We start from the raw sequence: 94,420 nt of genomic DNA, 5'->3' as shown, positions 1-94,420 counted from the left end.
CCAATTCCGCCACACCCGCACTGTGCGCGCGTCTTAGCAAAGCTCCTGATGGGATGCGAGCGGAAAATGCACCAGCGCTGAAAACAAGTCTGCAACCGCCCCTCTCTTGGAGGTGTGATGGCTCAACGTGTCAAAATCGCTGTGCAAACCCAGTGCATTTAAACCCAACTGGCCGCGACAAAATCCGCGTGCCACACATCATGTCAGCCGTCCAACTTGTGCAGGATCTTGGGCAAAATCTCTGGCAGGTCTTCTGCAATCAGCCCCGGCCCAAATGCACGCGCGCACTCCACGTGCAACCACGCAGCGGATTCCGCTGCCATTTTTGGAGCAAATCCGCGCGCCAAAAGCCCTGTTATGAAGCCCGCCAAAACATCCCCGGATCCCGCAGTCGCAAGCCAAGGTGCCGCCCGATCGTAAACAGCAGCATGAACAGCGCAAGTGCCCTCTGCTGAAGCAATCACAGTATCAGCCCCCTTAAATAATACCGTACATCCTGCCCGCGCTGCCGCCGCGCGCGTCGCATCCACTTTTGAGTAGGCCGGACCTTTGGTTGGCGGCGCGTGGAGCTGGGCGGCAATATCTGGGAACAAACGCGCAAATTCTCCACCATGCGGAGTCAGAACAACTTGTTCGTGTAGGCGCTCAAAAAGCGTTTCGGGATCCTCCGAGAAGGCACTCAACGCATCTGCATCCAGCACTGTTGCGCGCCGGCTTCGCAGCGCCACCGGCACCAGCTCCCGCGCCCGCTCAAACCCCATCCCCGGCCCCAGACACAGCGCATTTAGCCGCTGATCCTCCAGAGCCTTCTCAAAGGCTTGCGCATCGCCCACGCGCTGCAACATCAGTGCGGTAATTTGACAGGCCACTTCCTGCTGTGCGGCAGGCGGCACCCCAAGCGTGACCAACCCAGCCCCAATCCGCAAAGCCCCACGCGCCGCCAGCCGCGCCGCGCCCGTTTTTCCGGGACCACCAGAGAGGATCACAGCATGGCCGTGCGAAAATTTGTGCTCTTCGCTCCATTTTTCCAGATATGCCGACGGGCTCTCGACCAAGGAAGCAACCACCCGCCCAATACGTTTTTCTCCCGTCAAAGCGACCAGAGCTTCGCGGGATGTTCGATCCCCCAGATCCGCATGCCCCAATCCAATATCTTTCACGACAACCTTATTACATGCAGTAACGCCACCGTAATTCCCACCATCACTAACTAAGTAATGCCCCGGTTTGGCGCTATGAAATGTAACGGTTAAATGGGTCGGCAATGCTCCAAAGTCTTTGCCGCTATCACTACATACACCGCTAGGAAAGTCTATTGCCACAAACTTGTCTGCACCGCGCACCTGGGAATAATGGGCCATTGCCGAAGGCATGAAGCCTGACCACATCTCAGACGTATCGGTTGGCATCATCCGTGTCAGTCCTGTACCAAACAAGGCGTCTATAACAAGAATTTGACACTCTTCATCATCCTCATATGCATCGCGTATGTGTAAATCACCCCAAGACATGACCTCCCTCAACGCAGACCACCGCTCATAATTTACCCGCGCATCTGGTGGCAGCTTCTCGGCATCGCCGTAAAAAAATACCTCAACCTGCCAGCCCCTCTCATGCAGCAGGCGCGCCACAACAAACCCGTCGCCACCGTTGTTGCCGGGTCCACAGAGCACCACCGCCCGCTTCATTTGGCCAGAAATATGACGGAGGTCTGGGGGCTGCCCCCCAGCGTCTTGGCTTACGCAATCGAACTCCGGCCATTCCTCAAATATGGCCTCCACAACGCCCTGCCCGGCCCGCTCCATCAGTTCCAGACCGGTCACGTCACCCGACTCAATCGCCGCCTGCTCAATGGCGCGCATTTGGGCAGCGGTCAGCAATTCGCTCATTTTCAGATCACCACGCGATTCAATTTAGCGCAGTTTTGCGCCATTATGCCTAATTTTTAATCACACACAAACAATCCGTAAACAACGGATGGTCTCTTGCACCCTATCCAATTGTGACGTGCAAATGAAAGTGATCTGTCGAAATGCAACAAGCATCTGAGGGGGAGCCTCCACATGAAAAAGATCGAAGCCATCATCAAGCCTTTTAAGCTTGATGAAGTGAAAGAAGCTCTGCAGGATTTTGGCATCCAGGGCCTGAGCGTTGTAGAAGTCAAAGGCTTTGGTCGCCAGAAAGGTCACACGGAACTCTATCGTGGGGCGGAATATGTGGTGGACTTCCTGCCAAAGGTAAAAATCGAAGTTGTGCTGGAAGATGATCAGGTCGACGGCGCCATCGAAGCCATCGTGGGCGCAGCCAAGACCGATAAGATCGGCGACGGCAAGATCTTTGTCTCTCCAGTAGAACAAGCCATTCGTATCCGTACCGGTGAAGCCGGCCCGGACGCGCTGTAATTTCAACCAGAATTCAAAGCAATCAGAAGGACTAAGGGAATGAGCGCAGACGCAGTTCTCCAGCTGATCAAAGACGAAGATGCGGCTTATGTCGACATTCGTTTCACCGACACACGCGGCAAGCTTCAGCACGTGACCGTTGATGTGGATCTCGTTGACGAAGACTTCCTCGAAGAAGGCTTCATGTTCGACGGCTCCTCCATCGAAGGTTGGAAATCCATCGAAAACTCCGACATGAAACTGATCCCGGACACCACCTCCGCTTATGTAGATCCGTTCTATGCCGAGAAAACCATCTGCATCCACTGCTCCATCGTTGAGCCAGACACTGGCGAAGCTTATGAGCGTGACCCACGTGGCACCGCCGAGAAAGCCGAAGCTTACCTTAAGTCTTCCGGCATCGGTGATGTGGCCTACATGGGCCCAGAAGCAGAGTTCTTCCTGTTTGATGACGTTCGCTTTGAGAACAAAATCAACAAAGTGTCCTACGAAGTCGATGCGATCGACGGTTCCTGGAACACCGACACCGAATATGAAATGGGCAACATGGGCCACCGCCCAGGCATCAAAGGCGGCTACTTCCCAGTAAACCCAACCGATGACAGCCACGACCTGCGCTCCGAGATGCTTTCCACCATGAAGCGTCTGGGCATGAAAACTGACAAGCACCACCACGAAGTGGCGTCCTGTCAGCACGAGCTGGGCCTGATCTTTGACACGCTCACCAAACAGGCCGACGAGCTGCAGAAATACAAATACGTGATCCACAATGTGGCCGCGTCCTACGGCAAATCTGCAACCTTCATGCCAAAGCCGATTTACGGCGACAACGGCACCGGCATGCACGTGAACATGTCCATTTGGAAAGACGGCAAGCCGCTGTTCGCAGGCGACAAATACGCCGACCTGTCTCAGGAAGCGCTGTACTTCATCGGTGGTGTTCTCAAGCACGCGAAAACCCTGAACGCCTTCACCAACCCATCGACCAACTCCTACAAGCGTCTGATCCCGGGTTTTGAAGCACCAGTTCTGCGCGCCTATTCCGCGCGCAACCGCTCCGGCTGTGTCCGTATCCCATGGACCGAAAGCCCGAAAGCCAAGCGCGTAGAAGCCCGCTTCCCAGACCCATCTGCCAACCCATACCTGTGCTTCGCAGCACTGCTGATGGCTGGTCTTGACGGCATCAAAAACAAGATTGATCCAGGCGAAGCCATGGACAAGAACCTCTATGATCTTCCTGCAGAAGAGCTGGCCGGTATCCCAACCGTCTGCGGCTCCCTGCGCGAAGCGCTGGACTCTCTGGCCGCAGATCATGACTTCCTGCTGGCAGGCGACGTGTTCACCAAAGACCAGATCGAAGGCTACATCGAGCTGAAAATGGGCGAAGTTGAGCACTATGAGCACACTCCACACCCCGTCGAATTCGGCATGTACTACAGCTGCTAAGCTTTCGTGGGACAGTGAAAAGAAAGGGCGCCTCTCAGGGCGCCCTTTTGCTGTTAAGCCCACTGAGAGGCAGTATGCTAGCGGATGCCCTCCCGCCCCTTATCCACCCGATAATAGGCCCAGAGCAGCCGTGCGGCCACGCTCCGCCACGGGGACCACGCCGCCGCCATTTCTCTGAGCGCCCGCTCTTTGGGACGCTCCGGCAGGTCAAACAGCATCCGCGCGCTTTCCTGCAGCGCCAGATCTCCGGGGGCAAACACATCAGCGCGACCAAGCGAAAACATCGCATAAATCTCTGCCGTCCAAATGCCGATGCCGCTCACCTTGGTCAGGGTCTTGAACACAACCTCATTTGGAGATTCGCGCAGCGCGTCAAAATCGATGCCTTCCGCGGCCAAGGCTCGCGCGTAGCGCATTTTTTGTCGACTGAGTCCAGCTGCTTTTAAGTCCTCATCAGTGGCCCCAGCGATCGCATGCGGCGTCACCAAACCCGCATCTTGCATCCGACCCCAAATCGCCGCCGCCGAGGCCACACTCACCTGCTGACTGACAATCGCGCTGAGAAGTTGGTCAAACCCGTCCGGGCGCAGCCGCAAAGGCAACGGCCCTGTCAATCGCAGCGCCTCTGCAAAATGTGGATTTTGCTCGGCAAGCCAAGCCGCCCCTTCCGCAATGCAAGCATCCGTTTTGATGATCCGCCCAACCGACATATCCCCCCTCCCTTTTTTCGCTGCGACGCCCCAAAACCCGCACAGAATCTCTCAAGATACCTGCGCTGTCGTTGAAAGAAACCCAAAACCATCATCCTGCGAAATACACCCATTCAAAAATCGTGATACGTTACGACCTTTGCAGCTATAGACGCAGCTTTTTTAACCCGTTAACGGTTGGCGCATGACCCAAGTTGTAGACGACTCCCGCGCCCGCCGCACTGTATTCATTCTGGTTCTCGCTCAGGCTTTTCTGGGCGCGCAGATGCCGATGATCTTTACCATTGGCGGGCTTGCCGGACAGTCGCTGGCAACAAATGCATGTTTCGCCACATTGCCGATTTCCCTGATCGTTCTTGGTTCCATGGTCTCTGCGACACCTATCTCGGCGATCATGCAGAAATACGGCCGCCGTGTGGGCTTTTTGATCGGAACATTGGGAGGAGCCTTGGGAGGCGCCATTGGGGCCTATGGTCTGTACCTCAACTCCTTTCCGATCTTTCTGGCCGGATCCTTCTTGACTGGCGTTTATATGTGCGCACAGGGCTTTTACCGCTTCGCTGCCGCCGACACAGCTTCTGACTCTTTCCGCCCCAAGGCAATTTCTTATGTGATGGCCGGCGGCCTGTTATCAGCCCTCATTGGACCACAATTGGTCAAAGTCACCTCTGACAGCATGATCATCCCCTTTATGGGGGCCTATATTGCCGTGGTTGTCTTAAATATTTTGGGCTCCGCTCTGTTTTTCTTCATAAACATCCCAACACCAAAGCCGCCGTCGGAAAACACACCCAAAGGCCGCAGTCGCTGGGAGTTGATTACCACGCCACGCATCACCGTCGCAGTGATCTGCGCCATGGTGTCTTATGCGCTGATGAACCTTGTCATGACATCTACCCCCCTTGCCGTTGTGGGCTGTGGCTTTGAACAGGACGACGCGGCCAACATCGTCTCGGCACATGTGATTGCAATGTTCCTGCCGTCCTTCTTCACCGGCCATCTGATTGCCCGCTTTGGGGTCGAAAAGATCCTTGCGCTTGGATTGGTGATCCTTGCCGGTGCTGGGGCCGTCGCTCTTCAGGGCGTTGAGTTGGAAAACTTCTTTGTCGCCCTGATCCTTCTGGGCGTTGGCTGGAACTTCGGCTTCATCGGTGCCACAACCATGCTGGCAGGCGCACATGATCCAAGCGAGCGTGGCAGGATGCAGGGCATGAATGATCTGATCGTCTTTGGCGGTGTGACTTTTGCCTCGCTGGCCTCCGGCGGGCTGATGAACTGCTCGGGCGGCAGTGCTGCCGTGGGCTGGACCAGCGTGAACCTCGCAATGGCTCCGTTCCTGATGCTGGCCGGTGGCGCTTTGATCTGGCTGGTACTGCGCCCCTCAGAAGAAACTGCGTAAAGCGGGCGGCAGTCGTGCCCCTGTGCTTAAGGGTCGCCAAGTTGCTCAAACGGCTGCGCAGTTACCACCGACCTGAGATCGCGCGCAGCATGAGCCCTGCGCGTTTGCTGAACTCGCTCATCCCCAAAAGGCCTTCCGCAACCCGCAAGGGCTCTTTGGAAGCTTGGCGCAAAACGGCTTCTGCCTGCCAGGCAGACAAAAAGGCCTGCGCAGAAACGCGACTGACTTCCCCACGCCGCGCACGCGCACGGCGTAGCCTAAGAAGAGCCCCCTCAGCCAAGGCCACCACAGCTTCCGGCCGTCCATCCACCAAGGGCACGCGTTTGGCCTCCTGTAACGCAGGTATCGCGGTCAGCCAATTGGCCACCCCGAGGGCATATCCCACATCCCGCGCAATATCGGCAGGACAGTCTCCCAATGTCTGCGCGGCAACCTGCATCAACCCGCCCGCCGTTGCCTCAAGGTAGTGCGCCAGATGGGCCTGATCCTCAAAAGGATCTTTGTAGATGTCCCAGCGCCGTGCCTCGATCAGCTGATCCAAAACCTCCGCAGCCCCAGCATCAATCATAAGCGCCAATGGCGTCACAACCTCATGCCTGCGCACAATGCCGCCTGCTTTGATCTCTGCCAGCGCATCGCGCCACCACTGCAGGCGCATTTCCGCAATCATGCTTTCCTGCGTCACCCATGGCGCACGCGCCACCTCGACGTTGAACGCATAAACCGGCAGAAGCACATCCCGCGCAGCGGATTTGGCTGCCATCGTGGCCGCAAAGCGATCAGGATCCCCTTTCTGAACGATCCCAGCACAGGCCTGCAGATCCTCTTCCATCACCGGATCACCCGCGCCCCATCATGCAGCAACTTCCAGTTCAACGCATCCAACAGGGCTTCAAAACTCGCGTCCACAATATTTGCCGACACCCCCACAGTAGCCCAGCGCCGCCCCTGATCATCCTCAAAATCTATGATCACCCGTGTGACGGCCTCTGTGCCTCCATTGGTGATGCGCACCTTGAAATCCACAAGGCGCACGTCTTCGATCACACTCTGATAAGGTCCCAGGTCAGACTTCAACGCCTGCCAGAGCGCATTCACCGGCCCCTCATCGCTCATCTCTTCGGCGTGGTTATTTTTGTAGTAGCTGGTGGTCTTTTCACCATTGGGCAATTGCACGGTCACAACCGCTTCGCTTTCCACCACCGTGGCCCCGCGCGCATTGCGTCGGCGCTCCGAAATGACCCGATAGCGTTCCACGTCAAAAAAGGCTTCGCTGAGCCCAAGCGCGTCACGCGCCAAAAGCTCAAAGCTGGCCTGCGCGGTATCATAGCTGTAGCCTTTGGCTTCTGCCTCTTTGATACGATTGAGAATAAGGCCGAGCGCTGGATCCCCTTTCGTAACATCCAAACCGGCATCCCCCAGGCGTTTGCGCAGATTGCTCTGCCCCGCCTGATTGGACATCGGAATGATGCGCTCATTTCCCACCACACTAGGATCAACATGCTCATAGGTGCTTGGGTCTTTCAGGATTGCACTGGCATGAAGCCCCGCCTTATGGGCAAAGGCACTGGCCCCCACATAGGCCGCCTGCCGCATCGGCACGCGATTGAGAATATCATCCAGCATCCGGCTTGCCCGTGTCAGCCCCTCAAGCTTTTCAAGGCTCACACCAATCTCATAGGCGCTTGCATAGGGCTCTTTCAGAAGCAACGTCGGGATCAGCGTCGTCAGATTGGCATTCCCACACCGCTCCCCCAACCCATTCAACGTGCCTTGAATTTGACGCGCCCCTGCATCCACCGCAGCCAGCGAGTTGGCCACCGCATGTTCCGTGTCGTTATGCGTATGAATGCCCAAGTGATCACCAGGAATGCCCGCCGCAATCACCGCCTTGGTGATCTCGTAAACCTCGCGCGGCAAAGCTCCCCCATTGGTGTCACAAAGCACAACCCAACGCGCCCCTGCCTGATAGGCGGCCTTGACCGCTTCCAGAGCATAGCGCGGATTGGCCTTATAGCCGTCAAAGAAATGCTCCGCATCAAACAAAGCTTCGCGCCCCTGTGCCACAAGATAGGCAATGGATTTTGCGATATTCTCTGTGTTTTCAGCAAGGCTGATGCCCAGCGCTTTGGTCACATGGTAGTCGTGCGATTTCCCCACCAGACAAACGGCCTCAGTGCCGGCATTCATCACAGCCGCCAACACATCGTCGTTCTCCGCCGAAATCCCCGCACGCTTGGTCATGCCAAAGGCCGTGAACGTCGCTACCAGCTGGGGTTTGGTGTCAAAAAACGCACTGTCAGTCGGGTTCGCGCCGGGCCATCCCCCTTCGATGTGATCAATGCCCATCTCATCCAACGTGGCTGCGATCTGTGTTTTCTCATCTGTGGAGAATTGGACACCCTGTGTCTGCTGCCCGTCCCGCAGCGTGGTGTCATAGAGAAAGAGGCGTTCCTTGCGCATAGCTTGGCCTTCCGCTGTGTCTCATGGGGGGTGCTGTCACCCAACAAGAAAGGCGCGCACCGTGCCGCGCGCGCCTGCAATTTATTCGTCCAGCAGTCCTGCCAGCTTTGTCTCATCAAATCCGGCAGCCGGCAGAAGCTCCACCCCGGCTTTGCCCATGCGCACTTCCACGCCAGCCTCCACAAGAGCGGCCTTGATGCGATCGACTTCAGAGAAGTCTTTGGTAGCCATCGCGTCCGTACGCGTATCCGCCAAAAGAGTTTCATACCGGCTCAGGTCCGCGCTCTGCGCCCAATTCCCCAACTCATCCGTCAGCAGCCCCAACACCCGTGCGCCCGCCAAAAGCGCTGCCGCATCGCCCGCACTGGCAAACCCATGCAGCGCCGCAATGGCCCCGGCGGTATTGAGATCATCCGCAACACAGGAAAGCACCTCAGCGGGCACGCTGGCGGCGGGTTCAATGCCCGCTGTCAGCGTCCGCCACTTGCGCAACGTGGCCTCTGACTCTGCGGCCTTTTTGGCGGTCCAATCCATCGGCTTGCCATAATGCGTAGACAGAAACACAAAGCGGATCACCTCGCCGGCAAAACCCTGATCCAGCAAATCCCGTACGGTGAAGAAATTGCCCAGAGATTTGGACATCTTCTTGCCTTCCACCTGCAGCATCTCGTTGTGCAGCCAGTAGTTCGCCATGGTCTTTCCACCATTGGCACAGCAGCTCTGGGCAATCTCATTCTCATGATGGGGGAACATCAAATCGTTTCCGCCCCCGTGAATGTCAAATTCTGCCCCCAGCAGCTCATAAGACATGGCAGAGCATTCAATATGCCAGCCCGGACGCCCCCGTCCCCAGGGGCTGTCCCAACCGGGGGTGGCCTCATCTGACGGCTTCCACAGCACAAAATCCATCGGATCTTCTTTGTAGCTCGCCACCTCAACCCGCGCGCCGGCGATCATATCATCCACAGAGCGGCCAGACAGTTTGCCGTAGTCCTCATATTTGCGCACCCGGAACAGCACATGACCCTCATGGGCATAGGCAAAGCCATCCGCGATCAGCTTCTCGATCATGGTGATCATCTGCGTGATGTACTGTGTGGCACGCGGCATGTGGTTGGGCTCTATCGCTCCCAGCGCGCCCATATCATCAAGATACCACTGTGTGGTTTCCGCCGTGATCTCGCCAATCTCGCGACCACTCTCTGCCGCACGCGCGTTGATCTTGTCATCCACATCCGTGAAGTTGCGCACATAGGTCACGTGATCGGTGCCATAGACTTCGCGCAGCAGGCGATAGAGCACATCAAACACCACCACAGGTCGCGCATTGCCAATATGCGCCCGGTCATAAACCGTCGGCCCACAGACATACATCCGCACATTTTCAGGATCGATCGGCTGAAACACCTCTTTGGTGCGTTTCAGCGTGTTGTGCAGTTTGATCTCAGTCATAAGGTGGCTCCTCAGCACACGGATGTTGCGTGGCGGGCTTACCAACTCTCAAACATGTTTGAAATAGAAGAACGGCCCGCCTGACGATGTCAGCGGGTAATGCAGCAAATAATGATGGTGCATACGGGGTTCATGGCCGCGACCCTAGGCCGGCTCCGGCCCAGGGTCAAGCCCGTCTTCCTCTAGATCTCCGACGAGGCGCAATTGCACAGAATGCACCTTAGCGCGTGCTGCCGACCAAGCTCCAATAGCTGTCCCTGTCGGGGCACGCGCGTGATTTTCTGGCGAGGCAACACCCAGAACCGGGCCCGCGTGCGCCGCCCAAGCGGCAAGTCCAAATCTCTGAACCTAAGCATAGCTGATCACCTCATATTCCACCGCGTCGGGGCCATCAAAATAGAACCGCCTGCCCGGCTCATAATCGGCATGGCTCTTGGGCTCATAGCCCGCAGCCTTCACCCGCCCCTCGATCAAATCCAGATCATCAACAACAACCCCGATATGGTTGAGCCCCCCTGCGCGGTAATAGCTGATCTCGGCATTTTGGATGGCCTCAGGCGGCGTATAAAGCGCCAGATAACTCTCGGCCTCCCCCACATGGACAGAGGTGCCCCCATGAATGGACTCCCCCTCCCAACGCACCTGCCAATCAAAAAGGTCGCAAAGAAGAGCCGCCGTGGCTTTAGGGTCTCGTACAGTTACGTTCACATGCTCCAGTTTCATCGCTTTGTCCTTGCTAAAAATTCGCTTCACTCGTTTTCGATAGACATAGCGTAATTCTTCAAGTTAACTTTAGATCAATGGAAATTTATCGTTATAAATCAGATCTAAATGAAAAAAATTCCTCCACTCCGACTGCGTCCAACCGGCCTGACAATTGGTCAAATCTCAGATCGAACCGGTCTTTCTCCCTCCGCAATCAGGTACTACGAAGAAGAAAGACTGGTGCATCCGCACCGCACAGATACCGGCCAACGTCGCTTTGAGCGCGCCGATATACGTCGCTTGTCTTTTGTGATGATCTCTCAATCTTTGGGATTTTCCATTGCCGAAATCAGGTCTGCCCTCGCTGGCCTGCCCTCAAATCGCACACCTACCAAAACGGATTGGCAAACCATCTCAGAGCAATTTCGCCAAAAACTCGATGAACGCATCACGCAAATGACCAAGCTGCGCGACCAATTGGATGGCTGCATAGGCTGCGGGTGTCTCAGCCTGTCAAACTGCAAACTCTACAATCCCGAGGATCGCGCCCGCGGTCGTGGCACAGGACCGCGTTATCTGATGGGAGATTCTCCGACCACCGAGTAAACGGCAGGTCTTGCAACGCTGCGGAATGGGCCACATCACCACATTGAATTTGACTTTCCGAAGGCCCCTCTGCCACCTGTCATCCAAAATGACCAAGGGAGTGCGGCACATGGAACTATCGCAGCGCATCACAAACATCACCGGTGGCGGTTCAGACGGCTGGGATGTCTTTTACAAAGCCCGGCGCATGATTGCCGAGGGCACGGATGTGATTGAACTCACCATTGGTGAGCATGACATTCGCACAGATCCGATCATCCTCTCCGCCATGGATATATCCGCGCGCGGTGGTCACACAGGCTATGCCATGGTGCCCGGCACACAAGAATTGCGCGAGGCTGTCGCCACGCGTTTGGCAGAACGTACAGGCGTGCCGACCACCTATGAAAACATTCTGATCACCCCGGGCGGGCAATCTGCACTTTTTGCCGCGCACCTGGCCACCTGCTCTCCCGGCACCCGCGCATTGTTCATCGATCCTTACTACGCGACATACCCCGGCACCATTCGAAGTGTGGGTGCAGAGCCAGTCGCCATTGCCACCCATGCAGAAAACGCATTCAAGCCCAGAGCCGAGGACATCACATCAGAAGCCATCAAAGGCGCATCTTCGCTGCTGGTCAACACCCCCAACAACCCCACAGGCACAATCTACGAGCGCGACACGCTGCAAGCCATTGCGCAGGTCTGTCAGGAGCAGGATCTCTGGCTGATCTCAGATGAAGTCTATGACACGCAGGTCTGGGAGGGCGCACATCTCAGCCCGCGTGCACTGCCCGGCATGGCAGAACGCACTCTGGTGATTGGATCCATGTCCAAATCCCATGCCATGACCGGCAGCCGAATTGGCTGGATCGCCGCTCCCAAAGAGGTGATCACCCATCTGATCAACCTGGCCACCCACACCACCTACGGTGTGCCGGGCTACATTCAGGACGCCGCCGTATTTGCTCTGGCTCAAGGCAATCCACTGGAAGAAGAAGTTGCCGCGCCCTTCCGGCGTCGCCGCAAATTGGCCAGTGACATTCTCGCCGCTCAGTCCACAGTAGGTCTGATCCCGGCGCAGGGGGCGATGTACATTATGCTCGATGTACGCGCCACTGGCCTCAGCGGCGAAGAATTTGCAAATTCCCTTCTGGACACACATCACATCGCAACGATGCCCGGCGAAAGCTTTGGCACATCCGCCCATGGGCACGTTCGTGTTGCTATGACCGTGGCTGATGAACGTTTTAAGCAAGCACTACAAACACTTGTGGATCACGCGGAGGTCCTCGCCTCGCATAAGGCTTCCTGACCACACACCGAATACGTCGCAAATCATCTCAAATGCGACATGTGTCGCAAACAGACATGACGTATCGTCAAGCGAGTCGCAGACTGCCCTGCAAGGGAGAGACCATGCAGGGCACACGCAGTAAAATTCAACTGGTGATCCTCACCATCGGCGCGGAACGTGGCCGCGCCGCACGCGGGCGTCCGTGATTTCTAAAAAACTTCCGTTTTTGACAGAAATCACAGGAACTAACTCTATGAACGCCCAATCCCCTCGCCGCTCAGGTGGCAGAGCCGCACGCCGCGCCTCTCGCGCCGCGCCTTTGACCCAAGACATCCGCCCCATCCGCGCTGGCATGCAAGGCGGACACTACAAACCACTCTCTGATCAAGATGTATTGCGAATCCATGAAACCGCGCTCACAGCCTTGGAGCAGATCGGCCTCATTGATGCGCCCCAGAGCGGCATTGACATCATGACAAGCGCCGGCGCCATTCTTGGAGAAGACGGTCGCCTGCGCTTTCCGCGTGCTCTTGTCGAAGACATGCTTGCCAAAGCCTGCAAAGATATCACGCTATGCGGCCGCGATACACAATATGATCTGCAGCTCAACGGCCATCGCGTGCACTACGGCACCGCAGGGGCTGCGGTCCATATGGTGGACATAGACACCAACGACTATCGCGATAGCACCTTGCAAGATCTGCATGATGCAGCGCGCATCGCGCATCAGTTGGACAACATTCACTTCCTGCAACGCCCCATGGTGGCGCGGGATGTGACAGATAACAAAGAAATGGATCTCAACTCCATTTACGCCTGTAGTTCAGGCACAACCAAACATATCGGGGTGTCTTTCACCGATCCTGCCTTTGTGCCGGACGCGCTGGAGATGCTGCATATGATTGCAGGGGGAGAACAGGCTTGGCGCGACCGTCCCTTTGTTAGCAACACCAACTGCTTCGTTGTGCCCCCAATGAAATTTGCGACCGAAAGCTGCGAAGTGATGGAAGCCTGCATTCGCGGCGGCATGCCTGTGCTTCTGCTGTCTGCGGGAATGGCAGGTGCGACCGCGCCTTCCACAATCGCAGGGGCCATTGTTCAAGCAACAGCGGAATGTCTTGCAGGCATGGTCTATGTCAATGCGATCAAACCAGGGCATCCTGCCATTTTCGGCACCTGGCCTTTCGGGCTGGATCTGCGCACAGGCGCCATGAGTGTCGGGTCAGGAGAACAGGCGCTCTTGTCGGCAGGATGCGCACAGATGCACAAATTTTATGGTCTACCGGGCGGCGCGGCCGCAGGGGCCAGCGACAGCAAACTGCCGGATATGCAGGCCGGATGGGAGCAGATGTGCTCCAATGTGATGGCTGGTCTGTCGGGACTTAATATGGTCTACGAGGCTGCTGGCATGCACGCCTCCCTCCTCGGCTTCTGCCACGAAAGCCTGATCCTTGGCGATGACCTCATCGGTCAAGCGCAACGTTGTGTCCGTGGCATAGAAGTGGATGACGCAACACTTGCCCTAGAGGAAATCCGCAGTGTCTGTGTTGGCGGCCCGGGCCATTATCTGGGCACAGACGCCACTCTGAGCCGCATGCAAAAAGATCATGTCTACCCAACCTTCGGCGACCGCACCTCCCCCAAGGAATGGGCCGAAGTCGGCAAGCCCGATCTGATTGCCAAAGCCAAGGCCCGTAAAGAAGAAATCCTGTCCACGCCCGCCAGCGCGCGCTTTGCTCCGGACTTAGATCAGGCGCTGCGCGCACGCTTCAACATCCACCTACAGCCCTAAATGCAACAAAGGCGCCTCCTTTCAGAAGAGGCGCCTTTGAACAAGATCAGTTTTTTGGCAATTACGATGCGTTGGTTAAAGCACCGCGTCAGCCTTTGGCCAACTGCGCTTCGCGTGCATCACGCAGGCGCGCAAAGTCGTCACCGGCATGGTACGATGAGCGCGTCAAAGGCGTGGCGGACACCATTAAGAAGCCCTTGCCATAGGCCGATTTTTCATAGCTCTCAAACTCTTCCGGCGTGACAAAGCGGTCAACACCATGGTGCTTCGGTGTGGGCTGCAAATACTGGCCGATGGTGAGAAAATCCACATCCGCTGCGCGCATGTCGTCCATCACCTGCTTCACCTCAGGTGCTTTTTCTCCAAGTCCAACCATGATGCCTGATTTGGTGAAGATCGAAGGATCCAACTCTTTCACGCGCTGCAAAAGGCGCAGAGAATGGAAATACCGCGCACCCGGACGCACTTCCAGATAGAGACCCGGCACGGTTTCCAGATTATGGTTGAACACATCCGGCTTGGCTTCCACGACGATTTCCAATGCGCCCGGTTTGGCTTTCAGAAAGTCAGGCGTCAGAATTTCGATGGTGGTCTTGGGAGAGCGGTGCCGTACGGCGCGGATGGTTTGCGCGAAATGCTCCGCACCCCCGTCATCCAGATCATCACGATCCACCGAAGTAATCACAACATGGTTCAAGCCCAGCTTCTGCACCGCCATGGCCACGCGCCCCGGCTCAAACGCATCCAGCCCATCCGGTTTCCCTGTGGCAATATTACAGAAGGTGCAACCGCGGGTACAAATCTCGCCCATGATCATCATGGTCGCATGTCCTTGGCTCCAGCATTCCCCGGCATTCGGGCAACCGGCCTCTTCGCACACGGTCACGAGCTTGTTTTCGCGCATGATCTTCTTGGTGGCGTTATAGCCTTCCCCTGTAGGGGCCTTTACACGAATCCACTTCGGCTTTTTGGGCTGAGCATTGTCTTTGCGATGCGCCTTCTCAGGATGGCGCTGCTCTGGCAGCTTCAGATCACGCAACTTTGGGTCCTCCCGACCACGTCTGGTTTCCGTTGTCTAACATAAGGCAAAATGCCCGCCACTACCAGAAACGCAAAGCAGATATGCATTTGATGGAGAAATGGTGAAAAAGCGGCACAGGGATGTGTTCTTAATCCTGTTTTGCAAATGCAGCATTGCGCCCAAATTTAGAATCATTATAGGTCACTGCAACAACCCTTCTGATTGAGGAACACATCCATGCAAGTTGGCGCAAAAGTCCCTAACGTTGTCTTTAAAACTCGCGTTCGTGATGAGGCCGTTGGTGGCCCGAACCCTTTCCGCTGGCAGGATATGACCAGCGCAGATTACTTCAAAGGTAAACGCGTCATCCTGTTCTCTTTGCCAGGTGCGTTCACCCCAACCTGCTCCACCTACCAGCTTCCAGGCTTTGAAGAAAACTTCGCAAAATTCCAAGAGCTTGGCGTCGAAAACATCTACTGCATGTCCGTCAACGACAGCTTCGTCATGAACAAATGGGCGGAAGCACAAGGCGTAAACAACGTCGACGTGATCCCTGATGGTTCCGGCGAATTCACCCGTAAAGTCGGCATGTTGGTACGCAAGGACAACCTTGGTTTCGGTCTGCGCTCTTGGCGCTATGCCGCCATCATCAATGACGGCGTAGTAGAAGCATGGTTCGAGGAACCAGGTCTGGAAGACAACCACGGCGAAGACCCGTATGGCGAGAGCTCCCCAGAGAACCTGCTGAAGTACCTTGAAGCTGCAAATGTTGAATCCGCAGCATAAGCAGCCCCGCTCCTGAATGACGAAGCCCGCCTTTTAGGCGGGCTTTTTTGTACAGGCATCAGCCAATGTAGTCCCCAGCACCGCCGGCCTCTGCCCGGTAATGATCCCGCAAACGGGTCAAAGCGATCCGCAATACAATCTTGCCAGACCGCGCCGACCACCCCAGACGCTTTTCAACCACTTCCAATCCTTCCAGGTAACAGCAGCACCGCAAAGCAATATCACTCAAACCCGGACCAAGCTCTCCAAACACCGTCGCAACACGCCTACGTGCCGTCTCTGCGCTATTTTCCGCCTTCCCCTGCGCTTCATAGCTAAGCTCTCCCGGCGCCTGTAAGAAGCGTTTCCACTTTGTGCTCTCCACCGGGGCCATCTGAGCCAATTCAAAGTCTTCCCGCAAACGTTCCCCTGCCATCACAAGGTCCGAACCAAGGAACATCTTGCCATCCTTGTCACGCAAGCGCGCCAAAATCGTCAACGGGCTGTCAGCGGTCGAAAATCGCGCTTTGCGCATCCGCGGCATGGCAGTCATGTTGTCTGATGTTGCGCGCTGACGCTGCGCAGAAAACGCGATAGGCCCATCCCCGAAACTCTGCGCCGTATTTTCGGCGTTGGCCAACATACGGCCCAACTCCGTTCGCCCTCTGGGTGTGATGGTGTAACGTGACACACGGCCTGACATCGAGCAGCGTATCCAACCCTTCAACGCCATTGCCTGCGCAATATGCCGTGTTACGACCGCCGCTCGCGTACCGTCCCGGTACATCACCACCGCGTTTTCCATCTCCTTTGCCACTGCCAAAATCGCACCGCGTTGAGAAAGCCTGCTCAAAATGCGCCGCCCTTCCGAGCGCAGCACGTCTTCTTTTGGCATTTGTGAAACACACCCGTCCGTTTCTCCGAAACCGACGTCAGCAGAAGCGCTGCTGTTTAGCCGAAACCGCTCCAGAGCGGCATCCACCAGAGGATCATCCCGCATCGTCTCCAACTTGCGAATTTGGCGCATCACCGTAGATGCATGACATCCGTCACGTCGCGCCAATTCCCTTATAGAAACCCCCTCCTCCGTATGCGCCACATAGCGGGCGACACTCCGGGGGAGCCAATTGGGAAACTCTTGAGCACCTCTTTCACTCGGCATAACACATCACTCCTTACCACTTATTTACGTCAAACTCTCTGCCTGTGTTATCCACAGACTTATCCAGAAAGCTTTGCACAGCCCCTGTCGGCTGTGTAAGCGGCCAGCTTTCTGCTGGCGCCCGATAAGGTTTGTTGCAAATTGGTGAACAGTGTCATGTACGCCCGTGCGCTGAACCGATACGGGCGCAACAGTCGCTAAAAGTGTGCTCTTATACGCATCGCACATAAATACGTTGATTCTTCTGTACCCAAACCTCTGGTCGCAGGAGTTCAGACAGCTGCGATCCAAAATGAAAAAGGCCCGCACAGGGCGGGCCTCACTCAACATTTTTTTAAGGGACCTTAGACGAAAGCATCCGGCATGGAAGCTTTCTTCTCTTCCACATAGGCACGCAAACGCGCTTCGACCTCAGGATCCAGCGGCGGTGCTTCATAGGCACCCAGCAGTTCCGCCACCCGGGCTGCCGCCAGCGCCTGTGTGTCGCGCGCGCCTTCATCTTCCCAAGTTTCAAACGGCTTGTAATCCAGCAAATCAGAACGCCAGAAGGCATCTTTGAAGTTCGCCTGTGTGTGGGCACAGCCCAGATAGTGCCCACCAGGACCAACCTCACGCACAGCATCCATCGCTTGCGCATTCTCGTCATAGGCAACGCCGGCAGCCAGTTTATGCAACACACCCAGCTGATCCGCATCCATGACAAACTTTTCGAAGCTCGATACGAGACCACCTTCCAGCCAACCACAGCTGTGCAGCATGAAGTTCACGCCACCATTGAGCACAGCATTATGTGTGTGCGCAGTTTCATAGGCCGCCTGAGCATCTGGCAGTTTCGATCCACAGAGACCACCACCAGAGCGGAAAGGCAGCCCCATGCGGCGGGCAAGCTGCCCCGCGCCATAAAGGATCTGGCTCGCTTCGGGCGTCCCGAAAGTTGGCGCACCGGAGTTCATGTCAATCGACGTCACAAACGCCCCAAAGATCACAGGCGCGCCCGGGCGGATCAACTGGCTGTAGGCAATACCTGCCGTCACTTCTGCCAGAACCTGCGTCAGAGTGCCGACCACGCTGACCGGAGCCATTGCACCGCCCACAATGAACGGAGACACGATGCAGGCTTGGTTGTTCTTGGCATAAACTTCCAGCGCACCCATCATGATGTCGTCAAACGTCATGGGGGAGTTCACGTTGATGAGCGAGGTCATCACAGTGTTTTCCTGCACGAATTCCTTACCAAAGAGGATTTCGCACATTTCCACACTGTCCTGCGCACGGCTGGGCTCGGTCACCGACCCCATGAAGGGCTTGTCTGACAGAGTCATATGCGCCAGAAGCATGTCGAGGTGACGTTTGTTCACCGGAACATCGGTCGGTTCGCAAACCGTGCCACCAGAGTGGTGCAGCCATTTGGACATATAGCCCAGCTTCACGAATTTTTCGAAATCCGCCATCGTCGCATAGCGGCGTCCGCCTTCGGCATCCCGCACAAAGGGGGGACCGTAAACAGGTGCACAGACCAGCGTGTTGCCACCAATCTCAACATTACGCTCAGGGTTGCGCGCGTGCTGAATGATCCGCGAAGGGGCCGTTTTGCAAAGCTCACGCGCCATGCCACGTGGGATGCGTACGCGCTCCGCGTCATAATCCACATCGGCGCCCGCTTCTTTCCAACGGTCCAGTGCGGCTTTGTTGTTCACGAAGTTAACGCCAACCTCTTCCAGGAGAATGTCTGCGTTGCGCTCGATGATCTCAAGCGCCTCTTCGTTCAGAATCTCTGTCAGCGGGATGTTTCTCTCGATGTACTTTGCCGCTTCGATTTTTACACCTGTGCGGGCCGCGCGCCGCGCAGCGCCCCCACCACCACGTCCGCGGCGTCTTGCCGATGCTTCTGCCATATCTCGTCCTCACAGGCTGATGCGTTTTCTATATTTGGTGTAACAAGCCGATCCGGCGCTCTGCAGCTAGATAGCGGCCTTTGACACATAAATGCGACATTACGCAGCCCCTTTACGCAACATTTTGTTATGGTTCGAGTCCTTCAAGCAAACGACATGCCGTCACGCAGAACGGAAAAACACCGCATATGCGGGAACCATCTTGCGCAAATCCCCTGTGTCTTCTATGCGAACGCCATGACCCAGACATCCCATGACCGCCTTCTCATCATTGACTTTGGCAGCCAGGTAACGCAGCTGATCGCGCGGCGCCTGCGCGAGCTGAGCGTCTACTGCGAAATTCACCCCTATCAGAATGTTGACATGGACTTCGTGCGCGACTTCGCACCAAAGGCCGTGATCTTCTCCGGTGGCCCAGACAGCGTGACCCGCGAAGGCTCCCCACGTGCACCACAGGAGATATTTGACTACGGCGTGCCGATCCTTGGCATCTGCTACGGGCAGCAGACCATGATGACCCAGCTGGGCGGCAAAGTGGAAAGCGGCCATGGCACCGCCGAATTTGGCCGCGCCTATGTGACCCCGCAAAACAAGCTCGATATTCTGGATGGCTGGTTTGCCGAGGGCGACGAGCAGGTCTGGATGAGCCACGGCGACCACGTGAGCGAAATCGCTCCGGGCTTTGAGGTCTATGGCACCTCGCCCAACGCGCCTTTTGCGATCACAGCGGACACCTCTCGCCATTTCTACGCGGTGCAGTTCCACCCCGAAGTGCACCACACCCCCAATGGCGCGAAACTCTATGAGAACTTCGTAAAAATCGCCGGCTTCTCCGGCGACTGGACCATGGGCGCCTACCGCGAACAGATGGTTGAGGCGATCCGCGCTCAGGTTGGCGACAAGAAAGTCATCTGTGGCCTGTCCGGCGGTGTGGACAGCTCCGTGGCTGCGGTGCTCATTCATGAAGCCATCGGCGATCAGCTCACCTGTGTGTTTGTGGATCACGGCCTGCTGCGCAAAGGCGAGGCAGAGGAAGTTGTCACCATGTTCCGTGACAACTACAACATGCAGCTCATCCACGCCGACGAGCAGGAGCTCTTCCTTGGCGAGCTCGACGGCCAGTCCGATCCGGAAACCAAGCGCAAGATCATCGGCAAACTCTTCATCGACGTGTTCCAGAAACACGCCGACACCATCGACGGCGCCGAGTTCCTGGCGCAGGGCACGCTGTATCCCGATGTAATCGAAAGCGTCAGCTTCTCTGGCGGTCCTTCTGTGACCATCAAGAGCCACCACAATGTGGGCGGCCTGCCAGAGAAAATGGGCCTCAAACTGGTGGAGCCGCTGCGCGAGCTTTTCAAGGACGAAGTCCGTGCTCTGGGCCGCGAGTTGGGCCTGCCGCAAAGCTTCATTGGCCGCCACCCCTTCCCGGGGCCGGGCCTTGCCATCCGCTGCCCCGGCGAAATCACCCGCGAAAAACTCGACATCCTGCGCGAAGCCGATGCGGTTTATATCGACCAGATCCGCAAGCACGGTCTCTATGACGAGATCTGGCAGGCTTTCGTGGCCATCCTGCCTGTGCGCACCGTTGGCGTGATGGGCGACGGCCGCACCTACGATTACGCCTGCGCCCTGCGCGCGGTAACCTCGGTGGACGGTATGACAGCGGATTACTACCCGTTCAGCCATGAGTTCCTCGGCGAGACCGCCACACGGATCATCAACGAGGTCAAAGGCATCAATCGCTGCACCTACGACATCACCTCCAAGCCTCCGGGCACGATTGAGTGGGAGTGAAGCACACTCTGCTTGCATCCTGCACAGCTCTCGCTTTGGCAGGATGCAAATCGGGCATTGACCGCTTGGGCGCACAAGTGCCCGCAGGCTTCAGCATCGTTAAGCTGGAAAGCAGCGATGCAAAGTCGTCAATCTGCCAGCGTGCTACCTTCCGGGTTGATCTTGCTAACGAAGACGTGCTTTCCCTTTTTGAACCTCTTAAAGCTCTTTATTCTTCTTCCTTCCTGAACTGCGTTGAAGGTGAAGAACGCGAAACATGGCGTGCAGCAATCCAAAGAGGTGATGCCCTTTGGTATGTCAACGAAAGCCAGGAAGAGTGGCATTTCTGGTTTGATCCCACCCATCAGAGGTTGCTTGTGATGCTGCTCGCGGCATAGATTTTGCGCGCCATCGAACCATAGGCATCCCCAAAACCTGCCTCCTGCGATCTCCTTCATCTCTCTGGAGGCGAAGCCGACCAGCCCCACCCATATATACGGCCCTCACCATTAGGAGGGAGCTTCCCCCACTCAGGGACTGAGACTGGCCTATATGACTGGTTTCAAGCATTGTAGATTTATTGGATAATGCTTCTTTGGTGCAAGTTTCCGCTTCCATGTCCGCCCAAGCTGCGCAACAACTTTGCTGGGAGGAATGGTTATGAAGTTAACAACAGCAATCACCGCAAGCGCGCTGCTCTGCCCAAGCATCATAAGCGCGCAGGCAACGTCCACTTCACTGGCCTGTGAAGGCGTGAATGGCGACATCTTCCTGGGTATTGCTGGCCCATCTGCTCAAATCTGGCGGAGAGACGATAAGCGCACGACAGGCGTGGCGGTACTTATGGATCAAGAGCACGAAGGCTTCCCCTCTGCTTGGGGGCTCAGCATCACCGGAACGCAGGCCACGATCGTCGTGCAGCCAGCCACATGTGACTCTGCCGGCGGCACCTTCCCATTGTCCTTTGTGCTTCTGACAAACGAACAGCTGACCCACGGCTGTTGTACCATTGCGGAATGACCTCCCCATGCCCGCGCCAAACATCCGCCTCATCGGCCATATTAATGTGCCTTCACACCGCCTAGATGCCGTCGCAGCAGCACTGCCTGCCCACATCGCACTCACCCGCGCAGAACCCGGATGTCTGTTCTTTGACGTGACCCCGGATATCACGATCGCCGGGCGTTACAATGTCTGTGAACTCTTCGTGGATCAGTCCGCCTTTGACGCGCATCAAGCCCGTGCAGCCGCCTCAGACTGGGCAGACGTCACCGCCAGAATTCCCCGTCACTACCAGATCACAGAGGTACCGGTGTGAACGCCACTCTGAAAGCCGCTTTTTGGATGAGCGGCGCAATCCTGTCTTTCACCGCAATGGCGGTCGCAGGCCGTGCCGTGAGCTTTGAACTCGATACCTTCGAAATAATGATGTATCGCAGCATTGTTGGCATTTTGGTGGTCTGCGCTGCTGCGCATATGACAGGAAGTCTGCATCAGGTGACACGCCGCCACCTCGGCCTTCACTTCGTGCGCAATCTCAGTCATTTTGCCGGGCAAAATCTCTGGTTTTACGCACTCACAGCCATCCCATTGGCACAGGTGTTCGCGCTCGAGTTTACATCACCAATCTGGGCCATTCTACTCACCCCGCTGATACTGGGAGAACGCCTTCGCAAAATTGGCTTGCTGGGCGCGATGATCGGTTTCATCGGCATCCTGATCGTTGCCCGCCCAAATCCGCAGGCGCTTGATATCGGTCAGCTTAGCGCCGCAACCGCCGCGATCGGCTTTGCGCTTTCAGCGCTGTTTACACGCAAGCTCACCCGCAGCGAAAGCATCACCTGCATACTCTTCTACCTGACCGTGATGCAGGCAGGCTTTGGCGTGATTTTTGCAGGTTTTGATGGCGACATTGCACTGCCTTCCGCGGTCTCTGCCCCGTGGATCTTGCTGATCGCCTGCGCAGGTCTCGTTGCGCATTTCTGCCTCACGACAGCTCTCCGACTCGCGCCCGCATCGGTTGTCATGCCCATCGATTTCATCAGGCTCCCGCTGATTGCTGTTGTAGGAATGACACTCTATGGCGAAATGATAGATATCTGGGTTCTGCTCGGCGCCGGGATAATTTTTGCTGGTAATTACTTGAACATACTGGCGCAATTGCGCTTGGATCGTGCGCAAAACTGACGCAAAGTCATGTGCACACAAACTTACCACGCACGTTGACTTAACCAAAGCTGCGCGAATAGCCTTGTGAAAGAAACAAAATAACAACCAATAGGAACACGGGACAAACAAAACATGAAAAATATGCTTATGGGAGCCACCGCGCTTGCGATGGTTGGAGGAGCATCATACGCCGGAGGAATTGACCGTTCTGGTCAAGGCGTTAACATTCTCTTTGAAGAGGGCAACTTTGCCCAGATCACGTTCAGCGTTATCAATCCGAGTGTAGATGCCGTACCTGGTGGGCCCATCGCGCCGACACCAAGTGCATTTGACATTGCGCAAACCTACTCGGATTTTTCGTTAGGTTATAAACATGAAGTCAACGACAAGCTGGATATTGCTGTAATCTATGACAACCCCTTTGGGGCGCATGTGGATTACGGGCTCAATGGCAACTTGCTCTCAGGCGGCATGGCAGAGGTCAACACCAACGCACTCACCGGCTTGCTTCAGTATCAACTTGGCAACGGCTTCAGCGTTCACGGCGGTATCCGCCTTCTAGAAGTTGACGGAATTATCAATAGTGCTTTGGGTGAGCTGGATGTCAGTAGTAAGGTTGACATTGGCGGTGTCGTGGGCATTGCCTACGAAAAGCCTGAAATCGCCCTGCGTGTCGCTCTTACCTACAATAGCGAGATTTCGTCAGACCTGTCTGGTACACGCGCCGAGCGCGACGGCAGCAATCCAGACGCACGCGATCTGACCGTGGATTTCCCTGAAAGCGTAAACTTGGATTTTCAAACCGGCGTCGCGGCAAATACATTGGTGTTTGGCTCAATCCGCTGGGTTGGTCTCGCAGGCACTAATGTAACCACTGCAGAGGAACCAGCCCCCTGGGTCAACTTCCAAGATGATGTAACCACGTACAACCTCGGTATTGCACGCCGGATCAATGATAAGCTGTCACTTGCGCTGCGCTTCGGATACGAAGAGCCAGGCACACGGCCCACAAACACCGCGCTCAGCCCATCCACAGGCTCCAAGAGCATTGGTATCGCTGGCACCTATCAGTTGGACGAAGAAGTATCGTTGTCGGCTGGTATCACCTATGCGAAACTTGGAGACCAGTTTTTGTCTCCGAGTGCGCCATTTCCTCCAGGAAGCCGGTACGATTATCAAGACAGCGATGCCATCGGTTTTGGCGTCCGGATCGGTTTCCACTTCTGATAGAAAAATCGCTCAATTTCAAAGCCCCACCCCACGGTGGGGCTTTTCTTTTAGACCGTTTGAAACTCAACTTTCAAAACTTGAATTAAGCCGGCAACGGACTCGGACGGCTCAGTCACGATAGCCACGACACACATCTGCTATCATTAAAAAATTCAGCACTTTGGTATCTGCTGTGCAGCGCGATCACGTAACGCGAGGTCATGCCTTTCCCAGCCCGAAGTCATCGTTGACCTCCGCGTCACCTTGTATCTATCTGCTTCAGAAATAAAAATTTCAACGGGACAGAACCATGAAGCAAGCACTTAAGGGAGCCATTGCCTTTGCAATGGTTGGAGGAGTGGCACAAGCAGGGGGCCTTGATCGCTCAGGACAGGGGGTCAACATCCTCTTTGAAGAAGGCGACTATCTTCAGGTGACATTCATCACCACGAGTCCGCGCGTGGACGGAACCTCTGCGGTGGGAAACTCCTATGATGTGGTTGAAACCTACAGCACTCCTTCTTTCAGCTACAAACACGAGATCACGGATAAAATCGACGTCGCACTGATTTACGACAGGCCCTATGGCGCCCATGTGCGCTACACCAACGGTCCTTTTGTGCCGGGGTTTGCTGAAATCAACTCCCGATCTTTGCTTGGCCTCGTGCAATATGAATTTGACAATGGCTTCAGCCTCCACGGCGGTCTGCGTGGCGTGAAAACCGAGGGCGAAATCCTGTCTTCTCCGCGTCCATCCTTTGCAACTGGCTTCCTTGAGGGCAAAACGCAATTTGACTGGAGCGGCGTGGTTGGTCTTGCTTATGAAAAACCAGAGATCGCCCTACGCGTCGCGCTCACCTACTGGAGCAGCTTTGACAATGGTTTTGACGCAACATACGCACCTCTGACGGGGCTTACCCCCGAAGGCTTGCCCCAATTCGGCCCGGCCAGCGCGCAGAGTTTTGATGTGGAGTTTCCAGAATCCATCAATTTGGATTTCCAGACCGGCATTGCCCCCAAAACCCTGCTTTTCGGAAGCGTAAAATGGGTTGGCTGGGAAGGCTTCAACCTTACCACGCCACAAGGCACTTGGGTGGATTTCACCGACGATATTTTCACCTACAGCCTGGGCGTTGGTCGCGAAATCACCGACAAGCTGTCACTCGCGGTGAGCCTTGGCTATGAAACCGAAGCGGCCAAGCCAACAACCTCCCTGCTCTCCCCCACCACTGGCTACCAAAGCCTGACAGTGGGCGGCACCTATGCGCTCAGTGAACACCTGAACTTTTCAGCAGGTCTGACTTACGCGCAATTGGGCGATCAGTATTTTGAAATCCCCGCCTCTGGCGGTCAGCGCGTGGACTTCACGGACAATGACCTATGGGCCGTTGGTGTACGTGTCGGTGTGCGTTTCTAAATTTCGCACCACGACATTCACAAACCCCGCCTTCAAACAGGCGGGGTTTTTCTTTGCGCATGTTTCGGAGTGCCTTGGGCTGGCAACCGCTTTAGACAAAACACATGTCTGATACTGTGCAAAAATCGCTTTCCGCCCAAAGCTGGCGTGATCTCATCCTGCTTGCGGCACTCTGGGGCGGGGTGTTCTTTTCAAATCGCATCGCGCTTTTTGAAATCGGCCCGATCACCTTGGTGGCCCACAGGACAGTCTGGGCCGCCCTGTTGCTCTGGTGTCTGGCAATCTTTCGCAAAACCTCTATCTCCCTCAGCCCGCGCCTCTGGATGGTGTTTTGCGTGATGGGACTGCTGAACAATCTAATCCCCTTTAGCCTGCTGAACTTTGCACAGCTCACCGTAGAAAGTGGGCTGGCCTCCATTTTCAACGCGGCCACAGCCTTCTTCGGGATCCTGCTAGCGGCGCTCTTTCTGCCAGATGAACGCCTGACAATGACAAAGACTATGGGCGTGGCTTTGGGCTTTCTCGGCGTCGCAACCGCCATTGGGTTTTCGCACCTGACCGCCTTTGATCCACGTTCTCTGGCACAGATCGCAGCCTTGCTAGCAACGCTGTCTTATGGCTTCGCCGGGATATGGGCACGTAAACATCTCACAGGCGTGTCGCCGCTGATCGCAGCCGCCGGCATGCTGACCTGTACCGCCGTGATTGCAACACCTCTGGCGCACTATATCGAAGCCCCGCTCACACTTTCTCTGGGCAGTGCCACATGGGCCGCCATCACCTATGGCGCGGTATTTGGCACCGCAGGCGCATACCTTCTCTACTACCGCATTCTCGCTTCTGCCGGCAGCGGGAACCTGCTGGTGGTCACGTTGTTGATCCCACCATTTGCGATTGTCCTAGGCGCCTTGTTTCTAAACGAGTCTCTGCCGCCCCGTGCTTTTGCAGGCTTTCTCCTGCTCGCAATTGGCTTGATCGTTCTTGATGGCAGATGGTTGGCCAAACGTGGCTCCACCAGAGACAGCTGACGCTCTTGCAAAGGCTCGACAGGCTTGGCAATTTGCCACAAATCCATCAGCCGCAGCCATGAAAGCGCTCATGTACACAAACGACACCAAAGATCAGGTGCCCAATCACTGGCTGCGCTCCGTACTTGCGCTGCCATATGTGGCCGAACACGCCACCGACGCCCTCGCCGCTGCCAAACTGCCGTCAGCAGCATTGCAGGAAATAGGCGCCTCTGTACCGAGAGGTGCTGAAACAAAAGTCTTAGACTTCCTATCAGAGCGTCTGAATGCTCCTTTTGTAGGTGCTGAGATCGGCACCGCGATCAATCCGCACAACACCGCCCTGTTGACCTACATTCTGTTCAACTCTCAAACACTGTACGACGCGCTCTGTCATGTGCAAAAATTTACCCCGGTCACCCGCCCACGTGCGCGGGTAAACCTTCTTGAGAACACATCACACGTAGATCTGGTTGTAGACGGTATTGGCCCCGATCTGACCCTGGACACGCATTTGATAGAGTTTGCATTGGCTGCCCTATTAGGAGCGTTTCGCACCGCAACCAATCAGTCGGTTTTGGTCGCACAAGTGGGCTTCGCTCATTTACGCAAACACGGTCAGGCTGAACTTGCAGGTATCTTTGGGTGTTCGGTCAAGCTGGAGACAGAGCATTCCTATCTTCGCTTTGACAAGCGAATGCTAGACACACCAATTCGCGATGCCGACGCCCATCTCCTCGGGCATCTGACAAGCTATGGCGATGTGCTGTTGCAATCCACCAATACAGCCCCCGTCTCCCTCGCAGAGACCGTCCAAAAGCAGCTATTGCGCGGCATGGCCCATGGCCGCCCCAAAGCGGCAGATACGGCAGAACGAATCGGTCTGTCTGAGCGCACAATGAATCGCAGGCTTCTGAAAGAAGGCACAAGTTTCCGAGAATTGGTCTCAAATACGCAATTTAAACTTGCACAGGCCTTTCTGGCCGATCCCTACCTATCGCTTGCTGAAACCTCACATTTATGTGGTTTTTCAGACCAAAGCAGCTTCACACAGGCCTATCGGCGCTGGACAGGCCGTACTCCAGCGGTCGACAGAAAACCGCTGATACAGGGGGAGAATTTGCAAGCTTTTGCCGATGGCGGAATTTCTAAAAAGAATGGCCGCCTGCCAACATAAGTTTCGTGCTTGGGTCTGAATCCGCACAGCCGTTGAGCGTGCGGTTATCCACTCTAAGACGAAAGCACACTCACAATGTCCAACGGAACATTCACCGATTTCCTCTCTGCGCTTCTGGCGTTTGAGTCAGGTTGGGATCGCGACCGATACAACGATGGGGTCATTCAGGACTGGCAGCTCGATACATGGGCGGGCGGCCCTGTCACCGATTTCTTCCCCGGCTACAACAGCTGGGGCGATCTGAGCGACAGTGAATGGGAGGCCATGGCCTATCGTTCGACCAACTCCCTTGGCTTTGTTGGATTTCAGTTTGGCGAAGCCTTGCTGATTGACCTTGGCTATTACGATGACGACCAGTTCTATGGCAACGGCGCATCGACCAATACATGGGATGGCACTTGGACAGGTAAGAATGGCGTGACCTCTCTTGAGGAATTCATGACCAAAGAGGCGCAGACCGTAGCCATTCAGGAAGCCTTTGGCCTGAACCTGCAAATCATCGAAAACGGGCTGACCAACGCCGGTAAAAATCTGGATGATTTCATTGGTCAGACCACCACCTACACAGACGGTTCGGGCGCGACGGTGACAGTCGAGCTCACACTCACGGGCATTCTTGCTGCCGCCCACCTGCGCGGCGCTTACGGCACGTTGAACCTTCTGCTCAGCGGCGCGGTTTCAACAGATGAATATGGCACTTCGATCCTGCAATACATCGACCAGTTTGGCGGCTACAACAGTCCGTCTGTCGCTGATATGATCGCCTTTTTTGAAGATCGCAAAACTGGGGATGAAGGCCTTGGCACACCCGGCGGTAACACCGGCGGCGGCGATACAGGGGGCGACACCGGCGGGGATGGCGGTGCCTCTGGCGGCAACAGCTCCGGCGGAACGGCTGATGTCACAAAAGACAGCGCAGATGTCGTGATCACATGGTCCTATGGGGCAGACACGCAGATCACCGATTTTGACCCATCCAGTGACACCATCTTTGTCGATTGGATTTCCGCTGCAGATCTGGAGATCACCGAAACTGGTGGGTCCACCACATTCTCCGTACCCTCAAATCAACAATCTCTCACCCTTGTTGGGGTCTCGCTTTCAGATCTGTCTGCGGCCAATTTCACCATTCTGGACAGCACCGCCGCAGAAGAAATTCTGGCTCTAATCGGAGACGGCAGCGGCTCAGGGTCTGGCGACAATGGCGATGGATCTGGCAGTGGAGATGGCTCCGGTGATGGGGATGGAAACGGCGACGGAAGCGGTGATGGTTCCAGCAATGGGGACGGATCTGGCGATGGCGATGGCGATGGCGATGGCGATGGCGATGGCGATGGCGATGGCGATGGCGATGGCGATGGCGATGGCGATGGCAGCACAGATCCTGCGCCAACACCAGAGGGAACTGCCGAAGATTTCAACAATCCAGCCATCACCAAAGCCAATGCAGATGTCGTGATCACCTGGGCCTATGGGGCTAACACAGTCATCACCGATTTTGATCCAAACAGTGACACCCTCTTCTTTGACTGGATCGGGGCAGACGCACTGGAGGTCGCCGAAGTGGGCGGCTCTGTGGTGATCTCTATACCATCCAACAATCAAACGCTGACGCTGCAGGGTGTTACGCTTGCCATGCTGGACGCGGCCAACATCAACGCCTTGGATGCCACGGCACGCGCAGAGCTCGCCACATTGATCAGCGCAGATGACGGCGACAACGGCCACGGCGGCAACGGCGACGGCGGCAGCGACGGTGGCCATGGTGACGGCGGACACGGCGACGGTGGACACGGCGGTGGAGATGGCGGGCACGGCGGTCACACCCACATGCATGTGACCCTGACCTACGACAGTCCGGCGCAGGTTATCGATGGTTTCATGCCGGCCATGGGCGACGTCATTGAAATCAGCTCCGATGTGGCTTCAACAGACTTCGAAATCTTCGAAGAATCCGGCGATGCCCTTGGTTTGACCGTGCGCATTGCCATCACCGCAGATGGCACCACAACACAGACCATCTTCACAGGCTTTGGATTAAGCGACCTTTCAATCGCCAATTTCTCAGCCGACAATCAGGATGTTCTCAACGAAATTGCCAATGTTCTGGGCACAGAAATCTCAACCCCGGCAGAGGGCGGCTACACGCTGACCTATGACGCAGATGGCTCCAACCCCGCCGACGTGACCGGCAACACCGATGCGGGCGGCCGTGTTTTCCGGGCCGACAGCAACGCTGATGACATCACCGATTTTGACCCGTCTGTGGACCAACTCGATTTTGGCGGCACATCTGTTCACGGCATGATCGTCACAAAATCGCTGGCAGGCGAGATCGTGATCGACAGCCCATGGTCTGACGCCGCGCAGATCGTGCAGGGCGTCACCTATCAGGATGTCACCATCGACAGTTTTGGCGTGGTCGGGAACGAACACTTCCGTCAGGATATGGGGGGTGTGATCTCTTGGGAACAGGGCGTTGGGCCCCGTGAAGATGATACCGTCTATATCCGCAGCCATGAATACGGCCGCGCCGAGGTCATCGACAATTTCGACCCAGCCACGATGAAAATCAGCTTCCTCTACTTCGGCACCCGCGAGCGCCTTTCGGTGGAAGACAGCGATGCAGGTCTGGTGATCTCCACCCTGCCGAGCGGTCAAAGCTTTACCTTCACGGGTGTCACCAAAGCAGATCTCATCCCCGGATTGGTCGAATTCCACTTTGATCAGGTGATGGAAGACAATCTGGAAACCCCGTTCGGGTTTGACCAGAATGACGTCACATTGGTGGACCGCACCGTGCTGCTGACGCCAGAAGCCCCAGCAGGCGCCACAACCGATGGCTTCCAGACCCGCACAGGCGACATAACTGGTTCAAGCGTTACCGATACGGGGGAATCTGGAAACGATGGTAACGAGACGGGCGGTTCTGACAGCGCCACAGGTGGCAGCACACCCACGCCAACCCCGGGCGATACTCTGGTGCTTGGTGCCGATGCAGATCGGGTCGAAATCGATTGGAACTGGGGCGCACAAACCCAAATCGAGGGCTTCGATCCCGCTGCGGACACCTTTGATTTCAATGCGTTGAACAGCGACCATCTGGACATTCGTGAAGTGGATGGCAACCTTGAAATCGAAGTGCTCGGCAACGGCGGCAACATCACCACCCTGCTGGGTCTGCAAGCAGAAGACCTGACACGGGCCAATTTTGAAGCCGCCGCAAACAATCCAATCTTGGATGAGGACAGCGCGCTGATGACCCAGCTCACCGACCTCGGGTTTGATTTCATGGCCTAAAGCGTTGCGGGTTTTACCTGAACCCTCTCGCGACACGAACGTCCCGAGAATGCCATAGGCATGGCAGGGTATTCGTGTCTCACGAGAAGCCCGAAACGCTATAAACACATCACGGCAAAGGCAGGCGACCGCTTGCCTTTGCCATACATGCAACGCCCATTTGATTGTGCGCAACAGCTTCAAACAACATAGAGCTTCCCTCTGCACCAGCGCTTGCCAATCCCGATGCCGCTTGGCACTCTGCCCTATAAAACAATAGCCAAAGGGAGAGCTGCATGGCCAAAGGGTACTGGATCGGACGCGTGGACGTCGACGACGTTGAGGGCTACCAGAAATACATCACCGCCAACGCCAAACCATTTGCCAACTATGGCGCGCGTTTTCTGGTCCGTGGGGGCGCCTTTGAAACACCTGAAGGCAGCGCGCGCAGCCGCAATGTGGTGATTGAATTTCCCTCATACCAGGCAGCGCTTGAATGCTATCATTCCGAAGATTACCAAGCCGCCAAAGCCCTGCGCACCCCGGTCAGCACAGGGGATATCGTGATCATTGAGGGGTATGACGGATGATCTGGGATCACCTGCTTGCCCGCCTGCGCGGCACCGCCGATACAGAGCCCCTCCCCGAACCCGACGAAAAACTGGCGCTCGGTGCCCTTTTGGTACGTGTGGCAAAATCCGACAATTCCTACCATGCGCTCGAAATTGGTGAAATTGACCGTATTCTGAGCGAGACATTCGGCCTCAACCCGATCGAAGCCGCGAAACTGCGCGCGACCTGCGAAAAACTCGAAAGCGCAGCGCCCGGCACGCCGGATTTCGCGCTGTTGATCCGCGAAACCGTGGATTATCCGCACCGGCTGGAAGTGGCGCATAAGCTATTTCAGGTGATCGAAGCGGATGGAAAGCATCTTCCAGTCGAAGATGAAAGCCTGCATGAGATCGAAGCCATGTTGGGCATCAAACCCGAAGACAGCCCGGCTGGCCCCGCCTAAACGGGGCCACACCGGCATTTTTAAGCCAGGCTCGGCAGCCAGAGCACAATGGACGGGAACGCCACCAAAAGCGCGATGGTCACGGCATCCGCGATAAAGAAGGGTGTCACGCCCTTAAAGACATCCTGAACTGTCAGATCATCACGCACGCCAGCCACAACAAAACAGTTGAGCCCAATCGGCGGGGTGATCAGACAGAACTCCGCCATCTTCACCACCAGAATACCAAACCAGATCGCACACATCGTGCCATTCATGCCAAATGTGCTGTCCGCCGCTGCAACGGCCTCGCCGCCATTCAGCGCCATCACCGCAGGATAGACCACCGGCAACGTCAAAAGCAGCATGCCAATGGCATCCATGAACATGCCCAGCACTGCATAAGCCAGCAGAATACAGATCAAGATCAGCCACGGCGACATCTCAAGACTGGTGATCCAATCCGAAAACGCCCCCGGCAGATCTGCAAACCCAAGGAAGCGCACATAGATGAGCACCCCCCAGATGATGGTGAAAATCATCACCGTCAGCTTGGCCGTGTCCAAGAGCGCAGACTTCAGCTCCGGCCACCGCATCCCACGCAGCAGCGCCAGCAGGAAGACAATGAACGCCCCCACGGCCCCGCCCTCTGTCGGTGTGCCCCAGGCATCGCCAAAGGGGTTGTAGACAAAGAAAATGATGATCACGACCACCGCCACAATCGGCAGCGCGGGCGGCAGTGCGGCAAAACGCTCACGCCATGTGAAACCACTCACCGGCGGGCCCACGGTTTTGAAGATCATGGCAATGCCAATGATCATCGCGCCATAGACCACAGCGGAGAAGGCACCGGGAATGAACCCCGCTAGCAAGAGCTTGCCCACGTCCTGTTCCACAATGATCGCATAGATCACAAGGATCGCTGAGGGCGGGATCAGCGAGGCCAAAGTGCCCCCAGCCGCCACCACACCCGCTGCGAACTGCTTGTTGTAGCCCACCTTCAACATCTCCGGGATGGCAATCCGCGCAAATACCGCCGCCGTCGCCACAGAAGCGCCAGACACCGCCGCAAAACCTGCGGTGGCAAAAACAGTGGACACTGCCAGACCACCCGGCACCCAGGCAATCCACTTTTTGGCTGCATCAAACAGCGCCGTGGTCAGCTTGGCATAATAGGCGAGATAGCCAATTAGGATGAAGGTCGGGATAAGGCTCAACGCCTGAGAAGAGACTTTCGAGTGGGGCACGGAGCCCGCAATGGCGATGGATTTCCCCAGCGCCCCGTCCCAGATCTCACGCCGCTCATTCCAGAACAGAAAGCGCTCCGGTGCATAGCCCATTTTCGCCCAGAAAATCCACACGATGCCGATGAAGCCAGCCAAGGCAGCTGCGAAAGCCACGCGCATGCCCAACACCACAAGCAACAGCATGCCGCCGGTGACCCAAAGGCCAATTGTAATATTATCCATTGTCAGCATCCCCAAGCTGATCGACCTCTGCACGGGCCTGTTCTTCGATCGACTGCACCAGCGGCACCGCAACGGGACTTGGCAGGTTCAGCAAGAACGCTCGTCCGTAGCCCCAGACCTGCAGACCAAGGCGCAGGCACATCACCGAAAATGCCACCGGCACAATCAGCTTGGAGGGCCAGATCGGCAGGCCAATGTCTATCGAGCTGTCGCGCGAACACAGCGGCCGCGCGCAATCAAAAGAGCGCTCAAAATGCGCCCAGCTGCCCATGGTCAACGCAATCATCAAAAGCAGGATCAACACCACAGACAGCAGCTCAGCCCCCCAAAGCGCACGGCCCTTCAGCTTCCCAATGACCATATCCATGCGGATGTGGCTGCCATCGCGCTGCACATAGGCGATCCCCATCACCGCAATCAGCGGCATCAGCACCTCAATGTAATCAACATAGCCTGACAGCGGTGCCGCAAAGAACTTGCGCCCCCCCACCGAATAGGCCGCCAGAAACATCAGGCTGAAGACGGCAAGCCCACTGAGCAGGGCAAAAAATGTTTCAAGCTTGAGCAGGTGACGATCCAGCCGACTGAGCAGGCTGTCATCTTCAAGCACGGCGGAACTACCGGCCATGTCCATCCCCCTAGATCAGATACACTGCGGCCCCGGAACTTACCGAGGCCGCTAATTTTTTTATTTTTATCAGTTGCCTGCGCGATGATCTTCGAGGGTTTTTACAACCAGATCATAAAGGTCCTGCCCCGGCAGGCCCTGCGCTTCCATATCCGCAATCCAAGCGGCGCGGATCGGGTCGGCGGCCTTGGCGCGGAATTCCGCGATCACCCCGTCGTCGATCTCCACCTTCTGAACACCTTTTTCTTCCAGAACGCTGTCCCACTTCTCAAGCAGGGTGCCATAGTTCGCAACATAATGCGCCAGCGCCTCATCAACGGAGCTGTCCAGTGCCGCGCGATGCTCATCAGACAACATGTCATAGGCATCGATATTCACGACCACCGGGCAATTCACGGTGCCGGGGTTCAGGTTGGCGGTCCACCAGTCTGCTTGGTTGATGGTGCCAAAGGCCAAATGTGCGTGCTGCGCAAAGGCAACCGTGTCCACAACACCGCTTTCCATCGCCTGATAGGCCTCGGTTGCGGTCACAGAGGTTGGCACACCACCCACTGCTTCAAAGGCTTTGCCCAAACCACCGGTCGCACGCACGCGCATACCGTCGAAATCGGCCAGCGCGTCACGGGGTTCTCCGGTACCTACAAGGTTATATTGCGGCATCGGCGAGGTCATCAGCAGCATGGCATTCCACTGCTCCATTTCCTCTGTCGCCGCTGGGTGGCCATAAACGGCTTTGGAAACAGCCAGTTCTTCTTCCAGATTGGCCACACCCAGGAACGGCAGCTCCAGCACAGTGATTACGCGGTTCTTATCACGGTGGTAACCGGCACAGAACTGCGCCATCTCAAAGGCCCCAATGGAAATGCCATCAAGGTTTTCGCGGTTCTTGGACAGGCCACCGTAGCTGATGTTCAAAGTGAACTCACCGCCGGTTTTCTCACTCACCAGTTCAGCCAGCTTTTCAACATGTTCGGTGAACGCCCGACGCTTGCCCCAGAGAGAGACATTCCATTCGGTTGCCATTGCTTCGGTGACAAATGCCATAGACAGGGCCGCCACGGCGGTCCGGCTCATCAGTTTACGCATGATTTCCTCCCGGTTGCGTAAGTCATTATGTGACACAGCATGCAAGAAGAGCGCGCCCTTTGCCAATGAGAGATTTTGCGCAGTCCACTGCCCCTGCCCTGCGGAAATCCGCAGAGCAGACAATTTAACTAAATTACTTTCATGTCAGGCTTCAACGCGCACTATAACAGGGCCGCCTTATCCAAGCCCAATTTGACGATCTTTTCGTTCAGCGTCCGCCGCCCAATGCCCAGCGCCTCTGCCGCGGCATCCATACGCCCTTCATGCGCCTTGATCGCCTTGCCGATCAGCTCCCGCTCAAAGGCCGCCACAGCCTCGCGCAGGGTATCCGGCACATCCTCTCCGCCGCGATCCTGTGTCAGGGCCGCTGCCATGCTGCCGCCACCACGCCGTGCCAGCATCACACGCCGCGCACAGACATTGCGCAACTCCCGCACATTGCCCGGCCAGTCATGTGCCATCAACGTCGCCGCATCTTCATGATCCAGCGCAGGTGCCCCAATCTCGTGCAGCCGCGCGTAATCCTCCAAAAAATGCGCCGCCAAGAGCATCACATCATCCCGGCGCTGGCGCAGCGGTGGCAGTTGCATCACAAAAGTGTTGAGCCGGAACAAGAGATCCCGCCTCAGACGATCCTCTGCAACGGCCTGCTCCACGTCCTCATTGGTCGCAGACATCACACGTAAATCCACCGCCACCGGCACAGCGCCCCCCACGGGAAACACCTGCTGATCCTCAATCACCCGCAACAATTTGGCCTGCACCACAGGAGGACATGAGGCGATTTCATCCAAAAACAGCGTACCGCCCGTCGCCGCCTGCAACCGCCCTTCCGGCCCTTGCGCAACACCAAACATCTCCGCCTCAAAACTGTCAGGCATCAAGGCCGCACAGTTGATCGCCAGAAAGGGACGATCCGCGCGCGGCCCCAAATCATGCAACGCTCGCGCCACCAGTTCCTTGCCCGTGCCGGTTTCCCCAAGGATCATCACCGCACCGTCCATTGGCGCCAGATCCAGAACCTCCTCGCGCAGTTCCGCGACAACAGGGGTTTGCCCCATCAACACGCGATCAAGCCCTGAAAGCTCAAACAAACGCGCCTTAAGCTGGGCATTGCGCGCCCGCATCCGGCTCTGTTCAGCCGCATGGGTCAGAATGCTCAGCAGACGCCGTGGTTCATAGGGTTTTTCAACAAAGCTATAGGCCCCGGCCTGCATGGCCTCCACCGCCATAGGAATATCGCCATGCGCCGAAATCAACACCAGCGGCGGCGACAGCTCCGGATGCAGCCGCGCCAACAGCTCCATGCCCGTCATGCCCGGCATCCGCACATCCGACAGGATCACGTCCGGGGTCAACACCTTAAGCCGTTCCAGCGCCTTATCCGCCCGCGCCACCGCCTCCGCCTGCCAACCAGCCGCGCCCATCAACTCCAGAAGGGATTGGCGCATGCCCTTGTCGTCATCCACAATCAAAAGGCTGAATCTGCCGGTCTCACTCATGTTATATCTCTTTCTTGCACGTTGTGTGCTCACATGCGGTCAAGCCCATGCCCTGCCCCAGCCAGCGGCAAACGCACCTCAAAGATGGCACCACCTTCTTGAGCCTCATGCCGACGGTCCCACGCCTGCATGTCGCCTCCGTGATCTTTGACAATGGTGGCTGAAATCGCAAGCCCAAGCCCCATGCCCCGCCCGCTTTCTCGTGTCGTGACAAAGGGTTCCTGAAGATCCTGCAACGCAGCCCCAGCCAAGCCATGCCCCGTATCTGCCACCGAAAACACCGCGCAATTCTCCTTTGCAAACACATGAATGTGCAATTCCGCCTGCGCCATATCCTCCATCGCGTCACAGGCATTGCGCAGAATATTCGTCACCACCTGTTCGATCCGCAACCGGTTCCCACGCACCCGCAGCACCTCTTGGGGCCACACACACTGCACCGAAATCTCGCCTGCCTCGATATTGGGTGCCACAAGTTCCAGCCCCGCTTCTACAGCTGCGCGCAACTCAAAAACCTCAAAGCCTTCATGGCCACTCGTGGCAAAGAACTTCAACTGTCTGGTAATGCCTTCCATACGTGTAACCAGCCCCGCAATATTGCTGCCCAGCCTTTCCGCCCCCTTAGGGTTCATCTCCGCCGCCGCCAGATGGTTGCGCATCGCAGCGATCGGCTGTCCCAACTCATGGGTCACCGATGCCGACAATTGCCCCAATGCCGCCAAACGGCTGGCTTGCGCCAGTTCCTTCTGAGTGGATTTGAGCCGCGCCTCTGCTGTCTTACGCTCCGCGACTTCCACGGCAAGCTGCGCATTGGCCTGCCGCAGCTGCGCCTCCTCTTGCTCTGAACGGCGCAACGCCCGACCAATACGGCGCGCCCGCTGCACCTGAAACACGATCAGCAGGATGCCCGCCAAAACCACAACGACTGCGGTCGCCAACCAACTGCGGGTCACGGCCTGCTCATCACTGGCAAAATAATGTAACTGCCAGCCATCCGGCAAATCCTGTGCCAGAAGATGCAGACGTTCTTCCCCCAAAATTTCAGCGCGATCTGGCGAGGTCTTCTGCCAGCTTAACGGATCAAGTGGTTGACCGGGGAACTGTCTTGCGGCGCGAATGGCCGCCTTCTGCTCCGCATCCAATGGGGTCAAGGTGCGATAAAGCCAATCGGGATCGGACGCCAGCAAAACAACCCCCTGTGCATTGGCCAAAATCACCTGTTCCCCTGCCCGCCGCCAACTGTCTTCCAACCCTGAAAAGCTCTTTTTCAACGCCACAACACCACGGACATCTGCCCCCGCAAACACAGGATCCGCCAGAAAGAACCCCGGCAAACCAGTTGTCGCTCCAATCGCGTAGAGCCGCCCCTGCTCGCCACGCAAAGCGTTTTGAAAATAAGGGCGAAACGCATAGACCTGCCCCACAAAAGAGGTCGGCGTATCAAAATTGGAAGCCGCGATCGTAATGCCTTCAGCGGTCATAAGATAAATCGCATCCAATCCCGCTTTATCCGAAAAATCCTTAAGACGCGCATTCAGCACAAACGTGCTCTGCCCTGCCAGCGCGTCGACCACATAGCTGTCTTGTGCCAAAACATGGGTCAGATGACTGTGTTGCTCAAGTTCGGCAATCACGGTGGAACGATACAGAGAAAGTTGCCCCTCCGCTTTCGCCAGCTCCTCCGCGGAAAAATACTGAAAGGCCGCGCGATTGACAGCAAAGCCAACGCAAAGCGTAAGCAGAAGAGAAACCGTGAGAGAGACACGCGCCATTGGGTCGTCCACCTTTGTCATCCCCAAACCGGGCATATCGTCCCGCAAGCTATCGGAGCAAACCCCAATAGGAAATGCCGAAGTCCCCTTTCTGGCTCAGCCACCGCGCCCCCTTTCCCCGCCTGAACGTCCCCGCACCTGCAAGGTTGCACGGCCGCCTGTCCCGGCTTACATCCTCTGTTATGTTTGCTGACTTTCTCAAACGCCTGACGGCGCCCGCTTCAGATCCCCTGACAGACACTGATGCCAGGTTGGCGCTTGGCGCCCTTCTGGTGCGTATTGCCCGCGCTGATGGGGACTACGATCCACAAGAGGCCACTCGCATCGAACGTATCGTCACAGAGCGCTACGGGCTCAGCCCCTTTGAAGCAACCTCGCTGCGCAAAGAGGCAGAAGCTCTTGAAGCAGAGGCCCCTGATACGGTGCGCTTCACCCGCGCCATTAAGGATGCAGTGCCGCTAGAGGACCGCATCTCTGTGATCGAAGCCATGTGGCAGGTGGTGCTGGCAGATGACGCAAGGGATGCGCGCGAGGATGCTCTTTTGCGTCTGGCGGCCAACCTTCTGGGTGTTTCCGACATGGACAGCGCCCGGGCCCGGCAACGGGTGGAAAAACGCGGCTAGGCACACCTGCCTGAGCACCACTGGTGATAGTGTGACGACCCAAACCGGCGAATCGGAGCCTCAGCCTTTAGCGGTCCCTGCGATTCGTCGAAAATGGGGCAAGTTTCATGCAGAAACGTCTCATCAGGAAGACTATTGCCAAAATATTCATCGCCACCTCGCCCATTTCATCGCCAGTTTGACGGAGGGTGGGAATATGGCAGAGATGCGTAGCTTTTCCCAATTTTTCATAACCTTAGAAGACAGCACTTCGCGCAACGCGCTTCACCTTATACGCAAGGCAATAGAGCGAACGCGCAGGCCGCAAGCAGAATAGGATCTGCAAAGACTGGCAGCCCTTGAGGAAAGCACATATGACGCTGGATCAAATCCGCTCAACTCTTAACCATTTGGTAAGTTGGGCAGCCAAAACGTCCGTCTTGGCCTCTGAGCCGCCCTTTTGAAAGTTGCAATTGCGCAAATTTTCAGTCCTATTTGGGCTCCAAGATCAACCCGACACCGATGGGGACACAGTGAACGACGCCACACCCGTTCTGCAAATTCGCGACCTGCACAAGGCTTATGCCAATCTTGAAGTCATTAAGGGCGTGGATATCACTGCGCACCGCGGCGATGTGGTATCGCTGATTGGCTCCTCCGGGTCTGGTAAGTCCACAATTCTGCGCTGCGCCAACCTTCTGGAACACAGCCAGCAGGGCGACATCCTTTTCAAGGGAGAGCCCGTCACGTGGAGAGGCAGCGGCCATGCCCGCCAGCCCGCCGACCCCAAACAGATCCTGCGCATCCGCACAAATCTGTCGATGGTGTTTCAGCAGTTCAATCTCTGGTCCCACATGACCATCCTGCAAAACGTGATGGAAGCCCCCGTCACTGTTCTGGGCCGCGACAAGGCGGAGGTCGAAGAGGCCGCACACGCCTATCTGGACAAAGTCGGGATCGCCGACAAACACGACGCTTACCCCGCGCAGCTCTCCGGCGGCCAGCAACAGCGCGCAGCCATCGCCCGCGCCCTTGCCATGGAACCGGAAGCCCTGCTGTTTGATGAGCCCACATCCGCGCTTGACCCCGAGCTGGAGCAGGAGGTGGTGCGTGTAATTAAGGCATTGGCCGAAGAGGGCCGTACCATGATGATCGTCACACACGACATGAAGATGGCCCGTGATGTCTCTGACCACGTTGTGTTTTTGCACCAAGGCCTCATCGAAGAAGAAGGCGCCCCGGACGAATTGTTCGGAAACCCGAAATCCGAGCGGTTGAAACAGTTCCTGTCTTCAACCGCCACATAACAACCAAACCATAGGGAGCAATACTATGAAAAATCTGATCCTGAGCACCGCCGCCCTTGCACTGACCGCGGGCGTTGCCATGGCCGAGACCGTCCGTCTGGGCACCGAGGGTCTGTACCCTCCGTACAACTTCATCAACGACGCAGGCGAAGTGGACGGCTTTGAGCGCGAGCTGGGCGACGAGCTGTGCAAACGCGCAGAGCTGACCTGTGAGTGGGTTACCAACGACTGGGACAGCATCGTGCCAAACCTGCAGTCCGGCAACTACGACGCCATCATCGCAGGCATGTCCATCACCGATGAGCGCGAAGAGACCATGGACTTCACTCAGGGCTACACCCAGCCATCTCCTTCCGCATACGCAGCACTCTCTGCTGATGTGGACGTGAACTCCGCCGTGGTTGCCGCTCAGACCAGCACCATCCAATCCGGACATGTGGCCACCACGGGCGCAACTCTCGTTGAATTCCCAACCCCAGACGAAACCGTCGCCGCTGTGAACGCGGGTGAAGTGGACGCAGTTCTGGCAGACAAAGACTTCCTTGCACCAATCGTTGCAGAATCCGAACTGGTCTTCATCAGCGACGTTTACCTCGGTGGCGGCATCGGCATGGCCTTCCGTGAATCCGATGACGAACTGCGCGGCAAGTTTGACGCGGCCATCGCCTCCATGAAAGCAGACGGCACGCTCAACGAGCTGCTCGCAAAATGGGAAATCGAAGGCCAGTTCTAAGCCTTCCCCATGCGAACACGATAAAAGGGGGGGCGCTGCTCCCCCTTTTCCAACCGCCCTTCCCCCCATACCGTGGGCGTTTCCTGCTCCACAAATTTTCACGCGAAACGAACGAGGCCAGCCATTTTTGCCTATTGCTCAGATCCGTCTGTCCTGAACAGTCTGCCTTGGCTCAGTTGCTATCTCACCACCGGGAAGCATATGGCCTTCTATGCCTCATTTGGCACTGTTTTGCTTCTCTTGGCCGTCACCGCCCCCACAGCGCTGCTGTTCGGCCTCGGCGGCGCTATCGCCGCCCGCGCTCGCTTCTTCATGCTGCGCTGGTTTGGCAAAGGCTACATCGCCATCGTACGCGGCGTGCCCGACATCGCCTTCTTCCTGTTCTTCGTCATCGCATTGGATCAGGGCATCGAGTTCCTGCGCCACAAGGTCAAATGTCCCGATTGGAGTGAACCCGTCCGACAGGGCAGCGAGTTCCTCGTCTGTGACATCGCCAAAATGCCACTGAGCAGCTCGCCACAATGGGTGCATGAAATCTACGGCTTCTGGCTCGCGGTTTTCACCTTCGCGATCGTCTTTGGCGCCTTTGCCGCCAACGTGCTCTTTGGCGCCATGCAGGCCGTGCCCCGGGCCCAACTTGAAACCGCCGAAGCCTACGGCATGACACCGCGCCAGACCTTCTGGCGCATCTTGATGCCGCAGATGTGGATCTACGCACTGCCCGGCCTGTCCAACCTCTGGATGGTGCTGATCAAGGCCACTCCACTCCTGTTCCTGCTGGGTGTCGAAGACATCGTCTATTGGGCCCGGGATTTGGGCGCATCCAAAACCGCGCGCTTCACCGACTACCCACATGGCGACTGGCGCATGTGGTACTTCCTTGCCTTGCTGATCTTCTATCTCCTGTTCACACGCGTGTCTGAAATCGCACTGGCGCGCATCACCAAACGTCTCTCACACGGTCAGGCCACGGTTGATGGCGAAGCCCAACGCAAAGCAGGGAGCGCGGCATGAGCTGTATCGAGACCATTCAGGCCTATGCCTTCCGTTCGCTGGGCTACGGCGAACGCCTTCTGCCCCGGTCGGACTTTACCCTCTGTGAGCACTTCACTCTGATCGGTTCCGGCATGATCTGGAATGTCTACTTTGGCGTGCTTGCGGTGATCTCCGGCTTTGTCTTTGCCAATCTGCTCGCGGTGGCCAAGAACTCTCAGAGTCGCTGGGCGCGCAAACCAGCAGAGTGGTTCATCTTCCTGTTCCGTGGCAGCCCGCTGTTCATTCAGTTCTTCTTTGCCTATTTTCTGTTCCTCTCGCTCAAAAGCGTGTCGCCCATTTTCAACCCGCTGTCCTCTGCGGCCATTGGTGCGCTGTTTGTGCTTTTCCTGAACACATCGGCCTATTCGGCGGAAATCTTCTATGGCGCGCTGCGCTCCATCCCCAAGGGGGATATGGAAGCTGCAGATGCCTATGGCTTTACAGGCTGGTATCGCTATCGCCGCATCATGTTCCCAACCATGATGCGCCTTGCATGGCCCGCCTATACCAACGAAGCCATCTTCCTGTTTCATGCGACCACGCTGGTGTATTTTTCCGGCTTCCCCGCATGGCGCCAGCAAGGCGACGCGCTCTACTATGCAGGCTACTTCGCGGATAAAACCTACAACCCGTTTGTGCCCTATCCAATCTTGGCGTTTTATTTCATCCTGCTGACGCTGCTGATCATCTGGATCTTTGGTCTGGTGAACAAACGCCTCAATCGCCATCTGCCGCAAAACACGGTGAAGAAGCTGCGCGTCCGTCCAAACCTTCTGCGCTAGAGACGCCTAAAATCCGAAAATTTTGCAAAGCGCCCGATGGTTAACGCCGGGCGCTTTTGCATTTTTGACACCTACGCAATAACGACGCGATACAGACGCAATACCGACATCGCATTTTTCAGGTTAAAATATCGCTGGACAATTCAAACAACGCCCCTGATATTTTGATCAAATTATTGAAATGGTGACACATGACTTCGGCACATAGCGCAACTTTCCGTATCGGCGCGGTGGATCTGAATGGCCAGCTGCGCGGCAAACGCCTGCCTTCAGCACATTTGGGAAAGCTCAAGAAAGGCGGCGCCCGCCTGCCACTCTCTGCACTTAATCTGGACATGTGGGGCTGTGATATTGAAGACAGCCCACTGGTGTTTGAAAGCGGAGATCAGGATGGTGTCCTGCTCCCAACATGTCGGGGCGCAGTGCCAATGCCTTGGCTCGCGACATCTTCGCAACTGGTCTTAATGTGCCTTAACACAGAAGACGGCGCGCCCTTTCTAGGTGACCCGATTCAGGCGCTTGCAGCTGTTTTGGACAGATTTGCACAGCGCGGCTGGAGCGTGGTTGCGGCCACGGAAATGGAGTTCACCTTGGTGGATGACAGCGGCGACGCAATCACCCCACCGCGCCACCCCAGAGACGGCCGTCAGGTCGAAGCTGCAGAAATCCTGAGTGTCGCAGAATTGGATGCGTTTGATGCGTTCTTCACTGATATCTACGATGGCGCAGCGGCCATGGGCATCCCGCTGCAGACCATGACCAGCGAAGGTGGCATTGGACAATTTGAAGTCACTCTGAACCATCAGGATGCCATGAAAGCCGCGCATGATGCTTTGCTGATCAAGTATTTGCTGCGCGCAACGGCCCGCAATCACGGCTTTGCGGCCACCTTCATGGCCAAGCCTTACCTTGATGATGCCGGCAACGGCATGCATGTTCATTTCTCTGTGGTCGATGCAGACGGCAACAATGTGTTTGATGATGGCACCGAGGCAGGCTCAGATCTTTTGCGCTCTGCTGTGGCTGGTTGCCTTGCCGCGATGCAAGCCTCCACTCTGATCTTTGCCCCCAATGGGCCATCTTATGATCGTTTTGCACCCGGGGCCCATGCACCCACGTCTATTTGCTGGGGCTATGAAAACCGCACCGCCGCCATCCGCATTCCCGGCGGCCCCAGCGCCGCACGGCGCATTGAACACCGCGTCGCCGGAGGCGATGTGAACCCATACCTGATGCTCGCAGCCATTCTTGGCGCTGCCATCGAAGGCATTGATGAAGGTCTCACGCCCCCTGCTCCAGCCAAAGGCAGCGCCTATGAGCAAGACCACCCGCAGTTGGCTCAAAGCTGGGAAGATGCCATTGCGCTGTTTGAAGCGGATGCCTTTATCGCGCGCTGCCTGCCCAAGCAGCTGATCGAAAATCTGATCATGACGAAGCGACAAGAGATGCGTAAACTGGCAGCAATTGCACCTGAGGCCCAGTGGAAAACCTACCTCGAACGTGTATGACACGCTTGCGTCAACCCTGTCGCAACGCTACGCTAAATTTGATCAAATTCTGGTGACATATGAAAATCGGCATCCTACTGACCGGCCACGCCCCTGAGGAGCTTAAACCCCACTACGGCGACTATATCGCGATGTTCAAATCCCTTCTCTCAGGACAGGATTTTGAGTTTGACGGCTATAAGGTTGTGGATGGGGAATTTCCAAATTCTGTAACAGACGCAGATGGTTGGTTGATCACTGGGTCAAAACATGGGGTCTATGAAGATCACGACTGGATCCCGCCGCTTGAGGATTTCATCCGCGAGTCAGTGACCATGAACATCCCCATGGTCGGCGTCTGTTTTGGCCATCAAATCATCGCCCAAGCTCTTGGTGGCAAAGTAGAAAAATTTGACGGCGGCTGGGCTGTAGGTCATCAGACCTATGACTTTTCCGGCACCAAACTGGCCATGAACGCCTGGCATCAGGATCAGGTTGTCGAACTTGCTCCAGGTGCCACCACAATTGCATGCAACGACTTCTGTCAACACGCCGCAATCCTCTACGGTGACCGCGCATTGACTGTTCAGGCGCACCCTGAATTTTCAGCTGATTTTGTCGATGGCTTGATCAATACGCGCGGCCGCGGCGTTGTTCCTGACGAGGTTCTGGAAGCCGCCATCGACCAGCTTGATGAGCCGACCGCAAGCCAAACAATTGCAGATCAATTTGCAGATTTCTTCCGTCAAGAGAGGCCCCGATGACCGACTGGCTATCCCAAACCCCCGAAGCTGCCCGCGCCTATCTCGAAGGGCACCGGCTTGACGAAGTCGAATGTATCATTTCAGACCTACCCGGCATCGCCCGTGGCAAGGCCGTTCCTGCCAGCAAATTCGCCCGACAGGAATATTTCCACCTGCCAGATTCGATTTTTTATCAAACGATCACAGGGGATTGGGGAGAAGCAGCCGGCGAGGATGGCTTCATCGAAAAGGATATGATCCTGCGCCCCGACTGGAGCACGGCGACTGCTGCACCTTGGACAGGTGACTGGACGCTTCAGGTCATTCACGACGCTTTTGACACGGACGGCATCCCAGTTCCATTCAGCCCACGCAATGTTCTGAAACGGGTCGTGGATCTCTATCGCGCCAAAGGCTGGGAGCCTGTTGTCGCGCCTGAGATGGAATTCTTCCTCGTGGCCCGCAACACGGACCCGGCACAAGGCATCAAGCCAATGATGGGCCGCTCTGGCCGCCCCGCCGCCGCACGTCAGGCCTACTCCATGACCGCAGTAGATGAGTTTGGTCCAGTCATCGACGACATCTATGATTTTGCCGAGGCGCAGGGATTTGAAATTGACGGCATCACGCAGGAAGGCGGCGCCGGTCAGCTCGAAATCAACATGGTGCATGGCGATCCGGTCAAACTCGCCGATGAGGTGTTCTATTTCAAACGCCTGATCCGCGAAGCTGCCCTGCGTCATGATTGCTATGCCACCTTCATGGCCAAACCCATCGAGAATGAGCCCGGCAGCGCAATGCATATCCATCACTCTGTGATCGATATCGAAACGGGCCAGAACATCTTTTCTGGTCCGCAAGGCGGCGATACGGATGCGTTTTTCCACTTTATCGCAGGCTTGCAAAATCACTTGCCCGCAGCCATCGCTGTGCTGGCACCCTATGTGAACTCATATCGTCGCTACGTGCGCGATCACGCCGCCCCCATCAACTTGGAATGGGCACGTGACAACCGCACCACCGGCATTCGTATTCCTATTTCGTCGCCCCAAGCCCGCCGGGTGGAAAACCGCATCGCGGGCATGGACTGCAACCCCTATCTTGGCATCGCAGCCTCTCTCGCCTGCGGCTATCTTGGCCTCATCGAGCAAGAGCGTCCCGACAAGCAGTTCAAGGGCGACGCCTATGATGGCGAAGAAGCCATTCCCCGCATTCTTGGCGGCGCGCTGGACCTCTTTGATCAAGCAACCTCATTGCATGAAGTCCTTGGGCCTGATTTCTGCCGCGTCTACTCCATTGTAAAGCGCGCCGAATATGAAGAATTCCTATCGGTCATTTCGCCCTGGGAACGGGAACACCTGCTGCTCAACGTGTAAGAGTATCTCTGAGAAAGCGCTCTGATGAACTTGCTATATGCCAATGATAAAAAAGGGCATTACCCTCAAAGCTGGTATGCAGCGACGACACAGCCGCTCTCTAAGTTCTCCGCCTTAACAGCGGATATCCGCGCCGATGTTTGCGTCATCGGTGGGGGCTTCACCGGGCTGTCTGCGGCACTTCACCTTGCGCAAGCTGGTCGCAAGGTGGTGCTTCTAGAGGCGCATCGCGTTGGTTTTGGCGCGTCAGGCCGCAATGGCGGGCAGCTTGGCAGCGGCCAGCGTATGGAGCAGGATGATCTCGAAACACTCATGGGTGCGGATGATGCACGCAAGCTCTGGGATCTTGCGGAAGACGCCAAAGACCGCGTCAAAGCGCTGATCAGCACACACGACATCGCCTGTCATTACAAACCCGGCATTGCGCATGCAGGGTTTACGAAACGGGACGTCGCCGCCGAACACACCTATGTTGAGCACCTGCAAAACCGCTACAACTACGATCAAATCCAGCCGCTTGATCAGGCCCAGATGGCGGCGCTTTGCCCCTCCCCCAAATATGTCGGTGGCTCGCTTGATATGGGCGCAGGGCATTTGCACCCTTTGGCATTTGCTCTGGGTCTGGCCAGGGCAGCGGATGACGCGGGCGCCCTGATATATGAGGCCAGTCAGGTCACGAAAATTGAGGCCGGGTCGCGGGTCGCAATTCAAACCGAAACCGGTAAAGTCACAGCAGATCAGCTGATCTTGGCCTGCAACGGCTATCTCGGCGGGCTTGAACCCAAAGTGGCCAGCCGTGTGATGCCCATCAACAATTTTATCGCCGCCACAGAACCTCTGGGGGCGGACACCGTCAAAGTGCTGACACAGGACGTCGCGGTTGCAGATACCAAATTCGTCGTCAACTACTTCCGCCTCAGCCATGACAACCGGCTATTGTTCGGCGGTGGCGAAAGCTACGGCTATCGGTTTCCCGCTGACATCGCCGCAACCGTGCGCAAACCCATGTTGGAGATTTTCCCGCATCTTAAGGACGTGCGCATCGACTATGCTTGGGGCGGCACACTGGCAATCACCATGAAACGCATGCCCTATCTGCGCCGTCTCCGGCCCAACGTGCTGACGGCATCGGGCTATAGCGGACATGGTGTCGGCACCGCCACACATGCGGGCCAACTCATGGCCATGGCGCTATGTGGTGAAAGCGAAGGCTTTGACACAATGGCGCGCGTGCCAGCAACGCCATTTCCCGGCGGTGCTCGACTGCGCAGCCCTCTCTTGGCTTTGGCCATGACATGGTATGCCATGCGAGATCGCTTGGGAGTCTGAGCGCCCCTTCCCGGCTGAGCATAGTTTCGCCGGTTTTCCCATTCGTCATGAAATTTTCACACCGCGCGCGGTGTTTTAACTGGTTTGCCAACCTTCATTGTTTTATATTTTTGAAAACCCAACTTAAGAAAGTTGAAAACTATGACACTTCCTCCCAATGTTTATGACGCCGAGCCGATCCCGGAAGCTGCGCGCGCCGAGATCGAACGCCTTCTGCAAACCGGGGATCTGTTTCGCTACACAGCGGCTGAAAATGCACCGGTTGCCCTTTTGGAAGCCGAATTTGCGGCCTTGCTGGGCAGCAAATATGCGCTGGCCGTGTCTTCCTGCTCCGCTGCGCTGTTCTTATCGTTGAAGGCTCTCGGCCTGCCGCGCGATGCAAGGGTGCTTTTGCCGGGCTTTACCTTTGCTGCCGTGCCTTCCTCTGTTGTGCACGCCGATCTGGTGCCTGTGCTCTGTGAAGTTGGCGCCAACTATCGCATCGACATCGCAGATTTTGAAAAACGCCTGCAAGACAATATTTCTGCGGTTATCATCAGTCACATGCGCGGCCATACCTCTGATATGGATACGATCATGGCGCTGTGCGAAGCACGTGATATCCCGGTGATTGAAGATGCAGCACATAGCCTTGGCACAACCTGGCATGGCCAGAACATTGGCACCATCGGCAAAGTTGGGTGCTTCTCCTTCCAGTCCTACAAGCTGGTAAACTCTGGTGAAGGGGGCATCATGGTATCGGACGACCCCGATCTGATCGCCCGTGCTGTGATTATGTCTGGCGCCTATGAGCATAATTGGAAAAAGCATAAAGCGCCTGAGGGCGACAACACCGGAGAATTGGCCGAAGCTTTTGCACGGTGGCAAAATAAACTGCCACTCTACAACTTGCGTCTCTCCAACCTCGCGGCGGTGGTCATACGCCCTCAGTTGGGTGAGGTTACTCGCCGTGTGCGGGACGGCCGCACCAACCATGATTATGTTGCAAACCTGCTCAATGCGTCTCAATGGCTGCAAGTGCCTGAAAAGCTCGCCCCAGAAGAGCGCGCGCCGGACTCCATCCAGTTCAATCTGGAAGGCATGGACAACGCACAAATCCTTGCGTTCCAAGAGGCCGCCAACGCACGCGGTGTGAAAGTGCAGGTTTTTGGACAATCCACTGACAATGCGCGTGCCTTCTGGAACTGGCAATTTGTTCCTGAAAAGCAAGAGCTTCCCCAAACCCGCGCCATGCTCATGTGCGCCTGCGACGTGCGGCTGCCTGCACGTCTCACACGTGAGGAACTGAATGTGATTGCAGACGCTCTCACAGGAGCTGCACAGGATGTTATGGGATCATCGCGTGCCTACGGCACCTGATACGACTGCAGACGCTAAATTTGGCTTGCTTTTGCGTATTGGCCCCGGAAGGGCATGTGCAAAAGCACGCCGCCGTCACGTAGCTGAACGCGCCTATTGCAAAACCAGAGGCTGCTGCATCCAAGCCCTAAGGGCCGCTGTAGTTGCCTCCGGTTGCTCCAAGACGGGCAAATGACCCGCCTCTTTGATCACTTCCAGCCGCGCATAGGGAATCAACTCCGCCATAAAGCTGTGGCGCTTGGGCGGCGTTAAACCGTCATACTCACCGCATAAGACAAGCGCAGGGCATTTGCAGCGGCGCAAAACACCCTGCTGATCTGCACGCCGCTGAAGAGCGCGCGCCTGACGGATCAGAACATCAGCCCCCAGATTACGTCCCATATCTTGAACCAGCGCGAGGATCTCATTGCGTTGCAAACCGGGAGCCAGATACTCTGGCCGCATGAAGCCGGCGAGCACCTCATCTAACCGGCCGCTGCGCGCACCAACAATCATAGGTTCGTAAGTCGCCGCACTCGCCGGAGTTTCGGCCAGAGGGTTGGTGTCCATCAAAGCGATACGCGTTATGCGTTCAGGCGCTTTACGCAGAATCTCCATCGCAACAATGCCCCCCATGCTCAAGCCAGCCAAGGCAAACTTTGCAGGCAAGTTTGGCAAAATGGAGGACACGATATCGCTGATACGCTCACCGTGGGTAATGGGGGCCACCATGACAGGATGATCTTTGCCAAGTTCGGTCAACTGATGTGCATAAAGCCGCGCGTCACACATCATACCCGGCAAAAATACAATCGGTTCCTGCATCATGTTTCCCCCACCTACTATCTTCTGTAGCGCACCTTTGACACAGCCATCACTCAGGTCAACCTATGCTGGTGAATAACCCTTCCATCGAAAGCCCCGCTCTGCAGATAACGCAAAGATTGGACTGTAGTCACTTCCCAGACATGGCCGTCAGCACATGAGGCATCTTATTCTATGACCGAAGCAGAAATCACCTCTTCGACCTTCTGCTCAATCAACGCCAGACAATCTTCATCGGAAAATCGATGATCCTTGTTCTTGACCATAAGGAGTTGAATGTCCGCCCCTTCGGCATGGTCCAAAAGACGATAGGCCACTTCGGAGCGCACGGCCTCGTCGGCTGTTCCCTGCAAGAAACGTGTCGGAAATGGCAGCGTCAAAGCCTCCCGCAACAAAAGTCGCTTGCGCCCATCTTCGATCATCCGCTTGGTGACGATATACGGGTCCATGTAATCAGAGGGCAACTCCACCTGCCCATCCTGCTCCAAGGCCGCTTTCTGGGCTTCACTAAACCCGGCCCAATAACTGTCTTCCGTAAAATCAGGCGCGGCGGCAATTGTCACCATGCCCGCGATACGTTCCGGAATGGCTTTGGCCAACAGCAGCGCCTGCCATCCTCCCATTGAAGAGCCGACAACCACCAAAGGCCCCTGTGTTAACGCAGCAACAGCAGCCAATGTATCTTCGTGCCAATCGCCAATGCAGCCCTCTTCAAAACGGCCGCTGCTTTCACCGTGTCCAGAATAGTCAAACCGCAGAAAGGCCTGACCTCGCGCTTTGGCCCATGCCTCCAGGTGCACTGCCTTGGTGCCTTCCATATCGGATTTCAGCCCGCCCAAGAAAACAATGGTCGGACCAGCACTGCCACTTTTGTGATAGGCAATGCGGCGTCCCTGCGGCGTGTCATAGAATTGCGTAACGCTCATGTCGGAATTCTCTCCCTGATTTCCCCGAACCTTAGCCCTCTGTTTGCGCGGGATAAACCCCGCTTGACTTGACTTGGCCTAAGGTTCAGAAAGCGGGCGAACCATATACCCGCAACCGGGCGTTCCGTGGGCGCCAAACTGACGAGGAGCTTGAGGCTGATGGCCGAAATTTCTCTTTCTTTCCCCGATGGCAATGCACGTTCTTACGAGAGCGGCGTGACCCCTGCTGAGGTCGCAGCATCCATTTCCACCTCCCTTGGCAAAAAAGCCATCTCCGCAACCGTGGATGGCCAGCATTGGGACCTGCATTGGCCGATTGATGCGGATGCGTCCATTGCGATCAACACCCTCAAAGACAATGACGCCGAAGCGCTGGAGCTGATCCGGCACGACTGCGCCCACATCATGGCCCGCGCTGTGCAGGAAATCTGGCCAGACGTCAAAGTCACCATCGGCCCGGTGATCGAGCATGGCTGGTACTATGACTTTGACCGCGAAGAACCTTTCACCCCCGAAGATCTCGGTCTCATCGAAAAGAAGATGAAAGAAATCATCAACAAGCGTGAGCCTGTGACCACCGAAGTCTGGGAACGTGACCGGGCGATTGCACACTACAAGGCCAATAATGAGCCTTACAAAGTGGAGCTGATCGACAGCATTCCGGGTGACGAGCCTCTGCGCATGTATTGGCACGGCCACTGGCAGGATCTCTGCCGCGGCCCGCACCTCGCCCACACAGGTCAGGTCCCGGCAGATGGCTTCAAGCTGATGTCCGTGGCAGGCGCCTACTGGCGTGGTGACAGTGATCGCCAGATGCTGCAACGTATCTACGGCCTGGCCTTTAAGAACAAAGAAGACCTCAAAGCCCACCTGCACATGCTGGAAGAGGCCGAAAAACGCGACCACCGCAAACTGGGCCGCGAAATGAACCTGTTCCATATGCAGGAAGAGGCACCCGGACAAATTTTCTGGCATCCAAATGGATGGCGCGTCTACACAACCTTGCAAGACTACATGCGCCGCAAGCAAAGCTCTGGCGGCTACGTCGAAGTCAACACACCGCAGGTGGTGGACCGCAAGCTCTGGGAAGCCTCCGGTCACTGGGACAAGTATCAAGAAAACATGTTCATCGTCGAAGTGGACGAAGACCACGCACGTGAAAAAGCGGTCAACGCGCTTAAGCCCATGAACTGCCCCTGCCACGTGCAGATCTTCAATCAAGGTCTGAAATCGTATCGCGATCTGCCTCTGCGAATGGCCGAATTTGGCTCCTGCGCCCGCTATGAGCCCTCAGGGGCATTGCATGGTATCATGCGTGTGCGTGGCTTTACTCAAGATGACGGCCATATTTTCTGCACCGAAGATCAAATTACGTCTGAGACCAAGAAGTTCATCGACTTCCTTGCAGAAATTTATGGCGATCTTGGCTTTCATGACTGGACCATCAAGCTCTCCACACGCCCCGAAAAGCGTATCGGGTCAGAGGAAAGCTGGGATTACGCAGAAAAAGCACTTGGTGATGCCTGCAACGCGGCTGGTCACGAGTTTGAAATCCTGGAAGGCGAAGGTGCCTTTTATGGTCCAAAACTTGAATTCACTCTGACCGACGCTATCGGGCGGAACTGGCAATGCGGCACACTGCAGGTGGATCCAAACCTGCCGGAACGTCTTGATGCAACCTACATTGGTGCAGATGGCGAAAAACACCGCCCCATTATGCTACACCGCGCGACACTCGGCTCCTTTGAACGTTTCATCGGGATCTTGATCGAAGAACACGCCGGCAAACTGCCGTTCTGGCTGGCTCCGCGTCAGGTGGTCGTCGCCGCCATTGTCTCAGATGCAGATGACTATTGTCTGGAAGTGGTTGAGGCGCTCAAGGCAGCAGGCGTGCGCGCCGAAGCTGACCTGCGCAACGAAAAGATCAACTACAAAGTCCGCGAACACTCTGTCGGCAAAGTGCCTGTGATCCTTGCCATCGGCAAAAAGGAAGTGGAAGAGCGGACAGTTTCCACCCGTCGTCTTGGGGAAAAACAAAGCAAAGTCCAGCCTTTGGACGAAATCGTGAGCCAATTGTCACAAGAGGCAACGCCGCCCGATCTGGCCTAACAGCTTTTGCAACATTTCAGCAGGCGCGTTACGGGAAACCGGGCGCGCCTGTTTCATTTTAAGGGAATTCTAACCTTCCTGCGCTGGAATCTTCACGAAACCGTAACGGCTGCTAACGCATCCGTGACACACAGCCCCGTTACTGGAAGTATGCACAATTGCAGGGCTATTGTTTGGTCATGCCCCGGCGCAAACAGCTTCGCGGCGGGCCGAGTTCAACCGTATCAAAGGGAAGAGATATTATGTCCAAGACTGTCAAAACCATCGCCGTAGCAGGCGCCGTTGCCGCAGCACTGACCGCACATGCCACCACCGCATCTGCAGCAGGCAAAGAAAAATGCTATGGCGTGTCTCTGGCAGGCGCCAACGATTGCGCCGCGGGTCCAGGCACCACCTGCGCCGGCACCTCCACCGTTGACTATCAGGGCAACGCTTGGAAACTGGTTGATGCTGGCACCTGCGTAGACATGGAACTGCCCGCACTGGCAGACGGCACACCCCGCGTCGGCTCCCTGGAAGTGCTGGATCGCGACCTGCCAAAGAGCTAAGCCTATTTTGCGAAGCTCCGGCCCGTTTCGGGGCTTCGCCCTCCTGTCCCCTAAACCGACAGAATTTTGATAGACTGCTGACAGTTCAGATCTCAAACGACTCACAACTGCAGCATAAAGGACCCCCCAAATGGCTCATTCCGCCAAGACAATCTCTGTTCTAGGAGCGATTTCAGCTGCTCTTGCACTTCAGGCAGCACCTGCTGAAGCGGCCAAGAAAGAAAAGTGTTTTGGCATTTCCTTAGCCGGAAAAAATGATTGCGCAGCAGGGCCTGGCACATCTTGTGCAGGCACCTCCACTGTCGACTATCAAGGCGATGCCTGGACATTGGTTGATGAGGGCACCTGCTTGAATTTGGACCTGCCCGATATGGCTGACGGAACGCCGCGCACACCCTCCCTTGAAGCCCTGACCAGAGATTTGCCTGCCTAAAGGTGCTGCCATGTTTGATGCTCAACACTCTCCAGATCACCTGCCAAACCGACCAGGCGTGGGATACAAACCACAACACTATACCAGCCTGATCGAAAATCCTGGCACCGTGGGCTGGCTGGAAATCCACGCAGAAAACTACATGGGAGATGGCGGTCGGCCGATTGCACAACTGCGCCAATTGTCAGAACGCTTTCCAATCTCAGTACATGGCGTCGGACTGTCGATTGGCGGCGAAGGGGCACTTGATGCCGATCACCTCGCCCGCCTCAAACATCTGGTAGATTGGCTGAACCCAACTGTGTTTTCGGAGCATCTTGCATGGAGCACACATGAGGGCGCTTTTCTGAACGATTTGCTGCCCCTGCCCTATACACAAGACACGTTGAACCGTGTGGCGGATCACATTGATCTCCTGCAGGAAACGCTGGGCCGTCAAATGATGCTCGAAAACCCCTCCAGCTATCTGGCGTTTGACGAAAGCACATGGTCAGAGCCGGATTTTCTGCGCGAAGTGTCTAATCGTACGGGCTGTGGTTTGTTGCTGGATGTAAACAACGTTTTTGTCTCCGCCACCAATCTGAACTATGATCCGAAACAATACATCGCCGACTACCCGCTTGAGAAAGTCGGAGAAATTCACCTCGGCGGCCATGATGAAGACGAAGATGATCATGGCAAACCTCTCCTCATCGACAGCCATGGCGCCCCGGTTGTGGATCCGGTTTGGGCTTTGCTGGACCATACGCTGTCCCTGTCCGGCCCCCGCCCTATTCTGATCGAATGGGACACCGATGTACCGGAATGGACTGTTCTGCATGCAGAGGCCCTGCGCGCGGATAAAGCGCTGTCAAAGGTAATGTCATGACAGTCACGCAGACCACATTCCGAGATGCCATCTTTGATGGTGCGCAAGAGCGCCCTCTTGGACTTTCTGATGCCATTGGTCAGCCCGCGGGGCGGCGTTTTGATGTGTATCGCAACAACGTGGCCGTTTCGCTCAGCGAAGCGCTCGCTACAGGCTTTCCAACCATTGCCAAATTGCTTGGCGAGGAAAATTTCAATGCAATTGCGGGCATTTTTCTGCGGCAGTTCCCGCCCACATCTCCCATGATGATGCACTACGGTGCTGACTTCCCAACTTTTCTGGAGAGCTTCGAACCTCTGGCGCATTTGGGCTATCTGGGCGATGTCGCCCGTTTGGAGCTGGGCCTGCGCCGTTCCTATCATGCCGCAGACAGCACCGGTGTGGCCCCGGAAACACTCGCTGAAATTCCACAGGATAAGCTGGTGGACATCACAGCCAATTTCGCCCCAGCCGTCTCCGTGCAACGCTCCTCCTGGCCGATCCACGCCATCTGGGCTTTCAACATGCAGGATGGCCCCAAGCCTGCGGCAGTGGCACAGGATGTGCTGATCCTACGGCCTGAATATGATCCGCTGCCCCATGTGCTGCCACCCGGCGCATATGAATGTGTCACAGCCCTTATGGCGGGTGCCAAGCTTGGCACCGCCGCAGAATTTGGAACCGAGGCCGACGAAGGTTTTGATCTTGGTGCAACTCTGGGCCTTCTGCTGACCGGCAACGCCCTCACATCTTTTGACGTCCCTAGCTGACCGGAGAGTCTCATGACACGCCTTATCTCGCAATACACCGACCTTCTGGATAGGCTGAATCGCCTTGATTGGCTGGTACCGACATTGGCACGCCTGACTTTTGTCGCCGTCCTGTTTTTCTATTTCTGGAACTCAGCCCTGCTCAAAATTGACGGCTCAATCTTCTCCCCTTCGTCTGGAGCCTTCGGACAAATCTTCCCGAAAGCCGCAGAAGCTGTGCTTTGGGATGTAACCCAAATGAGCTTCTTTCAACGGATTGTCATTCTGGCAGGCACCATTGCAGAGTTTGTTTTACCCGTCTTGATCGTCATCGGCCTGCTCACACGGGTCGCCGCTTTCGGGATGATTGGATTTATCATCGTACAAACCATCGTGGATGTGACAGGCCATGGCGTTGCGCTGGGTGGTTTCTTTGACAGCGCTCAAGGCCTGATTGATCAGCGTGCCATGTGGGTGCTGCTCTTCGCGGTACTCGTGTTCAAAGGCGCAGGCCCAATTTCTGTAGACGCCATTTTTGGCAAACGCGCGTCAGAATAAGGAAATCCCGACCCTCCATCAATACGAAAAGCCCGCGCAGATGCGCGGGCTTTTGCGTTTTAGGTCAATTCAGCCTCAATTTCTTTCGTCCAACCTAGGAAAAATTTACCATCTTGCTCAATTAGTGGACGTTTCATCAGTGTCGGATGGCGCATCAAAAGGGAGATTGGGGCCTCTTCGCGCTCATCTTCGCCTAAATTTCGCCAGGTGGTTGATCTTTTATTCACCAATGAGTCTTGAAATTGCTCATATGCGGAATTTAGAATTTCTTCGGGAACACCCGTATTTCGTACATCTACAAAATCCACCTCTCCTAAAGATTTCATAGCCTTACGACAGGTATCGCAGTTCTTTAGACCATAGACGATCGTCATCTTTCTCACTCCTAGTCAGCGCCCTAGACGGCATAGCCGAGTTGATTTTAAATTTCACTGCGGTTTTGCTTGATTTTTGACAAGAGCGTGCAATCCTTTGAAGGGTGCATTGGTTTCAACAATCCGCTTCATGCACGCGGGAAAAGAGATTTTTGTTCCTCCGGGATTTTGTCCCCGGATAGACTAAAATGAATATAGAGGAGAACGGTATGCCACGCGGTACCGTAAAATGGTTTAACACCACCAAAGGCTTTGGATTCATTGAGCCAGAAGAAGGCGGGAAAGATGTATTTGTACATATTTCCGTTGTGGAACGGTCCGGCCTTAAGGGCCTGTCCGACAATCAAAAAGTCGAGTTTGAAATGACCCAAGGGCGAGATGGCCGGGACATGGCCGGCGAACTCAAACTGCTTTGATGGGAATGGGGTGCAATTACGCGCCCCTTTCCTTTTCACACTTGAGAGGCCGTCAGACTAAGGGCAATGCTCAATAGGATTAGGAGCACCCCTTGGCGCCCGGAGGGCAGCTTGAATGACGATACGCTGAACGTCCGGCTCGATTAACATAGGGCTCTGATGTGTTAGCTGTGCCACAGCAAATCACTCCGCCCACTGTAATAGGCTCCAACCCGTATGGGCAGTAGTTTTCCCGTGCGGGATAAGGATGCAACAAAACCCCCTCAGGCTGATTAACAGGGCCAATTTGCGGAGCATTCGAGCTCCAGTTTTGCGCATGGCCCGGTGCAGACAGGGTAACAAGGGCCGTAACGGCCAAAAGAAAAAAGCGCGTCATGAGACATGAGCTCCGGTGATAGCAATAACTTGGTTAATGGAAATCACCCTAGGACCAGCACGCGATGCCTGTCAAATACACGAGTAGAGACAAACCGTTTCTCAACGAATTGTCTCAGCGCCGAATGTACTCGCAGACCTCACACGGTATCTGAGCGCCCTCTAAAGGCCGCCGCGAAATCACATCCCAGTTTTTGGTGTCGAAATCCGGGAAAAATGTATCGGCATCATCCACTTTCATAGCAACTTCCGTGATCAGCAGCCGATGTGCGATATCCAGCATTTCGCGGTAAATCCCCGCCCCTCCAATGCCGTAGATCCGATCATAACCCTGCGCAGTCGCCAGTGCCACCGCATCTGCAACCGATGGCGCGACACATTCTGCAACATCGGGTTGCGACGACACGACGATGTTGAAGCGCTTGGGCAACGGCTTCACCGGCAGGCTATCCCAGGTATTCCGCCCCATAATCAACGCGCCACCAAGGGTTTCGCGCTGAAAAGTCTTCAGATCCTCAGGAATGTGCCAAGGAATATCGCCATCCCGACCAATTGCTCCATTTTCGGCGCGCGCAACAACCAGTGTAATCATGCCTTATACCGCCACCGGGGCCGGTATTCCGGGGTCAGGATCATATCCAACAATCTCAAAATCCTCATAGGTAAAGTCAAAAATCGAAGGCACCTGTCGCTTGATTTTCAACTCTGGCAAAGCCTTTGGGCTGCGTGAAAGCTGGAGCTGCACCTGCTCCATATGGTTGGAGTAGATATGCGCATCCCCGATGGAATGCACGAAATCCCCCACTTCATAGCCGGTGACATGTGCCAACATATGCTGCAAAATCGCATAAGATGCGATGTTGAATGGCACTCCAAGAAACATGTCCGCGGAACGTTGATAAAGCTGCAGGTGCAGCTTGTTGTTCAAAACCCGAACCTGCCACATCGTATGACAAGGCGGTAGCGCCATGTTCGGCACATCCACCGGATTCCAGGCACTCACAATCAGGCGCCGGCTGTCAGGCGTGGTTTTGATCATCTCAACCAGCGTCTCAATTTGGTCAACACCACCAAAGTCGCGCCATTGCTTACCATAGACCGGCCCGAGATCTCCATTTTCATCGGCCCATTCATCCCATATGGTGACCCGATTTTCCTGCAGATACTTGATGTTCGTATCCCCTGCGAGGAACCAAAGCAGCTCGTAAATGATCCCACGCAAGTAGAGCTTCTTGGTGGTCACCAAAGGAAAACCTTCCGAAGATGGATAGCGCGCCTGTAGACCAAAGTAGGAGATCGTCCCAGTGCCCGTACGATCTGTTGATCGTTCTCCGTGCTCCAGAATGGTGCTCAAAGCATCATGATATTGCTGCACTTAGCACCTCTTTCTCAACTGCGCGGCATTTCTTACCTGAACAAATATCAGTCTGCACGACTTATTCCACCATTTCTTGAGGCGATGTCTTCAGCAGCAAAGCCAGAAGACAGCAACAAACACATGCCCCTCTTTCGCAAGCGATCAAATGTTTGCCCCGCACCGAAGGCTCTGGCCAACGTTGGCGCTAACTGGTCTTATGTGGCGAAACGAGTCAAAGGAAACCAACATGCACGTGAAATACCTTCACACAATGGTCCGGGTTGCGGATCTGGAGGCCTCAATGGCGTTTTATGCGCTGTTCGGCCTCAAAGAAATCAAGCGCTATGACAGCGATGAAGGCCGCTTCTCTCTGGTGTATTTGGCCGCAGATGGCGATCACGACGCGCCACTTGAACTCACCTACAACTGGGATGGGGATGAAGGCTTGCCATCTGACAGCCGACACTTCGGTCACCTCGCCTATGAAGTCGGCAACATTTACGAAATGTGTCAGCATCTCGCCGACAACGGGGTTGTTATCAATCGCCCACCGCGCGATGGCCGCATGGCTTTTGTGCGGTCCCCTGACAACATTTCCATCGAGTTGCTGCAACAGGGCGATGCCCTACCTCCCGCTGAACCTTGGGTCAGCATGGAGAGTACCGGTCATTGGTGATGCCTAGCACAAGCTGCCATTGAGCCAGGAGAGCCCCTTGAGGGCTGCGAACTGCGATACAGCGCAAGCTTGCAAGGGTAGTTTCTGTGTTTGCCTCAAAGCAAATTTCACACCCAGAGATGCGTGCGGGGCTTCGGGAACGGCTGAAGCTCTAAAGCTTACAAAACATATAGAATGACAAACGGAAACGGCGCGCCTTGCCCCTTCTGTGGGCGGCGCGCAAAAGCTACGGAATCCCCGTTCTAGGGTGTCCGGGCGACCTTAGTAAATGTATCGGATCTGGTCGGTCCAATAGCGCTCAACACGGCGCAACGCGTGGGTGATCTGCTCAATACCGTCTTCTCCGAGCACACCTTTGGCCTGCAACCCTTCCGCATGGCGCGCAAAGAGGGCGGAAATCACGTCACGGATCTCACGACCGCGATCGGTGAGACGCACGCGTACAGACCGGCGATCAATCTCGCAGCGTTGATGATGCATATAGCCTGCATCCACAAGTTTCTTGAGGTTGTAGCTCACATTAGAGCCCTGATAGTATCCGCGTGTTTTCAGTTCGCCTGCGGTCACTTCATTGTCGCCGATATTGAACAACAGCAGCGCCTGCACTGCGTTGATCTCTATCACACCAACCCGCTCGAACTCATCCTTGATCACATCCAGCAAAAGCCGGTGAAGACGCTCAACAAGCGCCAACGAGTCCAGATAGTCAGCCATGAACGACTGCTCTGTCCCGTTTTCCATTGATGAATGAAAGCTCATTCTTTTACTCCGTCAGCTTATCTAAGGAACAAGACTGACGGAAAAAGCCCAACAATAGGTTAAACCATCCAAAAGACGTCACAAATTCGCGTCAATTTGGCCCGCTGATCGTCGTAGAAATGCGCGAAATCAATCCATCATAGGCATCAGGGGCGGGCTTTTGCCCCGTAACCCATTGATATAAATCCTGATCATTTTCATGCAAAAGAGCATCATACAGATCCAGAGCCTGTGCATCCATTTCTGCAAGGTTTTCATCGGCAAAACGCGCCAGAATGATATCCATTTCTTTTATGCCACGGCGCATCGAACGCATTTTCATCCGCTTGAGACGATTCTCGTAAGTTTCCTGCGGCTGGGACTGGGACAGATCAGACATGTTCAAACCTTTTTGCGCAGCGACTTTTCCAGCCGTGCCAAACGCTCAAGATCGCGCTTCATACTCATGCGAATATTGCGAATTTCCGTCATAATGGCAACCAGACCGGCCTCTGAACTGTCGCTCCCATCGGAAAGGTCAACACCTTCACCATCTCCGGTCAAAAGCCATCCCACAGTAACATTCAAAAGCCCTGCCATCATGGACAACCTGTTGGCGCGCGGCTCGCTCAGGTCTTCTTCCCAAGCTATGATGGTACTTTTCTTGACGCCAAGCCGTTTGGCGAACTCACCGGGCTTGAGCCCGGCTGCTTCCCGTGCCGCCGCAAGGCGATCGCCGAAGGTCGCAACGTCGCCTCCGTACCAATAGTCTTCAGAAAGCGCCTGTTCCGGCATCTCTTCTACTTGATCTTGGGGCATTTTCGGCTCTCCGGCGCTTCTTTCTTGAACGGCATTCCCGCGCACCCTAAGACATGAGAGCACCGATTACAAACGAGGCCCTGATCATGTCTTTCCTGTCTAACACACTTTCCCGCGTGAAGCCCTCTCCAACCATCGCGATGACAGCAAAGACCGCCGAACTGAAGGCGGCCGGGCGTGACGTGATTGGCCTCAGCGCAGGCGAACCGGACTTTGATACGCCGCAGAACATTAAAGACGCTGCCGTTGCGGCAATTGCTGCTGGTAAGACAAAATACACTGCGCCGGACGGTATTCCGGAATTGAAGCAGGCAATCTGCGCAAAACTAAAACGCGATAACGGCTTGGAATACGTACCTGCACAAATCTCGGTTGGTACAGGCGGCAAGCAGACGCTTTACAATGCCCTCATGGCAACGCTGAATGAGGGAGATGAAGTTGTCATCCCTGCGCCCTACTGGGTCAGCTACCCCGATATGGTGCTTCTCGCCGGGGGGACGCCCGTGATTGCAGAAACCTCTTTGCAGACCAACTTCAAGCTGACGGCAGATCAACTTGAAGCAGCCCTCACCCCCAAAACCAAATGGTTCATCTTCAACTCCCCGTCCAATCCAACAGGTACGGGCTACTCACGCGAAGAGCTCAAACAGCTCACCGATGTGCTGATGCGCCACCCTCATGTCTGGATCATGACGGACGATATGTACGAGCATCTCGCTTATGACGGCTTTGAGTTCTGCACACCTGCCGAAATCGAGCCGCGCCTCTACGAGCGCACCCTGACATGCAATGGCGTGTCGAAAGCATATTCGATGACAGGCTGGCGCATTGGCTATGCGGCGGGCCCGGTGGAGCTCATCGCGGCGATGCGCAAAGTGCAGAGCCAAAGTACATCGAATCCTTGTTCAATCAGCCAATGGGCGGCGGTAGAAGCTCTGAACGGGACACAAGACTTTCTGGCCCCCAACAATGAGACGTTCAAGCGGCGGCGTAACCTCGTCGTTGACATGCTCGGCGCAATAGACGGGATTTCCTGCCCCACACCAGAGGGCGCTTTTTACGTGTATCCCTCTATTGCGGGTTTGATCGGGAAGAAAACACCCAAAGGCACTGTGATCGACAGTGACGAAGCCTTTGCCAATGCCCTGCTCGAAGAGGCTGATGTGGCCGTTGTGTTCGGGGCAGCCTTCGGCCTTTCTCCGAACTTCCGAGTAAGCTACGCTACATCAGACGAAGCACTCAAAACTGCCTGCGAACGCATTCAGGATTTCTGTGCATCCCTAACCTAATACCGGACCATGAGGACTTCATCATGAGTGGCGACCTGCCAGATTACTACTTCCGGATACGGGAAAATGGCGCAATGGTGTTTCGCGTTGACACCCAAAATCGCCATCGTCGTATTGAGATGGATCAGATCGCCGTGGTGAACGTCAAAAATGGTGACGTAAAACCGCAAGGGGATCGCAAACTCTCGGCAGAAGACCAGACGGCAATTCAGGAGTGGATGGAGGAGCGGCGCGCCTTGCTTGCGCGCCGTGACATTGACGATATTCTGCGCACGGTGGATCACCTCAATCTGACGGCGCAATGGGCACAGTCCAAGGCAACGCCTGAGCAGCTTGAAGACGTCACCGATGCCCTTTTACTGACGATGCACGATCTCAGATCCGTATTGGTCCGAAAGAAGGCCGATCGGCTTCTGAAGGGAAAATAGCGCGCACTTTTCGTCGCAGTCTTAGCCGCTTTTTCCTTCGGCAAAGCGTTTGCGCAAACGGCTCAGATCCGTGATCCAGAACCGTGCCATCAACAAAATGGCCGCCGCAGTCAGACCGACCACAAGCCCCAGCCAGACCCCCTGCCCGCCTAGGCCAACCACAAAGCCGAGCACATAGGCACAAGGCACGCCGATGATCCAGTAGCTCACCGCAGCAATCACCATCGGACCACGTGTGTCCTGCACCCCCCGCAACAACCCCAAGGCCATGACCTGCGCGCCATCAACCACCTGAAACAGGGCCGCAGTATAAAGCAGCCCGACACCAATCGCGAGAATGGCCTCCCGCTGTGTTTCTTCAGGATCGATGAACAACCCCAGCAGTTGTTCTGGAAACAGCAGGAATAGCGTCACAGCGATAAATGCGATCGAAAGTGACATGACGATCGCAACCCACGCGCCACGCGCCATATGATCAGCATCTTTTCGTCCCAGCGCATTCCCGGCCCGCACAGTTGCCGCATTGGACAAACCGAGATGTACCATGAAGGCCAGGCTGGCCAATTGGAGGGCAATGCCATGTGCCGCCAGAGGAATGGTGCCCAGCCACCCCATCATCAAAGACGAGGCCGCAAACAAGCCCACCTCCGCCAAATTGGTCAAACCAATCGGCAGACCAAGGCGAAACACCTGCGCAAAGACTTCCCAATCAGGACGCCAGATCCGTGCAAACAGCACATGTTGAGGCAAGGCGCGCACCGCGTAAAGGATCACACCTGCCAGCGACACAAACTGCACAATTATGGAGGCAATCGCCGCACCGCGCACGCCCATTTCAGGCAGTCCCCAATTGCCAAAGATCAAACCGTAATTGACAACAACATTCACAGGCACAGCAGCAAGTGTGACCCAGAACACCACGCTGGTATGCTCAAGCGCAGCCAAATAGGACTTCAACACCATCACCAAAAGCGCCGGGATCAGACCCAGCCCAGCGATACGCAAATAAGCCTGTGCAAGCTCGGCCACTTCCGGTTCTTGTTGTAGCCCAAGGAGGATCGGTTGTGACAAGAAGAAAAGGGGTTGCACTATCACGCCGAAGATCAACGACAGCCAAAGCCCCATGCGCGTCACCCGACGCAAAGCCTGCTCATCACCTTCAGCATCCGCTTCCGCAACCAAAGGCATCACAGCAATTGCAAAGCCAGACCCAAGGATAAAGATCACAAAGAAAAATGTGCTGCCCAGCACAACCGCAGCCAGAGACTCAACCGAATACCAGCCCAACATGATTGTGTCCGTCAGCCCGATGGCAAACTGAGCAACATGCCCACCAATCAAGGGCAGTCCGAGACGCAGCAAGGCCCGTACATGATCTGCGGTGGGCATCGGCGTCGGCTTGAAGTTCTGTACTGGCGTGTTCATACGTCAGCCTTATGCCTGTTATTTGAACAGAGCAAGAGAGCTGTTGAACATGTTCAATGTCATCAAATGTATCGACTGGCCATCACGTCATGCGCCAACGCGGCTTAAATCACCGAACATTGCCAGACAGCCAAAGCTTTAAAGCTTTGGCTGCCTTTGCGTAATCAAACCAATCAGCGAACTTTTCTGCTGTCTGGATGCAATGCAGAGCCCAGAATGTGCTCTGACTGGTGAATCACATGGCTAGCCGTATTTACAATCAAAGGATCCGCAGGCTGTGCGACATCAAGATCCTTGCCCGGATAGTCCAATGTGCTCAAGAAATGGCGCATACAGTTCAAACGCGCGCGCTTCTTATCGTTGGATTTGATCACGGTCCAAGGCGCATCCGCTGTGTCTGTATAGAAGAACATCGCCTCTTTGGCTTCGGTGTAGTCACCCCACTTTGAGAGCGACGCCTTATCAATGGGGCTCAGTTTCCACTGCTTCAAAGGATCGGTCTCACGGGATTTGAACCGGCGTGCTTGCTCGTCTTGCGTGACCGAGAACCAATATTTGTAAAGACGGATCCCAGAGCGCACCAGCATCCGCTCAAGCTCAGGTGTCTGGCGCATAAACTCCAGATATTCGCCAGGTTCACAGAACCCCATGACCCGCTCAACACCGGCGCGATTGTACCAGCTGCGGTCATACAGGACCATTTCGCCAGCCGTCGGCAGGTGATCAATATAGCGCTGGAAGTACCATTGGCCACGCTCTTCATCGGTTGGCTTGTTCAACGCAACAACCCGTGCATTACGAGGATTCAAATGCTCGGTAAAACGCTTGATCGTTCCACCTTTACCGGCCGCGTCGCGCCCCTCAAAAAGCATGACAAACTTCTGACCAGTCTCCTGAGCCCACAACTGTACCTTGAGCAGTTCGGCCTGCAACTTGGCCTTTTCCGCTTCATAGGCACGGCGCGACAGTTTCTTTGCATAGGGATACTCGCCCTTCTCAAAAGAGCGACGCAGCTCCTCAGCCGTCACATTGCGAGGAGAGGCCGGCGCACTGTCTTTGACAGCTGTATCTACGGTGCCCTGTACCTCCGCTGTGGTCTCAACTTTCTGCTCCATCATCGCGGCTTCGGTAGGTGTGGTCATATGCGTCTCCTGATTACAACGGTGTTTGACCTGCACGTAACACCACCGCCCACAACGCACCTTGATACACGTCAAGAAACTGTCACATTCCATACACCTTTTACGCGACCGCTTTCTGAAATTGCACGAGCACCGCCACGGCGCACCACATCTATACTGCCCATACGCGCGACAGCGCATCTGGCCTCAGCCAAAGGCTCGCATATGCTTTCCCCCCTTCCCCCTCACGCGACGCCCTGACATAATGCCCCCCAAGCAACACCAACAAGAGCAGCCCGCGAATGCCCAACGACCTTCTGGCCGAAACCCAGCCGACCGATTACGACGCCTCTTCCATTGAAGTCCTTGAGGGGCTGGAACCTGTCCGAAAACGTCCGGGCATGTATATCGGCGGCACCGATGAGCGCGCGCTGCACCACATGGTCGCTGAGATCCTCGACAACTCGATGGACGAGGCCGTGGCAGGCCACGCCAATCGCATCGAGGTCGAGCTGCATGAGGACTATTCCCTGACGGTGCGCGACAACGGGCGTGGCATCCCAGTGGATCCCCACCCCAAGTTCCCAGACAAATCGGCTCTGGAGGTCATTCTCTGCACCCTGCACGCGGGCGGCAAGTTCTCTGGCAAAGCCTATCAGACCTCGGGCGGTCTGCATGGCGTGGGTGCCTCCGTGGTGAATGCGCTCTCGGACTTAATGGTTGTGCAGGTTGCGCGCAACAAAGAGCTCTATGAGCAGCGTTTCTCTCGTGGCATTCCGCAGGGCAAAGTCGAGAAAGTCGGCGCAGCGCCCAACCGCCGTGGCACAACCGTGACTTTTCACGCGGATGAGCAGATCTTTGGCTCCCACCGTTTCAAACCTGCCCGTCTTTTCAAGTCGATACGCTCCAAAGCTTATCTCTTCTCGGGCGTTGAAATCCGTTGGAAAACCCACATTGACGATGGCGAAACCCCAACAGAGGCCACCTTCCACTTCCCCGGCGGTCTGGCGGATTATCTCAAAGAAACCATGGACAAGGCGACCACCTACGCCGAACAGCCTTTTGCGGGCACCGTGGATTTTCAGGAGCGCTTCAACACGCCGGGCAAGGTCGAATGGGCCATCAACTGGACCCCGTCCCGCGACGGCTTCATCCAGTCTTACTGTAACACCGTCCCCACGCCAGAAGGCGGCACCCATGTGTCGGGCTTCTGGGCCGCCGTGCTCAAAGGCATCAAGGCTTACGGCGAGCTGGTGAACAACAAGAAAGCCGCCCAGATCACCCGCGACGATCTGATCACCGGCGGCTGCGCGCTGGTCTCTTGCTTCATCAGCGAACCCGAATTTGTCGGCCAGACCAAAGACCGCCTCGCCACAGTGGAGGCCCAGCGTCTGGTGGAAAACGCCGTGCGCGACCACTTTGACAACTGGCTGGCCGCCGACACCAAATCCGCCGGCGCGATCCTCGACTTCCTCGTGCTGCGCGCCGAAGAGCGCCTGCGCCGCCGTCAGGAGAAAGAAACCGCCCGCAAAACCGCCACCAAGAAGCTGCGCCTGCCCGGCAAGCTGGTGGATTGTTCTGCCACCAACCGCGAAGGCACCGAGCTTTTCATCGTCGAGGGGGACTCCGCGGGTGGCTCTGCCAAAATGGCACGCGATCGCAAGAAACAGGCGCTCTTGCCCCTGCGCGGTAAGATCCTCAACGTGCTTGGCGCGGCCAGCTCCAAGATTGGCACCAATCAGGAAATCAACGACCTGACCCAGGCGCTTGGCGTCGGGCTTGGCACCAAATTCAACGTCGACGATCTGCGTTATGACAAGATCATCATCATGACCGACGCGGATGTGGACGGCGCCCACATCGCCGCGCTGCTAATGACCTTCTTCTACACCCAGATGCGCCCAATGATCGACGCGGGCCACCTCTACATGGCCTGCCCCCCGCTCTTCCGCCTCACCCAGGGCGCAAAACGTGTCTACTGTGTGGATGAGGCCGAGAAAAACGAGTGGCTGGAAAAGGGCCTCGGCGGCAAAGGCAAAATCGACGTGAGCCGCTTCAAAGGTCTGGGCGAGATGGATGCCAAAGACCTCAAAGAGACCACGATGGATCCAAATTCCCGCAAACTGATCCGCGTGACAATTGACGAGGACGAACCCGGCGAAACCGACGCGCTGGTGGGAGATCTGATGGGCAAAAAGCCCGAAAAACGCTTCCAGTACATTCAGGAAAATGCCCGATTTGTGGAGGAGTTGGATGTGTAAATGGCCAGAACGAAAATGGGAACCAGCCTACTCAGGGCACTGCCTCCCGTAGGGTGCGCATTCACTGCGCACCATCCTTTCAACGCCACACGCCACTGATCCCCCCGACAACGGTGCGCATAAATGCGCACCCTACGGCCTACTTAGTGACAATGATACGGCTGCTTACCTGCATGACAGCACTGACCGGGCGGGGAACTTTTGCGGCATCCGCCTCCATGCTGCACCGCACCATCTGTTGTCATTGAAACAATCATCTTGGGCGTCAAAGCATCACTGGGCCCTGTTGTCGCAAGGATCGCTGCGACCACGATAGTCAAAGTCTTCACGTTAATCTTCCTTAAGTTAAAAGTTCACAACTTAAAGACGATACCCCACACGCTCACAAGTCAGGAAAATCTCACTATGACATCGTGCAGTGTGGCCTCCCCTGCCTCACTCCGCTCATGCGTCGGATCCAGATCCTCGGCCTCTGCCTGACACACTCCGCGCGCTCCACCCACAACGGTGCGCCTAAATGCGCACCCTACGGCTTGCTCCTGCGCCGCCTCACTGCCAAACTCCGCCCATGCGTCTGATCCTCCTCTTCGTCCTTCTGCTGCCCTCCTCGGCCCTCGCCCAAGCACGTGCGGACAGTGAACGCTATCAAAACAACCATCTCTCCCATCCTGCGTCTCCCAAACGCCAGACGCCGGACCTGCATCAATGGCCGCAAGATCAACCGCGCACCGAGATCTTCTGTGATCAATACGCCCGCGCGGCCTCCGGTATGCGCGGCACAGAGCAAGGCAGCCGTACCGGCACCACCCTTGGCGAGGGGCTTGGCTACATTGGCACAAGAGATCGCAAACAGGCCGAGGCCTTTGGCATGATCGGCGCCGCCATCGGCTCAGAAGCTGGCGCAGCGCAGGATCAGCACTTTTATGACTATCACTTCGGCGAGTGCATGGCGGGGGAACGGCTGGCGCCCACACCGCGATAAGGCGCAGCCCTGTCAGACGTTGAGAATTTCCTGCGGCAAAGACCGCTCCACAGCCTCGCGTCCCTGCGTTTCATAATACTGCCAGAGCGTCTCGATCAACTGCGTGAATGGAATGGCCTCATTGTGAAACAGCGCCACATCATCGCGCTGCTCAAACTCCATATCGAGGGCGTCCATCACCCAACGCTTCAGGGGCAGTTCAAATTGATTGTTGCCCAAAGCCCCCTCTGCACGGGCCAGATCAAAATCATTCAATCCAAGCATTTCGGCCACTTTGATCGATAGATCACGATAAACATAGGCCGTCGGATGCGCTTTCACATGATGCAGCCGCGCCTTGCGCCAGTTGTCGCTGTAAAATCCAGACATGGCGATATCATAGTCAAAGCTCTCTTCGCGCGTGCGAAACTCATCCACAGCACGGTCCATCTGCGCCAACAGCTCTGCACGGCTCATAAGCGGCTCTTCATGATAGAACCGCGCGGCCTCTTCCACCGAAGCCCCTGCCGCAAACAGCCGCACCAGAGCTTCATCTTCGGTCCGCCCAAATGGATAGGCATTATCCCAGACACATGTGCGCTCCAACGCGAACTGCCCGGAGAAATGCAGTGCAGGAATGGTAAAAAGCTGTTTTCCCTGCGTGGCACAAAGCGCTTTGAGATTATCATATTTGACCGCATCTACGGGTGAGCGCACGATGGGCTGCGCCACAATGACATCCGCTTCATCAATGACCTTGGCCGCATTCTCTGCATCTTGAGCGGTCAACAAATGTACCTGAATTGGACGTAAAAAATGAAACCGCGCATCAAAATCAGCTGCCCCAGGCTTAAGAAAACGCCAGAACAGCGCTGGCCCCTGACAATTGGTGATCGACAATAATTTCATCATATACAACCTCAATTCAAATACCCGCGCCCGAAAGCGACTTAAGCCTGCAATTAGGTCAATCTATACGGAAGCCAAAGCCGCAAGGAAAGACGCGAAGCGCGAAGGCTGCTACACTATCCGGCGCTGACCCACCTGTGATCCCTGTTACAACCTTTAGATGCTAGGTTCATCCCATGGTCGACTTCATCAACCTCTATCAACTGCCTTTGATCCTGCTTTGCTTTGCTATTGGCAGCATCGGTGCGCTGCTGCTGTTCAAGTTCGCCCATCGATCAAAGGCATGGGAGGTCGCCGATGTCATTTGGGTGGCCCTTGGTGGTCTCGGCGCGGTTGTTGCTATTGCTGTCGGGATCTATCAGGATGATAGCACAGCCCTCAATCGTCAGGTGACCGTGGCCTATACCGCCAGCCGCGCCTTTGATGCTGATGCCGCCCGCTTCCGCCTGCGCTACTGCGTGGGGTCAAAAGACGCGGATTTGATCAAGCTCTGCGAAAAGGTAGAATATCTTTCCGCCAGCTCCGCAGGCAACACCGCCTTGCCGCTTTTTGTCTCTGTTACCGAGCGCACGGCACCTCTTGAGGGGTTCACACTGCTCTTTGGTCGGGCACGTGAGCGTGCTGCGATGGAAAAGGCCGCCGCCGAGCTGGAGGCCGCAGAGTTTCTCGCATTCGACACCCGCGACGTGCCAACAGTGATGGCCCTGGAACATCTGGAACCCACCCGCCCGGAAATTGCCGCAGACTATCGGGTTTTGGCTCTGACCTATGACGCACTCATCGCTGAGATCGAGAGCCTGCGTAGAGCATGGGACGTCCTTCAATCGGGCCGTGCCCTTCTCATTTTACAGTCCATTGCTGTTTGCCTCGTGGCCTTTGCCGCGCCATTTCGTCTTGGGCGTACAATTGACGGGCTGGTGTAATTTCTCACCTTGTTCACGAAAAAGGGGCTGCTAACGTCGTGACATGCGCATCTGGCCCTTTGTTCTCTCACTCGCTCTGATCTCCTGCGGCCGCAGTCTCACGGAAGGTGAGAAAGCCTTCATCGCCGATGTCCAAGGCGAGACGCTGAATACGACTCCGATCCGCATCAGTCAAAACGCGCCGCTTGGCGTCGCCACTTTCACCTATCAGAAACGCCCACGTCTGGCCTGTCGGGAGCGGATCAACCCGGAGCCCAAAGAAAAAACCATCACGGCCTCCGCCGCAGGTGTTGTGCTTTTCAACAAGCTCTTCACCTCAGAAGGCTGGTCCCTGCCCGATTATCTGCCAGAGTATCCGGAAAAGCTTCATATGAGCGCCGCATTGTTCTTTGCTCATGAGATGACACACGTCTGGCAATGGCAACACCGGGACGTCACGGGATATACTCCATGGCAGGCAGCTCAGGAACACAAGCGCGGCGTCGACCCTTACCAATTCGAGGAGTCATCCGCCGAAACGTTTTTGGACTACGGCTATGAACAGCAGGCAGCGGTTGTCGAAGAGTACCTCTGCTGCGCATTGCTTGATCCCGAAGCGCCCCGCACAAACCGCCTGCGCAACTTGCTTGACGACCATTTCCCCGTGGACGACTTGCCTCAGGTTCAGGCCGTCACCCTGCCGTGGGATGGCGTGAAGATCGAGGGGATCTGCCGTTAGTGTTGTCGGTCTTTTCACCGACAAAAACAAACGTGATACCGATGCAATACTGACGCGATACAGACGATAAACAGCGCGTAAAAAAGGGGGCCATTGCCCCCCTTTTCATTTATACCCGAATGCACTGTCCGGGATCAGCTGACGCTTACCACCCGGTGGTGTCCATTCGCTTTCAAAACAGGCCGTACCTTCCTTCTGGAAATACAACACCTGAATGTCATACCACCCCGCTTTCGGCACGTTTACCTGAGGTCGACCTGCGCTTGCACAAGCGGTAACTTTATCCAGCTTTCCAACGGTTTGCCCGCTGATCCAGATCTGGGCACCGTCATTTGTATAGAACTCGACACCATAGGTGCCCGCAGCCGGAAATTTGATGTAGCCATTCACCATAGCAGACACCAATATAGACCGCCCTGAGGTGAGAACTTCCGCATCTTTCCCTTTATCCGGATAATTCAACCCAGCCAAAGGCTTACCGGGCTCGCCAAAGCGCTCAATGCGGCGCTTTGCTGGCCCCAGAGTACGCACTTTCCGATCATTGACCGCATAGACCACGGACAGACCTTGCTTAAGCCCTGTCGGCTGTGGATCGGCTGGTGTCAGATTAATGATCTCCGCAGAAGCTGTTGTGCCAACAAACAATGCAGCAGCCGCCAAGATCTTGCCCAAAAGTGACTTCACTTTGAGTTCCCCCTCAAAATTATTCCTTCAAAATCAGCCTAGAAGCATAGTTTGAGCAGGGCAAGTAACAGTTCCAAAACGCATCAATTGCCTCGCAAACAGACGAGTTAACAAAGTGAACTGCCTGCCACTTTGCAAAAATCGCGCCAGTTCGAAAACGCAAAATCGTGTGGAATTTCTGATACAGCGGACTTTCTGTAACCTTCGGTAAACAAAGCAAACTTCGCACCTGCACTGACTGCGGTTTGCGCGTCAACTTCACTATCCCCAACATAAAGGACATCCGCCATGGCAACTTCCCCCACAACAGTTGTGAGAGGCAATGGATCGGGTTTTCTTACGGGGAGCGTATCGCCCCCGACCACAGTATCAAAAAATCTTTCCAATCCAGTCGCTTGAAGCACGTGGCGCGCTGGAACTTCTGGTTTGTTGGTACAAACAGCGAGCGCAATCCCGCGGTTTTTCAGATCCTGCAAGCTTGCAACGACGCCATCATAGACCGTCGTGTGCGTGTAATCAGAAGTGCTGTAAATCTCCAAAACACGCCGCGTTAAACGCTGAAGATCACTCTCTTTAAGACTAAAATGGGCAATCACACGCTCCACTAGCGCAGGTAAACCGTTACCAACAAAAGAAATTACCGTAGGAAGATCCAGAGGTGGCAAAGCCTCTTCCTTAAGCATCTGATTGACGGAGACCTGTATGTCTGCGGCACTGTCCACCAATGTGCCATCCAGATCAAAAACAACCATCTTCAGCATTCTGCAGTCCCTTGATTTTCTCAAAGGCACAAGAGCAACCTTCTGTAGAAATGGCAAGGCAGCCCAATCAGCTGCTCGCGTCCCTGAACCAAGCCACAATGGCACGCCGTTCTTCTGGCTCCATCCAACTGACATTTGCAGGGGGCATCGCCTCGCTCACGCCAGAGTGCAAATAAATCGCGCGGGCCGCAGCGGCGATCTCGGTCGGGGTTTCAAGCAGAACATTCTTCGGTGCACGATGGATACCGTCATAGCCAGGCTCGCGCGCATGGCACATGGAGCACCTGCCCAGGACAATATCTGTCACATTTTCAAACCCTTCCGCCTCTGCAAACATCTGCTCAGATGCGGTCATGGCACGCGCTTCTTCGTCCTCAAGATCACTTTGGGACAGCGGCGCAGTCGACAGCCACATAATGAGGATAAACAGGATCGCCGTCACCAACCATGTCCAATACGGAGGTTTGTTATGTGCATGCATCGTGTTGAAAAAATGCCTGATGGTGACGCCCATCAGAAACACCAGTGCCGCAATGAGCCAATTGTATTCGGTGGCAAAAGCCAAAGGATAGTGGTTTGACAACATTAGGAAAACCACAGGCAGGGTCAGATAGTTGTTATGGGTGGAACGCAACTTCGCGATCTTGCCATACTTGGGATCAGGTGTGCGCCCTTCCTGCAAGTCTTTCACCACAATGCGCTGGTTCGGCATAATAATGAAAAACACATTTGCGGTCATAATGGTTGCGGTGAATGCGCCAAGGTGCAGCATCATGGCGCGTCCGGTGAAAATTTGATTGTAGCCCCAGCCCATTGCTACCAGCAGCCCGAACAGCAAAACCATCAAGATGGTCGGGTACTCGCCTAGGGGAGATTTACAAAGAAAATCATAGACAAGCCAGCCAATGCTTAGGGAAAGCGCCGAAATGAAGATCCCTTGCCAAAGCGCCAACTCCGCCTTGTTCTGATCAATCAGATAAAGCTCTCCGCCCGCCCAATAGACGATCATCAACAGCGCAGCTCCGCTGAGCCACGTCGAGTAGCTTTCCCATTTGAACCACGTCAGATGCTCAGGCATCGCTTCCGGTGCCACAAGAAATTTGCGGATGTGGTAGAACCCACCTCCATGCACCTGCCACTCCTCGCCATGCGCCCCAACTGGCAGGTTCGGGGCTTTGCGCAGACCGAGATCCAAGGCAATGAAATAGAATGAAGACCCAATCCATGCGATTGCCGTAATCACATGCAGCCAACGCACCGCAAAGGCCATCCAATCCCACATGATTGCAAATTCATTCATAGCTATCTCTCATTTTAGTTGCTGCCGCACGCTAGCGTCCCTCGGTTTTCTTCTCTATCGTGAAAAACTCCGAACAGCTTCAAGAATATCCTGAAGATAGCTAAAGACAAAACCATGTCCTACATCGACAATATCCGCACATTTGTGCGCGTTTACGAACTGGGCAGCATGTCTGCGGCCGCCCGAGATCAACGCATTTCAGCTGCGGTTGCCTCCTCACGTATTTCGCAGCTTGAGGATTATCTGAGTGTTCGACTGTTTCATCGCACAACGCGGCAGCTCAATCCCACAGAACAGGGCAATACATTTTACGAGGGAGCCTGCAAGATCTTGGCGGCGATTGATGAAGCGGAAGCCGCCGTCAACTCCATCACACAAAGCCCACGAGGCCTTTTGCATATCGCAGCTCCGCTGGGCGTGGGGCGACGACTGATTGCGCCGCTTATACCTGAATTTAAAAAGGAATTCCCTCTGATAGACCTTCGACTACGTCTCTCAGACCGCAAACTGGATCTGACGGCCGAAGGTCTGGATGTCGCGTTTTTCCTTGGCGTGCCAGAAGACAGCACTTTGCGCATCAAGAAGATTGCTGACTGTCCGCGCCTACTCTGCGCCGCCCCTGACTACATAAAGCGACGCGGCCTACCAGCCTCAGCCCATGAGCTCACCAATGGTACGCATGACTGTCTAAATCTGCGCTACCCCGGCGCGCCAGAGTTCCAATGGCCGCTTCAGACCGAGGACGGCCTTCAAAGATTTGCCGTCAAAGGTCCATTTGAGTCAGATGATGGCGATGTGCTGACAAATTGGGCGCTGGATGGATATGGGATCACGCTCAAACCGGCCTTTGAAATTGCCGAACACCTCTCTTCCGGCGCCTTGGTGCCAGTACTTCAAGAAACGCCGCCCATCCCCATCCAGATGGCGCTGCTCTATACACATCGACGCCATCAGGACCCGAAAACACGGCTCCTGATCGACTTTATGGCCCCACGCGTTCAAGCAGCTCTGCTTGCCAGCCAACCTGACAAAGACACTTAACTCCCTCGGTAGGTGGAATACCCGTAAGGCGACAGCAAGAGTGGAACATGGTAATGCGCCTCGGCATCCGCCATTCCGAACCGGATGGGGACCTCATCCAGAAACAGAGGCGCAGCTCCTGCTTGCCCTGTCGAGCGCAGGTAGTCACCGCAATAGAAGACCAACTCATAAGATCCTGTTTTAAAATCGTCTTTGGGCAAAATCGGCGCATCAGTTCGGCCATCGTCGTTGGTGACCGTCTCGGCAATTTTGTCGCGGGCGTTTTCCGTGAGTCGATAAAGCTCAATACGAATGCCCTCTGCGGGCAATCCTCGCGCGGTGTCCAAGACATGGGTTGTCAAATATCCGGCCATGTTGCGTCCTTCCATATTTTGTCTTTTTCTAACGCGCCTGCATACCGTTTGAGCAGAGCCACAGTGCCAACAACTCTTTCATGAATAAAAAGAAAGTCCTACGTATTTTCTTTAGATAGAACATAATGACAGAATTCCGAGGGAGCCATCCACGTGACACGTTACGTCCGCAACATGCGGGGCTACGGCCCCAATGCACCGCATGCCGCCTGGCCAAATGGTGCGAAAATCGCCGTTCAATTTGTGCTCAACTATGAGGAAGGTGCAGAAAACTGTGTGCTGCACGGTGACGCCGCCTCAGAAGCGTTTCTGTCAGACATTCCCGGCGCGGCACAATGGCCCGGACAACGCCACTGGAATATGGAATCGATCTATGAATATGGCGCGCGTGCGGGCTTCTGGCGCTTGCATCGACTGTTCTCTGGCGCCGATATTCCCGTCACGATCTATGGCGTGGCACAGGCCTTGGCCCGCAATCCCGAACAAGTCGCGGCCATGAAAGCCGCGGATTGGGAAATCGCCAGCCACGGCCTCAAATGGGTCGAACACAAAGACATGCCCGAAGCCGAAGAACGCGCCGCCATCGCAGAAGCTGTGCGATTACATACCGAAGTGGTCGGTGAACGCCCAAGAGGCTGGTATACGGGCAGATGCTCTGAAAACACCGTGCGTCTGGTCGCAGAAGAAGGTGGCTTTGACTATATTTCTGACACCTATGATGACGATCTGCCTTATTGGCTGGAAGTTGAGGATCGGGATCAACTGATTATCCCCTACACGCTTGAAGCCAATGATATGCGCTTTGCCACCGCCCCCGGCTGGGTCACCGGGCAGGATTTCTACACCTACCTTAAGGATGCCTTTGACGTGCTCTATGCCGAAGGCGAAGACGGCGCGCCCAAGATGATGTCCATTGGGTTGCATTGCCGTCTTGTGGGGCGCCCGGGAAAACTCGCGGCTTTGAAACAGTTCATTTCCTACATTCAAGGCTTTGACAGCGTCTGGACGCCACGACGGCTGGAGATTGCCAAACATTGGCAAACAACGCACCCCGCTGCCCGTATGGAGCGCCCAAGCCAAATGGACAAAGCCCGGTTTATCGAGCGTTTTGGCGGTATCTTCGAACACTCTCCATGGATTGCAGAGCGGGCGTTTGAGTTGGAACTCGGCCCCGCCCATGATTGTGCCGCAGGTGTTCACAATGCGCTTTGCCGCATGTTCCGCTCAGCCAGTGAAGAAGAACGCCTAGGCGTTTTGCTGGCGCACCCCGATTTGGCCGGAAAACTGGCCGCAGCCGGGCGCTTAACCACTGAAAGCACATCAGAACAGGCGAGCGCGGGCCTGGACATGTTGACGGATGCAGAACGCGAAAAATTCACCACACTCAACTCCGATTATGTCGCAAAACATGGTTTCCCATTTATCATCGCAGTACGGGATCACACCAAAGCCTCTATCATGGCGGCTTTTGAAACACGTATCGCCAATGACAGCGAGGCGGAGTTTGACGAAGCGTGCCGTCAGGTAGAACGCATCGCGGAATTCCGTCTGCTGGACGTTCTGCCATGACGCAAATCCAGGTTCGTACTCTGACCAAAGAGCTGTTCGCGCCCTTCGGAGACGTGATCGCATTGAAGGACACTGCGGATAAAATCATCAACCAAGGCATGTGCGGGCGCCACCACGATCTGGCAAAGCTGGATTTTGGCCCTGAAGGTTGCGCCGGCATTTCCCTGTTCAGTGCGACGCCACGCAGCCTCCCTTACACACTCGACATGGTTGAGCGGCACCCGGAGGGGTCGCAAGCTTTCATACCGATGAGTGAACATGCATTTCTGGTCATTGTTGCTGAAGATTTGGGCGGACAACCCGGAGTGCCGCAAGCATTCCTTACCGCACCGGGACAGGGCATCAACTTTCACAGAAATACATGGCATGGCGTTTTAACGCCGCTCTCCGCGCCCCGCCTCTTTGCCGTTGTGGACCGTATAGGCGATAGCGCGAACCTAGAAGAATTTTGGTTCGACACGCCCTATGAAATCGTGTCGGATTAAACGCTAAGATCAGGGAAACCCTGATCGAAAGCCATAAAGCTGTTCAAAGAAACAGCAGGGCGCAACGACCGACAGGAGAAGGAAAATGGCTGATACAGCTACAACGACACTAATCAAAGGGACCTATTCAGACCCGAACATCACTCCCCCATTGGGGCAAGCGATCCCTCTCGGGTTTCAGCATGTCTTGGCAATGTTTGCCTCCAATGTGACGCCATCAATCATCGTAGCAGGTGCCGCAGGGCTGGCCTTTGGCGGACCTGAGCAAATCTACTTGATCCAGATGGCAATGCTTTTTGCAGGCATTGCGACTCTTTTCCAAACAGTAGGCATCGGCCCCATCGGTGCGCGCCTGCCGATCATGCAGGGGACAAGCTTTGCCTTTGTAGGCGTGTTGGCTGGCGTCGCAGCGACACAGGGGCTGAGCGTTGCACTGACCGCATGCATCATCGGCGGGATTGTCCATTTTGCTTTGGGATCTGTCATTGGAAAATTGCGGTGGCTTTTCCCACCACTGGTGACCGGCCTCGTCATTTTGGCCATTGGTCTCTATCTGATCCCAGTCGCAATCAAATATGCTGCAGGTGGCGCAGCGTCTTTCCAGATGGAAGCTGAGAGTTTTGGCTCCCTGAAACACTGGTCTGTGGCTCTGACTGTGATCGTGGTGGCGTTGGTGCTCAAGTTTTACACAAAGGGAGCCCTCTCCAGCGCCGCTATTCTTGTGGGACTTTTGGCCGGCTACATGCTTGCCTTTGCCCTCGGGATGGTCAGCTTTGCAGCCGTCAGAAAAGCCTCATGGATTACCGGCATCACCCCACTGCCATACGGGTTTGAATTCAGCTTTGGCGCCGTCATTGCTGTGACGCTGGTGTCTGTTGTCTCAGCAATTGAAACCGTCGGCGATGCTTCCGCCACAGCCAAAGCGGGCGCAGGGCGTGATGCAACCGACGCAGAAATTCAGGGGGCAACCTATGCCGATGGCCTTGGCACTGCCATCGCTGGTGTTTTTGGCGGTTTGCCCAACACCTCCTTCTCTCAAAACGTTGGGATTGTTGGTATGACCGGCGTTATGAGCCGCCATGTGGTGACAATTGGAGGGCTTGTGCTGATCCTATGTGGCTTGATGCCAAAAATCGGTGCTGTCATCGCCTCCATGCCACTTCCTGTTCTGGGTGGTGGGGTCATCGTGATGTTTGGCATGGTGGCCTCAGCAGGCTTGAACGTCCTGACCGAAGTCGAGATGAACCGTCGCAACATGGTAATTATTGCCGTTTCTCTGGCAGTTGGCCTCGGGCTCAATCTTGTTCCAACAGCCGTGCAATACCTGCCGGGTGTGGTGAAAACGCTCATGACGTCTGCGGTGGCACCGACGGCACTCTGCGCCATTGTACTAAATTTGGTACTGCCACAAGAAGATAGCTAGCCCTCGACAGGCACAGAACACTCTCAAAGGGGGCCCTCGGCCCCCTATTTTTTTGGCCAATTGCACACTCATTTAAGCCAAATTGATCTACTCGCCAGCCCTGCACCCGACGCATGGGACCCATGCAATTCACGCCCTAGCCTTTTTGTTTAATATTAAACTATAAAGGGGAAAACGCGGATTTCAGTGGAGGAGACGCCGCATGGCGAATGAATTTCCAGACATCGACCCGGTAGAATCCCAAGAGTGGCAAGACGCCATTGAGGACGTGATCGCACGGGACGGACCGGACAGAGCGCACTACCTGCTTGATAAAGCAGTCCAACAGGCCAGAGCGGCCGGTGCGACGCTCCCCTTCTCAGCGACGACCCCCTACCAAAACACCATTCCAACCGATGATCAGGAAGACTTTCCTGGCGATCTGGATATGGAATGGCGCATTCGCACCATCAACCGCTGGAATGCGATGGCAACAGTGGTGCGCCGCAACAAAGAGAGCAGCGAATATGGCGGCCACATCGCCTCCTTCGCCTCCTCCGCGGTGATGTATGATATAGGGTTGAACCATTTCTGGCGCAGCAAGTCAGCGATTCATGGCGGTGACCTCGTGTTCTTCCAGGGGCACGTGATTCCCGGCATTTACGCACGCTCGTTTATGGAAGGCCGTCTGACCGAAGAGCAGCTGGAAAACTTCCGCTCTGAAGTGAACGGCAAAGGTCTTTCCTCTTACCCACACCCTTGGCTGATGCCCGATTATTGGCAGTTCCCAACGGTATCCATGGGCCTCGGCCCTCTGATGGCGATCTATCAGGCCCGGTTCATGAAATACATGCACAACCGCGGCCTGATTGATATGGCTGATCGGAAAGTCTGGTGTTTCCTCGGCGATGGTGAGATGGACGAACCAGAAAGCCGTGGCGCGATTGACCTTGCCGTGCGTGAAGGCCTCGACAACCTGATCTTTGTGGTGAACTGCAACCTGCAGCGTCTGGATGGCCCCGTGCGCGGTAACCACAAAATTGTGCAGGAACTGGAAGGCGACTTCCGCGGTGCGGGCTGGAACGTCATCAAACTGCTTTGGGGCAAAGGCTGGGATGAACTGCTGGAGAAAGACACCTCCGGCAAGCTGCGTCAGTTGATGGATGAAACCGTTGACGGTGACTATCAGACCTTCAAATCCAAAGATGGCGCCTACATCCGCGAGCATTTCTTTGGCAAATACCCAGAAACGGCGGAACTGGTCAAAGACTGGACTGATGAACAGATCTTCGCCCTGCGCCGTGGCGGCCATGACCCACAAAAGGTTTACACCGCATTCAAACGCGCTACAGACACCAAAGGCATGCCAACCTGCCTGCTGATCAAGACCGTCAAAGGCTATGGTATGGGCAGTGCTGGCGAAGGCCAGAACACCACCCACCAGCAGAAAAAAATGGCGGAAGATCAACTGCGGGCTTTCCGGGATCGGTTTGAGATCCCTGTGAGTGACGAAGATCTGCCCAAAGCGCCGTTTGTCAAGCTCAACAACGCGCAAAAGGCCTACCTCGCAGATCGACGTAAAGCGCTTGGCGGCGAGTTCCCGAAGCGGGAAACCAAATCCGCCAAGATGGAAATCCCTGCACTTGATAAGTTTTCCGCGCAGCTCAAAGGTACTGGTAAACGTGAGATCTCCACAACCATGGCCTTTGTGCGTATCCTGACCACACTCTTGCGGGACAAGCAGATCGGCAAGAACGTTGTGCCCATCGTGCCAGACGAGAGTCGCACCTTTGGTATGGAAGGCCTGTTCCGCTCTGTTGGGATTTATAACCCTGAAGGGCAGAACTACACGCCCGAAGACGCCGACCAGATGATGTATTATAAAGAATCGACCTCTGGTCAGGTTCTGCAGGAAGGTATCAACGAGGCCGGTGCCATGGCCGATTGGATTGCGGCGGCAACGTCCTATTCCAACCATGGCGTGCCGATGATCCCCTTCTTCATCTACTACTCCATGTTTGGCTTCCAGCGGATCGGCGATCTGGCCTGGGCGGCAGGCGACAGCCGGGCGCGCGGATTTATGCTCGGCGGCACCGCAGGGCGGACCACGCTCAATGGTGAAGGTCTGCAACATGAGGACGGCCACAGCCATATCCTCGCAGGCACCATTCCAAACTGTGTCAGCTATGATCCAACCTTCCAGCACGAAGTTGCGGTGATCGTGCAGCATGGCCTGAAACGCATGTATGAAGATCAGGAAGATGTGTTCTTCTACCTGACCCTAATGAACGAAAACTACGTCCATCCGGATATGCCAATGGGTGTGGAAGAGGAGATCATCAAAGGTCTCTATCGCTTCCAAGAGGTGAAGAAACCGACCAAGAAGCATGTAACGCTGATGGGCTCTGGCACCATTCTTGTGCAGGTCATGAAGGCCGCAGAGATGCTCAAGGAAGACTTTGGTGTGACTGCTGAAATCTGGTCTGCCACGAGCTTCAACGAGCTGGCACGGGATTGTCAGGATGTGGCCCGCCACAACCGCCTGAACCCGCTGGCGGAGCCAAAAGTGTCCTTTGTTGCGGAACAACTTGCCAAAGCAAAAGGTCCGGTGATCGCCGCGACAGACTACATGAAAAACTACGCAGAGCAGATCCGCACCTGTGTGCCGGGCCGCTATACGGTTCTGGGTACAGACGGTTTTGGCCGCTCTGACAGCCGCGTAAACCTGCGCCGCTTCTTTGAGGTGGATGCCAACCACATCGCCGCAGCTGCCATGGTGGATCTCTACCGCGACGGCTCTGTGACCAAGAAAGACCTTGAGGCCGCCTTGAGCAAATACGACATCGACGGCGCCAAGCCGAACCCGCGCCTGGTGTGATCGGGATTTCAGGAGGAAAATCAAATGACTGTTGAAGTAAAAGTTCCCGACATCGGCGATTTCTCGGATGTGCCGGTTGTCTCTGTTCTGGTCAGCCCCGGCGATGTGGTTGCCCTCGAAGACCCTTTGATCGAAGTGGAAAGCGACAAAGCCACAATGGAGGTGCCCTCTCCTGCTGCGGGCAAGGTGCTAGAAATCAAAGTGGCGGAGGGCGACACGGTCTCCGAAGGATCGCTGGTTCTTCTGTTGGAAGCAGAAGAGGCGGCACATGCACCAAAAGCTGAGGCAGCTCCGACGGTGGCACCAACTGCAGCGCCCGCACCCGCGGCTCCTGCCCCCGCCCCGGCAGCTGTAACAGACGCTGGATTTGGCAAAGCACATGCCTCCCCGTCTGTGCGCGCCTTTGCACGTCAGCTGGATGTGGATCTGGCCAAGGTCAACGGCTCAGGCCGCAAAGGCCGCATTCTGCGCGAAGACGTCACCGCCTTCCTGAAGTCCACCACAACAGCGGCAGCGCCTGCTGGTGCGGCGCAAGGCGGCATGGGCATTCCACCGATCCCAGCGGTGGATTTCTCCAAATTCGGTCCCACCGAAGATGTCGACATGCCCCGGATCAAAAAGATCTCCGGCCCGGCCCTGCACCGCAGCTGGCTCAACATTCCGCATGTCACGCACAACGAAGAAGCCGACATCTCTGAGCTGGATGGCTACCGCCGTGAGCTGGATGCACAGGCCAAGCAAGACGGCTACCGCGTCACGCTTTTGTCCTTTGTTATCAAAGCCTCTGTCTCTGCGCTGAAGCAGCACTGGGAAGTGAACTCTTCGCTGCATCCGGACGGTGACAAGCTGATCAAGAAGGATTTCTACAACATCGGCTTTGCAGCGGACACGCCCAATGGTCTGGTGGTTCCGGTGATCAAAGATGCGGATCGCAAAGGCATCATCGAAATCTCCAAAGACCTGATGGAGCTTTCCGCCAAGGCCCGCGAAGGCAAGCTGAAGGGCGACGACATGTCCGGCGCGACCTTCACCATCTCCAGCCTCGGCGGCATTGGCGGCACGTCTTTTACCCCGATTGTGAACGCGCCTGAAGTGGCCATTCTCGGCCTGACCCGCTCCAAAATGGCGCCGGTCTGGAACGGTGAAGAGTTTGAGCCACGCCTGATGCAGCCGCTGTCTCTGAGCTATGACCACCGTGCGATTGACGGCGCTCTGGCGGCGCGTTTCTGTGCCACGCTGAAGCACCTGATGAGCGACGTGCGTCGCCTGATGCTCTAAGGGAGGACTTCATTATGGACGTCAAAGTACCTGATATTGGTGACTTTTCCGAAGTTCCCGTTGTTTCCGTTCTGGTCTCTGTTGGCGACACCGTCGCCGCAGAAGACCCGCTGATCGAGCTGGAAAGCGACAAGGCCACCATGGAAGTGCCTTCCCCTGCCGCAGGTGTGGTGAAAGAAATCAAAGTCGCCGAAGGCGACAATGTCTCTGAGGGCAGCCTGATCATCGTTCTGGACGCCGAAGGCGCAGAAGAAGCTCCTAAGGCCGCAGCTCCGGCGGCGCCCGCAGCACCACAAACCGTGGCCGCGACTGGCACCGCAACAGGTGCCGGTGATGTGCATGCCGAAGTGGTGGTGCTGGGCTCTGGCCCTGGCGGCTACACAGCAGCCTTCCGCGCGGCGGATCTGGGCAAGAAAGTTGTGCTGATTGAAAAAGACAGCTCCCTTGGTGGTGTCTGTCTCAACGTGGGTTGTATCCCCTCCAAGGCGCTTCTGCACTCGGCGAAAGTCATCACTGAAGCAGAAGAAATGGGCGATCACGGCATCAGCTTTGCCAAGCCTGAAGTCGATCTCGACAAGCTGCGCGGCTGGAAAGAAAGCGTTGTGAAACAGCTCACTGGCGGCCTTGGCGGTCTGGCCAAAGCCCGCAAGGTGCAGGTTGTGAACGGCTATGGCAGCTTCACCGGCCCCAATATGATCGAAGTGGACAAAGACGGCGTAAAATCCACCGTCAGCTTTGACCAATGTGTGATCGCGGCAGGGTCTGAGCCTGTCACCCTGCCCTTCATTCCGCATGACGATCCGCGCGTGATCGACAGCACCGGTGCGCTGGAGCTGGAAGACGTGCCAGAGCGCCTTCTGGTGCTGGGCGGCGGCATCATCGGGCTCGAGATGGCTACGGTTTATGACGCACTTGGCTCCAAAGTGACCATTGTCGAGTTCATGGATCAGATCATTCCCGGGGCTGACAAGGATGTGGTCAAGCCGCTGCACAAGCGGATTGAAGGGCGCTATGAGGCGATCCTAACCAAAACCAAAGTCACTGCGGTTAATGCAACGGACGCTGGCCTTGAGGTCACCATGGAAGGGCCCAAGGGCGAAGTGGTTGATACTTTTGACAAAGTTCTTGTTGCGGTGGGCCGTCGCCCAAATGGTGCAAAAATCAACGCAGCTGCCGCTGGTGTGGCAGTGGATGAACGTGGGTTCATTGCGGTGGACAGCCAGCAACGCACTGGTGTGCCTCACATTTTTGCCATTGGCGATGTGGTTGGGCAACCCATGCTGGCCCACAAAGCGGTGCATGAAGGCAAAGTCGCCGCAGAGGTGGCCGCAGGGCACAAACGCCATTTTGATGCGCGGGTGATTCCCTCGGTGGCCTACACTGATCCAGAGGTTGCCTGGGTGGGTGTCACCGAGACACAAGCCAAGGCCGAAGGGTTGAAGGTTGGCAAGGGTGTCTTCCCTTGGGCTGCCTCCGGCCGGTCGCTCAGCTTGGGCCGTTCTGAAGGTCTTACAAAGTTGATTTTCGACGAAGAATCTGAGCGCGTGATTGGTGCTGGCATCGTTGGGCCAAACGCGGGTGACCTGATTGCCGAGGTGGCGCTGGCCATTGAAATGGGCGCAGATGCGGTGGATCTAGGCCATACCATTCACCCGCACCCAACGCTGAGTGAGACAGTGAATTTTGCCGCAGAGATGTTTGAAGGCACGATCACGGACCTCATGCCGCCCCGCAAGAAAAAGTAAGCGACACCCTGTGTTCGCCGGCAACAAAACGCGCCTTAGGGGCGCGTTTTTTCTTGAGAACATCTCAAAAGGTTAACACCCTCGCGGTTGTAAAAAACCGCTGCGGTTTCACGTCGGTATCCCAACGGTATCGCGGCGGTGAAGAGATGCGCCATACACGCAAAGCGAGAGATTAATGCGGCGCGCGGCACGCAACAGCTTCACGGCATCGCAGCAACAGGCCAAACACCATCCCTGCGCGCCCCTCCAGCCCTATTTCCTCCCGCTCCGCACAGCGGAGCCGGGCCCAAGGCGGTGAAGGGGCCGTCAGGCCACAAACCCGGCGCGGGAGCCCTGCCGTTTGCGTCACAGCGGCCACATCATAGGAATGAGCACCGAGGCCAGCAAACCAATCGACAGGTTGAGCGGAATACCCACACGCATAAAATCGGTGAACTTATAGCCGCCGGGCCCAAACACCAGCATGTTGGTCTGATATCCAATCGGGGTGGCGAAACTGGCGGAGGCCGCCACCATCACCGCAATCACCAGTGGGCGGGGATCCACGCCAATGGCCTGAGACAAACCTACGGCAATTGGGGTCACAACCACGGCCACGGCATTGTTTGACACAAGTTCCGTCAACACAGAGGTCAGCAGGTAGATTGCCCACACCAGCAGGAAGGGCGGCAGATTCTGCAAAGCTGGGGCAAGGCCGTTCACAATCAGCGACACCGCCCCGGAATGCGACAGCGCGGCACCAATGGCCAGCATGGCAAAGATCAGCGACAGCAAGCGCCCATCCACAAACGAAAATGCCTCATCCGCATCAATACACCGCGTCAGTAACACAACGGCCACCGCCAGAAGGGACAAGAGCAGAATGGGTGCAAGCCCCAGTCCGGCCAGCACCACAACCCCTGCCATCGCACCAAGCGCAATTGGCGCATGGCCGCGGCGGTATTCCCGCTCTGACGGGTGCGAGACATCCACCATATCCATATCCGAAGACAGACGCTGAATGTCTTCCGGGGCGCCTTCAAGCAGCAGCGTGTCCCCCACGCGCACCACCAGCTGATCAAGCTGCTGACCGATGTTCTGATTGCGACGGTGCACGGCCAGCGGATAGACACCATAGCGACGGCGCAGGCGCAGCGAGCCAAGGCGGCGCCCCACCATACGACAGCCCGGCGTGATCAGCGCTTCGACCGTGGTGGTTTCCACAGCGCCCACCTGATCCAGTCGCTTGAGTGATTTGTTGCGCTGCAAACTCAAAAGCTCGGTCATTTTGGTGCGCAGCACCACGCGGTCGCCCACCTGAAGCGTTACGTCTTTGAGGTTGCGGCGCAGCGAGGTGTCGCCACGAATCACGTCAATCAGGCGCACTCCGTCGCGTTTAAAAAGCTGCACTCCGGAGACTTCGCGCCCCACAAGGTTGCTTTCCGGCGGGATCACCGCTTCGGTGAAGAACTTCATTTGGCTGCGGTTGGAGAGCATGTCCGCCATGCTGGCCCGTTCCGGCAGAAGCCGCCGACCAAATACATAAAGATAGAGCATGCCCCAAGCGACAAGGATGATGCCAAGCGGGGTGACCTCAAAGATGCTGAACGGTGTCAGCCCCTGCTCCCTTGCAACCCCATCTACCAAGAGGTTTGTCGAGGTGCCGATCAGCGTCAGAGTGCCGCCCAAGATGGCGGCATAACTGAGTGGAATCAGAAGCTTGGACGCAGACGTTCCCAAGGTACGTGCCAATTGGGTGAACACGGGGATCATCACCACAACCACCGGCGTGTTGGACACAAAGGCCGAAGCGACGATCACAAACACCAGCAACATGACAATGGCCACGGCCGGGCGCTTCTGCGCCTGCCCATCAGCCAGTTGCGTGAAAGCCGAAAGCGCGCCAGTCCGCACCAGCGCCCCCATGACGATGAACATGGCCGCAATGGTCCAAGGTGCCGGGTTGGACAGGACACCCAGCGCCGCCTCATAGGGCAAGACCCCCAGAAACAGGAGCAGCGCCACGCCGCCGATGGCCACCACTTCAGTCGGGTAGACTTCCTTCAGAAAGAGCACAAACATGCCCGCTACGGTCAGCAGGGCCAGAACAGCCTGTGTGGTTTGAGAAAACGCAAAAAGATCCATAGTTGTCCTGCTCTTGTCAGCGGAGAAGTTCTACCATGGCCCTCAAGTCGAACAAGCCATTTTCGCAGTGACGCAGGAGCAAAGCACGTCCAACGGTGGTGCGCATGCGGTGCTCTGAAGGATTTGAGCATAAGTCGGGCATCGCGCGCCAACATCCGTGGCGCGCGTGGTCGTGATTGGCCTGGCAAGAAAGAATCGATGAAAGATCCGCGACAGAAACTCAGGAGGCTCAGGCAGGCCCGGCCTGACTCAGCCGCCCGCCTTGACGCACCATTTCGATACGGGTTGCCGCGCCGGTGCGGTCATCGGTTTCTACATAGACACCTGAAAGCGTCGCCTCCCCCAATGCCGGGGTGAACCGCGCTTTGGGCATGCCGGTGACAAAGCGGCGCATGGGTTCTGCCTTTTCCATGCCAATGACCGAATTGTAATCACCACACATGCCAGCATCGGCCTGAAAGGCGGTGCCGCCGGGCAGGATTTGCGTATCTGCGGTTGGCACATGCGTGTGGGTTCCCACCACAAGGCTCACGCGGCCATCGCAATAATGACCCATGCCCATTTTTTCAGACGTGGCTTCGCAGTGCATATCTACAATCGCCGCCTGCACCAGCCCGCCGCGCGGATGGGCCCGCAGCACTTGATCGACCGCTGAGAAGGGATCGCTGTAGGGCTGCTTCATAAACACCTGTCCCAGCGCCTGTGTCACCAGCACTTTACGGCCACCGCGCGCCTCAAACACCCGAAAACCCTTGCCGGGCACATCGCCGCGCGCATAGTTCAATGGGCGCAGGATACGTGGCTCAGATTGGATGAACTGCATCATGTCTTTCTGGTCAAAGGCATGATCGCCAAGTGTAATGCAATCTGCCCCGGCCTCCAGTAGCGCTTTGGCATGCGCCCCTGAGAGCCCCATGCCGTTGGACGCGTTCTCGCCGTTCACCACGACAAAATCCAACCGCCAAGCTTCCCGCAGCTTGGGAAGGCGTTCCATCACAGCCGCACGTCCCGCGCGGCCCATCACATCACCGAGGAAAAGTATCTTCATGGCACACGGTCCTAGGCTCCGGCGCAGCGCTTGGCAAGGGCATGGCCTCAGATCTTAGGGATGATCATGCGTCAGGATCACAGCACTTGTCCCTTTCCCCCAAGACGTTATCGTGGGGGAAATATCTCAACCGAGGACAAATAAAATGAAAGCGATGATGACAATTGCCGCTCTGGGTGGGCTTTTGGTGCTGGGCGCCTGTCAGGATCAGGTCTATGCCAATGACCCCACGAGTGCTGCCAATCCTGCTGCAAGTTTTTGCGTCAATCAGGGCCACAGCTATGAGATCCGTCAGGGTGCAGACGGCAATCAATATGGCGTCTGCAAATTCAAACAGGGCGGCGAGCAGGATGCCTGGCAGTATTTCCGGGAAAATGCCACGGGCGCAAACCCGGACCTGAGCGCCACCCCGGACGCTCCATCAGGGGCGTGAAAACTCGATCACACGGCTTTCCGTGATGATCATGTTCAAAGGCTGGTCGGTGGCCTCCAGAGGCAGCCCGGCCGCCTCCTGCGCATCAAAGGCAAAGCCAATCGCCAAAGTGGCACGGCGGGCGCGCAGGCGCTCCAGCGTGCGGTCATAAAAGCCGCCGCCATAGCCCAGTCGCCCGCCGTTCAGGTCAAAGCCCACCAGCGGCACAATCACGATTTCCGGATCAAAATAGTCATCCACAACCGGCACCTGCGCCCCAAAAGGCCCTGCCTTAAGCGCGCCATCCGGCTCCCAGCGGGAAAACTCCAGCGGCGTGGCTTCGGCCTGAATGACCGGCACGCCCACCGGGCCATGTGCCGCTGCCTCGGCCATGGCGGCCAGCGGAGAGATCTCCGTGCGGATCGGCATATAACCCGCCAGCGGCACGCCGCGATAACCGGCAAGCACTTCGGAGAGATGGGCGGACTGCCCGGGGCCAGCATTGGCAAAAGCCTCTTTGCGACGGGCAAAGGCCGCCTTACGGGCGGCGGCTTTCTGTTCGATGAGATCCATCAGGCAGTCTCCAGATCGTAGGAAAAAATGTGTGTGTGACAACGGGCGCGCAGATCAGAGCAAGACACGCGCCGCAAGCCCCAAGAACAGGAAGAACCCCACAACATCGGTCACCGTGGTGACAAAGGGGCCAGAGGCCAAGGCCGGGTCGATATTGGCTCGATCAAGTGCCATGGGAATGAGAATGCCGCCCAGCGCGGCGGCGATCTGTGTCAGAAGCATCGCCACGCCAATCACCACAGCCAGCATGGGCACGCCAAACCAGAGCCCAGCCACCAGCGCCATGATAAAGCCAAAGAGCGCTCCATTAAGCGCGCCAACGGAAAGCTCCCGGCGGATCACCCGCCAGGCGTTTTGTGCGGTCAGGTCTTTGGTGGCCAGTGCGCGCACCGTGACCGTCATGGTCTGTGTTCCTGCGTTGCCCCCCATGGAGGCCACAATCGGCATCAGCACCGCCAGCGCCACCATCTGATCGACAGTATCGGCAAAGAGGTTGATCACACCAGAGGCCAGAATGGCGGTGAGCAGATTCACAAAAAGCCAGGTGGCCCGGCCTTTGGCGGCATCCAAAATGGTGTCTGACAGGCTGGCCTCATCGCTCACCCCGGCCAGACGCAGGATGTCTTCTTCGTGCTCCTCATCCAGCACCGCCATGGCATCATCAATGGTGATCACCCCCACCAGACGCTCATCGGCGTCCACCACCGGGGCAGAGATCAGGTGATACTGGTTAAACGCATAGGCCACATCCTCTTCGTCCTGTGTGACGGGGATGACCTGAAACACCTCTTCGACAATGGATTGCAGCGGCAATGTCCTGCGTGAGGACATCAGTTTGCCCAATGTGATATTGCCCACAGGTTTCATCCGCGGGTCCACCAGAATCATATGATAGAATTGCTCTGGCAGCTCTTCAGCATTGCGCAGGAAATCAATCGCCTCCCCCACGGACCAATGCTCTGGCGCACAGACAGTCTCGCGCTGCATCAAACGGCCAGCGGTGTTTTCCGGATAGCTCAGCGCCTGTTCAACGGCGACACGATCCGCGTCTTCCAGCTGATCCAGAATGGCTTCCTGCGCCGGTTCATCCAGATCTTCCACGAGATCCACGATGTCGTCACTCTCAAGCTCGCGCACCGCTTCGGCCAGCACATCCGGGCGCAGGATGTTCATGACCTCTTCGCGCAGGCCCTCATCCAATTCCGAGAGGATCTCCCCGTCAAACTCCGCGCCATAGAGCTGTACCAGACGACGCCGGTCAAACGGGTTGATCTGCTCCATCAGGTCGGCGATGTCTGCCGGGTGCAGCGGATCCATCAGCTCCAGCAGCGTGGCACGGTCTGCGGCTTCCAACGCATAGAGAATGCCCGCCACCACACGTTTGTTCAGCGCGTAGTCTTCCACGTCCTGATCTTCCATAAAATCTGTCGCGGTTTGATCGATGGCTTGGGTCATGACACCTGCTCTCTCGTCTGGCCGCAAATGGGCATCTGCTCTGGAAGGACATCGCCCCGGCAAGGGCTTGGACTTGCGCCGGACCATAGTTTAAAGCTGACAAGGAACTCAATGGGATGCGACGGTTTTGCTCTCAAAAAAGGCCGCTTTTTGATATTGTCTGCTTGTTCTGCGCTCCCGGCCCGATCTGCACTGGAGAGATGTGATGCCCGCCCCCACCCTTTTGCTGGGTCAGACCCTGTCTTTTGTGAAAAACCCCTTTGCGGCCCCGCTGGAAGAGGCCGTGCGTCATCACCGCCATGGCGGTGTTTTGATCACAGCTGGCAAAATCACAGAGGTGGGTGATGGCGCAACACTGAAGGCCGCTCATCCGCAGGCGGAAGTGGTGAACTATGGTGACAAGCTGATCTGTGCGGGCTTTGTAGACGCGCATGTGCATTATCCCCAAACAGGCATTATCGCGAGTTGGGGCAAGCGGCTGATTGACTGGCTCAACAGCTACACCTTCCCCGAAGAAATGCGCTTTGAGGATCCGGTCTATGCCGCAGAGGTTGCAACCCGCTACCTTGATCTTAGTGCGCGTCATGGCGTCACCACCATGGCCAGCTACTGCACCATTCATCCGGAGTCTGTGACAGCGTTTTTCTCCGCAGCGCAGGCGCGTGGTCAGCGTGTGGTGGCGGGCAAGACCTGCATGGATCGCAATGCCCCGGAGGGCCTGCGCGACAGCGCCCAAAGCGCCTATGATGACAGTAAAACCCTGATTGACCGCTGGCATGGGGTGGATCGGCTCAGCTATGCCATCACGCCCCGGTTTTCGCCCACGTCAACCCCGGCGCAGCTTGAGGCGCTTGGCGCGCTCTGGGCGGAGCGGCCGGATTGTCTGATGCAGACCCATCTGAGCGAGCAGCTGGATGAAATTGCCTGGGTGAAGGCGCTGTTTCCGCAGGCGCGGGATTATCTGGACACCTATGAGCAGTTTGGTCTGCTGGGCGCGCGTGGCATCTATGGCCATGCGATCCATCTGGAGCCACGTGAAAAAGACCGGCTGCGCGACATAGGCGCTGGGCTTGTGCATTGCCCAACCTCCAACACCTTTATTGGCTCTGGTCTGTTTGACATGAAGGGGCTGATAGACAATGGACACAGGGTCGGGCTGGCCACGGACACCGGTGGCGGATCGAGTTTTTCCATGCTGCGCACCATGGCCACGGCCTATGAGGTGGCACAGCTGCGCCATCACCCGCTGCATGCCGCAGAGCTGATGTGGCTGGCCACACAGGGCGCGGCACAGGTGCTGCATCTGCAGGATCAGATTGGGAACCTCGCGCCAGGACTGGAGGCGGATCTGGTGGTGCTGAATCTGGCCAGCACGCCCGATATAGCCCAGCGCAGCAAGCGGGCCGAAGATCTCTGGGAGGCGCTGTTTCCCACACTCATGATGGGGGATGACCGCGCCATTGCGGCCACGTGGATTGGTGGACGCCACCACGACGCCCAATAGGCTGACACCGCGGCCTGAACGCCGCCCATTCAGGCCGCAGGCCTGCGCGAAGCCCGCCGCCGGAGGCGCCGGGCTGAGACATCTGGCTGCGCCGCCATGGCGCAGACCGTTTTAAAACGCTTTAAACGTCAATGTGGTCAACGTGCGCTCGATATTGGGAATATCAAGCATATGCTGATTGATGAATTTGCCCACATCCTCCCCATCGGGGATGTAGAGCTTCATCAACAGATCATAGTCCCCGCTGGTGGAATGCAGTTCAGAGTGAATTTCCTTCAGCGCAATCTCTTCGGCCACGCGGTAGGTGGTGCCGGGTTTGCAGCGGATCTGGATAAAGACGCAGGTGGTCATGACAGCCCTCAAGTGATTTGGCGCCAAGCTGGCACAAATGCCACCCTGACCACAATCGCAAACTGCGCCCCCTTGGCCCGCCCCGCCCTGCTGCCTATAAGGCAGGGGCACTTACTGTGAAGGATCTCCCCATGCGCAAGGCAAGCGTGACCCGCGCCACCGCGGAAACCAATATCTCCGTTGAGATTAATCTTGATGGCAGCGGCACTTATGACAATCAGACCGGCGTGGGTTTTTTTGACCACATGCTCGATCAGCTGTCGCGCCACAGCCTGATTGACATGACGATCCGCGCCGAAGGGGACTATCACATTGATGACCACCATACGGTAGAAGATGTGGGCATTGCGCTGGGTCAGGCGCTTACGCAAGCTCTGGGCGATAAGAAAGGCATCCGTCGCTATGCCACTTGCCACCTGCCCATGGATGACGCGCAGGTGCGCGCAAGTCTAGATCTGTCGGCGCGTCCCTTCCTGATCTGGAACAACGATATGCCAACCCAGAAGATTGGCAGCTTTGACACAGAGCTGGTGCGTGAGTTCTTTCAGGGCTTTGCCACCCATGGCGGCATCACACTACATGTGGATCAGATCCATGGCTTCAACAGCCACCACATTGCCGAAGCCACCTTCAAGGCCGTGGCACGGGCGCTGCGCGAGGCTGTGGAGGTCGATCCACGCAAGGCGGATGCCATCCCCTCCACCAAAGGCGCGCTCTAAACACACAGGCCCACTCTCACAGGGGCCTCCAAGCGATCTTCACTCAAAAAAGACGGGCACATCCAAGAGCGGTGCCCGTCTTTTTTGTTCAGTTCTCAAAAGCTTGCCTGACCATCTCATCCACAGGCATTTGTTGCAACGCGCTGTCCAGCGCCACAGCCAGCGCCTGATTTTCCGGCGTGTCGCGCATGGCCAGAACCAGCGGGTACTCCACCAGATTGCGTTCATTATAGGCGACTTTGTCTTTCACTTTGGCCATCTCTGGTGTGGTCAGCATCTCGGCCATCACAAAGCGATCAATCACACCGATATCGCCACGGCCACCCGCCACCATTTTTAACAGTTGGGCGTCGTCGCTGGCCTCCTGAACTGCGATGGCACCACTGGCCATCAGGGTTTCAAATTCCTCGGGATATGCGTAGGAGCGCACCACCACAACGGTCAGACCGTGCAAGTCTTCAAGCGTGGTCCAGTTGATCGGATTGTCCTGCCGCTGAACAAATCCAACCGGAGAGCTGTAGATCACCGGGGAGGCAAAAAAGCCTTCCTGCACCTCGCTGGGCCAAGCGGGATAATAACCCAAAACGGAAGGGTCATCCGCCGCCTTTTTCTGAGACCGCGCCCAAGGAAGATATTCCACCGACAGGCTATGACCACTTTTGGCAAGAGCCTCCTCAAGGACGGACATTAGGATACCGCCTTCGGGCAGGTCGGATCCCACATATGGCGCCCATTCCAGCGACATCACCTGATGTTCGGAGGCCTGGGCGCCAAAGGCAAGGCCGACAGATAAAGCTGCCACAGTCATCGCGCGTTTCATGAAAGTCATCTTCACACTCCTGAGTTGATTGTCAGGAAAACCTGACCCTCAAAGGTTTACATTCTACAAACGTGTGCCTGTTTCCATGTCTGCCGAAATTTGTCCCCTTTAGAGAAGACTTTAAGACACAAGGGCTCCCTTCGGTGGGGCTGGCAGTGCCCGCGCTCTTGACCTGCCGAAGAATAGGCGGCACTTGGGCAGGGCAACCACAGGAGGCCCCTATGCTCACAGCCATCATTGATTATGAAAGTGGCAATCTGCACTCTGCCGAGAAGGCCTTTCAACGTATGGCCGTGGAAGTGGATGGCGGCGAAGTGGTTGTGACCTCTGATGCGGATGTGGTGGCTCGAGCGGACCGTCTGGTGCTGCCGGGCGATGGGGCCTTTCCTGCCTGTGCCGAGGAGCTGCGCGGCCACAAGGGCATCTATGACGCCATGGTGGACGCCGTGGAAACAAAAGGCCGCCCGTTTCTGGGGATCTGCGTGGGCATGCAGCTGATGGCAAGCCGGGGACATGAGTACCAACTGACCGAGGGGTTAGGCTGGATTGCAGGGGATGTGGAAAAGATCATGCCCACGGATGCCGCACTGAAAGTCCCGCACATGGGCTGGAACAATCTGGTGATTGATCATCCCCATGCGCTTCTGGAAGGGATCAAAAGCGGTGATCACACCTATTTTGTGCATTCCTACCAGTTTCATGTAACCAAGCCGGAAGAACGTCTGGCACATGTGGAGTATGGGGGCGATGTGACCGCCATTATCGGACGCGACACCATGGTGGGCATGCAGTTCCACCCGGAAAAAAGCCAGGACATTG

General features: G+C 56.1%; 90 protein-coding genes (1 of these 90 only partly in view). 55 read left to right on the top strand and 35 right to left on the bottom strand.

Annotated elements, in window-relative coordinates:
- Positions 1 to 203: 203 nt before the first annotated feature.
- Positions 204 to 1,889, bottom strand: a complete 1,686-nt coding sequence (locus SHM7688_RS14045; RefSeq protein WP_058240566.1) for a bifunctional ADP-dependent NAD(P)H-hydrate dehydratase/NAD(P)H-hydrate epimerase — start codon at positions 1,887 to 1,889, stop codon at positions 204 to 206.
- A 174-nt stretch (positions 1,890 to 2,063) separates the two neighbouring features.
- Here SHM7688_RS14045 and SHM7688_RS14040 point away from each other — a divergent pair, with 174 nt between their 5' ends.
- Complete coding sequence (locus tag SHM7688_RS14040; protein ID WP_058240565.1) at positions 2,064 to 2,402, top strand: P-II family nitrogen regulator; 339 nt, start codon at positions 2,064 to 2,066, stop codon at positions 2,400 to 2,402.
- Between the two features lie 39 nt (positions 2,403 to 2,441).
- Entirely contained in the window at positions 2,442 to 3,848 is a 1,407-nt protein-coding gene (gene glnA / locus SHM7688_RS14035) for a type I glutamate--ammonia ligase (protein ID WP_058240564.1), read from the top strand.
- A 77-nt stretch (positions 3,849 to 3,925) separates the two neighbouring features.
- On the opposite strand, the gene SHM7688_RS14030 is transcribed toward glnA, so the two are convergent.
- Complete coding sequence (locus SHM7688_RS14030; protein ID WP_058240563.1) at positions 3,926 to 4,558, bottom strand: DNA-3-methyladenine glycosylase family protein; 633 nt, start codon at positions 4,556 to 4,558, stop codon at positions 3,926 to 3,928.
- Between the two features lie 184 nt (positions 4,559 to 4,742).
- On the opposite strand from SHM7688_RS14030, the gene SHM7688_RS14025 reads away from it, so the two are divergent.
- Positions 4,743 to 5,957, top strand: coding sequence for an MFS transporter (locus tag SHM7688_RS14025; protein ID WP_058240562.1), 1,215 nt, complete (start codon positions 4,743 to 4,745; stop codon positions 5,955 to 5,957).
- Between the two features lie 61 nt (positions 5,958 to 6,018).
- On the opposite strand, the gene SHM7688_RS14020 is transcribed toward SHM7688_RS14025, so the two are convergent.
- The 4 genes from SHM7688_RS14020 to SHM7688_RS14005 all read right to left on the bottom strand — a co-directional run bounded on the left by SHM7688_RS14020 (position 6,019) and on the right by SHM7688_RS14005 (position 10,595).
- Positions 6,019 to 6,789 carry a squalene/phytoene synthase family protein gene (locus tag SHM7688_RS14020; protein WP_058240561.1) on the bottom strand — a complete coding sequence of 257 codons (771 nt, stop codon included), beginning with the start codon at positions 6,787 to 6,789 and terminating at the stop codon, positions 6,019 to 6,021.
- Entirely contained in the window at positions 6,789 to 8,420 is a 1,632-nt protein-coding gene (gene cimA, locus SHM7688_RS14015; protein WP_058240560.1) for a citramalate synthase, read from the bottom strand. The genes SHM7688_RS14020 and cimA overlap by 1 nt, the downstream gene beginning before the upstream one ends.
- 81 nt (positions 8,421 to 8,501) lie before the next feature.
- Positions 8,502 to 9,872, bottom strand: coding sequence for a cysteine--tRNA ligase (gene cysS / locus SHM7688_RS14010; RefSeq protein WP_058240559.1), 1,371 nt, complete (start codon positions 9,870 to 9,872; stop codon positions 8,502 to 8,504).
- A gap of 348 nt (positions 9,873 to 10,220) precedes the next feature.
- Complete coding sequence (locus SHM7688_RS14005; protein ID WP_058240558.1) at positions 10,221 to 10,595, bottom strand: VOC family protein; 375 nt, start codon at positions 10,593 to 10,595, stop codon at positions 10,221 to 10,223.
- Between the two features lie 108 nt (positions 10,596 to 10,703).
- Between SHM7688_RS14005 and soxR the strand changes: the two genes are divergently transcribed.
- The 4 genes from soxR (at position 10,704) to SHM7688_RS13990 (ending at position 14,254) form a co-directional block, all read left to right on the top strand.
- Positions 10,704 to 11,183, top strand: a complete 480-nt coding sequence (soxR, locus tag SHM7688_RS14000; RefSeq protein ID WP_058240557.1) for a redox-sensitive transcriptional activator SoxR — start codon at positions 10,704 to 10,706, stop codon at positions 11,181 to 11,183.
- A 109-nt stretch (positions 11,184 to 11,292) separates the two neighbouring features.
- A complete protein-coding gene (locus tag SHM7688_RS13995; RefSeq protein WP_058240556.1) occupies positions 11,293 to 12,480 on the top strand; it encodes a pyridoxal phosphate-dependent aminotransferase in 1,188 nt (395 codons plus the stop codon).
- A gap of 56 nt (positions 12,481 to 12,536) precedes the next feature.
- Positions 12,537 to 12,668: a hypothetical protein gene (locus tag SHM7688_RS20170; RefSeq protein ID WP_262975165.1), complete on the top strand. Its 132-nt coding sequence runs from the start codon at positions 12,537 to 12,539 to the stop codon at positions 12,666 to 12,668.
- A 47-nt stretch (positions 12,669 to 12,715) separates the two neighbouring features.
- Positions 12,716 to 14,254 (top strand): trimethylamine methyltransferase family protein, encoded by a 1,539-nt coding sequence (locus SHM7688_RS13990; protein ID WP_058240555.1) that lies wholly within the window; start codon positions 12,716 to 12,718, stop codon positions 14,252 to 14,254.
- Between the two features lie 88 nt (positions 14,255 to 14,342).
- Here SHM7688_RS13990 and lipA read toward each other — a convergent pair whose 3' ends face one another.
- Complete coding sequence (lipA, locus tag SHM7688_RS13985; RefSeq protein WP_058240554.1) at positions 14,343 to 15,293, bottom strand: lipoyl synthase; 951 nt, start codon at positions 15,291 to 15,293, stop codon at positions 14,343 to 14,345.
- 219 nt (positions 15,294 to 15,512) lie between these two features.
- Here lipA and SHM7688_RS13980 point away from each other — a divergent pair, with 219 nt between their 5' ends.
- Entirely contained in the window at positions 15,513 to 16,061 is a 549-nt protein-coding gene (locus tag SHM7688_RS13980) for a peroxiredoxin (protein WP_058240553.1), read from the top strand.
- A gap of 58 nt (positions 16,062 to 16,119) precedes the next feature.
- Here SHM7688_RS13980 and SHM7688_RS13975 read toward each other — a convergent pair whose 3' ends face one another.
- Both SHM7688_RS13975 and SHM7688_RS13970 read right to left on the bottom strand, forming a co-directional pair.
- Positions 16,120 to 17,202: a DUF6456 domain-containing protein gene (locus SHM7688_RS13975; protein ID WP_058240552.1), complete on the bottom strand. Its 1,083-nt coding sequence runs from the start codon at positions 17,200 to 17,202 to the stop codon at positions 16,120 to 16,122.
- Between the two features lie 344 nt (positions 17,203 to 17,546).
- Complete coding sequence (locus tag SHM7688_RS13970) at positions 17,547 to 19,097, bottom strand: trimethylamine methyltransferase family protein (RefSeq protein ID WP_058240551.1); 1,551 nt, start codon at positions 19,095 to 19,097, stop codon at positions 17,547 to 17,549.
- Between the two features lie 237 nt (positions 19,098 to 19,334).
- Between SHM7688_RS13970 and guaA the strand changes: the two genes are divergently transcribed.
- The 12 genes from guaA (at position 19,335) to SHM7688_RS13910 (ending at position 32,146) form a co-directional block, all read left to right on the top strand.
- Positions 19,335 to 20,894: a glutamine-hydrolyzing GMP synthase gene (guaA, locus tag SHM7688_RS13965; protein WP_058240942.1), complete on the top strand. Its 1,560-nt coding sequence runs from the start codon at positions 19,335 to 19,337 to the stop codon at positions 20,892 to 20,894.
- A complete protein-coding gene (locus SHM7688_RS13960) occupies positions 20,891 to 21,271 on the top strand; it encodes a hypothetical protein (protein WP_058240550.1) in 381 nt (126 codons plus the stop codon). Before guaA ends, SHM7688_RS13960 begins: the two co-directional genes overlap by 4 nt.
- A 262-nt stretch (positions 21,272 to 21,533) precedes the next feature.
- The gene (locus tag SHM7688_RS13955; RefSeq protein WP_058240549.1) at positions 21,534 to 21,893 is read left to right on the top strand and encodes a hypothetical protein; all 360 of its coding nucleotides are present in this window, start codon (positions 21,534 to 21,536) and stop codon (positions 21,891 to 21,893) included.
- Between the two features lie 7 nt (positions 21,894 to 21,900).
- Positions 21,901 to 22,191, top strand: a complete 291-nt coding sequence (locus SHM7688_RS13950; protein ID WP_058240548.1) for a putative quinol monooxygenase — start codon at positions 21,901 to 21,903, stop codon at positions 22,189 to 22,191.
- Positions 22,188 to 23,060: a DMT family transporter gene (locus tag SHM7688_RS13945; RefSeq protein WP_058240547.1), complete on the top strand. Its 873-nt coding sequence runs from the start codon at positions 22,188 to 22,190 to the stop codon at positions 23,058 to 23,060. Before SHM7688_RS13950 ends, SHM7688_RS13945 begins: the two co-directional genes overlap by 4 nt.
- A 114-nt stretch (positions 23,061 to 23,174) precedes the next feature.
- A complete protein-coding gene (locus SHM7688_RS13940) occupies positions 23,175 to 24,269 on the top strand; it encodes an outer membrane protein transport protein (RefSeq protein WP_144432591.1) in 1,095 nt (364 codons plus the stop codon).
- Between the two features lie 292 nt (positions 24,270 to 24,561).
- Positions 24,562 to 25,668, top strand: a complete 1,107-nt coding sequence (locus SHM7688_RS13935; RefSeq protein WP_058240545.1) for an OmpP1/FadL family transporter — start codon at positions 24,562 to 24,564, stop codon at positions 25,666 to 25,668.
- Between the two features lie 104 nt (positions 25,669 to 25,772).
- Complete coding sequence (locus tag SHM7688_RS13930) at positions 25,773 to 26,696, top strand: DMT family transporter (RefSeq protein ID WP_058240544.1); 924 nt, start codon at positions 25,773 to 25,775, stop codon at positions 26,694 to 26,696.
- A 58-nt stretch (positions 26,697 to 26,754) separates the two neighbouring features.
- A complete protein-coding gene (locus SHM7688_RS13925; protein WP_199556623.1) occupies positions 26,755 to 27,852 on the top strand; it encodes an AraC family transcriptional regulator in 1,098 nt (365 codons plus the stop codon).
- 75 nt (positions 27,853 to 27,927) lie between these two features.
- Entirely contained in the window at positions 27,928 to 31,152 is a 3,225-nt protein-coding gene (locus SHM7688_RS19905) for a hypothetical protein (protein WP_058240542.1), read from the top strand.
- A 275-nt stretch (positions 31,153 to 31,427) separates the two neighbouring features.
- Positions 31,428 to 31,721, top strand: a complete 294-nt coding sequence (locus SHM7688_RS13915) for a DUF1330 domain-containing protein (RefSeq protein ID WP_058240541.1) — start codon at positions 31,428 to 31,430, stop codon at positions 31,719 to 31,721.
- The gene (locus SHM7688_RS13910; RefSeq protein WP_058240540.1) at positions 31,718 to 32,146 is read left to right on the top strand and encodes a tellurite resistance TerB family protein; all 429 of its coding nucleotides are present in this window, start codon (positions 31,718 to 31,720) and stop codon (positions 32,144 to 32,146) included. The genes SHM7688_RS13915 and SHM7688_RS13910 overlap by 4 nt, the downstream gene beginning before the upstream one ends.
- A 20-nt stretch (positions 32,147 to 32,166) precedes the next feature.
- On the opposite strand, the gene SHM7688_RS13905 is transcribed toward SHM7688_RS13910, so the two are convergent.
- The 5 genes from SHM7688_RS13905 to SHM7688_RS13885 form a co-directional block, all read right to left on the bottom strand.
- The gene (locus SHM7688_RS13905; RefSeq protein ID WP_058240539.1) at positions 32,167 to 33,594 is read right to left on the bottom strand and encodes a TRAP transporter large permease; all 1,428 of its coding nucleotides are present in this window, start codon (positions 33,592 to 33,594) and stop codon (positions 32,167 to 32,169) included.
- A complete protein-coding gene (locus SHM7688_RS13900) occupies positions 33,587 to 34,222 on the bottom strand; it encodes a TRAP transporter small permease subunit (protein WP_058240538.1) in 636 nt (211 codons plus the stop codon). Before SHM7688_RS13900 ends, SHM7688_RS13905 begins: the two co-directional genes overlap by 8 nt.
- Positions 34,223 to 34,291: 69 nt before the next feature.
- The gene (locus tag SHM7688_RS13895; RefSeq protein ID WP_058240941.1) at positions 34,292 to 35,308 is read right to left on the bottom strand and encodes a C4-dicarboxylate TRAP transporter substrate-binding protein; all 1,017 of its coding nucleotides are present in this window, start codon (positions 35,306 to 35,308) and stop codon (positions 34,292 to 34,294) included.
- A gap of 161 nt (positions 35,309 to 35,469) precedes the next feature.
- Positions 35,470 to 36,810, bottom strand: coding sequence for a sigma-54-dependent transcriptional regulator (locus SHM7688_RS13890; protein ID WP_058240537.1), 1,341 nt, complete (start codon positions 36,808 to 36,810; stop codon positions 35,470 to 35,472).
- 29 nt (positions 36,811 to 36,839) lie between these two features.
- Positions 36,840 to 38,582 (bottom strand): sensor histidine kinase, encoded by a 1,743-nt coding sequence (locus SHM7688_RS13885; protein WP_058240940.1) that lies wholly within the window; start codon positions 38,580 to 38,582, stop codon positions 36,840 to 36,842.
- Between the two features lie 182 nt (positions 38,583 to 38,764).
- On the opposite strand from SHM7688_RS13885, the gene SHM7688_RS13880 reads away from it, so the two are divergent.
- The 10 genes from SHM7688_RS13880 to SHM7688_RS13835 all read left to right on the top strand — a co-directional run bounded on the left by SHM7688_RS13880 (position 38,765) and on the right by SHM7688_RS13835 (position 49,335).
- Positions 38,765 to 39,205 carry a tellurite resistance TerB family protein gene (locus SHM7688_RS13880; RefSeq protein WP_058240536.1) on the top strand — a complete coding sequence of 147 codons (441 nt, stop codon included), beginning with the start codon at positions 38,765 to 38,767 and terminating at the stop codon, positions 39,203 to 39,205.
- Positions 39,206 to 39,717: 512 nt separating this feature from the next.
- A complete protein-coding gene (locus SHM7688_RS13875; protein WP_058240939.1) occupies positions 39,718 to 40,491 on the top strand; it encodes an ABC transporter ATP-binding protein in 774 nt (257 codons plus the stop codon).
- 25 nt (positions 40,492 to 40,516) lie between these two features.
- Positions 40,517 to 41,224, top strand: coding sequence for a transporter substrate-binding domain-containing protein (locus SHM7688_RS13870; RefSeq protein ID WP_058240535.1), 708 nt, complete (start codon positions 40,517 to 40,519; stop codon positions 41,222 to 41,224).
- A gap of 123 nt (positions 41,225 to 41,347) precedes the next feature.
- On the top strand, positions 41,348 to 42,238 hold the full coding sequence (locus tag SHM7688_RS13865) for an ABC transporter permease (RefSeq protein ID WP_083499081.1): 891 nt from the start codon (positions 41,348 to 41,350) through the stop codon (positions 42,236 to 42,238).
- Positions 42,235 to 43,041 carry an ABC transporter permease gene (locus SHM7688_RS13860; protein WP_058240533.1) on the top strand — a complete coding sequence of 269 codons (807 nt, stop codon included), beginning with the start codon at positions 42,235 to 42,237 and terminating at the stop codon, positions 43,039 to 43,041. The genes SHM7688_RS13865 and SHM7688_RS13860 overlap by 4 nt, the downstream gene beginning before the upstream one ends.
- A 191-nt stretch (positions 43,042 to 43,232) precedes the next feature.
- Positions 43,233 to 44,549, top strand: a complete 1,317-nt coding sequence (locus tag SHM7688_RS13855) for a glutamine synthetase family protein (RefSeq protein ID WP_058240532.1) — start codon at positions 43,233 to 43,235, stop codon at positions 44,547 to 44,549.
- A 59-nt stretch (positions 44,550 to 44,608) separates the two neighbouring features.
- A complete protein-coding gene (locus SHM7688_RS13850; protein WP_058240531.1) occupies positions 44,609 to 45,292 on the top strand; it encodes a type 1 glutamine amidotransferase in 684 nt (227 codons plus the stop codon).
- A complete protein-coding gene (locus SHM7688_RS13845; protein ID WP_058240530.1) occupies positions 45,289 to 46,647 on the top strand; it encodes a glutamine synthetase family protein in 1,359 nt (452 codons plus the stop codon). Before SHM7688_RS13850 ends, SHM7688_RS13845 begins: the two co-directional genes overlap by 4 nt.
- Positions 46,648 to 46,671: 24 nt before the next feature.
- Entirely contained in the window at positions 46,672 to 47,976 is a 1,305-nt protein-coding gene (locus SHM7688_RS13840; RefSeq protein WP_058240529.1) for an NAD(P)/FAD-dependent oxidoreductase, read from the top strand.
- Positions 47,977 to 48,117: 141 nt separating this feature from the next.
- Complete coding sequence (locus tag SHM7688_RS13835) at positions 48,118 to 49,335, top strand: DegT/DnrJ/EryC1/StrS family aminotransferase (protein WP_058240528.1); 1,218 nt, start codon at positions 48,118 to 48,120, stop codon at positions 49,333 to 49,335.
- A 93-nt stretch (positions 49,336 to 49,428) separates the two neighbouring features.
- Here the strand turns inward: SHM7688_RS13835 and SHM7688_RS13830 are convergent, their stop codons facing one another.
- Both SHM7688_RS13830 and SHM7688_RS13825 read right to left on the bottom strand, forming a co-directional pair.
- Positions 49,429 to 50,142, bottom strand: coding sequence for an alpha/beta fold hydrolase (locus SHM7688_RS13830; RefSeq protein ID WP_058240527.1), 714 nt, complete (start codon positions 50,140 to 50,142; stop codon positions 49,429 to 49,431).
- A gap of 164 nt (positions 50,143 to 50,306) precedes the next feature.
- Positions 50,307 to 51,065: an alpha/beta fold hydrolase gene (locus SHM7688_RS13825; RefSeq protein ID WP_058240526.1), complete on the bottom strand. Its 759-nt coding sequence runs from the start codon at positions 51,063 to 51,065 to the stop codon at positions 50,307 to 50,309.
- A 159-nt stretch (positions 51,066 to 51,224) separates the two neighbouring features.
- Between SHM7688_RS13825 and thrS the strand changes: the two genes are divergently transcribed.
- From thrS to SHM7688_RS13795, 6 genes are all read left to right on the top strand, one after another.
- Positions 51,225 to 53,174 carry a threonine--tRNA ligase gene (gene thrS, locus SHM7688_RS13820; protein WP_058240525.1) on the top strand — a complete coding sequence of 650 codons (1,950 nt, stop codon included), beginning with the start codon at positions 51,225 to 51,227 and terminating at the stop codon, positions 53,172 to 53,174.
- A 242-nt stretch (positions 53,175 to 53,416) separates the two neighbouring features.
- Positions 53,417 to 53,722 (top strand): BufA1 family periplasmic bufferin-type metallophore, encoded by a 306-nt coding sequence (locus SHM7688_RS13815; protein WP_058240524.1) that lies wholly within the window; start codon positions 53,417 to 53,419, stop codon positions 53,720 to 53,722.
- A gap of 130 nt (positions 53,723 to 53,852) precedes the next feature.
- Positions 53,853 to 54,155, top strand: a complete 303-nt coding sequence (locus SHM7688_RS13810) for a BufA1 family periplasmic bufferin-type metallophore (protein WP_058240523.1) — start codon at positions 53,853 to 53,855, stop codon at positions 54,153 to 54,155.
- A gap of 10 nt (positions 54,156 to 54,165) precedes the next feature.
- Positions 54,166 to 55,023: an MNIO family bufferin maturase gene (gene bufB / locus SHM7688_RS13805; protein WP_058240522.1), complete on the top strand. Its 858-nt coding sequence runs from the start codon at positions 54,166 to 54,168 to the stop codon at positions 55,021 to 55,023.
- A complete protein-coding gene (locus tag SHM7688_RS13800) occupies positions 55,020 to 55,772 on the top strand; it encodes an HvfC/BufC N-terminal domain-containing protein (protein WP_058240521.1) in 753 nt (250 codons plus the stop codon). Before bufB ends, SHM7688_RS13800 begins: the two co-directional genes overlap by 4 nt.
- A gap of 12 nt (positions 55,773 to 55,784) precedes the next feature.
- Positions 55,785 to 56,309 (top strand): DoxX family protein, encoded by a 525-nt coding sequence (locus SHM7688_RS13795; RefSeq protein ID WP_058240520.1) that lies wholly within the window; start codon positions 55,785 to 55,787, stop codon positions 56,307 to 56,309.
- Positions 56,310 to 56,368: 59 nt separating this feature from the next.
- On the opposite strand, the gene SHM7688_RS13790 is transcribed toward SHM7688_RS13795, so the two are convergent.
- Positions 56,369 to 56,683 carry an ArsC/Spx/MgsR family protein gene (locus SHM7688_RS13790; RefSeq protein ID WP_058240519.1) on the bottom strand — a complete coding sequence of 105 codons (315 nt, stop codon included), beginning with the start codon at positions 56,681 to 56,683 and terminating at the stop codon, positions 56,369 to 56,371.
- A gap of 209 nt (positions 56,684 to 56,892) precedes the next feature.
- Between SHM7688_RS13790 and SHM7688_RS13785 the strand changes: the two genes are divergently transcribed.
- Positions 56,893 to 57,099 (top strand): cold-shock protein, encoded by a 207-nt coding sequence (locus SHM7688_RS13785; protein ID WP_058240518.1) that lies wholly within the window; start codon positions 56,893 to 56,895, stop codon positions 57,097 to 57,099.
- Positions 57,100 to 57,589: 490 nt separating this feature from the next.
- Here SHM7688_RS13785 and SHM7688_RS13780 read toward each other — a convergent pair whose 3' ends face one another.
- On the bottom strand, positions 57,590 to 58,066 hold the full coding sequence (locus SHM7688_RS13780) for a dihydrofolate reductase (protein ID WP_058240517.1): 477 nt from the start codon (positions 58,064 to 58,066) through the stop codon (positions 57,590 to 57,592).
- A 3-nt stretch (positions 58,067 to 58,069) separates the two neighbouring features.
- Complete coding sequence (locus SHM7688_RS13775; protein WP_058240516.1) at positions 58,070 to 58,849, bottom strand: thymidylate synthase; 780 nt, start codon at positions 58,847 to 58,849, stop codon at positions 58,070 to 58,072.
- Between the two features lie 229 nt (positions 58,850 to 59,078).
- On the opposite strand from SHM7688_RS13775, the gene SHM7688_RS13770 reads away from it, so the two are divergent.
- On the top strand, positions 59,079 to 59,507 hold the full coding sequence (locus SHM7688_RS13770; protein WP_058240515.1) for a VOC family protein: 429 nt from the start codon (positions 59,079 to 59,081) through the stop codon (positions 59,505 to 59,507).
- A 261-nt stretch (positions 59,508 to 59,768) separates the two neighbouring features.
- Here the strand turns inward: SHM7688_RS13770 and SHM7688_RS13765 are convergent, their stop codons facing one another.
- The 3 genes from SHM7688_RS13765 to SHM7688_RS13755 form a co-directional block, all read right to left on the bottom strand.
- Positions 59,769 to 60,266 (bottom strand): MarR family winged helix-turn-helix transcriptional regulator, encoded by a 498-nt coding sequence (locus tag SHM7688_RS13765; protein WP_188128099.1) that lies wholly within the window; start codon positions 60,264 to 60,266, stop codon positions 59,769 to 59,771.
- Between the two features lie 91 nt (positions 60,267 to 60,357).
- Positions 60,358 to 60,645 carry an FAD assembly factor SdhE gene (locus tag SHM7688_RS13760; RefSeq protein ID WP_058240513.1) on the bottom strand — a complete coding sequence of 96 codons (288 nt, stop codon included), beginning with the start codon at positions 60,643 to 60,645 and terminating at the stop codon, positions 60,358 to 60,360.
- A 2-nt stretch (positions 60,646 to 60,647) separates the two neighbouring features.
- Entirely contained in the window at positions 60,648 to 61,064 is a 417-nt protein-coding gene (locus SHM7688_RS13755) for a helix-turn-helix domain-containing protein (RefSeq protein WP_223229193.1), read from the bottom strand.
- An 86-nt stretch (positions 61,065 to 61,150) separates the two neighbouring features.
- Here SHM7688_RS13755 and SHM7688_RS13750 point away from each other — a divergent pair, with 86 nt between their 5' ends.
- Both SHM7688_RS13750 and SHM7688_RS13745 read left to right on the top strand, forming a co-directional pair.
- A complete protein-coding gene (locus tag SHM7688_RS13750) occupies positions 61,151 to 62,353 on the top strand; it encodes a pyridoxal phosphate-dependent aminotransferase (RefSeq protein WP_058240512.1) in 1,203 nt (400 codons plus the stop codon).
- A 23-nt stretch (positions 62,354 to 62,376) separates the two neighbouring features.
- Positions 62,377 to 62,781 carry a hypothetical protein gene (locus SHM7688_RS13745; protein ID WP_058240511.1) on the top strand — a complete coding sequence of 135 codons (405 nt, stop codon included), beginning with the start codon at positions 62,377 to 62,379 and terminating at the stop codon, positions 62,779 to 62,781.
- 21 nt (positions 62,782 to 62,802) lie between these two features.
- Here SHM7688_RS13745 and SHM7688_RS13740 read toward each other — a convergent pair whose 3' ends face one another.
- Together SHM7688_RS13740 and ppk2 are read right to left on the bottom strand one after the other, a co-directional pair.
- The gene (locus SHM7688_RS13740; protein WP_223229194.1) at positions 62,803 to 64,206 is read right to left on the bottom strand and encodes an MATE family efflux transporter; all 1,404 of its coding nucleotides are present in this window, start codon (positions 64,204 to 64,206) and stop codon (positions 62,803 to 62,805) included.
- Positions 64,207 to 64,379: 173 nt separating this feature from the next.
- Positions 64,380 to 65,348, bottom strand: coding sequence for a polyphosphate kinase 2 (gene ppk2 / locus SHM7688_RS13735; RefSeq protein ID WP_223229195.1), 969 nt, complete (start codon positions 65,346 to 65,348; stop codon positions 64,380 to 64,382).
- A 281-nt stretch (positions 65,349 to 65,629) separates the two neighbouring features.
- On the opposite strand from ppk2, the gene parE reads away from it, so the two are divergent.
- Both parE and SHM7688_RS13725 read left to right on the top strand, forming a co-directional pair.
- Positions 65,630 to 67,588, top strand: a complete 1,959-nt coding sequence (gene parE, locus SHM7688_RS13730; protein ID WP_058240509.1) for a DNA topoisomerase IV subunit B — start codon at positions 65,630 to 65,632, stop codon at positions 67,586 to 67,588.
- A 568-nt stretch (positions 67,589 to 68,156) separates the two neighbouring features.
- Complete coding sequence (locus SHM7688_RS13725) at positions 68,157 to 68,570, top strand: hypothetical protein (protein ID WP_058240508.1); 414 nt, start codon at positions 68,157 to 68,159, stop codon at positions 68,568 to 68,570.
- Between the two features lie 12 nt (positions 68,571 to 68,582).
- Here the strand turns inward: SHM7688_RS13725 and SHM7688_RS13720 are convergent, their stop codons facing one another.
- On the bottom strand, positions 68,583 to 69,461 hold the full coding sequence (locus SHM7688_RS13720; protein WP_058240507.1) for a WcbI family polysaccharide biosynthesis putative acetyltransferase: 879 nt from the start codon (positions 69,459 to 69,461) through the stop codon (positions 68,583 to 68,585).
- Between the two features lie 173 nt (positions 69,462 to 69,634).
- Here SHM7688_RS13720 and SHM7688_RS13715 point away from each other — a divergent pair, with 173 nt between their 5' ends.
- Together SHM7688_RS13715 and SHM7688_RS13710 are read left to right on the top strand one after the other, a co-directional pair.
- On the top strand, positions 69,635 to 70,381 hold the full coding sequence (locus tag SHM7688_RS13715; protein WP_058240506.1) for a hypothetical protein: 747 nt from the start codon (positions 69,635 to 69,637) through the stop codon (positions 70,379 to 70,381).
- A 43-nt stretch (positions 70,382 to 70,424) separates the two neighbouring features.
- Complete coding sequence (locus SHM7688_RS13710) at positions 70,425 to 71,099, top strand: hypothetical protein (protein WP_058240505.1); 675 nt, start codon at positions 70,425 to 70,427, stop codon at positions 71,097 to 71,099.
- Positions 71,100 to 71,204: 105 nt separating this feature from the next.
- Here SHM7688_RS13710 and SHM7688_RS13705 read toward each other — a convergent pair whose 3' ends face one another.
- The 3 genes from SHM7688_RS13705 to SHM7688_RS13695 form a co-directional block, all read right to left on the bottom strand.
- Positions 71,205 to 71,783: a PA14 domain-containing protein gene (locus tag SHM7688_RS13705; protein ID WP_144432588.1), complete on the bottom strand. Its 579-nt coding sequence runs from the start codon at positions 71,781 to 71,783 to the stop codon at positions 71,205 to 71,207.
- Between the two features lie 107 nt (positions 71,784 to 71,890).
- The gene (gene gph, locus SHM7688_RS13700) at positions 71,891 to 72,544 is read right to left on the bottom strand and encodes a phosphoglycolate phosphatase (RefSeq protein ID WP_058240503.1); all 654 of its coding nucleotides are present in this window, start codon (positions 72,542 to 72,544) and stop codon (positions 71,891 to 71,893) included.
- A 67-nt stretch (positions 72,545 to 72,611) separates the two neighbouring features.
- Positions 72,612 to 73,844, bottom strand: coding sequence for a urate hydroxylase PuuD (locus SHM7688_RS13695; protein WP_058240502.1), 1,233 nt, complete (start codon positions 73,842 to 73,844; stop codon positions 72,612 to 72,614).
- Between the two features lie 114 nt (positions 73,845 to 73,958).
- Here SHM7688_RS13695 and SHM7688_RS13690 point away from each other — a divergent pair, with 114 nt between their 5' ends.
- Positions 73,959 to 74,885 carry a LysR family transcriptional regulator gene (locus SHM7688_RS13690; RefSeq protein ID WP_058240501.1) on the top strand — a complete coding sequence of 309 codons (927 nt, stop codon included), beginning with the start codon at positions 73,959 to 73,961 and terminating at the stop codon, positions 74,883 to 74,885.
- Here SHM7688_RS13690 and uraH read toward each other — a convergent pair.
- Complete coding sequence (gene uraH / locus SHM7688_RS13685; RefSeq protein ID WP_058240936.1) at positions 74,882 to 75,238, bottom strand: hydroxyisourate hydrolase; 357 nt, start codon at positions 75,236 to 75,238, stop codon at positions 74,882 to 74,884. The genes SHM7688_RS13690 and uraH overlap by 4 nt on opposite strands.
- Positions 75,239 to 75,391: 153 nt before the next feature.
- Between uraH and puuE the strand changes: the two genes are divergently transcribed.
- From puuE to lpdA, 6 genes are all read left to right on the top strand, one after another.
- Entirely contained in the window at positions 75,392 to 76,807 is a 1,416-nt protein-coding gene (gene puuE / locus SHM7688_RS13680; RefSeq protein WP_058240500.1) for an allantoinase PuuE, read from the top strand.
- Complete coding sequence (locus SHM7688_RS13675; RefSeq protein ID WP_058240499.1) at positions 76,804 to 77,292, top strand: ureidoglycolate lyase; 489 nt, start codon at positions 76,804 to 76,806, stop codon at positions 77,290 to 77,292. Before puuE ends, SHM7688_RS13675 begins: the two co-directional genes overlap by 4 nt.
- 85 nt (positions 77,293 to 77,377) lie before the next feature.
- Positions 77,378 to 78,715, top strand: a complete 1,338-nt coding sequence (locus SHM7688_RS13670) for a uracil-xanthine permease family protein (RefSeq protein WP_058240498.1) — start codon at positions 77,378 to 77,380, stop codon at positions 78,713 to 78,715.
- 202 nt (positions 78,716 to 78,917) lie between these two features.
- Complete coding sequence (gene aceE / locus SHM7688_RS13665; RefSeq protein WP_058240497.1) at positions 78,918 to 81,572, top strand: pyruvate dehydrogenase (acetyl-transferring), homodimeric type; 2,655 nt, start codon at positions 78,918 to 78,920, stop codon at positions 81,570 to 81,572.
- Between the two features lie 24 nt (positions 81,573 to 81,596).
- Positions 81,597 to 82,850, top strand: a complete 1,254-nt coding sequence (aceF, locus tag SHM7688_RS13660) for a dihydrolipoyllysine-residue acetyltransferase (RefSeq protein WP_058240496.1) — start codon at positions 81,597 to 81,599, stop codon at positions 82,848 to 82,850.
- A 14-nt stretch (positions 82,851 to 82,864) separates the two neighbouring features.
- A complete protein-coding gene (gene lpdA / locus SHM7688_RS13655) occupies positions 82,865 to 84,595 on the top strand; it encodes a dihydrolipoyl dehydrogenase (RefSeq protein WP_058240495.1) in 1,731 nt (576 codons plus the stop codon).
- 345 nt (positions 84,596 to 84,940) lie between these two features.
- On the opposite strand, the gene SHM7688_RS13650 is transcribed toward lpdA, so the two are convergent.
- Both SHM7688_RS13650 and SHM7688_RS13645 read right to left on the bottom strand, forming a co-directional pair.
- On the bottom strand, positions 84,941 to 86,719 hold the full coding sequence (locus SHM7688_RS13650; RefSeq protein WP_058240494.1) for an SLC13 family permease: 1,779 nt from the start codon (positions 86,717 to 86,719) through the stop codon (positions 84,941 to 84,943).
- 229 nt (positions 86,720 to 86,948) lie between these two features.
- A complete protein-coding gene (locus SHM7688_RS13645; protein ID WP_058240493.1) occupies positions 86,949 to 87,767 on the bottom strand; it encodes a TIGR00282 family metallophosphoesterase in 819 nt (272 codons plus the stop codon).
- A gap of 145 nt (positions 87,768 to 87,912) precedes the next feature.
- Here SHM7688_RS13645 and SHM7688_RS13640 point away from each other — a divergent pair, with 145 nt between their 5' ends.
- Positions 87,913 to 88,200: a putative hemolysin gene (locus SHM7688_RS13640; RefSeq protein ID WP_058240492.1), complete on the top strand. Its 288-nt coding sequence runs from the start codon at positions 87,913 to 87,915 to the stop codon at positions 88,198 to 88,200.
- Here SHM7688_RS13640 and SHM7688_RS13635 read toward each other — a convergent pair.
- Both SHM7688_RS13635 and mgtE read right to left on the bottom strand, forming a co-directional pair.
- Entirely contained in the window at positions 88,189 to 88,752 is a 564-nt protein-coding gene (locus SHM7688_RS13635; RefSeq protein ID WP_370733437.1) for a 5-formyltetrahydrofolate cyclo-ligase, read from the bottom strand. The two genes, SHM7688_RS13640 and SHM7688_RS13635, sit on opposite strands and share 12 nt — an antisense overlap.
- Positions 88,753 to 88,806: 54 nt before the next feature.
- Entirely contained in the window at positions 88,807 to 90,207 is a 1,401-nt protein-coding gene (mgtE, locus tag SHM7688_RS13630) for a magnesium transporter (RefSeq protein ID WP_058240491.1), read from the bottom strand.
- A 205-nt stretch (positions 90,208 to 90,412) separates the two neighbouring features.
- On the opposite strand from mgtE, the gene guaD reads away from it, so the two are divergent.
- Positions 90,413 to 91,711, top strand: coding sequence for a guanine deaminase (gene guaD, locus SHM7688_RS13625; protein ID WP_058240490.1), 1,299 nt, complete (start codon positions 90,413 to 90,415; stop codon positions 91,709 to 91,711).
- 111 nt (positions 91,712 to 91,822) lie between these two features.
- Here guaD and SHM7688_RS13620 read toward each other — a convergent pair whose 3' ends face one another.
- A complete protein-coding gene (locus SHM7688_RS13620; RefSeq protein WP_058240489.1) occupies positions 91,823 to 92,062 on the bottom strand; it encodes an Lrp/AsnC ligand binding domain-containing protein in 240 nt (79 codons plus the stop codon).
- A 131-nt stretch (positions 92,063 to 92,193) separates the two neighbouring features.
- Between SHM7688_RS13620 and hisB the strand changes: the two genes are divergently transcribed.
- Positions 92,194 to 92,781, top strand: coding sequence for an imidazoleglycerol-phosphate dehydratase HisB (gene hisB, locus SHM7688_RS13615; protein WP_058240488.1), 588 nt, complete (start codon positions 92,194 to 92,196; stop codon positions 92,779 to 92,781).
- Between the two features lie 88 nt (positions 92,782 to 92,869).
- Here the strand turns inward: hisB and SHM7688_RS13610 are convergent, their stop codons facing one another.
- A complete protein-coding gene (locus SHM7688_RS13610; RefSeq protein WP_058240487.1) occupies positions 92,870 to 93,610 on the bottom strand; it encodes a substrate-binding periplasmic protein in 741 nt (246 codons plus the stop codon).
- 212 nt (positions 93,611 to 93,822) lie between these two features.
- On the opposite strand from SHM7688_RS13610, the gene hisH reads away from it, so the two are divergent.
- Positions 93,823 to 94,420, top strand: the 5' portion of a protein-coding gene (gene hisH, locus SHM7688_RS13605) for an imidazole glycerol phosphate synthase subunit HisH (protein ID WP_058240486.1). The gene runs 41 nt beyond the window's last position; the window shows 598 of its 639 coding nt (coding positions 1–598); it begins with the start codon at positions 93,823 to 93,825; its stop codon lies beyond the right edge, outside the window.

The sequence above is a fragment of the Shimia marina genome (assembly GCF_001458175.1).
GTDB lineage: Bacteria > Pseudomonadota > Alphaproteobacteria > Rhodobacterales > Rhodobacteraceae > Shimia > Shimia marina.
This window is presented reverse-complemented; position numbering and strand designations above follow the sequence as displayed.

Bases quoted from the DNA above. Each gene is read 5' to 3' on its own strand.
- SHM7688_RS14045 (WP_058240566.1), bottom strand. From the start codon at position 1,889: ATGAGCGAATTGCTGACCGCTGCCCAAATGCGCGCCATTGAGCAGGCG.
- SHM7688_RS14040 (WP_058240565.1), top strand. From the start codon at position 2,064: ATGAAAAAGATCGAAGCCATCATCAAGCCTTTTAAGCTTGATGAAGTG.
- glnA (WP_058240564.1), top strand. From the start codon at position 2,442: ATGAGCGCAGACGCAGTTCTCCAGCTGATCAAAGACGAAGATGCGGCT.
- SHM7688_RS14030 (WP_058240563.1), bottom strand. From the start codon at position 4,558: ATGTCGGTTGGGCGGATCATCAAAACGGATGCTTGCATTGCGGAAGGG.
- SHM7688_RS14025 (WP_058240562.1), top strand. From the start codon at position 4,743: ATGACCCAAGTTGTAGACGACTCCCGCGCCCGCCGCACTGTATTCATT.
- SHM7688_RS14020 (WP_058240561.1), bottom strand. From the start codon at position 6,789: ATGGAAGAGGATCTGCAGGCCTGTGCTGGGATCGTTCAGAAAGGGGAT.
- cimA (WP_058240560.1), bottom strand. From the start codon at position 8,420: ATGCGCAAGGAACGCCTCTTTCTCTATGACACCACGCTGCGGGACGGG.
- cysS (WP_058240559.1), bottom strand. From the start codon at position 9,872: ATGACTGAGATCAAACTGCACAACACGCTGAAACGCACCAAAGAGGTG.
- SHM7688_RS14005 (WP_058240558.1), bottom strand. From the start codon at position 10,595: ATGAAACTGGAGCATGTGAACGTAACTGTACGAGACCCTAAAGCCACG.
- soxR (WP_058240557.1), top strand. From the start codon at position 10,704: ATGAAAAAAATTCCTCCACTCCGACTGCGTCCAACCGGCCTGACAATT.
- SHM7688_RS13995 (WP_058240556.1), top strand. From the start codon at position 11,293: ATGGAACTATCGCAGCGCATCACAAACATCACCGGTGGCGGTTCAGAC.
- SHM7688_RS20170 (WP_262975165.1), top strand. From the start codon at position 12,537: ATGACGTATCGTCAAGCGAGTCGCAGACTGCCCTGCAAGGGAGAGACC.
- SHM7688_RS13990 (WP_058240555.1), top strand. From the start codon at position 12,716: ATGAACGCCCAATCCCCTCGCCGCTCAGGTGGCAGAGCCGCACGCCGC.
- SHM7688_RS13980 (WP_058240553.1), top strand. From the start codon at position 15,513: ATGCAAGTTGGCGCAAAAGTCCCTAACGTTGTCTTTAAAACTCGCGTT.
- SHM7688_RS13975 (WP_058240552.1), bottom strand. From the start codon at position 17,202: ATGCCGAGTGAAAGAGGTGCTCAAGAGTTTCCCAATTGGCTCCCCCGG.
- SHM7688_RS13970 (WP_058240551.1), bottom strand. From the start codon at position 19,097: ATGGCAGAAGCATCGGCAAGACGCCGCGGACGTGGTGGTGGGGGCGCT.
- guaA (WP_058240942.1), top strand. From the start codon at position 19,335: ATGACCCAGACATCCCATGACCGCCTTCTCATCATTGACTTTGGCAGC.
- SHM7688_RS13955 (WP_058240549.1), top strand. From the start codon at position 21,534: ATGAAGTTAACAACAGCAATCACCGCAAGCGCGCTGCTCTGCCCAAGC.
- SHM7688_RS13950 (WP_058240548.1), top strand. From the start codon at position 21,901: ATGCCCGCGCCAAACATCCGCCTCATCGGCCATATTAATGTGCCTTCA.
- SHM7688_RS13940 (WP_144432591.1), top strand. From the start codon at position 23,175: ATGAAAAATATGCTTATGGGAGCCACCGCGCTTGCGATGGTTGGAGGA.
- SHM7688_RS13935 (WP_058240545.1), top strand. From the start codon at position 24,562: ATGAAGCAAGCACTTAAGGGAGCCATTGCCTTTGCAATGGTTGGAGGA.
- SHM7688_RS13930 (WP_058240544.1), top strand. From the start codon at position 25,773: ATGTCTGATACTGTGCAAAAATCGCTTTCCGCCCAAAGCTGGCGTGAT.
- SHM7688_RS13925 (WP_199556623.1), top strand. From the start codon at position 26,755: ATGAAAGCGCTCATGTACACAAACGACACCAAAGATCAGGTGCCCAAT.
- SHM7688_RS19905 (WP_058240542.1), top strand. From the start codon at position 27,928: ATGTCCAACGGAACATTCACCGATTTCCTCTCTGCGCTTCTGGCGTTT.
- SHM7688_RS13915 (WP_058240541.1), top strand. From the start codon at position 31,428: ATGGCCAAAGGGTACTGGATCGGACGCGTGGACGTCGACGACGTTGAG.
- SHM7688_RS13910 (WP_058240540.1), top strand. From the start codon at position 31,718: ATGATCTGGGATCACCTGCTTGCCCGCCTGCGCGGCACCGCCGATACA.
- SHM7688_RS13905 (WP_058240539.1), bottom strand. From the start codon at position 33,594: ATGGATAATATTACAATTGGCCTTTGGGTCACCGGCGGCATGCTGTTG.
- SHM7688_RS13900 (WP_058240538.1), bottom strand. From the start codon at position 34,222: ATGGCCGGTAGTTCCGCCGTGCTTGAAGATGACAGCCTGCTCAGTCGG.
- SHM7688_RS13895 (WP_058240941.1), bottom strand. From the start codon at position 35,308: ATGCGTAAACTGATGAGCCGGACCGCCGTGGCGGCCCTGTCTATGGCA.
- SHM7688_RS13890 (WP_058240537.1), bottom strand. From the start codon at position 36,810: ATGAGTGAGACCGGCAGATTCAGCCTTTTGATTGTGGATGACGACAAG.
- SHM7688_RS13885 (WP_058240940.1), bottom strand. From the start codon at position 38,582: ATGGCGCGTGTCTCTCTCACGGTTTCTCTTCTGCTTACGCTTTGCGTT.
- SHM7688_RS13880 (WP_058240536.1), top strand. From the start codon at position 38,765: ATGTTTGCTGACTTTCTCAAACGCCTGACGGCGCCCGCTTCAGATCCC.
- SHM7688_RS13870 (WP_058240535.1), top strand. From the start codon at position 40,517: ATGAAAAATCTGATCCTGAGCACCGCCGCCCTTGCACTGACCGCGGGC.
- SHM7688_RS13860 (WP_058240533.1), top strand. From the start codon at position 42,235: ATGAGCTGTATCGAGACCATTCAGGCCTATGCCTTCCGTTCGCTGGGC.
- SHM7688_RS13855 (WP_058240532.1), top strand. From the start codon at position 43,233: ATGACTTCGGCACATAGCGCAACTTTCCGTATCGGCGCGGTGGATCTG.
- SHM7688_RS13850 (WP_058240531.1), top strand. From the start codon at position 44,609: ATGAAAATCGGCATCCTACTGACCGGCCACGCCCCTGAGGAGCTTAAA.
- SHM7688_RS13845 (WP_058240530.1), top strand. From the start codon at position 45,289: ATGACCGACTGGCTATCCCAAACCCCCGAAGCTGCCCGCGCCTATCTC.
- SHM7688_RS13840 (WP_058240529.1), top strand. From the start codon at position 46,672: ATGAACTTGCTATATGCCAATGATAAAAAAGGGCATTACCCTCAAAGC.
- SHM7688_RS13835 (WP_058240528.1), top strand. From the start codon at position 48,118: ATGACACTTCCTCCCAATGTTTATGACGCCGAGCCGATCCCGGAAGCT.
- SHM7688_RS13830 (WP_058240527.1), bottom strand. From the start codon at position 50,142: ATGATGCAGGAACCGATTGTATTTTTGCCGGGTATGATGTGTGACGCG.
- SHM7688_RS13825 (WP_058240526.1), bottom strand. From the start codon at position 51,065: ATGAGCGTTACGCAATTCTATGACACGCCGCAGGGACGCCGCATTGCC.
- thrS (WP_058240525.1), top strand. From the start codon at position 51,225: ATGGCCGAAATTTCTCTTTCTTTCCCCGATGGCAATGCACGTTCTTAC.
- SHM7688_RS13815 (WP_058240524.1), top strand. From the start codon at position 53,417: ATGTCCAAGACTGTCAAAACCATCGCCGTAGCAGGCGCCGTTGCCGCA.
- SHM7688_RS13810 (WP_058240523.1), top strand. From the start codon at position 53,853: ATGGCTCATTCCGCCAAGACAATCTCTGTTCTAGGAGCGATTTCAGCT.
- bufB (WP_058240522.1), top strand. From the start codon at position 54,166: ATGTTTGATGCTCAACACTCTCCAGATCACCTGCCAAACCGACCAGGC.
- SHM7688_RS13800 (WP_058240521.1), top strand. From the start codon at position 55,020: ATGACAGTCACGCAGACCACATTCCGAGATGCCATCTTTGATGGTGCG.
- SHM7688_RS13795 (WP_058240520.1), top strand. From the start codon at position 55,785: ATGACACGCCTTATCTCGCAATACACCGACCTTCTGGATAGGCTGAAT.
- SHM7688_RS13790 (WP_058240519.1), bottom strand. From the start codon at position 56,683: ATGACGATCGTCTATGGTCTAAAGAACTGCGATACCTGTCGTAAGGCT.
- SHM7688_RS13785 (WP_058240518.1), top strand. From the start codon at position 56,893: ATGCCACGCGGTACCGTAAAATGGTTTAACACCACCAAAGGCTTTGGA.
- SHM7688_RS13780 (WP_058240517.1), bottom strand. From the start codon at position 58,066: ATGATTACACTGGTTGTTGCGCGCGCCGAAAATGGAGCAATTGGTCGG.
- SHM7688_RS13770 (WP_058240515.1), top strand. From the start codon at position 59,079: ATGCACGTGAAATACCTTCACACAATGGTCCGGGTTGCGGATCTGGAG.
- SHM7688_RS13765 (WP_188128099.1), bottom strand. From the start codon at position 60,266: ATGAGCTTTCATTCATCAATGGAAAACGGGACAGAGCAGTCGTTCATG.
- SHM7688_RS13760 (WP_058240513.1), bottom strand. From the start codon at position 60,645: ATGTCTGATCTGTCCCAGTCCCAGCCGCAGGAAACTTACGAGAATCGT.
- SHM7688_RS13755 (WP_223229193.1), bottom strand. From the start codon at position 61,064: ATGCCCCAAGATCAAGTAGAAGAGATGCCGGAACAGGCGCTTTCTGAA.
- SHM7688_RS13750 (WP_058240512.1), top strand. From the start codon at position 61,151: ATGTCTTTCCTGTCTAACACACTTTCCCGCGTGAAGCCCTCTCCAACC.
- SHM7688_RS13745 (WP_058240511.1), top strand. From the start codon at position 62,377: ATGAGTGGCGACCTGCCAGATTACTACTTCCGGATACGGGAAAATGGC.
- SHM7688_RS13740 (WP_223229194.1), bottom strand. From the start codon at position 64,206: ATGAACACGCCAGTACAGAACTTCAAGCCGACGCCGATGCCCACCGCA.
- ppk2 (WP_223229195.1), bottom strand. From the start codon at position 65,348: ATGACCACACCTACCGAAGCCGCGATGATGGAGCAGAAAGTTGAGACC.
- parE (WP_058240509.1), top strand. From the start codon at position 65,630: ATGCCCAACGACCTTCTGGCCGAAACCCAGCCGACCGATTACGACGCC.
- SHM7688_RS13725 (WP_058240508.1), top strand. From the start codon at position 68,157: ATGCGTCTGATCCTCCTCTTCGTCCTTCTGCTGCCCTCCTCGGCCCTC.
- SHM7688_RS13720 (WP_058240507.1), bottom strand. From the start codon at position 69,461: ATGATGAAATTATTGTCGATCACCAATTGTCAGGGGCCAGCGCTGTTC.
- SHM7688_RS13715 (WP_058240506.1), top strand. From the start codon at position 69,635: ATGGTCGACTTCATCAACCTCTATCAACTGCCTTTGATCCTGCTTTGC.
- SHM7688_RS13710 (WP_058240505.1), top strand. From the start codon at position 70,425: ATGCGCATCTGGCCCTTTGTTCTCTCACTCGCTCTGATCTCCTGCGGC.
- gph (WP_058240503.1), bottom strand. From the start codon at position 72,544: ATGCTGAAGATGGTTGTTTTTGATCTGGATGGCACATTGGTGGACAGT.
- SHM7688_RS13695 (WP_058240502.1), bottom strand. From the start codon at position 73,844: ATGAATGAATTTGCAATCATGTGGGATTGGATGGCCTTTGCGGTGCGT.
- SHM7688_RS13690 (WP_058240501.1), top strand. From the start codon at position 73,959: ATGTCCTACATCGACAATATCCGCACATTTGTGCGCGTTTACGAACTG.
- uraH (WP_058240936.1), bottom strand. From the start codon at position 75,238: ATGGCCGGATATTTGACAACCCATGTCTTGGACACCGCGCGAGGATTG.
- SHM7688_RS13675 (WP_058240499.1), top strand. From the start codon at position 76,804: ATGACGCAAATCCAGGTTCGTACTCTGACCAAAGAGCTGTTCGCGCCC.
- SHM7688_RS13670 (WP_058240498.1), top strand. From the start codon at position 77,378: ATGGCTGATACAGCTACAACGACACTAATCAAAGGGACCTATTCAGAC.
- aceE (WP_058240497.1), top strand. From the start codon at position 78,918: ATGGCGAATGAATTTCCAGACATCGACCCGGTAGAATCCCAAGAGTGG.
- aceF (WP_058240496.1), top strand. From the start codon at position 81,597: ATGACTGTTGAAGTAAAAGTTCCCGACATCGGCGATTTCTCGGATGTG.
- lpdA (WP_058240495.1), top strand. From the start codon at position 82,865: ATGGACGTCAAAGTACCTGATATTGGTGACTTTTCCGAAGTTCCCGTT.
- SHM7688_RS13650 (WP_058240494.1), bottom strand. From the start codon at position 86,719: ATGGATCTTTTTGCGTTTTCTCAAACCACACAGGCTGTTCTGGCCCTG.
- SHM7688_RS13645 (WP_058240493.1), bottom strand. From the start codon at position 87,767: ATGAAGATACTTTTCCTCGGTGATGTGATGGGCCGCGCGGGACGTGCG.
- SHM7688_RS13640 (WP_058240492.1), top strand. From the start codon at position 87,913: ATGAAAGCGATGATGACAATTGCCGCTCTGGGTGGGCTTTTGGTGCTG.
- SHM7688_RS13635 (WP_370733437.1), bottom strand. From the start codon at position 88,752: ATGGATCTCATCGAACAGAAAGCCGCCGCCCGTAAGGCGGCCTTTGCC.
- mgtE (WP_058240491.1), bottom strand. From the start codon at position 90,207: ATGACCCAAGCCATCGATCAAACCGCGACAGATTTTATGGAAGATCAG.
- guaD (WP_058240490.1), top strand. From the start codon at position 90,413: ATGCCCGCCCCCACCCTTTTGCTGGGTCAGACCCTGTCTTTTGTGAAA.
- SHM7688_RS13620 (WP_058240489.1), bottom strand. From the start codon at position 92,062: ATGACCACCTGCGTCTTTATCCAGATCCGCTGCAAACCCGGCACCACC.
- hisB (WP_058240488.1), top strand. From the start codon at position 92,194: ATGCGCAAGGCAAGCGTGACCCGCGCCACCGCGGAAACCAATATCTCC.
- SHM7688_RS13610 (WP_058240487.1), bottom strand. From the start codon at position 93,610: ATGACTTTCATGAAACGCGCGATGACTGTGGCAGCTTTATCTGTCGGC.